The sequence below is a fragment of the Streptomyces sp. NPDC048057 genome (assembly GCF_040653095.1).
GTDB lineage: Bacteria > Actinomycetota > Actinomycetes > Streptomycetales > Streptomycetaceae > Streptomyces.
Map to the genome: position 1 here is coordinate 57,110 of NZ_JBEZNF010000021.1, position 113,328 is coordinate 170,437.

At 71.2% G+C, this 113,328-nt stretch carries 103 protein-coding genes, 1 tRNA gene and 1 pseudogene (2 of these 105 only partly in view); 55 read left to right on the forward strand and 50 right to left on the reverse strand.

Translation table 11 applies throughout. From position 1 onward, the window contains the following. Positions 1-1,184: the 5' portion of an ATP-binding protein gene (locus AB0E05_RS24240; RefSeq protein WP_361966907.1), read on the reverse strand. 175 nt of this gene lie to the left of the window's left edge; 1,184 of the gene's 1,359 nt are visible here — the first part of the coding sequence; its start codon is at positions 1,182-1,184; the stop codon falls past the left edge of the window. Continuing rightward, entirely contained in the window at positions 1,181-1,834 is a 654-nt protein-coding gene (locus tag AB0E05_RS24245) for a response regulator transcription factor (RefSeq protein ID WP_361966909.1), read from the reverse strand. The genes AB0E05_RS24240 and AB0E05_RS24245 overlap by 4 nt, the downstream gene beginning before the upstream one ends. Before the next feature lie 183 nt (positions 1,835-2,017). On the opposite strand from AB0E05_RS24245, the gene metG reads away from it, so the two are divergent. Continuing rightward, positions 2,018-3,634: a methionine--tRNA ligase gene (metG, locus tag AB0E05_RS24250; RefSeq protein WP_361966912.1), complete on the forward strand. Its 1,617-nt coding sequence runs from the start codon at positions 2,018-2,020 to the stop codon at positions 3,632-3,634. A gap of 115 nt (positions 3,635-3,749) precedes the next feature. Next, complete coding sequence (locus AB0E05_RS24255) at positions 3,750-4,223, forward strand: hypothetical protein (protein WP_361966915.1); 474 nt, start codon at positions 3,750-3,752, stop codon at positions 4,221-4,223. 226 nt (positions 4,224-4,449) lie between these two features. Here AB0E05_RS24255 and AB0E05_RS24260 read toward each other — a convergent pair whose 3' ends face one another. The 3 genes from AB0E05_RS24260 to AB0E05_RS24270 form a co-directional block, all read right to left on the reverse strand. Next, positions 4,450-5,022 carry a hypothetical protein gene (locus AB0E05_RS24260; protein ID WP_361966917.1) on the reverse strand — a complete coding sequence of 191 codons (573 nt, stop codon included), beginning with the start codon at positions 5,020-5,022 and terminating at the stop codon, positions 4,450-4,452. A gap of 113 nt (positions 5,023-5,135) precedes the next feature. Then, positions 5,136-5,615 (reverse strand): anthrone oxygenase family protein, encoded by a 480-nt coding sequence (locus tag AB0E05_RS24265; protein WP_361966920.1) that lies wholly within the window; start codon positions 5,613-5,615, stop codon positions 5,136-5,138. A gap of 131 nt (positions 5,616-5,746) precedes the next feature. Then, positions 5,747-7,861, reverse strand: coding sequence for a SpoIIE family protein phosphatase (locus AB0E05_RS24270; RefSeq protein WP_361966923.1), 2,115 nt, complete (start codon positions 7,859-7,861; stop codon positions 5,747-5,749). Positions 7,862-8,142: 281 nt separating this feature from the next. Between AB0E05_RS24270 and aspS the strand changes: the two genes are divergently transcribed. Then, complete coding sequence (gene aspS / locus AB0E05_RS24275; protein WP_361966925.1) at positions 8,143-9,915, forward strand: aspartate--tRNA ligase; 1,773 nt, start codon at positions 8,143-8,145, stop codon at positions 9,913-9,915. A gap of 388 nt (positions 9,916-10,303) precedes the next feature. Here the strand turns inward: aspS and AB0E05_RS24280 are convergent, their stop codons facing one another. Further along, the gene (locus AB0E05_RS24280) at positions 10,304-10,705 is read right to left on the reverse strand and encodes a RidA family protein (protein WP_361966928.1); all 402 of its coding nucleotides are present in this window, start codon (positions 10,703-10,705) and stop codon (positions 10,304-10,306) included. A 100-nt stretch (positions 10,706-10,805) separates the two neighbouring features. Between AB0E05_RS24280 and AB0E05_RS24285 the strand changes: the two genes are divergently transcribed. Then, a complete protein-coding gene (locus AB0E05_RS24285; RefSeq protein ID WP_361966930.1) occupies positions 10,806-11,186 on the forward strand; it encodes a helix-turn-helix domain-containing protein in 381 nt (126 codons plus the stop codon). On the opposite strand, the gene AB0E05_RS24290 is transcribed toward AB0E05_RS24285, so the two are convergent. The 3 genes from AB0E05_RS24290 to AB0E05_RS24300 all read right to left on the reverse strand — a co-directional run bounded on the left by AB0E05_RS24290 (position 11,183) and on the right by AB0E05_RS24300 (position 14,261). Then, positions 11,183-12,253, reverse strand: coding sequence for an AI-2E family transporter (locus AB0E05_RS24290; RefSeq protein ID WP_361966933.1), 1,071 nt, complete (start codon positions 12,251-12,253; stop codon positions 11,183-11,185). The two genes, AB0E05_RS24285 and AB0E05_RS24290, sit on opposite strands and share 4 nt — an antisense overlap. A 429-nt stretch (positions 12,254-12,682) precedes the next feature. Next, a complete protein-coding gene (locus tag AB0E05_RS24295; RefSeq protein WP_361966935.1) occupies positions 12,683-13,639 on the reverse strand; it encodes a pirin family protein in 957 nt (318 codons plus the stop codon). A 136-nt stretch (positions 13,640-13,775) separates the two neighbouring features. Continuing rightward, a complete protein-coding gene (locus tag AB0E05_RS24300) occupies positions 13,776-14,261 on the reverse strand; it encodes an SseB family protein (RefSeq protein WP_361966937.1) in 486 nt (161 codons plus the stop codon). A gap of 118 nt (positions 14,262-14,379) precedes the next feature. Here AB0E05_RS24300 and AB0E05_RS24305 point away from each other — a divergent pair, with 118 nt between their 5' ends. The 5 genes from AB0E05_RS24305 to AB0E05_RS24325 all read left to right on the forward strand — a co-directional run bounded on the left by AB0E05_RS24305 (position 14,380) and on the right by AB0E05_RS24325 (position 19,714). Then, complete coding sequence (locus tag AB0E05_RS24305) at positions 14,380-16,206, forward strand: acyl-CoA dehydrogenase (RefSeq protein ID WP_361966940.1); 1,827 nt, start codon at positions 14,380-14,382, stop codon at positions 16,204-16,206. 102 nt (positions 16,207-16,308) lie between these two features. Continuing rightward, a complete protein-coding gene (locus tag AB0E05_RS24310) occupies positions 16,309-17,082 on the forward strand; it encodes a hypothetical protein (protein ID WP_361966942.1) in 774 nt (257 codons plus the stop codon). A 137-nt stretch (positions 17,083-17,219) separates the two neighbouring features. Further along, a complete protein-coding gene (locus tag AB0E05_RS24315; RefSeq protein ID WP_361966945.1) occupies positions 17,220-17,831 on the forward strand; it encodes a Uma2 family endonuclease in 612 nt (203 codons plus the stop codon). A 53-nt stretch (positions 17,832-17,884) separates the two neighbouring features. Further along, on the forward strand, positions 17,885-19,189 hold the full coding sequence (locus AB0E05_RS24320) for a M18 family aminopeptidase (RefSeq protein WP_361966948.1): 1,305 nt from the start codon (positions 17,885-17,887) through the stop codon (positions 19,187-19,189). A gap of 84 nt (positions 19,190-19,273) precedes the next feature. Continuing rightward, on the forward strand, positions 19,274-19,714 hold the full coding sequence (locus tag AB0E05_RS24325; RefSeq protein WP_361966950.1) for a hypothetical protein: 441 nt from the start codon (positions 19,274-19,276) through the stop codon (positions 19,712-19,714). A 116-nt stretch (positions 19,715-19,830) separates the two neighbouring features. Here AB0E05_RS24325 and AB0E05_RS24330 read toward each other — a convergent pair whose 3' ends face one another. Next, positions 19,831-21,630 carry an NHL domain-containing thioredoxin family protein gene (locus AB0E05_RS24330; protein ID WP_361966952.1) on the reverse strand — a complete coding sequence of 600 codons (1,800 nt, stop codon included), beginning with the start codon at positions 21,628-21,630 and terminating at the stop codon, positions 19,831-19,833. Positions 21,631-21,710: 80 nt separating this feature from the next. Here AB0E05_RS24330 and AB0E05_RS24335 point away from each other — a divergent pair, with 80 nt between their 5' ends. Next, entirely contained in the window at positions 21,711-22,235 is a 525-nt protein-coding gene (locus tag AB0E05_RS24335) for a hypothetical protein (RefSeq protein ID WP_361966954.1), read from the forward strand. 232 nt (positions 22,236-22,467) lie between these two features. Further along, on the forward strand, positions 22,468-23,292 hold the full coding sequence (locus AB0E05_RS24340; protein ID WP_361966956.1) for a maleylpyruvate isomerase family mycothiol-dependent enzyme: 825 nt from the start codon (positions 22,468-22,470) through the stop codon (positions 23,290-23,292). 69 nt (positions 23,293-23,361) lie between these two features. Here the strand turns inward: AB0E05_RS24340 and AB0E05_RS24345 are convergent, their stop codons facing one another. Together AB0E05_RS24345 and AB0E05_RS24350 are read right to left on the reverse strand one after the other, a co-directional pair. Next, positions 23,362-24,708: an MFS transporter gene (locus AB0E05_RS24345; RefSeq protein ID WP_361966959.1), complete on the reverse strand. Its 1,347-nt coding sequence runs from the start codon at positions 24,706-24,708 to the stop codon at positions 23,362-23,364. Continuing rightward, positions 24,705-25,355: a GntR family transcriptional regulator gene (locus tag AB0E05_RS24350; RefSeq protein WP_361966961.1), complete on the reverse strand. Its 651-nt coding sequence runs from the start codon at positions 25,353-25,355 to the stop codon at positions 24,705-24,707. Before AB0E05_RS24350 ends, AB0E05_RS24345 begins: the two co-directional genes overlap by 4 nt. Before the next feature lie 158 nt (positions 25,356-25,513). Between AB0E05_RS24350 and AB0E05_RS24355 the strand changes: the two genes are divergently transcribed. After that, entirely contained in the window at positions 25,514-26,542 is a 1,029-nt protein-coding gene (locus AB0E05_RS24355) for a S66 peptidase family protein (protein ID WP_361966963.1), read from the forward strand. 209 nt (positions 26,543-26,751) lie between these two features. Further along, a complete protein-coding gene (locus tag AB0E05_RS24360) occupies positions 26,752-27,672 on the forward strand; it encodes a serine hydrolase (RefSeq protein WP_361966966.1) in 921 nt (306 codons plus the stop codon). A gap of 203 nt (positions 27,673-27,875) precedes the next feature. Here the strand turns inward: AB0E05_RS24360 and AB0E05_RS24365 are convergent, their stop codons facing one another. Together AB0E05_RS24365 and AB0E05_RS24370 are read right to left on the reverse strand one after the other, a co-directional pair. After that, a complete protein-coding gene (locus AB0E05_RS24365; RefSeq protein ID WP_361966969.1) occupies positions 27,876-28,154 on the reverse strand; it encodes a hypothetical protein in 279 nt (92 codons plus the stop codon). A 187-nt stretch (positions 28,155-28,341) separates the two neighbouring features. Further along, the gene (locus AB0E05_RS24370) at positions 28,342-28,563 is read right to left on the reverse strand and encodes a hypothetical protein (protein ID WP_361966972.1); all 222 of its coding nucleotides are present in this window, start codon (positions 28,561-28,563) and stop codon (positions 28,342-28,344) included. Between the two features lie 180 nt (positions 28,564-28,743). Here AB0E05_RS24370 and AB0E05_RS24375 point away from each other — a divergent pair, with 180 nt between their 5' ends. The 3 genes from AB0E05_RS24375 to AB0E05_RS24385 all read left to right on the forward strand — a co-directional run bounded on the left by AB0E05_RS24375 (position 28,744) and on the right by AB0E05_RS24385 (position 30,896). Beyond that, entirely contained in the window at positions 28,744-29,583 is an 840-nt protein-coding gene (locus AB0E05_RS24375; RefSeq protein ID WP_361966975.1) for a helix-turn-helix transcriptional regulator, read from the forward strand. Then, a complete protein-coding gene (locus AB0E05_RS24380; protein WP_361966977.1) occupies positions 29,583-29,792 on the forward strand; it encodes a DUF397 domain-containing protein in 210 nt (69 codons plus the stop codon). Before AB0E05_RS24375 ends, AB0E05_RS24380 begins: the two co-directional genes overlap by 1 nt. Positions 29,793-30,074: 282 nt before the next feature. After that, positions 30,075-30,896, forward strand: coding sequence for a hypothetical protein (locus AB0E05_RS24385; protein WP_361966980.1), 822 nt, complete (start codon positions 30,075-30,077; stop codon positions 30,894-30,896). Between the two features lie 151 nt (positions 30,897-31,047). On the opposite strand, the gene AB0E05_RS24390 is transcribed toward AB0E05_RS24385, so the two are convergent. Together AB0E05_RS24390 and AB0E05_RS24395 are read right to left on the reverse strand one after the other, a co-directional pair. After that, positions 31,048-31,857 (reverse strand): class I SAM-dependent methyltransferase, encoded by an 810-nt coding sequence (locus AB0E05_RS24390; protein WP_361966983.1) that lies wholly within the window; start codon positions 31,855-31,857, stop codon positions 31,048-31,050. Then, positions 31,854-33,161: a helix-turn-helix transcriptional regulator gene (locus AB0E05_RS24395; protein ID WP_361966986.1), complete on the reverse strand. Its 1,308-nt coding sequence runs from the start codon at positions 33,159-33,161 to the stop codon at positions 31,854-31,856. The genes AB0E05_RS24390 and AB0E05_RS24395 overlap by 4 nt, the downstream gene beginning before the upstream one ends. A gap of 354 nt (positions 33,162-33,515) precedes the next feature. Between AB0E05_RS24395 and AB0E05_RS24400 the strand changes: the two genes are divergently transcribed. From AB0E05_RS24400 to AB0E05_RS24410, 3 genes are all read left to right on the forward strand, one after another. Continuing rightward, positions 33,516-34,637: a radical SAM protein gene (locus AB0E05_RS24400; protein WP_361966989.1), complete on the forward strand. Its 1,122-nt coding sequence runs from the start codon at positions 33,516-33,518 to the stop codon at positions 34,635-34,637. After that, positions 34,634-34,798, forward strand: a complete 165-nt coding sequence (locus AB0E05_RS24405; RefSeq protein ID WP_361966992.1) for a hypothetical protein — start codon at positions 34,634-34,636, stop codon at positions 34,796-34,798. The genes AB0E05_RS24400 and AB0E05_RS24405 overlap by 4 nt, the downstream gene beginning before the upstream one ends. A gap of 87 nt (positions 34,799-34,885) precedes the next feature. Continuing rightward, positions 34,886-35,803 carry a GNAT family N-acetyltransferase gene (locus AB0E05_RS24410; RefSeq protein ID WP_361966995.1) on the forward strand — a complete coding sequence of 306 codons (918 nt, stop codon included), beginning with the start codon at positions 34,886-34,888 and terminating at the stop codon, positions 35,801-35,803. Between the two features lie 285 nt (positions 35,804-36,088). On the opposite strand, the gene AB0E05_RS24415 is transcribed toward AB0E05_RS24410, so the two are convergent. Genes AB0E05_RS24415 through pdhA (AB0E05_RS24425) form a run of 3 tightly spaced genes read right to left on the reverse strand, consistent with a single transcriptional unit; the run spans position 36,089 to position 39,705 of the window. Then, on the reverse strand, positions 36,089-37,540 hold the full coding sequence (locus AB0E05_RS24415; RefSeq protein ID WP_361966997.1) for a dihydrolipoamide acetyltransferase family protein: 1,452 nt from the start codon (positions 37,538-37,540) through the stop codon (positions 36,089-36,091). A 21-nt stretch (positions 37,541-37,561) separates the two neighbouring features. Then, complete coding sequence (locus AB0E05_RS24420; protein WP_361966999.1) at positions 37,562-38,542, reverse strand: alpha-ketoacid dehydrogenase subunit beta; 981 nt, start codon at positions 38,540-38,542, stop codon at positions 37,562-37,564. A 2-nt stretch (positions 38,543-38,544) separates the two neighbouring features. Further along, complete coding sequence (gene pdhA / locus AB0E05_RS24425; RefSeq protein ID WP_361967001.1) at positions 38,545-39,705, reverse strand: pyruvate dehydrogenase (acetyl-transferring) E1 component subunit alpha; 1,161 nt, start codon at positions 39,703-39,705, stop codon at positions 38,545-38,547. Positions 39,706-40,090: 385 nt separating this feature from the next. Between pdhA (AB0E05_RS24425) and AB0E05_RS24430 the strand changes: the two genes are divergently transcribed. From AB0E05_RS24430 to AB0E05_RS24440, 3 genes are all read left to right on the forward strand, one after another. Continuing rightward, positions 40,091-40,777 (forward strand): response regulator transcription factor, encoded by a 687-nt coding sequence (locus AB0E05_RS24430; protein ID WP_361967003.1) that lies wholly within the window; start codon positions 40,091-40,093, stop codon positions 40,775-40,777. A 302-nt stretch (positions 40,778-41,079) separates the two neighbouring features. Beyond that, positions 41,080-41,562, forward strand: coding sequence for a pyridoxamine 5'-phosphate oxidase family protein (locus AB0E05_RS24435; protein WP_361967137.1), 483 nt, complete (start codon positions 41,080-41,082; stop codon positions 41,560-41,562). Positions 41,563-41,577: 15 nt separating this feature from the next. After that, positions 41,578-42,615 carry a phosphotransferase gene (locus tag AB0E05_RS24440; RefSeq protein WP_361967005.1) on the forward strand — a complete coding sequence of 346 codons (1,038 nt, stop codon included), beginning with the start codon at positions 41,578-41,580 and terminating at the stop codon, positions 42,613-42,615. Between the two features lie 35 nt (positions 42,616-42,650). Here AB0E05_RS24440 and AB0E05_RS24445 read toward each other — a convergent pair whose 3' ends face one another. Continuing rightward, on the reverse strand, positions 42,651-44,189 hold the full coding sequence (locus AB0E05_RS24445) for a protein kinase (protein ID WP_361967007.1): 1,539 nt from the start codon (positions 44,187-44,189) through the stop codon (positions 42,651-42,653). A gap of 576 nt (positions 44,190-44,765) precedes the next feature. Here AB0E05_RS24445 and AB0E05_RS24450 point away from each other — a divergent pair. From AB0E05_RS24450 to AB0E05_RS24475, 6 genes are all read left to right on the forward strand, one after another. Next, entirely contained in the window at positions 44,766-46,493 is a 1,728-nt protein-coding gene (locus AB0E05_RS24450; protein WP_361967009.1) for a protein kinase, read from the forward strand. A gap of 168 nt (positions 46,494-46,661) precedes the next feature. Beyond that, positions 46,662-47,306 (forward strand): hypothetical protein, encoded by a 645-nt coding sequence (locus AB0E05_RS24455; protein WP_361967011.1) that lies wholly within the window; start codon positions 46,662-46,664, stop codon positions 47,304-47,306. Between the two features lie 153 nt (positions 47,307-47,459). Then, on the forward strand, positions 47,460-48,137 hold the full coding sequence (locus tag AB0E05_RS24460; RefSeq protein WP_361967013.1) for a PadR family transcriptional regulator: 678 nt from the start codon (positions 47,460-47,462) through the stop codon (positions 48,135-48,137). Between the two features lie 341 nt (positions 48,138-48,478). Beyond that, positions 48,479-49,195 (forward strand): ABC transporter ATP-binding protein, encoded by a 717-nt coding sequence (locus AB0E05_RS24465; RefSeq protein WP_361967139.1) that lies wholly within the window; start codon positions 48,479-48,481, stop codon positions 49,193-49,195. Further along, on the forward strand, positions 49,192-52,032 hold the full coding sequence (locus tag AB0E05_RS24470; RefSeq protein WP_361967015.1) for an ABC transporter permease: 2,841 nt from the start codon (positions 49,192-49,194) through the stop codon (positions 52,030-52,032). The genes AB0E05_RS24465 and AB0E05_RS24470 overlap by 4 nt, the downstream gene beginning before the upstream one ends. 199 nt (positions 52,033-52,231) lie before the next feature. Then, positions 52,232-52,768 carry a bacterial proteasome activator family protein gene (locus tag AB0E05_RS24475; RefSeq protein WP_361967017.1) on the forward strand — a complete coding sequence of 179 codons (537 nt, stop codon included), beginning with the start codon at positions 52,232-52,234 and terminating at the stop codon, positions 52,766-52,768. 189 nt (positions 52,769-52,957) lie between these two features. Here AB0E05_RS24475 and AB0E05_RS24480 read toward each other — a convergent pair whose 3' ends face one another. Both AB0E05_RS24480 and AB0E05_RS24485 read right to left on the reverse strand, forming a co-directional pair. Next, positions 52,958-53,938: an NAD(P)H-quinone oxidoreductase gene (locus tag AB0E05_RS24480; RefSeq protein WP_361967019.1), complete on the reverse strand. Its 981-nt coding sequence runs from the start codon at positions 53,936-53,938 to the stop codon at positions 52,958-52,960. Positions 53,939-54,043: 105 nt separating this feature from the next. Continuing rightward, positions 54,044-54,697 (reverse strand): annotated as a pseudogene (locus tag AB0E05_RS24485) (NAD(P)-binding protein); the annotation flags it as partial. Between the two features lie 102 nt (positions 54,698-54,799). Between AB0E05_RS24485 and AB0E05_RS24490 the strand changes: the two are divergent. After that, the gene (locus tag AB0E05_RS24490; RefSeq protein ID WP_361967021.1) at positions 54,800-55,909 is read left to right on the forward strand and encodes a potassium channel family protein; all 1,110 of its coding nucleotides are present in this window, start codon (positions 54,800-54,802) and stop codon (positions 55,907-55,909) included. 98 nt (positions 55,910-56,007) lie between these two features. Here AB0E05_RS24490 and AB0E05_RS24495 read toward each other — a convergent pair whose 3' ends face one another. The 5 genes from AB0E05_RS24495 to pdhA (AB0E05_RS24515) form a co-directional block, all read right to left on the reverse strand. Next, a complete protein-coding gene (locus AB0E05_RS24495; protein ID WP_361967023.1) occupies positions 56,008-57,444 on the reverse strand; it encodes a molybdopterin molybdotransferase MoeA in 1,437 nt (478 codons plus the stop codon). After that, positions 57,441-58,430, reverse strand: a complete 990-nt coding sequence (locus tag AB0E05_RS24500) for an NTP transferase domain-containing protein (protein WP_361967024.1) — start codon at positions 58,428-58,430, stop codon at positions 57,441-57,443. Before AB0E05_RS24500 ends, AB0E05_RS24495 begins: the two co-directional genes overlap by 4 nt. A gap of 67 nt (positions 58,431-58,497) precedes the next feature. Then, positions 58,498-59,883 carry a dihydrolipoamide acetyltransferase family protein gene (locus AB0E05_RS24505; RefSeq protein WP_361967026.1) on the reverse strand — a complete coding sequence of 462 codons (1,386 nt, stop codon included), beginning with the start codon at positions 59,881-59,883 and terminating at the stop codon, positions 58,498-58,500. A 1-nt stretch (position 59,884) separates the two neighbouring features. Continuing rightward, positions 59,885-60,913: an alpha-ketoacid dehydrogenase subunit beta gene (locus tag AB0E05_RS24510; protein ID WP_361967028.1), complete on the reverse strand. Its 1,029-nt coding sequence runs from the start codon at positions 60,911-60,913 to the stop codon at positions 59,885-59,887. Then, positions 60,910-62,055 carry a pyruvate dehydrogenase (acetyl-transferring) E1 component subunit alpha gene (pdhA, locus tag AB0E05_RS24515; protein WP_361967030.1) on the reverse strand — a complete coding sequence of 382 codons (1,146 nt, stop codon included), beginning with the start codon at positions 62,053-62,055 and terminating at the stop codon, positions 60,910-60,912. The genes AB0E05_RS24510 and pdhA (AB0E05_RS24515) overlap by 4 nt, the downstream gene beginning before the upstream one ends. A gap of 193 nt (positions 62,056-62,248) precedes the next feature. Here pdhA (AB0E05_RS24515) and AB0E05_RS24520 point away from each other — a divergent pair, with 193 nt between their 5' ends. After that, positions 62,249-62,791: an Lrp/AsnC family transcriptional regulator gene (locus tag AB0E05_RS24520; protein ID WP_361967032.1), complete on the forward strand. Its 543-nt coding sequence runs from the start codon at positions 62,249-62,251 to the stop codon at positions 62,789-62,791. A gap of 29 nt (positions 62,792-62,820) precedes the next feature. Here the strand turns inward: AB0E05_RS24520 and AB0E05_RS24525 are convergent, their stop codons facing one another. Together AB0E05_RS24525 and AB0E05_RS24530 are read right to left on the reverse strand one after the other, a co-directional pair. Continuing rightward, complete coding sequence (locus AB0E05_RS24525) at positions 62,821-63,423, reverse strand: TetR/AcrR family transcriptional regulator (protein ID WP_361967034.1); 603 nt, start codon at positions 63,421-63,423, stop codon at positions 62,821-62,823. Continuing rightward, the gene (locus tag AB0E05_RS24530; RefSeq protein WP_361967036.1) at positions 63,420-64,976 is read right to left on the reverse strand and encodes a 3-hydroxyacyl-CoA dehydrogenase; all 1,557 of its coding nucleotides are present in this window, start codon (positions 64,974-64,976) and stop codon (positions 63,420-63,422) included. Before AB0E05_RS24530 ends, AB0E05_RS24525 begins: the two co-directional genes overlap by 4 nt. 123 nt (positions 64,977-65,099) lie before the next feature. On the opposite strand from AB0E05_RS24530, the gene paaN reads away from it, so the two are divergent. Beyond that, entirely contained in the window at positions 65,100-66,773 is a 1,674-nt protein-coding gene (gene paaN / locus AB0E05_RS24535; protein WP_361967038.1) for a phenylacetic acid degradation protein PaaN, read from the forward strand. Positions 66,774-66,801: 28 nt separating this feature from the next. Here paaN and AB0E05_RS24540 read toward each other — a convergent pair whose 3' ends face one another. From AB0E05_RS24540 to AB0E05_RS24550, 3 genes are read right to left on the reverse strand one after another with little or no spacing between them, the layout of a single operon-like run. Then, the gene (locus AB0E05_RS24540; RefSeq protein ID WP_361967040.1) at positions 66,802-67,491 is read right to left on the reverse strand and encodes a TrmH family RNA methyltransferase; all 690 of its coding nucleotides are present in this window, start codon (positions 67,489-67,491) and stop codon (positions 66,802-66,804) included. Beyond that, positions 67,488-68,750, reverse strand: coding sequence for an HTTM domain-containing protein (locus tag AB0E05_RS24545; protein ID WP_361967141.1), 1,263 nt, complete (start codon positions 68,748-68,750; stop codon positions 67,488-67,490). The genes AB0E05_RS24540 and AB0E05_RS24545 overlap by 4 nt, the downstream gene beginning before the upstream one ends. A gap of 32 nt (positions 68,751-68,782) precedes the next feature. Beyond that, positions 68,783-69,589 carry a DUF5819 family protein gene (locus AB0E05_RS24550; RefSeq protein ID WP_361967042.1) on the reverse strand — a complete coding sequence of 269 codons (807 nt, stop codon included), beginning with the start codon at positions 69,587-69,589 and terminating at the stop codon, positions 68,783-68,785. A gap of 293 nt (positions 69,590-69,882) precedes the next feature. Here AB0E05_RS24550 and paaA point away from each other — a divergent pair, with 293 nt between their 5' ends. The 6 genes from paaA to AB0E05_RS24580 all read left to right on the forward strand — a co-directional run bounded on the left by paaA (position 69,883) and on the right by AB0E05_RS24580 (position 74,865). Continuing rightward, positions 69,883-70,905, forward strand: a complete 1,023-nt coding sequence (paaA, locus tag AB0E05_RS24555) for a 1,2-phenylacetyl-CoA epoxidase subunit PaaA (protein WP_361967044.1) — start codon at positions 69,883-69,885, stop codon at positions 70,903-70,905. Next, positions 70,902-71,222 (forward strand): 1,2-phenylacetyl-CoA epoxidase subunit PaaB, encoded by a 321-nt coding sequence (gene paaB / locus AB0E05_RS24560; RefSeq protein ID WP_361967046.1) that lies wholly within the window; start codon positions 70,902-70,904, stop codon positions 71,220-71,222. Before paaA ends, paaB begins: the two co-directional genes overlap by 4 nt. Further along, positions 71,219-71,965: a 1,2-phenylacetyl-CoA epoxidase subunit PaaC gene (paaC, locus tag AB0E05_RS24565; protein WP_361967048.1), complete on the forward strand. Its 747-nt coding sequence runs from the start codon at positions 71,219-71,221 to the stop codon at positions 71,963-71,965. The genes paaB and paaC overlap by 4 nt, the downstream gene beginning before the upstream one ends. Next, entirely contained in the window at positions 71,959-72,480 is a 522-nt protein-coding gene (gene paaD, locus AB0E05_RS24570) for a 1,2-phenylacetyl-CoA epoxidase subunit PaaD (RefSeq protein ID WP_361967050.1), read from the forward strand. Before paaC ends, paaD begins: the two co-directional genes overlap by 7 nt. Further along, a complete protein-coding gene (locus AB0E05_RS24575) occupies positions 72,481-73,542 on the forward strand; it encodes a 2Fe-2S iron-sulfur cluster-binding protein (protein WP_361967052.1) in 1,062 nt (353 codons plus the stop codon). A gap of 135 nt (positions 73,543-73,677) precedes the next feature. After that, positions 73,678-74,865, forward strand: a complete 1,188-nt coding sequence (locus tag AB0E05_RS24580) for an acyl-CoA dehydrogenase family protein (protein WP_361967054.1) — start codon at positions 73,678-73,680, stop codon at positions 74,863-74,865. A gap of 30 nt (positions 74,866-74,895) precedes the next feature. Here the strand turns inward: AB0E05_RS24580 and AB0E05_RS24585 are convergent, their stop codons facing one another. From AB0E05_RS24585 to AB0E05_RS24605, 5 genes are all read right to left on the reverse strand, one after another. Further along, positions 74,896-75,240 (reverse strand): rhodanese-like domain-containing protein, encoded by a 345-nt coding sequence (locus tag AB0E05_RS24585; RefSeq protein WP_361967056.1) that lies wholly within the window; start codon positions 75,238-75,240, stop codon positions 74,896-74,898. Between the two features lie 94 nt (positions 75,241-75,334). Further along, positions 75,335-76,228, reverse strand: a complete 894-nt coding sequence (locus AB0E05_RS24590; protein ID WP_361967058.1) for a hypothetical protein — start codon at positions 76,226-76,228, stop codon at positions 75,335-75,337. A 33-nt stretch (positions 76,229-76,261) separates the two neighbouring features. Beyond that, complete coding sequence (locus AB0E05_RS24595; protein WP_361967060.1) at positions 76,262-77,731, reverse strand: DUF2252 domain-containing protein; 1,470 nt, start codon at positions 77,729-77,731, stop codon at positions 76,262-76,264. A 249-nt stretch (positions 77,732-77,980) separates the two neighbouring features. Beyond that, a complete protein-coding gene (locus tag AB0E05_RS24600; RefSeq protein WP_361967143.1) occupies positions 77,981-78,652 on the reverse strand; it encodes a response regulator transcription factor in 672 nt (223 codons plus the stop codon). 136 nt (positions 78,653-78,788) lie between these two features. After that, positions 78,789-80,552 (reverse strand): histidine kinase, encoded by a 1,764-nt coding sequence (locus AB0E05_RS24605; protein WP_361967062.1) that lies wholly within the window; start codon positions 80,550-80,552, stop codon positions 78,789-78,791. A 684-nt stretch (positions 80,553-81,236) separates the two neighbouring features. Between AB0E05_RS24605 and AB0E05_RS24610 the strand changes: the two genes are divergently transcribed. Then, positions 81,237-82,799 (forward strand): peptide ligase PGM1-related protein, encoded by a 1,563-nt coding sequence (locus AB0E05_RS24610; RefSeq protein ID WP_361967064.1) that lies wholly within the window; start codon positions 81,237-81,239, stop codon positions 82,797-82,799. A gap of 44 nt (positions 82,800-82,843) precedes the next feature. On the opposite strand, the gene AB0E05_RS24615 is transcribed toward AB0E05_RS24610, so the two are convergent. The 3 genes from AB0E05_RS24615 to AB0E05_RS24625 form a co-directional block, all read right to left on the reverse strand. After that, a complete protein-coding gene (locus tag AB0E05_RS24615) occupies positions 82,844-83,797 on the reverse strand; it encodes a LysR family transcriptional regulator (RefSeq protein ID WP_361967066.1) in 954 nt (317 codons plus the stop codon). A gap of 118 nt (positions 83,798-83,915) precedes the next feature. Then, positions 83,916-84,755, reverse strand: coding sequence for a hypothetical protein (locus AB0E05_RS24620; RefSeq protein WP_361967068.1), 840 nt, complete (start codon positions 84,753-84,755; stop codon positions 83,916-83,918). 48 nt (positions 84,756-84,803) lie between these two features. Next, entirely contained in the window at positions 84,804-85,526 is a 723-nt protein-coding gene (locus tag AB0E05_RS24625; protein ID WP_361967070.1) for a class II glutamine amidotransferase, read from the reverse strand. Between the two features lie 357 nt (positions 85,527-85,883). On the opposite strand from AB0E05_RS24625, the gene AB0E05_RS24630 reads away from it, so the two are divergent. Beyond that, a complete protein-coding gene (locus tag AB0E05_RS24630; protein WP_361967072.1) occupies positions 85,884-86,804 on the forward strand; it encodes a DMT family transporter in 921 nt (306 codons plus the stop codon). A 19-nt stretch (positions 86,805-86,823) separates the two neighbouring features. On the opposite strand, the gene AB0E05_RS24635 is transcribed toward AB0E05_RS24630, so the two are convergent. Continuing rightward, complete coding sequence (locus AB0E05_RS24635) at positions 86,824-88,233, reverse strand: cation:proton antiporter (protein ID WP_361967075.1); 1,410 nt, start codon at positions 88,231-88,233, stop codon at positions 86,824-86,826. Positions 88,234-88,353: 120 nt separating this feature from the next. After that, complete coding sequence (locus tag AB0E05_RS24640) at positions 88,354-88,929, reverse strand: nitroreductase (RefSeq protein ID WP_361967077.1); 576 nt, start codon at positions 88,927-88,929, stop codon at positions 88,354-88,356. Between the two features lie 634 nt (positions 88,930-89,563). Here AB0E05_RS24640 and AB0E05_RS24645 point away from each other — a divergent pair. From AB0E05_RS24645 to AB0E05_RS24685, 9 genes are all read left to right on the forward strand, one after another. Next, positions 89,564-90,322: a GNAT family N-acyltransferase gene (locus AB0E05_RS24645; protein WP_361967145.1), complete on the forward strand. Its 759-nt coding sequence runs from the start codon at positions 89,564-89,566 to the stop codon at positions 90,320-90,322. Positions 90,323-90,418: 96 nt separating this feature from the next. Beyond that, positions 90,419-92,017, forward strand: a complete 1,599-nt coding sequence (locus AB0E05_RS24650) for an NAD(P)/FAD-dependent oxidoreductase (protein ID WP_361967079.1) — start codon at positions 90,419-90,421, stop codon at positions 92,015-92,017. A gap of 16 nt (positions 92,018-92,033) precedes the next feature. Then, positions 92,034-92,675 (forward strand): carboxymuconolactone decarboxylase family protein, encoded by a 642-nt coding sequence (locus AB0E05_RS24655; RefSeq protein ID WP_361967081.1) that lies wholly within the window; start codon positions 92,034-92,036, stop codon positions 92,673-92,675. A 13-nt stretch (positions 92,676-92,688) separates the two neighbouring features. Further along, complete coding sequence (locus tag AB0E05_RS24660) at positions 92,689-93,378, forward strand: hypothetical protein (RefSeq protein ID WP_361967083.1); 690 nt, start codon at positions 92,689-92,691, stop codon at positions 93,376-93,378. Position 93,379: 1 nt separating this feature from the next. Next, a complete protein-coding gene (locus AB0E05_RS24665; protein ID WP_361967085.1) occupies positions 93,380-94,078 on the forward strand; it encodes an iron-containing redox enzyme family protein in 699 nt (232 codons plus the stop codon). Continuing rightward, a complete protein-coding gene (locus AB0E05_RS24670; protein WP_361967087.1) occupies positions 94,078-95,718 on the forward strand; it encodes an AMP-binding protein in 1,641 nt (546 codons plus the stop codon). Before AB0E05_RS24665 ends, AB0E05_RS24670 begins: the two co-directional genes overlap by 1 nt. Position 95,719: 1 nt before the next feature. Beyond that, positions 95,720-96,517, forward strand: a complete 798-nt coding sequence (locus AB0E05_RS24675) for an alpha/beta fold hydrolase (protein WP_361967089.1) — start codon at positions 95,720-95,722, stop codon at positions 96,515-96,517. Further along, a complete protein-coding gene (locus AB0E05_RS24680; protein ID WP_361967091.1) occupies positions 96,514-97,374 on the forward strand; it encodes an alpha/beta hydrolase in 861 nt (286 codons plus the stop codon). The genes AB0E05_RS24675 and AB0E05_RS24680 overlap by 4 nt, the downstream gene beginning before the upstream one ends. Continuing rightward, on the forward strand, positions 97,367-98,629 hold the full coding sequence (locus AB0E05_RS24685; protein WP_361967093.1) for a M20 family metallopeptidase: 1,263 nt from the start codon (positions 97,367-97,369) through the stop codon (positions 98,627-98,629). Before AB0E05_RS24680 ends, AB0E05_RS24685 begins: the two co-directional genes overlap by 8 nt. A gap of 127 nt (positions 98,630-98,756) precedes the next feature. On the opposite strand, the gene AB0E05_RS24690 is transcribed toward AB0E05_RS24685, so the two are convergent. Continuing rightward, positions 98,757-98,843 (reverse strand) — tRNA-Leu (locus tag AB0E05_RS24690). A gap of 501 nt (positions 98,844-99,344) precedes the next feature. Between AB0E05_RS24690 and AB0E05_RS24695 the strand changes: the two genes are divergently transcribed. The 6 genes from AB0E05_RS24695 (at position 99,345) to pknB (ending at position 107,474) form a co-directional block, all read left to right on the forward strand. Continuing rightward, entirely contained in the window at positions 99,345-100,226 is an 882-nt protein-coding gene (locus tag AB0E05_RS24695; protein WP_361967095.1) for a DUF3662 and FHA domain-containing protein, read from the forward strand. A gap of 10 nt (positions 100,227-100,236) precedes the next feature. Further along, positions 100,237-100,764, forward strand: coding sequence for an FHA domain-containing protein (locus AB0E05_RS24700; protein ID WP_361967097.1), 528 nt, complete (start codon positions 100,237-100,239; stop codon positions 100,762-100,764). Positions 100,765-100,909: 145 nt separating this feature from the next. Further along, positions 100,910-102,406: a PP2C family serine/threonine-protein phosphatase gene (locus AB0E05_RS24705; RefSeq protein WP_361967099.1), complete on the forward strand. Its 1,497-nt coding sequence runs from the start codon at positions 100,910-100,912 to the stop codon at positions 102,404-102,406. Positions 102,407-102,432: 26 nt separating this feature from the next. After that, positions 102,433-103,842: an FtsW/RodA/SpoVE family cell cycle protein gene (locus AB0E05_RS24710; protein WP_361967101.1), complete on the forward strand. Its 1,410-nt coding sequence runs from the start codon at positions 102,433-102,435 to the stop codon at positions 103,840-103,842. Further along, positions 103,839-105,308, forward strand: coding sequence for a penicillin-binding transpeptidase domain-containing protein (locus tag AB0E05_RS24715; protein ID WP_361967103.1), 1,470 nt, complete (start codon positions 103,839-103,841; stop codon positions 105,306-105,308). Before AB0E05_RS24710 ends, AB0E05_RS24715 begins: the two co-directional genes overlap by 4 nt. Before the next feature lie 198 nt (positions 105,309-105,506). Next, complete coding sequence (gene pknB, locus AB0E05_RS24720) at positions 105,507-107,474, forward strand: Stk1 family PASTA domain-containing Ser/Thr kinase (protein WP_361967105.1); 1,968 nt, start codon at positions 105,507-105,509, stop codon at positions 107,472-107,474. 90 nt (positions 107,475-107,564) lie between these two features. Here pknB and AB0E05_RS24725 read toward each other — a convergent pair whose 3' ends face one another. The 6 genes from AB0E05_RS24725 to AB0E05_RS24750 form a co-directional block, all read right to left on the reverse strand. Then, entirely contained in the window at positions 107,565-108,245 is a 681-nt protein-coding gene (locus AB0E05_RS24725) for a class E sortase (RefSeq protein ID WP_361967107.1), read from the reverse strand. 69 nt (positions 108,246-108,314) lie between these two features. Continuing rightward, the gene (locus AB0E05_RS24730) at positions 108,315-109,658 is read right to left on the reverse strand and encodes a class E sortase (RefSeq protein WP_361967109.1); all 1,344 of its coding nucleotides are present in this window, start codon (positions 109,656-109,658) and stop codon (positions 108,315-108,317) included. Then, a complete protein-coding gene (locus tag AB0E05_RS24735; RefSeq protein WP_361967111.1) occupies positions 109,655-110,302 on the reverse strand; it encodes an aminodeoxychorismate/anthranilate synthase component II in 648 nt (215 codons plus the stop codon). The genes AB0E05_RS24730 and AB0E05_RS24735 overlap by 4 nt, the downstream gene beginning before the upstream one ends. After that, the gene (locus tag AB0E05_RS24740) at positions 110,299-110,541 is read right to left on the reverse strand and encodes a hypothetical protein (RefSeq protein WP_361967113.1); all 243 of its coding nucleotides are present in this window, start codon (positions 110,539-110,541) and stop codon (positions 110,299-110,301) included. Before AB0E05_RS24740 ends, AB0E05_RS24735 begins: the two co-directional genes overlap by 4 nt. Positions 110,542-110,601: 60 nt before the next feature. Then, on the reverse strand, positions 110,602-111,321 hold the full coding sequence (locus tag AB0E05_RS24745) for a class E sortase (RefSeq protein WP_361967115.1): 720 nt from the start codon (positions 111,319-111,321) through the stop codon (positions 110,602-110,604). A 50-nt stretch (positions 111,322-111,371) separates the two neighbouring features. After that, positions 111,372-112,106: a DUF881 domain-containing protein gene (locus AB0E05_RS24750; RefSeq protein ID WP_361967117.1), complete on the reverse strand. Its 735-nt coding sequence runs from the start codon at positions 112,104-112,106 to the stop codon at positions 111,372-111,374. A gap of 182 nt (positions 112,107-112,288) precedes the next feature. Here AB0E05_RS24750 and crgA point away from each other — a divergent pair, with 182 nt between their 5' ends. After that, a complete protein-coding gene (gene crgA, locus AB0E05_RS24755) occupies positions 112,289-112,543 on the forward strand; it encodes a cell division protein CrgA (protein ID WP_361967119.1) in 255 nt (84 codons plus the stop codon). Between the two features lie 317 nt (positions 112,544-112,860). On the opposite strand, the gene AB0E05_RS24760 is transcribed toward crgA, so the two are convergent. Beyond that, positions 112,861-113,328 carry the 3' portion of a rhomboid family intramembrane serine protease gene (locus AB0E05_RS24760; protein WP_361967121.1) on the reverse strand. 429 nt of this gene lie beyond the right edge of the window, so only the last 468 of its 897 coding nucleotides appear in the window; its start codon lies off the right edge, out of view; its stop codon occupies positions 112,861-112,863.

Sequence of the window (113,328 nt, forward strand, 5' to 3'; positions counted from 1 at the left end):
AGCCCGAGGCCCGCGCCCGGCCCCATCCGGTCGCGCCCCTCCCCGCGCCTGAACGGTTCGAAGAGCGCCGGCACGTCCTCCTCCGACACCGTCGGCCCGGTGTTCTCCACGGTCAGCACGCCCCCGGACACCACCACCGACACCGTCCCGCCCGGCACGTTGTACGCCACCGCGTTCGCGACCAGGTTGTCCACGAGCTGCGCCAGCAGCAGCCGGTCGCCGCGGACTCGGGGCGCCGGCGCCCCGCCGCCCCTGCGCAAGGAAAGCCGCGGCCGGTCCGCCCCGGCCCGTACCGCCCGGATGTCGTAGCGCGCCGCCTCCTCCGCCGCGATCGCGCCCAGGTCGACGTCCTCGCGGTCCTCCAGGCCGCGCTCGCCGCGTGCCAGCATCAGCAGCCCCTCGATCAGCCGCTCGCTGCGCCGGTTGCTCTCCAGCAGCACCTGCTTCGTCGCCGCCAGCTCGTCCGCCGAGGCGGCCGGGTCGAGCCCGACCTGGATCGCGGTGCGCTGGGTGGCGAGCGGGGTGCGCAGTTCGTGCGAGGCGTTCGCGATGAACCGCCGTTGGCTGTCGAACGCCGTCTCCAGCCGCGCCAGCAGCGCGTCCAGGGTGTCGCCGAGTTCCTTCAGCTCGTCGTCGGGCCCGTTCGCGTCGCCGATCCGCTCGTGCAGCGTGCGCTCCGAGAGCTGGCGGGCGCGGGCCGTCATCGCGTGCACCGGGCGCAGCACGCGCCCCGCCGTCCACCACCCGACGGCCACCGCGCACAACGCCGTCACCAGCAGCGCGGCGACCGACCAGTACAGCATCTGCTGCGACGCGGCGTCGCTGACGTTGTCCGTGAGCTGGTACGCGGTGGAGCGGTCGGAGTCGATCCCGTACGACGCGGCCAGGTCCGACTGCGAGCCGCGGAGGCCGAGGATCGGCCCCACCTCGTACGGCACCCCGTACGCGTTACCGGGCCGGAACGCCTCCTGGGCGGGGCTCACCAGCGGCGCCGGCACCAGCTTCACCCGCCGGGCGATCGCCGCCGCCTCCGTCTCCGTACCGGCGCTGGAGAGCAGGTTGACGACGGTCAGCAGCGCCCCGCCCAGCACCAGGAAGACCGCGCCGAAGACGAGGGCGATCCGGGTCCGGGCCGACAGCCCCCCGAAGAAGCGGACGAGACGACCGATGCCGAGCGGCCTCACAGCGCGTACCCCGAGCCCTGCACCGTACGGATCAGCGCCGGCTCGCCGAGTTTGGCCCGCAGCTTGCTCATGCAGACCCGGACGGCGCCCGTGAAGGGGTCGGCGTGCGCGTCCCACGCCCGTTCCAGCAGCTCCTCGGCGGAGACCAGCCCGCCCTCGGCCTCCAGCAGGATCTGGAGCACGGAGAACTCCTTGGGCGACAGGTCCAGCTCCCGCCCGTCGCGCTCCGCGGTCCTGCGGACGGTGTCCAGGCTTATGCCGTGCCGTTCCAGCACGGGCGGTACGAAGCGGGCGCTGCGCCGGCGCAGCGCCCGCACCCGCGACACCAGCTCGGGGAACTCGAACGGCTTGCCCAGGTAGTCGTCCGCGCCCAGGTCGAGGCCTTCGACCCGGTCCTCCATGGACGCGGACGCGGTCAGCATCAGGATCCGGGTGCGGGACGCGGTGGCGACGAGGTGGCGGGCGACCTGGTCGCCGTGGACCCTCGGCAGGTCGCGGTCGAGGACGACGACGTCGTAGTCGTGGAGCCCGAGGTAGGCGAGGGCGGCGTCCCCGCTGTAGACGGTGTCGACGGCGAATCCGGCCCGTCGAAGTCCCGTGGCGACGAGTTCGGCCAGTACCTGCTCGTCCTCCGCGACCAGTACCCGCATGGTGCTGTCCCCATCCGTTCCCATTTACGGCATGTTTGCGGCATGTCTCCCCCCAGGATGCGTGCTTTCTACGCGTCGGGGTGTTTCGCCGATGTTTCGCAGCGCCCGCCGCCCGCGGTGAGCGGGCGTGCGCCACCGGTAATCCGGACGGGGCGGCGCGCCCGGGCCGATAGGATTTCGGGCATGGCGGCCACTGGATCCGAGAAGCAGGGGGCGAAGGCGTACTACGTCTCGACCCCCATCTACTACGTCAACGACGCTCCTCACCTGGGCCACGCCTACACGACCGTTGCAGGGGACGTGCTCACCCGCTGGCATCGCCAGCGCGGTGAGAAGGTGTGGTACCTCACCGGCACGGACGAGCACGGTCAGAAGATCATGCGCACTGCCGAAGCGAACGGGGTCACCCCCCAGGAGTGGTGCGACAAGCTCGTCGAGGAGGCGTGGAAGCCCCTCTGGGAGCACCTGGACATCGCGAACGACGACTTCATCCGGACGACGGAGAAGCGGCACACGGACCGTGTGCAGGAGTTCGTGCAGGACCTGTACGACAAGGGCGAGATCTACCAGGGCGGGTACGAGGGCCCGTACTGCGTGGGTTGCGAGGAGTACAAGCTCCCCGGCGACCTGATCGACGGCGAGGGCGAGTACGCGGGGCAGAAGCTCTGCCCCATCCACAAGAAGCCCGTGGAGCTGCTGAAGGAGGAGAACTACTTCTTCAAGCTCAGCGAGTACGGCCCGAAGCTGCTGGAGTTCTACGAGGCGAACCCGGGCTTCATCCAGCCGGAGTCCGCGCGCAACGAGGTCGTGAACTTCGTCAAGCAGGGCCTCCAGGACCTGTCGATCTCGCGCTCGACGTTCGACTGGGGCATCAAGATCCCGTGGGACGAGAAGCACGTGATCTACGTGTGGATCGACGCGCTCCTGAACTACGCCACCGCCGTCGGCTACAACGAGAACCCCGCGAAGTTCGCGGAGACGTTCCCGGCCAACGTGCACCTGGTGGGCAAGGACATCCTGCGCTTCCACGCGATCATCTGGCCGGCGATGCTGCTGGCGAACGGCCTGCCGGTGCCCGGCCGGGTCGCGGCCAACGGCTGGCTGATGGTCGGCGGCGAGAAGATGTCGAAGTCCAACCTGACCGGCATCAAGCCGCAGGACCTGACCTCGCACTTCGGCGTGGACGCCTACCGCTGGTACTTCCTGCGCGCGATCGCCTTCGGCCAGGACGGCTCGTTCTCCTGGGAGGACTTCACCGCCCGCTACACCAGCGAGCTGGCGAACGACTACGGCAACCTCGCCTCGCGGGTGGCCGCGATGGTCGGCAAGTACTTCGGCGGCGAGCTGCCGGCCTCGACGGCGGCGGGCGAGGCCGAGCAGGCGGTGCGGGAGGGCCTGGCGAAGGCCGTCGCCGAGGCCGACCGGAAGATCGGCGACGAGCTGGACTTCCAGGGCGGCATCCTGGCGATCTTCGACTTCGTCAAGCAGGTGAACGGCTACCTCACCGAGCAGGAGCCGTGGAAGGTCGCCAAGGACACCTCCGACGAGGGCCGCGCGCGGCTGGCGACGATCCTGTACACCGCGGCGGAGTCGCTGCGCGCGGTCGCCGTCCTGCTGAACCCGGTCATGCCGCGCACCTCGCAGGCGCTGTGGGACTCCCTGGGCGCCGAGGCGGGCCTCGGTGCGCTGGCGGACCAGCGGGTCGCGGCGGCGGGCGAGTGGGGCCTGCTGCCGGCGGGCTCGACGGTGACGAAGGGCGCGGTGCTCTTCCCGCGCCTTGAGGAGCCGGCGAAGCAGTAGCCAACCGTCGTACGACGGTTCACGCACGACGCGGTACGAGGGGCGGGCCCGGGTTTCCTCCGGGCCCGCCCCTCGTCCCTTCTTTGCTCCAGCACGTCCAGGAGGACGGACGAACATGACCGACGACGGTACGGAACGCGGGCTGGTCCTCGTCAGCGAGGGCCTGTCCTCCGAGGCCGTGGCGACGGCGCACCGCGCGGCGCTCCGGGTGGCGCGCCCGGGCATCGGCACCGCGCACGTCGACGCGTACAGCGACGCCCCCTGGCCGCCGGAGGTGCTCGCCTCGTACGGGGCCGTCCTCGCCCTGGGCCGCGCGGAGGCGGCGGCCCGCGGGGACTCCCGACGCGTGGACGTCGGGATGGGCGTCGACGTCGACGTCCGCGACGACGCCCAGTTCGCGCTGCTGCTGGACCTGGCCCCGTACACCATCGGCGCCGAGGGCTGGCGCGGCGACCGGCCGGTGTTCAGCGCGTCGGACACGGGGACGTCGCTGTGGGTCCGTCTGACCGCGGCAGGGGAGGCGGAGCTGTGCGCGCAGTTGGCGGCGCGGGGCGTGTCGCCCGAGGTGTTCGTCGAAGCGGTGCGGTAGCCCTCCCTCGGTGTGTCAGAAGATGCGGACGTCGGGCTCGGCGTCCCAGTTCATGACGTGCTCAGCGCGGCTGACGGACCCCTTCCCGTCCCCGAAGTGGACGTACGCGTTCGTGCCGGCGACCGTTCGCAGCGTCGCGACCCCATCCCCAGCGGGGCCGGAGCACGCCCCGATATGTCGTGTTGCCAGGACGCGGTCGCCCCCGGCCGGCTCGCGCACGAAGCGGTCAGGCCCGGTCTGCGGACGGGGCGAGGGTCGGTGCGGGCGTCCCCGCACGGCGGCGGCGGTAGTACGAGAAGGTGACCGCCCCCACCAACGGGCCCCACAGCACCAGCGGTTGGTAGAGGATGCCGACCACGAGGTTGCCGGTGTCCGTCATGTCGGCGTGCGGGACGCTCCACCACAGGGGGAGGACGGCCCACACCCCGGTCAGGACCAGCGCGCCCAGAGCCGCTGGGACCACCACGGCGAGGGGCGGGATGGGCTTGCCGCCGATCAGGGGGATCCAGCGCGGAACGACCTCTCCCCACGGCCGCACCAGGCCGATCGTCAGGAGCGCCAGGAGTTCGCAGCCCACGCTCAGCGTCAGCATCCACACCTTCGCGCCGAACGTTTCGAAGGGGACGAAGCCCTCGTCGGTGTAGCCGGACGGGTGCCCGAGCACCATGGCGAGTCGCCACAGCCCCGTCGGCAGCACCACCAGCGCGGTCAGGTGCGCCGCCCGGACCGCCCAACGGGGCGCCAGTGGGGTGGTGTCGACGGCGTCGCCGCGGGTGTCCGTGCCCGTCTCTGTGTCCATGGGCACCACCCTGCCGGCCCGTTCGCCGGCTGCCGTCGGCCCGGAGGCCCGATGTGCCTACGCCGCCGTGACGACGCCCGCCCCGCGCTCTCCGCCACATGGCGGGGGACGTCTCAACCCCGCTCGCCCCCGCCCGGCCGCGGACGCAGCGCCAGCAGGACCAGGATCGCGAAGGCCGCGACCGCCGTCGTCGTGCGCGCGGCGTTGAACAGCTCCCAGCGGTTCAGGACCTCCGCGTGGTCGGGCGGCGGGGCGTTCGTGGCCGACCACTCCTTGATGCGGGCGTTGATCGGGACGTTGCCGAACCGGGTGATGAGGAAGGTCGCGAAGGTCAGCGCGGCGGCCGTGGCCGCGAGGACCCGTGCGCGGGTGCGCGTCAGGACGGCCAGGGCGAGCGAGCCGAGGGTGGCGACGGCCATGGCGCCCTGGACGGTGATGCCGTTCATCGCCATCAGCTCGGTGTGGAAGTCGAGCCGCAGCTCCAGCGGGACGGCGTCGAAGGTCGGGACCAGGTTGGCCGCGCCGTAGCCGAGGGAGCCGGCGAGGAGGCCGGTGGCGAGGAGGGAGAGGGCCTGGACGAGCCGGACACGCATGGGGCGGGCCTTCCGCGGGGGCGGTCGCTTACGGCTCCGCACGCTAGGAGCGACCCGATCGCCTCGACAAGGCTGTAAGAGTTACGGCTCCGACGACCGACCCCGGCGAGACCCCGGCGACCCCGGAGGCCCTACTCCGGCTTCGGCTGCGACTCGTGCAGCTCGAACCAGATCGACTTGCCCTCGCCCCGCGGATCGACCCCCCACGCGTCCGCCAGCATCTCCATCAGCACCAGCCCGCGCCCGGACGACGCCAGTTCCCCCGGCCGCCGCTTGTGGGGGAGTTCGTCGCTGGCGTCGGCGACCTCGATCCGCAGCAGGCGCTCCCCCGCGCCGCCCGCGTGCGTCACCTGGGCGACCATGAGCGCGTTGCCGTCCGTGTGCACCAGGACGTTGGTGACCATCTCGGAGACCATCAGCACCGCCGAGTCGACCTGTTCCGGGTCCGCCCAGTCGTGCAGCAGCTCCCGCACGGTCTGGCGCGCCGCCGCGATCCGTTCCGGCTCCGCCTGGGCGATCGTCATCGCGGTGCGCCGCGGCGCGACGGCCACCGGGCCGCCCTCGCGGGAGAGCAGCACCAGCGCCACGTCGTCCTCGCGCCGGTCGGCCAACGGGCCGGTGGTGTGGTGCGAGACGGGCCCGTGGACCGCCTGGACGAGGGAGTCGGCGAGCTCCTCCAGGGACGCGGTGTCCGGGTGCCGCTCCATGACCTCCCGCAGCCGCACCCACCCGGTGTCCAGGTCGTGGCCGCCGGTCTCCAGCAGCCCGTCGGTGCAGATCATCATCGTCTCGCCGGGCTGGAGCCGCAGCCGGGTCGTCGGGTAGTCGGAGTCCGGGTCGATGCCGAGCGGCAGCCCGCCCTCGGTGGGCCAGACGATGACCGTCCCGTCCGCCATCCGCACCGCCGGCTCCGGGTGCCCGGCGCGGGCGATCTCGATGTGCCCCGTCGCCGGGTCGACCTCCAGGTACAGACAGGTCGCGAAGCGCGGCCCGGAGAGGCCGGAGACGTCGGCGGAGTCGTACGCGTCGGTGACGCCGTGCAGGAAGCGGGAGGCGCGGGAGAGCACCGCGTCCGGCCGGTGCCCCTCGGACGCGTACGCCCGCAGCGCGATCCGGAGCTGGCCCATCAGCCCGGCCGCCCGTACGTCGTGGCCCTGGACGTCCCCGATGACCAGCGCGATCCGGCCGGACGGCAGCGGGATCATGTCGTACCAGTCGCCGCCGACCTGGAGTCCGCCGCCGGTGGGGACGTAGCGCCCGGCGACCGCCATGCCGGGGATCGCCGGCCCGATCACCGGCATCATTGACCGCTGGAGGCCCAGCGACAGCTCGCGCTCGGTCTCGGCGACGCCGGCGCGCGCCAGCGCCTGCGCCAGCATCCGGGCGACAGTGGTCAGCACGGACCGCTCGTCGGGGGTGAAGACGACCTGGTGGCGGAAGGCGGCCAGCCAGGCGCCCATGGTCCGTCCGGCGACGATCAGCGGCAGGTACGCCCAGGACTGCCGGCCCAGCGGCTGCGCCAGCGGCCAGCTCGTGGGGTAGCGGCGGGCGTACTCGTCGGGGCTCGGCAGATAGACCGCGCGGCCGGAGCGGACCACCTCGGCCGCCGGGTGGTCGGTGTCCAGGCGCATGTCGCTGAAGGGGTCCCCGCCGGCGCTCTGGTGTCCGTGGTGGCCGACGATCCTCAGCCGGTCGCCGGCGGCGCCGAAGACCGCGAGGCCGTCCGGGGAGAAGCCGGGCATGGACAGGGACGCGGCGACCCGCAGCACCTCCGCGGTGGAGCGGGCCTCGGCCAGCGCCCGCCCGGCGTCCAGCAGGAACGCCTCCCGCGAGCGCCGCCAGTCGCCGGTGACCGGCGTCTTGGCCGCCGCGCCCTCCGCGGGCTCGGCGACCTCCTGGAGCAGGCCGACCAGCTCGTACGAGCCGTCCCGGGCGACCGGCTTGGAGCGGCTGCGCACGGTGCGCAGGACCCGGCCGTCGTCGTCGACCACCCGCAGCCGGCCCTCGGCGACCGTGCCCTCGGCGACGGCGAGGTTCACGACGCCGTTGATCTCGTTCCAGTCGACGGGGTGGATCCGGGCGCGGACGGTGGTCTCCGGGTACGGGACGGCGTCCGGGTGCGCCTGGGGCGCGGCGGGCAGTTCCAGCAGCCGGGCCGCCTCGGCGTCGAGGGTGACCGTCCCGGCTGCGTTGTCCCACCGCCACAGGCCGGTCGCGACGGCGGCCAGGACGTCCTCGGTGCGCATTGCCTCACTTTATTCCGATCCGTTGGGTGATGACCGACGGGGGCGGATCGGGGCCCGTAGGGGCGGATCCGGCGCGGATCGGCGCGGATCGGGGCGCTTCCCGCCGGACCCCCGCCGGGCCCCCTGCCGCGGGGGTCGCGCCGTGGCATGTATAAGGCAATGAGGTACGGGAGGGGCGGGCGGTAACCTTTTAGGGCCCCGTACTGCCCGGGGCACCCGCTGACCGGGGCGCACCCGACCCCCTACAGCACCCCCCGACCCCCAAGACTGGATGAACGACGATGCATCGGTACAGGTCCCACACCTGCGGCGAGCTCCGCGCCTCTGACGTCTCCACGGACGTCCGGCTGAGCGGCTGGCTGCACAATCGCCGAGACCTGGGCGGCATCCTCTTCATCGATCTGCGCGACCACTACGGCATCACGCAGCTCGTGGCCCGTCCCGGCACCGCCGCGAACGAGGCGCTGAGCCACCTCACCAAGGAGACCGTCGTCCGCATCGACGGCACGGTCGTCAGCCGGGGCGCGGACAACGTGAACCCGGAGCTGCCCACCGGCGAGGTCGAGGTCGAGGTCGCCGAGGTCGAGGTGCTCGGCGCCGCCCAGCAGCTCCCCTTCACGATCAACGCGGACGACGGCGTGAACGAGGAGCGCCGCCTGGAGTACCGCTTCCTGGACCTGCGCCGCGAGCGCATGCACCGCAACATCATGCTGCGGTCCGCGGTGATCTCCGCGATCCGGCACAAGATGACCGCGCTGGGCTTCAACGAGATGGCGACCCCGATCCTCGCCGCGACCTCCCCCGAGGGCGCGCGCGACTTCGTGGTGCCCTCCCGGCTGAACCCGGGCAAGTTCTACGCGCTGCCGCAGGCCCCGCAGCAGTTCAAGCAGCTGCTGATGGTCTCCGGCTTCGACCGCTACTTCCAGATCGCGCCCTGCTTCCGCGACGAGGACGCCCGCGCCGACCGCTCCCCCGGCGAGTTCTACCAGCTCGACCTGGAGATGAGCTTCGTCGAGCAGGAGGACGTCTTCCGGCCGGTCGAGAAGCTGATGACGGAGCTGTTCGAGGAGTTCGGCGGCGGTCGGCACGTCACGTCCCCCTTCCCGCGGATCCCGTTCCGCGAGGCGATGCTGAAGTACGGCAGCGACAAGCCGGACCTGCGCGCCCAGCTGGAGCTGGTGGACATCACCGACGTCTTCGAGGGCTCGGAGTTCAAGGCGTTCGCGGGCAAGCACGTGCGCGCGCTGCCGGTGCCGGACGTCGCCGCCCAGCCGCGGAAGTTCTTCGACCAGCTCGGCGACTACGCGGTCGAGCAGGGCGCCAAGGGCCTGGCGTGGGTGCGGGTCGCCGAGGACGGGTCCCTCACCGGCCCGATCGCCAAGTTCCTCACCGAGGAGAACGTCAAGGTCCTCACCGAGCGCCTCGGCCTCGCGGCCGGCCACGCCGTGTTCTTCGGCGCGGGCGAGTTCGACGAGGTCTCCAAGATCATGGGCGCGGTCCGCGTCGAGGCGGCGAAGCGCGCCGGCCACTTCGAGGAGGGCGTCTTCCGCTTCTGCTGGATCGTCGACTTCCCGATGTACGAGAAGGACGAGGACACCGGGAAGATCGACTTCTCCCACAACCCCTTCTCGATGCCCCAGGGCGGCATGAAGGACCTGGAGGAGAAGGACCCCCTCGACATCCTCGCGTGGCAGTACGACATCGTCTGCAACGGCATCGAGCTGTCCTCCGGCGCGATCCGGAACCACGAGCCCGAGATCATGCTGAAGGCGTTCGAGATCGCGGGCTACGCGCGGGAGACCACGGAGGAGGCGTTCGGCGGCATGCTGCGCGCCTTCCGCTTCGGCGCCCCGCCGCACGGCGGCATCGCGCCCGGCATCGACCGCATCGTGATGCTGCTCGCGGACGAGCCGAACATCCGCGAGACGATCTCCTTCCCGCTGAACGGCAACGCGCAGGACCTGATGATGGGCGCGCCGACGGAGCTGGACGAGACGCGGCTGCGCGAGCTGAACCTCCAGCTGCGCAAGCCTGTGTCGAAGCCCTCGGAGTAGCCTCCCGGTCTTCGCTACGAAAAGGCCCCGCACCGCCACGCGCCAACGGCGCCCGGCCCGGTGCGGGGCCTTTCCGCTCGCGCGGTGCGGGCTGCGGATGCGGTGCGGGTTGCGGGGTGGCTTGGACATGCCCGCCGTTACCCTGCGGGCCCGTTGGTCTCTGCGGCTGATCTGTGGCTTGCAGAGACCAATGGGCCCGTAGGGCAACGGCGGGTGGGTCAGGGGCGCTGGGGGTCCCCCCGTGCCCGCAGGGCACAGGGGGCGGAACTGCGCGAGAACCACCCACCGGGCCGCGGTCGCCAAACCGACCGTCAGGGCAACGGCGGGCATGTCCAAGCCACCCCGCAACGCGCACCGCACCCCGCACCGCACCGCGGCCCGCAGGGCGCTAGCGGGGCAGCGTCGTGTCGACGATCGCGCTGATCTCGACGACCTGTCCGGGGAACGTCAGGTCCGTGATGCCGACGGCCGTGCTGACCGGGCGGTGGTCGCCGAAGTACGCCCGGTTGCCCTTCGCCATGGCCTGGGCGTGCCGCTGGAGGCCCACCACGTACAGGACCTGCGAGACGATCTGGCTGCGGGTGGCGCCGTAGTGGTCCAGGATCCGGTCGAAGTTGGCGTAGGTCAGCTCCAGTTGGGCAACGAAGTCGTCCGGGTGGCGGAACGCGCCCGCCTCGTCGAGCGCGAGCTGGCCGGAGACGTGGATCAGCTCGCCGGACCTGATCGCCTGCACGTATCCGAAGTCGTCCTCCGCCGGCACGCCGTGGCCGTAGACGTCCGTGGTGGTCATGATTCCGCTCCCTCACCTTGGTCTCTTGTGGTTACTCAGGAACTGTAGGAGAGTGAGTGCACCTGCGGAAGAACGCACTTTTCGGCAACTGAGGAACCCCATGGTGACCAAGCAGTACACGGGCTCGCCCGAGGATGCGGACCTGCGCCGCGCGGACTCGCTGGCGCGGCAGATCTTCTCCGACGTCGCCAACAAGTGGGCGTTCCTGATCATCGAGGCCCTCAGCGGGGGCACCCGGCGCTTCAGCGAGCTGCGGGACGAGGTCGAGGGCGTCAGCCACAAGATGCTCACCCAGAACCTGCGCATGATGGAGCGGTACGGCCTGGTCGAGCGGACCGTGCACCCCACCGTCCCGCCGCGCGTCGAGTACGCCCTCACCGAGCCGGGCCGGGCGCTGCACGCCACGGTCGACGCCATGTGCGCCTGGACGCACCAGTACCTCGGCGACATCGAAGAGGCGCGCCGCCGCTTCGACGGCTAGGGAGCGTCGGGGGCATCCGGCGCGTCCGGCTCGTCCGCCCGGCCGTAGCGGGCCCGCAGCTCGCCGACGATGCCGAAGGCCGCCGCCGTCACCGGCACCGCCAGCAGCATTCCGAGGATCCCCGCCACCCCCGCGCCGGCCGTGATCGCCAGCATCACCACGGCGGGGTGCATCTGGACCGTACGGCTCTGGATCATCGGCTGGAGCACGTGCCCCTCCAGCACCTGCACGGCGAGCACCACGCCCAGCGCCCACAGCGCGATCACCCACCCCCGGTCGGCGAGCGCCACCAGGACGGCCACCGCGCCCGACAGGAAGGCGCCGAGGTAGGGGATGTACGCGCCGACGAAGACCAGCGCGCCCAGCCCGACCGCGCCCGGCACCCGCAGGATCAGCAGGCCGACGGTGATGCACACGGCGTCGATCAGGGCGATGACGGTGGTGCCGCGCATGAAGCCCTCGACGGCTTCGAAGGCGCGGCGGCCCATCGCCTCCACCATCTCGCCGCCCTTGCCGGGCACGACGGAGCGGGCGAGCCCCGCGGCCTTGTCGGAGTCCCGCAGGAAGAAGAAGATCAACAACAGGGCGAGCACGGCGGTCGCGATGCCCTGGCCCACCACGCTCAGCCCGCTGATCACCCCGGACGCCGCGGTGCCGCCGAACTTCGCGAGCAGGTCCTTCGCGTTGCGCGCGACGTCGTTGAGCGAGGTACCGGCGGCGCCGAAGTGGTCGGTGATGCCCTGGGCCGCGTTGCGCAGGGAGTCGAGGATCTGGGCGCCGTTGTCGACGAGCGCGGCGACGATCACGTACAGCGCACCGCCGACGACGGCGACCACGGCTGCGCAGGTCAGCCCGGCGGCGACCGAGGGGTGCACCTTCATGGCGACCAGCCGCCGGTACAGGGGCCCGAGCAGCGCGGTGCCGAGGATGGCGAGCAGGAAGGGGGTGACGGCGGTGCGGAACGTGATGATCAGCCAGATCGCGACCCCGCCGACGCCCGCGATGAGCAACAGGACGACGCACCACGCGGCGAGCCGCCGCACCGGTTCGGGCAGAAGGGTGTGCACCCTGCCACCCGACCACCCCACCGGGGTGGCGGCCCCCTGGAAGGTCCGTCCGGGTGACCCTCCGCCGTGCGGCGGGCCGTGTTGTCGCACCAGCGGGTTGCCGTGCGGACGCGGGGCGCCGTTGATCTGGCGGTCAGTTTTGCGCCTGCGGGCCATCTGCGGCTTGTCGCGCAGTTCCCCGCGCCCCTGATTCGCTGCCCCCGTCCTTTGCCTGCGGGCTGGGGCAGAGGTGTTTAGGGGCGCTGGGGGTCCCCCCACGCCCTCCGGGCGTAGGGGGCGGAACTGCGCGACCGGCCAGCCACGGTCCGCAGGCGCCACAGCACAGCCCGCCGCACGGCGAAACCGCGCTCCGGCGACCCGCAGGCTTCACCCCGCAAGCCCGCCGCACGGCGGACCCGCGGGTCGCGTGAGCGGAGCCTTGGGCGACGGTCACATGCCGTGGACCGCGGGCACGGTGCCCAGGCGTCCCTTCTGGAAGTCCTCGAACGCCTGCCGCAGCTCCTCCTGCGTGTTCATCACGAACGGACCGTAGTGCGCCATCGGCTCCCGGATCGGCCGGCCGCCCAGCAGCACGACCTCCAGGTCGGGGGTGTTCGAGTCCTGGGACTCGTCCGCGCGGACCGTCAGCGCACCGCCGTCGCCGAAGACCGCGGTCTGGCCGACGTGGATCGGTCGCCGGTCCGCGCCCACCGAGCCGCGTCCGGCCAGCACGTACGCCAGGCCGTTGAACTCCTCCCGCCACGGCAGCGTGATCTGGGCGCCGGGCCGCAGGGTCGCGTGGACCATGACGATCGGGGTGTGCGTGATGCCCGGCCCCTCGTGGCCGTCCAGCTCGCCCGCGATGACGCGCAGCAGCGCACCGCCGTCCGGGGAGGTCAGGAGCTGGACCTGGCCGCCGCGGATGTCCTGGTAGCGCGGGGCCATCATCTTGTCCGCCGCGGGCAGGTTCACCCACAGCTGGAGGCCGTGGAAGAGGCCGCCGGACACGACCAGGTCCTCCGGCGGGGCCTCGATGTGCAGCAGGCCCGAGCCGGCGGTCATCCACTGGGTGTCGCCGTTCTGGATGGTGCCGCCGCCACCGTTGCTGTCCTGGTGGACGAACGTTCCGTCGATCAGGTACGTCACGGTCTCGAAGCCGCGGTGCGGGTGCCAGGGCGTGCCCTTGGGCTCGCCCGGCGCGTACTCCACCTCGCCCATCTGGTCCATCATGATGAACGGGTCGAGGTACCGGTAGTTGATGCCGGCGAAGGCGCGCCGCACCGGGAAGCCCTCGCCCTCGAAGCCGGTGGGCGCGGTGGTCACGGCGAGTACGGGACGCGCCACGGCCTCGGCGGGCGCGGCGACGCGCGGCAGGGTCAGCGGGTTCTCGACAGTCACTGCGGGCATGGGGGCTACCTCCTTGTGCGACTGGTGACAGCCAGTTTAGTTGAAGACTGAACTTTCTGCCACTGGCAACGAAGGAAGCCCGGGAGTCATTCCCGGGCCCCGGAAGAAGAAGGACGGACGCGCTGCGGACCGTGCGTCAGCCGTACATGCGGCGCATCGCGAAGTCGACCATCTGCTCGACCGCCTTCGCGTCGAAGACCATCCGGTGGTCGCCCTCCATGTCGAGGACGAAGCCGTACCCCGTCGGCAGCAGGTCGATCACCTCGGCGCCGGTGATCACGAAGTACTTCGACTCCTTGCCCGCGTACCGGCGCAGCTCCTTCAGCGAGGTGAACATCGGGATCACCGGCTGCTGGGTGTTGTGCAGCGCCAGGAAGCCGGGGTTGTCCCCGCGCGGACAGTAGACCTTGGAGGTCGCGAAGATCTGCTGGAAGTCCTCCGCGGAGAGGGAGCCCGTGGTGAAGGCCCGTACGGCGTCGGCGAGGGACGGCGGCGACGGCTCCGGGTACAGCGGCTGCCCGGGCTGCTGCTGTGCGTGCTGCTGCCCGTGCTGCTGTCCGCCGTAGGGCTGTTGGGACGCGTACTGCTGCTGGGCGCCCTGACTCTGGTCATAGCCGTACATGCCCGCAAGAGTAACGAGTCACAGATGACCCAAACGGGGTTGCGCTTTATTACCGGTGGGTAGCATCATCGTAACTACTCACCAGTACTGGTAGTCGATCTACAACGGAGCCGTCGCCATGGGCCACTACAAGCCGAATCTCCGCGACATCGAGTTCAACCTCTTCGAGGTCCTCGGCCGCGACAAGCTGTACGGCACGGGTCCGTTCGCCGAGATGGACCCCGACACCGCCAAGAGCATCCTTGAGGAGATCGCCCGCCTCGCGGAGCACGACCTCGCGGAGTCGTTCGCCGACGCGGACCGCAATCCCCCGGTCTTCGACCCCGGGACGAACACCGCCCCGGTCCCCGAGACCTTCAAGAAGAGCTACCGCGCCTTCATGGACTCGGAGTACTGGCGGCTCGGCCTGCCGGAGGAGATCGGCGGCACCACCGCGCCCCGCTCCCTGATCTGGTCGTACGCGGAGCTGCTGCTCGGCGCCAACCCGGCCATCTGGATGTACTCGTCCGGCCCCGCCTTCGCCGGGATCCTCTACGCCGAGGGCAACGAGGCGCAGAAGAAGGTCGCCGCGATCGCCGTGGAGAAGGAGTGGGGCTCCACCATGGTCCTCACCGAGCCGGACGCCGGCTCGGACGTGGGCGCCGGCCGTGCGAAGGCCGTGCAGCAGGAGGACGGCTCCTGGCACATCGAGGGCGTGAAGCGCTTCATCACCTCCGGCGAGCACGACATGGCGGAGAACATCCTCCACTACGTGCTGGCCCGCCCCGAGGGCGCCGGACCCGGCACCAAGGGCCTCTCCCTCTTCCTCGTGCCGAAGTACGAGTTCGACTGGGAGACCGGCGAGCTGGGCGAGCGCAACGGCGCGTACGCGACGAACGTCGAGCACAAGATGGGCCTCAAGGCGTCCAACACCTGCGAGATGACCTTCGGCGACCGCCACCCCGCCAAGGGCTGGCTGATCGGCGACAAGCACGACGGCATCCGCCAGATGTTCATGATCATCGAGTTCGCCCGGATGATGGTCGGCACGAAGGCGATCGCCACCCTCTCCTCCGGGTACCTGAACGCGCTGGAGTACGCCAAGGAGCGCGTCCAGGGCCAGGACCTGGTGAACTTCGCCGACAAGTCCGCGCCCAAGGTCACCATCACCCACCACCCCGACGTGCGCCGCTCGCTGATGACGCAGAAGGCGTACGCCGAGGGCATGCGCGCGCTGGTGCTCTACACGGCGTCCGTGCAGGACGACATCGCGGTCAAGGAGGCGGCGGGCGAGGACGCGGCCGGCCTGATCGCGCTGAACGACCTGCTGCTGCCGATCGTGAAGGGCTACGGCTCGGAGAAGTCGTACGAGCAGCTCGCCCAGGCGCTCCAGATCTTCGGCGGCTCCGGCTACCTCCAGGAGTACCCGCTGGAGCAGTACATCCGGGACGCGAAGATCGACACCCTCTACGAGGGCACCACCGCGATCCAGGGCCAGGACTACTTCTTCCGGAAGATCGTCCGTGACCAGGGCCAGGCGCTGAACACGCTGGCGGAGGAGATCAAGAAGTTCCTCGCGCTCGGCAGCGGCGGCGAGGAGCTGGCCGCGGCGCGCGACGCGCTCGCGAAGGCGGCGGTGGACCTGGAGGCGATCGTCGGCACGATGACGAACGACCTCATCGCCACCGGCGAGGACGTGAAGAACATCTACAAGGTCGGGCTCAACACCACCCGGCTGCTGTACGCCTCCGGTGACGTGGTCGTCGGCTATCTGCTGCTGCGCGGCGCGGCCGTGGCGCAGGAGAAGCTCCAGACGGCGTCCGCGAAGGACGTCCCGTTCTACTCGGGCAAGATCGCCGCGGCGAAGTTCTTCGCGGCGAACGTGCTGCCGGGCGTCTCGGTCGAGCGGGCCCTCGCCGAGTCGGTGGACGGTTCGCTGATGGACCTGGACGAGGCCGCGTTCTGACGGCGCCGCCGTAGTCGTACGCGAACGTACGGCCCGCTCCACCGAGGATTCCTCGGAGGAGCGGGCCGTACGTATGATCGCGGCCAACGACATGGGGGGAACATGAAGTTCACGGGGAATGCGCGTTTCGCTGCCGTCACGACCGCCGCGGGGCTCGCGGCGGCGCTGCTGCTGACCGGCTGCTCGTCGTCCGACTCGGACTCCGACTCCGCCGACAGCAGCAAGAGCAGCAACAGCAAGAGCGCGGCCAGCAAGCAGGAGTCCGGCCCGCCCGTCGCGGCCCGGATCGACGCGGCCCGCGTCGCCTCCGTCCTCCCGGGCGCCAGCGACCTGCCCGGCTGGCGGCTCAGCGCCCCGCCCACGCCGTACGACCTGCAACAGGAGCCGCGCTCCAGCACCGAGCCGACCTGCCGCGGCAAGGCCACCGGCTGGTGCAAGGGCGCGCTGCACACGAGCACGGCGCAGTTCAACCGCCCCGACGCCGGCACCGTCGAGTTCACCGTCCACAGCTACGAGTCCGCCCAGGCGGCGACGGCGGCGCACCCGGCCCTGCTGACGGACCGGACCCAGTCGGAGCTGTTGCCCGACGGCCAGCAGAAGATCACGCTCCCCGCGCGCGAGGGCGAGAAGACCGACGCCGTCCGCGGCACCGGCAAGCTCCGCGCCCCGAGCGTCCTGTCCGTGAACGCGGTCGGCACGACCGTGCTGACCATCCGGACCTTCGGCCTCGGCACCGCCGCCAAGACCTACACGGACGCCGAGGTCGCCGCCCTCACCACCCTCCTCTCCGACCGCTCCCGCCAGACCCAAAAGGGCACCACCCCGACGGCCCGCCTCCAAGACGACGCCCTGAGCTACGCCGGGCCCAAGGGCTGACCTCTCGGGCCTGTACCAGCGGTTTCGCTGGCGCGCGTCAACTTCGAACGTCAGATCCACTCGTGCGGGTGGAACTCTCGTCGTATCAGCTGGGTAGGCTGGTACAGGGCCCCAGAATCCCGTTCATGGGAGGAACCATGACCGCCAAGGCGACGGACTACTCGAAGCACCGGCAGCCGGACGGCTCCTCGTGGCCCATGCCGCCCAAGGGCGGCTACACCATGGATGACCTTTTCGCGCTTGACCTCCCGCCGCACACGGAGCTGATCGACGGGAGCCTGGTTTTTGTGAGTCCGCAACGCGACTTTCACACCATGGTGTTGTTCGTACTGGAACGCGGTATGCATCAACACATCCCCGAGGATCTGCGCGTGCGCCGGGAAATGGCCATTGTGATCGGTCCACGCAATGTGCCCGAGCCAGACCTCATCGTGCTCAAGGCAAGCGCCATCACTGGCCGTCGCAAGACCCGATACGACGTCGCGGACGTCGTCCTCGCCGTTGAGGTCGTCTCCCCCGACTCCGAAGACCGCGACCGTGACACCAAGCCGCACAAGTACGCCGGTGCCAGGGTCCCCTACTTCTGGCGCGTGGAGATGGGCGAAGAGGACGAGTTGCCAGTGGTACACACTTTCGCCAGGGATGACAGCACCGGCGCCTACCTGTCCACCGGCGTCTTCCGCGACCGTCTGAAGCTGGCAGAGCCTTTTGAGATCGACATCGACCTCACGGAGATCGATCGGCTGTAGCCCCACTCCCCGGCTCCGCCGGAAAGAGAACACCTGCTCGTTACAGTGGGTCCATGAGCAGCAGAGCGCCCGGCCCGTTCGACCGCGGCCACACCGATGAACTGATGTCCTTCCTGGCCGCGTCGCCGTCGCCGTACCACGCCGTGGCGAACGTGGGGGCGCGGTTGGAGAAGGCCGGGTTCCGGCAGGTGCGGGAGACCGACGCGTGGGACGGGACCGCCGGGGGGCGGTACGTCGTCCGCGGCGGGGCGGTCATCGCGTGGTACGTGCCCCAGGGTGCCGCGGCGCACACCCCGTTCCGGATCGTCGGTGCGCACACCGACTCGCCGAACCTGCGCGTGAAGCCGCTGCCGGACACCGGGAGCGCGGGGTGGCGGCAGGTCGCCGTGGAGATCTACGGCGGGACGCTGCTGAACACCTGGCTCGACCGGGACCTCGGGCTCGCCGGGCGGCTGAGCCTGCGGGACGGCTCCGAGCGGCTCGTCGACGTCGACCGGGCGCTGCTGCGGGTGCCGCAGCTCGCGGTGCACCTGGACCGTTCGGTGAACACCGAGGGGCTCAAGCTCGACAAGCAGCGGCACATGCAGCCGATCTGGGGCCTGGGCGACGACGTCCGCGAGGGCGACCTGATCCGCTTCCTCGCCGAGGAGGCCGGGCTGCCGGCCGGCGAGATCACCGGGTGGGACCTGATGGTGCACCCGGTGGAGGCGCCGTCGTACCTCGGTCGGGACCGGGAGCTGCTGGCCGGCCCGCGGATGGACAACCTCCTCTCGGTGCACGCCGGCACCGCCGCGCTCGCCGCGGTCGCGGGCGACGCCGCCGAGCCGTCGTACATCCCCGTGCTCGCCGCCTTCGACCACGAGGAGAACGGCTCCCAGTCCGACACCGGCGCGGAGGGCCCGCTGCTCGGATCCGTGCTGGAACGTTCCGTTTTCGCCCGGGGCGGTACGTACGAGGACCGGGCGCGCGCCTTCGCGGGCACGGTCTGCCTGTCCTCGGACACCGGGCACGCCGTCCACCCCAACTACCCCGAGCGCCACGACCCGACGCACCACCCGCGGGCCAACGGCGGGCCGATCCTCAAGGTCAACGTGAACCAGCGGTACGCGACGGACGGCAGCGGCCGGGCGGTGTTCGCGGCGGCGTGCGAGCGCGCCGGGGTGCCGTGGCAGACGTTCGTGTCGAACAACGCGATGCCGTGCGGCACGACCATCGGCCCGATCACCGCGGCCCGGCACGGCATCCAGACCGTCGACATCGGCGTGGCCATCCTGTCGATGCACAGCGCGCGCGAACTGTGCGGCGCGGACGACCCGTACCTGCTGGCCAACGCTCTGACGGCGTTCCTCGCGGAGTAGGTGCAGGCCCCGGTGACCGTTTGACTTTTACCTCGTCTTTACGGTTATGTGCCGGTGCAATCGATCACCACCGGGGGGCTCCTCATGCACCGCTCCATCCGCAAGGCCGCCGTGGCCGCGACCGTCACCGCAGGTCTCGTCTTCGGTCTGACCGCCTGTTCCGAGGCCGAGGAGGCCGTGAAGGACAAGGCCGTCGACCAGGTCGACAAGGTCGTGAACGAGGAGTACGAGGTGACCCTGGAGGTCACCGGCAAGAACGTGGACTCCATCGTCTACACGGCCGGCGGCGGCACCGCCATGGAGCCGAAGATGGAGACCGTCGAGAAGCCCACCCTGCCGTGGACCAAGACGGTGAAGCTGCGCGGCGTCATGCCGGCGTCGGTGCTGCCGTCCGCGCTGGACGCCGGCGGCGACGCCGAGATGACCTGCAAGATCACCCACAAGGGCAAGGCCATCGCGGAGAAGTCCGGTTCGGGCGTCGCCGCGGGCGGGGGCTGCGTCGCGGTCTCCCCGATCGCGAAGTGACGCGCGGGGACCGGGCGGTACCAACAGTGGCCGAGGGCCGTGGTGTTCTGCACACCACGGCCCTCGCGCCGTTCAACGCAACACGACCGTCACCGTCGGCGCGGTCGTCACGGGGATCAGGCCAGCCCCGCCAGCACCAGCGGCAGCCTCGCCGCCCCGTCCGGCGTCACCCGCACCGGCACCCCCCAGTCCTGCTGGTGGACGTGGCACGCGGGATACGGGTTCTCCGGGTCGTCGTCGCAGGACGCCGCCATCGCCGAGACGTGCAGGACGCCCTCGCCCACCGCCGGGTCGATCTCCAACACGCGCGACAGCGCCGCATCCGTGCCCGCGCCGGAGCGCAGCAGCTCCGGGGGCGTGGCGGAGACCAGCAGCCGGGTGGAGGGGCCGTAGCGCCCGTCCAGCTTCTGGCCCGCCGGGGGTTCGAAGACCACGTCCAGCCGCAGCGCGCCGCCGGCGATGTCCGTGGCCGCGCGCCGGGTGCGGTGCGCGACCGCCTCGACGCGGACCGCCTCCTCCGGCAGGCGCAGCCGGGTCAGCCGGTGCCGGGCCGATTCGACGACCACGACGTCCCCGTCCACCACCACCGCGTCCGACGGCTCCCGCAGGTCCGTGGCGAGCGTGGTGACCTCGCCGGTCGCGGGGTCGTAGCGGCGCAGCGCGTGGTTGTACGTGTCGCTGACGGCGACCGAGCCGTCCGGGAGCACGGTCACGCCCAGCGGGTGCTGCAACAGCGCCTGCCCGGCGGACCCGTCGCGGTGGCCGAAGTCGAAGAGGCCGGTGCCGACGGCGGTGCGCACGACGCCGTCGCGGTCGATCCAGCGCAGCGCGGACGTCTCGGAGTCGGCGATCCACAGGCGGTCCTCGGCGGCGGCGAGGCCGGAGGGCTGGGCGAACCACGCCTCGTCGGCGGGGCCGTCCACGAGCCCTTCGTTGGTGGTGCCCGCGGCCTTGCGCACGGTGCCGTCGGCCGGGTCGTACGTCCAGAGCTGGTGCACCCCGGCCATCGCGATCCACAGCTTCCCGTCCCACCAGGCCACGTCCCACGGCGACGACAGGTCCACCTCGCGCGCCCGGCCCTCGGTGGGCGAGCCCTGCCACCACTGGCGGCCGGTGCCGGCCAGGGTCTCGATCGCGCCGCTGACCGGGTCGTACGCCCGGATCCGGTGGTGCACGGTGTCGGCGACGGCGACGCGTCCGTCGGGCAGCAGCGCGAGCCCCTGCGGCTCGTTGAACTCGCCGTTCCCGCCGATCCGGCGCAGCACGCTCTCGCCGTCCGCCGCGAACTCGACGAGCTGGTGCCGCGTGCTGTCGGAGACGAGCAGACGGCCGTCCGGCAGGGCGACGGCCTTGCCGGGGAAGCGCAGGTCGCCGGCGATCGGCTCGGGCGCCACATAAGGCCCGTCGCCGCGCCGCAGGGTGCCCTTGGCCGCGTGCTCCGCCTCCAGCTCCGCCACCAGGCGGGCGATGGCGTGGACGTGTCCCTCGCCGGCGTGCTGGGCGACGACGTACCCCTCCGGGTCGATCACGACCAGCGTGGGCCAGGCCCGCACCGCGTACTGCTTCCAGGTCGCGAGGTCGGGGTCGTCGAGCACGGGGTGGTGCACCTGGTAGCGCTCGACGGCGTCCACGACGGCCCCGTGGTCGGCCTCGTGCACGAACTTCGGGGAGTGGACGCCGATGACGACGAGGGTGTCCCGGTGCTTCTCCTCCAGCTCCCGCAGCTCGTCGAGGACGTGCAGGCAGTTGATGCAGCAGAAGGTCCAGAAGTCGAGGACGACGCACTTGCCCCGCAGATCGGCGAGGGTCAGCACCTGCCCGCCGGTGTTGAGCCAGCCGCCCTTGCCGACGAGTTCGGGGGCGCGGACGCGGGCACGGCGGGGCGCGGGCGCGGGCGACGGGGCGGGATCGTTCATGCTTCCAGCTTGCCATCCGGGTGTGAACGCCGGATCACGGCCGTTGAACCGGGGCCGACCGGCCGGCGTCCGTCCTCCACATGAGCACCGAACACGACCGCACCGACCGCGACCGCACCGACCGCGACCGCACCGACCGCGACCGCACCGACCGCGACCGCACCGACCGCGACCGCACCGACCGCGACGGGACCGACCGCGACCGCACCGACCGCGACCGCACCGACCGCGACGGGACCGAAGGCGGGGGCTCCGCGCCGCCGACCAGAGGCGCCGCCGCCCTCGCGTGGGTGGTGCCCGTCCTCTTCAACCTGGTGCTCGGCCTGCTCGCCGTCGTCCCGCTCTGGCTGTCGATCTACCTCGCGGTGAACTACCCGCTGGCGGAGCTGGGGCTGACGGAGCGCGAGCCCACCGAGAACGACGGCGTGCTCCCCGGGCTGACGCTCCTGGTTCCGCTGATGGGCGGGCTACTGGGACTGTGGTACCTGATCGGCAAGCTGATGCGGAGGGGGCCGCTGCGGGCCGCCCGGGCATACTGGTGGGTCGGCGGGGCGATGGCGCTGCTGCCGACGACGACGCTCTTCGTCCTGGTGGGGCTCCTGTGACGGGGCGGTCCCGCGGGGCCGGAGCGCGCGCGGGGGGAGCCCGGCCCAGGGTCGGATGCGCCCGATGCCGTGGCGTACCCACGCCGTTCTGTACTCGCCTCTTGCGTACGGGCCTACGATCGTCACACGAAAGCTCTGCCGACCCGGTGCCCGGCAGCGTACCTTTTACCCTGCCGAGCCTCCCACGCCACCGTCCACCGCCCAGCCGCCCGCAGAATCGTCGAGGGGTTCCGTGACCGTCCATCCCAGTCTCCAGACTTACGCCGATGCCTGGACCCACTCCATCGAAGCCATAGCGGAGCTGGTGACGCCCCTCGTCGAAGGCGAGTGGAACCGCGCCACGCCGTGCCCCGCCTGGTCGGTGCGGGACGTCGTCTCGCACGTGATCGGCATGGAGACGGAGATGCTGGGCGACCCGCGTCCCATCCACACGCTGCCGCGCGACCTGTACCACGTGAAGAGCGACTTCGCCCGGTACATGGAGATGCAGGTGGACGTGCGCCGGCACCACACCTCGCCGGAGATGGTGGCGGAGCTGGAGTACACGATGATCCGCCGCGCCCGGCAGCTGCGGAACGAGAGCAGGTCGCCGGAGACCATGGTGCGGGCGCCGCTCGGGGCCGAGCAGACGCTGGAGTTGGCGATGCGGATGCGCGCGTTCGACATCTGGGTGCACGAGCAGGACCTGCGCACCGCGCTGAACGCCCCGGGGAACATCGACTCCCCCGGCGCGTTCGTGGTGCGGGACGTGCTGTTGGAGGCGCTGCCCAAGGTCGTCGCCAAGGACGCGGGCGCCCCGGCGAACTCGGCCGTGGTGATCGACGTGCACGGGCCGGTGGAGTTCCTGCGCACGGTCCGGGTGAACGCGGAGGGCCGCGGCTCGGTCGACGGTTCGCCCTCGCTCGGTCCGCTGGTGACGCTGGCGACGGACTGGGAGACGTACTACCGGCTGGCGTGCGGACGGGTGCGGGCGGGCGCGGTGGCCGACCGGATCAAGGTCGAGGGCGACCAGGAACTGGCCTCGGCGATCCTGCGGGAGTTCGCGGTCACGCCGTGACGGCGGCGATCACGGCGTGACGGCGGGCCGCCTCGGCGCTCCGTCGCACCCGCAGCGGCAGCGCCGTGGTCACGCCGGTACGTGCACCGCCTCCACCTTGCTCGCCACCAGCCTCTCCCGCTCCAGCCGCGCGGTCCGCCCGCGCAGCCGCAGGATCTGGGCCACGCCGAGCACCTCCAGCACGAAGACGCAGGAGAAGGCGATCCGGTAGGAGCCGCCGGTCGCGTCCAGCAGCAGGCCGATCACCAGCAGCGTCGTCATCGACGCGGTGAAGCCGCCGATGTTGACGATGCCCGACGCGGTGCCCTGCCGCTGCGGAGGGTTCGCCGGCCGGGCGAAGTCGAAGCCGATCATCGAGGCGGGTCCGCAGGCGCCGAGGACGGCGCAGAGCGTGATCAGCAGCCAGAACGGGGCGCGGTCGCCCGGGTGCGCGATCGTGGCGCCCCAGGCCAGCGCGGTGGCCACGACGGTGCCGAGGGCGAGCGGCAGTCGGGCCGCGTGGTGCCGGGCGATGACCTGCCCGTACACCAGGCCCACCACCATGCTCACCAGCACCACCAGCGTCAGCAGGGAGCCGGCGGTCTCCTGGGACACCCCCTGCGCCTCGACGAGGAACGGCATGCCCCACAGCAGCATGAACACCATCGCGGGGAACTGGGTGGTGAAGTGCACCCACATTCCGAGCCGGGTGCCGGGCTCCCGCCAGGAGTCGACGACCTGTTGTCGGACGAAGGACACACCCGAGCCGCGGCCCCGGCGCCGCTCGGGGCGGACCGGCGGCGGCTCGTGCCCCTCGGGGTGGTCCTTGAGGAAGCACACCACCAGGACGAGGACGACCGCGCCGGCCGCCGAGCTGCCCGCGAAGGTGGTCACCCAGCCGTGGTCGTGCAGCATCCGGGCGAGGACCATCGTGGAGACGAGGTTGCCCAGCATGCCGAAGAGCGCGGCGACCTGGCCCACCAACGGCCCGCGCCGGGCCGGGAACCAGCGGCTGCCGAGCCGCAGCACGCTGATGAAGGTCATGGCGTCGCCGCAGCCCAGCAGCGCACGGGCGGCGAGCGCGGTGCCGTACGAGGGGGAGAGCGCGAACCCCAACTGGCCGAGGGTGAACAGCGCGGCGCCCAGCGCGAGCACCTTCTTGGCACCCAGCCGGTCCACCAGCACGCCCACGGGGATCTGCATGCCCGCGTAGACCAGCAGTTGCACGATGGAGAAGGTGGAGAGCGCGGAGGCGCTGACGTCGAAGCGCTCGACGGCGTCCAGCCCCGCGACGCCCAGCGAGGTGCGGAAGATGACCGCGACGAAGTAGACGGAGACCCCGATGCCCCAGATCACGGCGGCGCGACGGCCGCCGGGCGGGTCACCGGGGAGGGCTATCGGGGCCGGCGTCGATCCGCCCGACGGGCCCCTGTTCATCGGAGGTCGCCCCGCGCCAGGTTGTTGAACCAGCCGACGTGCCGGTGGATGACCGCCGCCGCCGCGTCCGGGTCGCCGGCACGCAGCGCGTCGAGGATCTCGCCGTGCTCGGCGACGTTCTTCGCGATCCGGTCGGGGTGGGCGTGCATCACCGCGACGCCCATCCGCAGCTGTCTGTCGCGGAGCTGCTCGTACAGCCGGGACAGGATCTCGTTGCCCCCGCTGCGCACGATCTCCAGGTGGAAGTTGCGGTCGGTGACGGCGACGGCGGCCAGGTCGCCCGCCTCGCACTGGCGCTTCTGCTGCTCCAACAGCTCCTCCAGACGCGCCACCAGCCGCGGCGACGCGGGGACGGCCTTGCGCGCCGCGTGCTCCTCCACCAGCAGCCGGGTCTCGACCACGTCGGCGATCTCCTGCGCCGACACCGCGAGCACCAGCGCGCCCTTCTTCGGATAGAGCTTGATCAGCCCCTCGACCTCAAGCTTGAGCAGCGCCTCGCGCACGGGCGTCCGGGAGACCCCGACCGCGTCGGCCAGCTCCCCCTCGGTGAGCAGCGTCCCGCCCTCGTAACGACGGTCCAGCACCGCCTGCTTGATGTGGGTGTAGACGCGTTCGGCGGCGGGGAGAGCGGGCGCAGGAGCTGACATGCGCACAGCATAGATACAAGTGAGGTGCGTTCCCAGGGGCTGTCCACCATGCAGGACGAGCCCGGAGGCGCAGCACGGGGATCCTTCTGGTGACCAAGCGCCGGGGCCGGACGGAACTCGGTGTCCCCGGGGCACGGCGCCATGTCAAAATCCGGCGCATGGCCGTTCGATATCCCTCACCCCTGCGTCCCGGTGACCGCGTCGGCGTCACCTCTCCGTCGAGCGGGGTCCCGAAGGAGCTGCACGAGCGCCTCAGCGTCGCCGTCCGGGACGTTCGGGACCGCGGGTACGAGGTCGTCATCGGCCGGTGCATGGACGGCTCCGGGCACGTCAGCGCTTCGGCCGCCGAGCGCGCGAGCGAGCTGATGTCGATGCTGACCGACCCCACGATCAAGGCCGTCGTGCCGCCGTGGGGCGGCGAGACCGCGATCGACCTGGTGCCGCTGCTCGACTGGGACGGGCTGCGGAACGCAGAGCCCACCTGGCTCGTCGGGTACTCCGACATGTCGACCCTGATCACGCCGATGACGCTGCTCACGGGGACGGCGACCGTGCACGGCAGCAACCTCATGGACACGCCCTACCGCGTGTCCGAAGGGCTCCGGTCGTGGCTCGACATCGTCGCGGCGCCCCGGGGGCACCGCTTCACCCAGACCCCGCCCGGTCGCCACCGGACCGCCGGCTTCGACGACTTCGCCGCCCACCCCGACGTGCGCGAGTACACGCTCGACGCCGCGGGCGCCTGGACCCGGCTCGACGGCAGCGGCGACGTGGTGGCAGAGGGACGGCTGATCGGCGGCTGCATCGAAATGCTGTGCAATCTCGCGGGGACGCCCTACCTCGACGTCTCGACCTTCGCCCGCAACGAGTCGCCGGACGGCCTTCTCGTGTACGTGGAGGCCGGTGGCGACGACGCCTTCAGCATCTGCCGGAACCTGCACGGCATGAGGCTCGCCGGGTTCTTCGACCGGGCGAACGCGGTCCTCGTCGGCCGGACCAACACGCCCGGCGAACGTTCCCTCAGCCAGCACGAGGCCGTCCTCGACGCACTCGGCCCGCTCGGCGTGCCGATCATCGCCGACGTGGAGTGCGGCCACGTCCCGCCCTTCATGCCGATCGTCAACGGAGCGTACGGCCGCGTCGTCCACACACCGGGCCGGAGCGAACTGACGCAGACGTTGGACTGACGCGGGAGCCGACCAGGTCGAGATGCTCGAATCACCTGCTTGTAGGGCACCCGCACAGAAATCCCGGCTTCTTGTGCATCCATTCACGAGACTCACGCGTCTTTTATGTGAGTCCCTTCTCGCACTCCCATGACAACAGGGCTCCCACACACCTTTTGACACATACGCATTCGTCCACAACGGGAGCGTTCCCTTTGATTCTCAACAGCGTGCGGACGCGCCGAGCCGCCACCGTGATCCTCTCCGGCGGTCTGCTGCTCACCGCATCCCCGCTGGCCACGCCCGCCCAGGCGAAGGCCGCGGTGCCGACCATCACGGCCAAGAGCGGCTACGTGATGGACTACGACTCCGGCGTCTCGATCTACAGCAAGGACGCCCACACCACCCGCCAGATGGCGAGCACGACGAAGATCGCGACCGCGATCACCGTGCTGACGACCCCGGGCGTCGACCTCAACCGCAAGGTGAAGGTCAAGTCCTCGCACCGCGACTACGTGATAAAGCAGGGCGGCAGCACCGCCGACCTGAAGCCGGGCGACACCCTGACGGTGCGCCAGCTGCTGTACGGCATGATGCTGCCCTCCGGCTGTGACGCCGCGTACGCCCTGGCCGAGACGTTCGGCACGGGCAACAGCCCGAGCAAGCGGACCCGTTCCTTCGTCGCCAAGATGAACGCGAAGGCCGCGTCGCTGGGCCTGAAGAAGACGAAGTTCGACTCCTTCGACGGCATCTCGCAGGGCGGCCAGAACTACACCACGGCGGCCGACCTCACGAAGCTGGCCCGGCACGCCTACGCGAACGGCACCTTCCGCGGCATCGTGAAGGCGACGACGTACAAGGCGTCCGCGAAGACCAGCACGGGCGGCACGCGCACGTACACCTGGTACAACACGAACAAGCTGCTCGGTTCGTACAGCGGCGCGACGGGCATGAAGACGGGCACGGGCACGGCCGCCGGCCCCTGCCTGACGTTCACCGCGTCCCGCAACGGCAAGACGTACATCGGCGTCGTGCTGAACGGCGCGGGCCGCTATGACGACGCGGCGAAGCTGCTCGACTACGGCTTCGGCTCGAAGAGCGCGAAGCCGATGAAGCTCCGCACCCTCCCCGAGGGCGCCCAGCAGGACTGATCGCACCCGTAGCGACCGAGAGCCCCGTGGCACTGTGCCGTGCCGCGGGGCTCTTCGCTGTGGGGGTATTCGACCCGCTGCCTCGGAAGTCCCCTTGCCCGCCGCGACAACGGGAGTCTTCTACGGCCTGGCCAGGCCGAGAAGCATCAGCCCGAGGCAGCCGCCGACGATGCCGAAGAACACGGCGACGGCGAACCGCGTCATCAGCTCGCCGCCCGGGGCCAGGGCTCCGGGTAGGGGGTGGGTGGGCCCCAGCGGACCGGTTCGCGGTGGATCTCGACGAAGAGGTCGTGGCCGGTGAGGCGGAGGTGTAACTCCATCCATTCATCGACGTCGTCGTGCCCGGCGCACTCCCCGTCTTCCGGGGGCGGCATCTTGGCGCCGCACTGCGGGCCGCCCGTGATGCACTCGGCGGACACGACGATGTCCTCGGCCAGGACGTGGACGGAGCGCCAGCCCTTGTACCGACCTCGCTCGATCATGGTGCGACTCCCGTGCAGGATGGTTGAGAGTTGATTTCGGTCCCGGCCGCCAGGGACGGGGGCACGCCCTCTGGCGACCGGAACCAGGAGAGGGACCCTTCGGTCCCGCCCCTTGCCGCCCTCGCGTCATTGCCTTCAGCGCCAGGGCGCGCTGATGCGCGAGAGCGGAGCTGGTGGGCCTCGCCCGTCACCTGTTCTTGCGGCTGTTGGCGTTCAACTCAGCGACAGCCGGGCGCAGAACGTCGGAGAGCGTGGCGCTGAGGTCCTCGCGACGCGCGGTCCATTCGATTCCGCCTTTGCAGGGGCGGAGGTAGTAACGGCCACCGTCGTGGGCCATGACGACACCGGTCCGCTTGGCAACGGAGTCACGGACCACGGTGCCTTTCGGCAGGTCTCGGGGGCCGCTCATGGCGCGCCTTCTTCGTGTCCGCCGACTAACAAGTCCAGTTCTTCTGACACACGTTGACGCGGAGACATTCCGGGCACGACCACTCCTCTCCGTAGCGGTTTCACTACCAAGCGGATTCAGAGTGGACTAGAGTCAGAACCCAATCAACATGGCTGCCTGGGCAGATCAGTTGGGGGATGCATGGTTAACCGTAAGGAACTGAACCCGGACGCATCACCGCAAGCGGCGTTCGGCGCGCGTCTCCGCAGTTCACGGGAGCTACGCTGCTGGACACAGGAGGACCTATCCGAGCATATGAACGTATCCAGCGGGCATATCTCGGGAGTTGAAACCACGCGCAAGTCGCCGTCCTTGCACTTCGCGAAGGCTGCCGACGCGGCATTCGGCCTCGTGGGCACGGATGCCACATTCGAACGCCAGTGGCATGAGATGCAGCACGGAAGCCTGCTGGAAGGGTTTCCCGAGTACGTGGGCTACGAAAGCCGCGCGACCGAGGTCCGGCTGTTCGAGGCAGGCTTGATCCCTGGACCGCTCCAAGCTCGCGAGTACACCCAGGCGATCGCGAGGTTCAGTGTCCAGCAAGGTGACATCACACCTGAGCAAGCTGCGGAACGCGTGGATTTCCTGGCGGACCGACAGGTGGCGCTGTATCGGACTCCGGGCCCGTTGTTCCACGTGGTGCTCGACGAGAGCTGTATCCGCAGGCCCGTCGGCGGCCCAGGCGTGATGGACGCACAGTTTGCACGGTTGCTTGAGTTCGCCGCCATGCCCAACTCCGGGCTACAGATCGCCCCGTACTCCATGGGGGAACGGCAACCGTTCAACCGACTGGTGCACCTGCTGACGATGGCCGATCGGTCGGTGATGTCTTACGTTGAGTCGGAGACCCAGGGGCACTTGGACCGTGATCCATCCTCCGTCCTGCCGCTGGTAAGGAAGTACCATCAACTTCAGATCGAGGCTGCGTCACAGGCTGAGTCCGTCGCCATGATCGAACAGCTACGAAAGGGCACTTTGTGATGGCCAAGACCAACCCCTCTCCGTTGCGGTGGGTCAAGTCCTCGTACAGCGTCAACAATGGTGGGTCATGCGTCGAATGGGCTCCTGACCACGCCTCCACCGGCGTCGTCCCCGTCCGCGACTCCAAGGTCCCGACCGGACCCATACTCAACGTCCCTGCCAACGTGTTCACCGCGTTCGTCACGGGCATCAAAGAAGGCACCGTCTGACGATCGAGCCGCCCGCAGCATCCGAGAGCCCCGTGACACGGGACCGTGTCACGGGGCTCTTCGCTGCCCGCGGGCACGCCCTGGCCGGTACGAACGGGCACAGTCCAATGGCTTGTTGGGGGAACGGCTCGTCGGTCGGGAACCGCTGCCGGTCGGATCGCGTTCCTCTTCCCGACCGTCGAAGGGACGCTCATGAGTGTCGATCCGCCGCAGCCGTTTCCGTCGCCGTGGCAACGGATTCGTGAGGACGAGTGGCCACCGCTGGGCGAGGTGGTACGAGGGATGCCCCCCGGGCTGGTGCTGGTGCTGGCCCTTCCGTGCCTGTGGTGGCTGACCGTGCCGCTGCTGCTCGGCTACGCGTCGGCGCGTACGGCCCGCCGGGTGGCGCGCCGGATCTTCCCCGTACGCCCGGAAGGGCACGTCGAGGACGCCCCACTGCTCCGGGTGCAGCGGGTACGGGCCTGGGTGGGCCTCGTCATGTCGGTGGCGGTACTGGCCGTGTTCGGCGACTTCGAAGACGTCGAGGAGGCGCAGGTACAGCTCACGCTGCGGCTGTTCCTCACGCCCTGGGGCGCGCTGTTGAGTGCCGTGGTGGTCGTGGCGCTGTTCTTCTGCGCGGCCAGGCCCGGGACGCGGCGGGCCATGCGGACGAATCTGTGGCCGGCCGGCCGGTCAGCCTTGTGGTACTTCGGTGCCTGGAGCCTGATCCCGCTGTTTGCCGTGGTGGCGTTCCAGACGATGGGTTGGCTGGCGCCGAACCGGTTCGAGGGCGGGTCCGGGCTGCTGCTCGGGGTGTTCCTGCTGTTCGTGTTCTTCGCGCTCTGGACGCCGTTCTGGTGGCTGGTCTACTTCGTCGGCTTCTCCTCCGGCCCGGCGCTGCGTCACGCCTTCAACCTGACCGCCCTGCACGCGGCGCTACCCGCGCTGGTCACCGCCGTCCTGGTCTGGGTCTTCGCCTTCTTCGGCCTGGCGACGGGCGGCCTCCCGCCGGGCCCCGTCCCACTCGCGGTCTGCGCGTTCCTCGGCGGCCCGCTGTCGGTGACGGCGCTGGCCTGGTGGGAGATCCACCGGCTGCGACGGCACGGGGTTCGGGTGCGGACTTAGTCGGTCCCCCGTGCCCATAGGGCGCAGGTGAGGGTCCCCCCACGCCCAGAGGGCGTGTGCGCGTCCTTGATGTTCGGCACGATCAGACCGCGCGGCCTCGTCCCAGGACGCATTGAGGGGCAGACACGCGCAGGCTGCGTGGTGGCAGGACTCATCGGCAGACGAGTATGCCGCCCAGGCAGGTGATGCGAAAGGCGCCTTCTGCCTCAATGGCCTCGTTGACCCGCTCTCGCGCGCGCTCGATCGTCTCCAGGAACGGAACGCCCATCCTGTCCGCCCACGCCTCGTACGAGGCCAAGTGCGCGACGACCGGTTCGGCGTCGGTCACCTCGATCACCCCGGGGAGGGGGATCGTACGGATCTCGCCGAAGACCGTACCGAGGATCGCCGGCGCGTCCTCCAGGGTGAAGCGGGCGGACAGTTGCACCCGGGCCGGCCCCTCCTGGATGCCCAGCACGTCGCCCGCGGCCCGGCGCCAAAGGTGCTCCAGTTCCCGCTTGTCGGTCCGGCTGTTGGTGGAGACAACTGCGATGCCGCCGGGCGCCAGAACGCGGCCCAGCTCCCGTACGGCCTGTGCCTGGTCCTTGACGTGGTACAGCATGTGCAGCGCAAGAACCGCGCCGAGGGCTCCATCCGCGATGGGCAACTGTTGGACGTCCGCGACGACTGCTCCGGGGATGGCGCCGAGGATGCCGTGAGAGACGTCCATGGGCAGCACGTTCAGGTCGGGACGGTTCTCCCGCACCCGGGCGACGAACTTCCCGTTACCGCACCCCGCGTCCGCGACCGCACCGCGTATGCCGGCCAGTTCGTTCACGACGATGCCCGGAAGATCATGACTCGGGGTCTGCCATTGGTAGAGGGACTGGCGGGCGGCCAGGTGCTGACCCGTGCCGTACGCCTTGGAGGAAAGAAGGTTGCGATCGGTGACCAAACGATCATGCGGGGGATGAGCGGTCATCGGGACTCCGTGGCGTTGCTGGTGAGAGCGGGCCGGACGGTCACCTCGTGAATGTGCGCGCGGAGATCGACTGCCGACTGTGCGCCACGGTACGGCTCGCTTCCGAGGAGCGCGGCCAGATTGCGGAGCCTGATGGTGATGCTCGCCGTGTATCCCTCGGCGGTGAGCACCTCCGAGAGCTTCGCACCGGCTCCCTCAACCTCACCGCTGGCAAGGTAGGCCGTGGCCAGGTCCAGATGGGCAGCCTGTAGATCGCCGGGGGAGCGGTCGCGTTCCGGCCCGGCCTGGTACAGCTCCACGGCGCGATTGGACGCGCTTATGGCGTGCCGGATCTCCTCCTCTCCCCCGGCGGCCAACAGGGTGGTACCGGCGTAGGCCCACTGCTTGGCCTCGGGAAACGAGAAGACCCCGGGTAGCTCGTCGGGTCCCGCAGCACCACGTGCCTCATGGGCCAGTGCAAGTATCCGCAGTGCGCTGTGGTTGTCCCCTTCGGCTGCGCGGGCACGTGCCTCCAAGCTCAGCAGCCGGGCCTTGATCGTTCCCGTGCCGGGGCCTCGACGCTCGCTCTGCCCGGCCTGCGCAAGGTCTCCTGCCCGCCGGTAGTCCCCCGCCCAATATGCGGCCAGTGACTGGAACGACCGTGCCCATGCGCGTAACGGTGAGTGCTCCGAGATCTCCGCGCACTGCACCACGGTGCGGGCATGCGTAGCTGCGGCGGAACGGTCCCCCAGGTCGAGCGACACGTGCGCCGCGAGACCGGATAGCCACCCCGCGACCACGTACAAGTGACGGGTCTGACGGGGGTGCTGTCGGCCCTCCAGTAACCGGAACACCTCACCCCGAACCGCGCGGATCTCCGGAACAAGGAGAGGCAGAGGCCGGCTGACGAAGTCACGGGCGAGTCGGTCCACGTCAGCGTCGAACTGCTCCAGCACGAGGGCGTTGACGTTGGTCTCCGCCGCATGCCGAGCCAGCCGAGCGGACAGCTCCGCATCGGCGCCCAGGGATCGGACATCATCAGGCGGAGCCTCAGCGGCCGGCGTACCTTCCGGTGCGGCGGACCCCTTCGGGGAGAGGTCCAGCTCCGCCTCGCTGGTGACCTGGAACACCGCGCACAGGGCGGCCCTGTAGTCGCCGGAAGGCCACGTGATGGCTCCACGCTCAAGGCGGGAGACCCAGTTCGCATCAAGCTCCGGGTCCCGCCCGGTGGCTGCCCGGACCTGAGCGCAGACGCGCTCCGCGACCTGGGCCTGAGTCCATCGCTGGGCATTTCTGCGTCTGCGAAGAGCCTCGTTTGCCATCATCCCGCCGTCCGCTGGTCGAGTCGGGCGCCGAAAGCGTAGCCGCAATCTGCCTTCTGACTGCCTACAACGTGCCCAGCGGAATGCCCTGTTGGGCGTCCGGCCAGCGGAGTTGACTGATCTCAGCCCGCCAGGAGAGGGCGGTCTCCCCCTCGCGGCAGGCCGTGGGGCCGTCCGTAACGTCACGCCTGTGGCCGCTGCGTCCCCTGGAGTGCAGTGCCCGACCGAGACCGAGGAGAGGCGCGGTGTCCACCAAGAAGCGTGTTCGTACGACGGGTTCGGCGAGATCTACTGCCGCGCCGGCCGTCAGGGCCCACCCTTGCCGTCACGTTCCACGATCTTGAAAGAAGGCCGTTGATGGCCCACGTCCTGATCGCATCCCCGTTCCTCGACGGGCACCTACTCCTCAAGCCCGGAGCGAGGGCTGGTGCCCGCATCCCGGTCGGCCACTACGAGGGCCTACGACAGGCCGCCGGCGGTGAGAGTCTGCCCTCCTGGACGGTGCAGACTGCCGCTGACGTGTGGGGTATCGACCTGAGCGGCCGACCCGCGCAGGGCACGGTGCTGGTGCGCGAGCCGTCCCCGTACGGCTACTGCCGTGCCTCCTGGGAGATCAACCTCGGCTGCAACTTCGGCTGCAAGCACTGCTACCTCGGCGAGCGTCCCTTCTCGGGCCTTGGCTGGGAGGACAAGGTGAGGCTGCTGGACATCATGCGCGAGGCTGGTGTGCTCTGGCTCCAGATCACCGGCGGTGAGCCCACCATGGACCCTGACTTCCAGGGTGCTTACCGGTACGCCTGGCAGGCCGGGATGATGCTCACCATCTCCACCAACGGCTCGCTGCTCTGGCGGCCGGACCTCCTCAAGCTCTTTCGGGACTGCCCGCCCTACCGGTTGGTCGTCAGCATGTACGGGGCGAGCGAGGAGTCCTTCGACGTGCTCACCCAGCGCCGTGGTGCGTGGAAGGCGTTCCGGCGCGGCATGGACGCCGCACGCGAGGCGGGGGTGCCGCTGCGCATCAACCTCGTGGTGACCGAGGACAACGCCTCGGAGGCCGACGAGATGGCCGCCCTGGCCGAGGAGTGGAACGTCGAGAACCACGCCTACACGAACATGACGCCCACGATCTACGGCGGCGGCGATCCGCTGCTTGCTCAGTCCGCCGCCCATCTGCGGCAGCGCAAGCCGTTCGCCGGATGCAACGCGGGACACACCTTCTTCCACGCCGACCCGCATGCCAAGGTGTCGATCTGCAAGGTCGGCCGGGACGACCAGATCGACCTCATGGCCGAGGGCATCGACGGCCTCACCCGGCTCGGCGCCATCGCCGACCGCCTCATGCTTCGCACCGGAGGGTGCGAGGGCTGCGCCCTGTCCGGCACCTGCCGGGTCTGCCGCCCCCTGGCCAAGCACTACCAGGAAGCCAAGGCGCCGCTGCACAGCTACTGCCAACACGGAGACAAGGAGAACGCGTCATGACCCCGCCCGTACTGGTGAACCTTCTGCCGGGCCCGCCGGCCTCGGCGCGCCGCGCGGCGCCGCCTGTCGCCGCGCTCACGGTGACCGCAGTCCTGGACCTGGACGATGTCGTGGAGAGCGCCGAATGCTCCTGCGACGCCGGCGACGACAACCCCCACTGACCGACAGGTCCAATCGGTTCCGCACAGGCCCTGGCGTGTTCGCGTCGGGGCCTAAGCGCTGATCGCCCGACCGCTAGGGTGCCGCTCATGTTCTTCCGCTGGGACTGGCTCCGGCCGGTACTGACCGCGCCAATCGTGCCGACTCTCGGCCCCGTTCACCCCCACGCGCTCACCGTCGACCTGTTCGAGGACACTCTGAGGGCGGCCGTCACTGACCGGTCTTTCCTCCACTACGACAAGGACCGACGGTGGAGCAGCGAGAAGAGCGAGACGGTTCTCCGTGATGCTGTGGTCCACCAGCCCGACCACACCCTCATCCCCACCCTGACCCGGCGTGGACGCGGCACCGTCAAGGTCTTCGCCTACGGACACCGCGACAGCGTCGTGGATGAAGCCGCCGAGCTGGCGGTGAAGCTCGCCGCCGTGCACGACGCGATGAAGGCCCGGGTTGTGCGCCTGCTGGGCCCCGAGACCGGCTTCCCGCGCGGCACCCGTATCCAGCTGAAGGACTTCACCACCGGCCCGTGCCCTGACCCCGGCGGTCCGGTCCGCCCCGTCACCGACTGGCCGACCGCCGTGCAGGAGACCTTCGCGCCGTTCGCCACGGCCATGGCCGCCGATGGCCTGGCCTTCCTCCACACCCAAGTGCAGGCAGGTCGGTGCGGCCCGGTCCTCGCCGCCGCCGTCGAGAACAGCATCGTCGGCGCGATCGGTCCCATGGAAGTACGCCCCGACGCGATCGGATGCCCCCAGCTCATGCCTCAGTACTTCGCCGTCCTCCCCCAGGCGCGAGGGCAGGGCCTGGGCCGTGCTCTGTGGCGGGCCGCGATGCAGTGGGGCCAGTCCCACGGCGCCTCCTACCAGCTCCTCCAGACCGAGATCGGCGGCCCATCCGACAGCCTGTGCCAAGCCGAAGGACTGATCTGCCTGGGCTACAGCCACACCACACCGGCGCAGCGCTTCAGCGCCTCCGCAGGCACACGCCAACTACCGCCCCCGCTTTGACCGTTCGCCCATGCAGGCGCGGCATCCAGCGCGGTCGGCCGGAGCGGCTTCGGCCGGTGTCCTGTCTGGTTGGGGTCGGGCATGTTCAGGGGGCCGTGGGCTGGCCGGCGGCTCGCGCAGGCTGCGGCCTGAGAGCAAGGCGTTTGGGGCCCCGGAGAGTCCCCCATGGGAGGAACTGCGCGACCAGCCGTAGGCGGGCCGCAGGGGAACGGCGGCAGCGGCACAGGCTGCCCGGTGCAACCCGACGCTGTGCGCCGCCGTCCCCAACCTCACAGGGCAATACACCTAGCCCCAGGTGATCAGCCTCTTCGGGTTCTCCAGTATCGCCGCGACGTCCGCGAGGAACCTCGAACCCAACTCGCCGTCGACCAGGCGGTGGTCGAAGGACAGGCCGAGCGTGGTCACCTGGCGGGCCTTCACCTTGCCCTTGTGGACCCAGGGCTGGAGCTTGATCGCGCCCACGGCCAGGATCGCCGACTCGCCCGGGTTCAGGATCGGCGTGCCGGTGTCGACGCCGAAGACGCCGACGTTGGTGATGGTGATCGTGCCGCCCTGCATCGCCGCCGGCGTCGTCTTGCCGTCCCGGGCCACGGAGACCAGCTCCGCCAGCGCACCGGCCAGCTCCGGCAGGGTCTTGGCGTGCGCGTCCTTGATGTTCGGCACGATGAGACCGCGCGGGGTGGCCGCCGCGATGCCCAGGTTGACGTAGTGCTTCTGCACGATCTCCTGCGCGGCCTCGTCCCAGGACGCGTTGACGCCGGGGTTGCGCTTCACCGCGACCAGCAGCGCCCTGGCGATGATCAGCAGGGGGTTGATCCGTAGCCCCGTCATGTCCCGGTCGGACTTCAGCTCTTCGACGAGCTTCATCGTGCGGGTGATGTCGACCGTGATGAACTCGGTGACGTGCGGTGCGGTGAACGCGCTGTTCACCATCGCCGCCGCGGTCGCCTTGCGCACGCCCTTCACGGGGATGCGGGTCTCCCGGACGCCGAGGTCCACCGGTTGCGCCTGCGGCGCCTGCTGTACGGGCACGGGCGCGGGCGCCGCGACAGGTGCCGCCGGTGCCTCGGGGGCCGCCGGGGCGACCGCCGCGTGCACGTCCTCCCGGGTGATGATCCCGTCCGGGCCGGTCGGGACGACCTGCGTCAGGTCGACGCCGAGGTCCTTGGCCAACTTCCGTACGGGCGGCTTCGCCAGCGGACGCTCAGCAGAAACAGCAGAAACAGCAGGAGCAGGAGGCGCGGGAGGCGCAGGCGCGTGCCCGTTCAGCTCGCCTTGGACCGCCGCTGCCGCCGCAGCCGCCACCGTCGCCGCGGCGACCGGCGCACCCGATCCGGCCGGCGCCTTGCGCGCCCGGCGCTTCGTGGAGCTCTCCGCCACGCCGTACCCGACGAGCACCGGCTGGCGCCCCTTCGGCTCGTCCGTGTCGGACTCCGGTGCCGCCGCCTCAGCCGGCGCGGCCTCCGACGCCGTGCCGGGCGCCACGTCGACCGCGATGATCACCTGGCCGACGTCGACCGTCGTCCCCTCCGGGTAGCGCAGTTCGTGCACCACCCCGTCGTACGGGATCGGCAGCTCCACCGCCGCCTTCGCCGTCTCCACCTCGCACACGACCTGACCGTCGGTGACCCGGTCGCCGGGCTGCACGTACCACTTGAGGATCTCCGCCTCCGTGAGCCCCTCGCCCACGTCGGGCATCTTGAACTCGCGGTAGCGCAGGGAAGCGTTCTCCGTCATCGTCTCGGCACTCCTCATTCCTCAGTACGCCAGCGCGCGGTCGACGGCGTCGAGCACCCGGTCCAGTCCCGGCAGGTACTCCTCCTCCAGACGCGCCGGCGGGTAGGGCGCGTGGAAGCCGCCCACCCGCAGCACCGGCGCCTCCAGGTGGTAGAAGCACCGCTCCGTGATGCGAGCGGCGATCTCCGCGCCGGAACCGTAGAACACCGGCGCCTCGTGCACCACCACCAGCCGCCGGGTCTTCTCCACCGACCGCTGGATCGCGTCGAAGTCGATCGGGGACATCGAGCGCAGGTCGAGCACCTCGATGGAGGTGCCCTCCTCGGCCGCCGCCGCTGCCGCCTCGGTGCAGACCCGGACCATCGGCCCGTACGCGGCGAGCGTGAGCTGGCTGCCCTCGCGCACCACCCGCGCGGTGTGCAGCGGCCCGGGGATGGCCTCGGTGTCGACCTCGCCCTTCTCCCAGTAGCGCCGCTTGGGCTCGAAGTAGATGACCGGGTCGTCGCTCTGGATGGCCTGCTGGAGCATCCAGTACGCGTCCGACGCGTTCGAGGGTGAGATCACCTTCAAGCCCGCGACGTGCGCGAACAGCGCCTCGGGGGACTCGCTGTGGTGCTCGACCGCGCCGATGCCGCCGCCGTACGGGATGCGGATGACGACCGGCAGCTTGACCTTGCCGAGCGCCCGCGCGTGCATCTTCGCGAGCTGGGTGACGATCTGGTCGTACGCCGGGAAGACGAACCCGTCGAACTGGATCTCCGCCACCGGGCGGTAGCCGCGCAGGGCCAGGCCGATCGCGGTGCCGATGATCCCGGACTCCGCGAGCGGGGTGTCGATGATCCGGTCCTCGCCGAAGTCCTTCTGGAGCCCGTCGGTGACCCGGAAGACGCCGCCGAGCTTGCCGACGTCCTCGCCCATGACCAGGACCTTGGGGTCGTTCTCCAGGGCCGTGCGCAGGGACGCGTTGATGGCCTTCGCGATCGGAAGCTTCTGTACGGCCATGGTCACTTCTCCCCTCCCTCGGGGGCGTCCGCGAACGACGCCTGGTACGCGGCGAACTGGGCGCGCTCCTCGTCGACGAGCGCGTGCCCGTCGGCGTAGACGTTCTCGAACATCGCCATCGGATCGGGGTCGGGCATGGTCCGCACCGTCTCCCGCACCCGCTTGGCGAGCGCGTCGCTCTCCTCCTCCAGCGCGGCGAAGTACGCCTCGTCGGCGTGGCCCTGGGCCTCCAGGTGGCGCCGCAGCCGCAGGATCGGGTCCTTCGCCTCCCAGGCCGCGCGCTCGTCGTCGTGGCGGTAGCGGGTGGGGTCGTCGGAGGTGGTGTGCGCGCCCATCCGGTACGTGAACGCCTCCACGAGGGTGGGGCCCTCGCCGCGGCGGGCCCGCTCCAGCGCCCAGCGGGTCACCGCGTAACAGGCGAGGACGTCGTTGCCGTCGACGCGGACGCCGGGGAAGCCGTAGCCCTGGGCGCGCTGGTAGAGCGGCACCCGGGTCTGGCGCTCGGTGGGCTCCGAGATGGCCCACTGGTTGTTCTGGCAGAAGAAGACCACGGGTGCGTTGTAGACCGCGGAGAAGGTGAACGACTCCGCGACGTCGCCCTGGCTGGAAGCCCCGTCGCCGAAGTACGCGATCACGGCGGAGTCGGCGCCGTCCTTGGCCACGCCCATCGCGTAGCCGGTGGCGTGCAGGGTCTGCGAGCCGATGACGATGGTGTAGAGGTGGAAGTTGTTGGTGTTGGGGTCCCAGCCGCCGTTGTTGACCCCGCGGAACATGCCCAGCAGGTTCGTCGGGTCGACCCCTCGGCACCAGGCCACGCCGTGCTCGCGGTAGGTCGGGAAGACGTAGTCGTCGTCGCGCAGGGCCCGGCCGGAGCCGATCTGGGCGGCCTCCTGGCCGAGCAGCGAGGCCCACAGGCCCAGCTCGCCCTGGCGCTGGAGTGCGGTGGCCTCCGCGTCGAAGCGGCGGGTCAGGACCATGTCCCGGTACAGTCCGCGCAGCTCGTCGGGGGTCAGTTCGAGGTCGAAGTCGGGATCCTGGACGCGTTCGCCCTCGGGATTCAGCAGCTGTACGAGCTGGGGCTCGGAACGCTGTGGTTTCTTCGCGGCGCTCACGCGCTTGCTGCCGCGGCGCGGCTTGCGCGCGGCAGTGCTCTCCACGGTCACGTGCGTGCTCCTCCGTCTGTCCGGTCCCCGGGTTCGCCGGGAGCCTGGGGTCGCCCCTGCCCCCGAGGGCAAGGGGAGGCTCACCTGCTCTCGAACCCCCGCACGGGGTGGGTGCGGCGCCGGAAGCAGGCGTGACAGGTGTCCCGGCGAGCGCCCTGTGCCATGCACGTTACCCAGTGCGTCGCATTCCTGCGAAACCCTATTTGACCTGCATTTTTGCTTGGATTTCCAAGTAAATCGGTCGTGGGGTCGCAGGCACGGGTGACAATGACTGGTCAGGGCCTTGACGCGGCCTTTCGGTGGGGCCTCGCGGACCGCCGGGAACACGGGAACGTTATCCCGGGCACCCGGCACACGGGAAGAGTCGATGTGTGAGACTGCAAGCGTGCGCGAAGAAGGAAAAATCACCGTATTCCTGCTGGATGATCATGAAGTCGTCCGCCGGGGCGTCCACGAACTGCTCTCCGTGGAGGACGACATCGTGGTCGTCGGCGAGGCCGGCACCGCGGAGGACGCCCTCGCCCGCATTCCGGCCACCCGCCCGGACGTCGCCGTTTTGGACGTACGCCTGCCGGACGGCAGCGGCGTCGAGGTGTGCCGGGATATCCGCTCCCGGGACGAGTCGGTGAAGTGCCTGATGTTGACGTCCTTCGCCGACGACGAGGCCCTCTTCGACGCCATCATGGCCGGCGCCTCCGGATACGTGCTCAAGGCGATCCGCGGCAACGAGCTGCTCTCGGCCGTCCGGGACGTCGCCGCCGGCCGCTCGCTGCTCGACCCGGTCGCCACCGCACGGGTGCTGGAGCGGCTGCGGGACGGGAACGGCCCCAAGCGGGACGACCGGCTGGCCGCGCTGACCGAGCAGGAGCGCCGGATCCTGGACCTCATCGGCGAGGGCATGACCAACCGGGCGATCGGCGAGCGGCTGCACCTCGCCGAGAAGACCATCAAGAACTACGTGTCGAGCCTGCTGAGCAAGCTGGGGATGGAGCGCCGCTCCCAGGCGGCGGCGTACGTGGCGCGCATGCAGGCGCAGGGCAAGGCGGGCCAGACCGAGCCTTACGCTCCGTGACGCACGCGTCAGAGCACCACCCGCGCCCCGAGCACCGCCCCGGCCAGGGGGCGCCGGCCCGGCACCACGAACGGCCGAACCCTGACGGACCCACCCGTACGGGACTTACGTCCTCCACGAGGAGGGGCGCCCGCCCCTTCCCGTCCGACCTCCCGTCACCGAGAGTGGAACGCATGTCCACCGAGGAACGCCGGGTCGGGGAACGCCGCGCCGTGCACGTGCGCACCGACGAGCGCGGGTACGCGTACGGGTACGGGCGCGCACACGAGAACGAGAACGAGCAGGGACGCACCGACGAGCAGCTGCGCGCGGACGAACTGCGCGCCCTGGAGCTGCTCGGCAGCGTCTCGTACGGACGGCTCGCCACCAGCATGCGCGCGATGCCCTTCGTCGCCCCCGCCCGCCACGTGGTGTGCAACGGCGGCGTCGTGCTGCGCATCCACCGCGGCTTCGGCTACCACCGCGCCTGCAACGGCAGCGTCGTCGCGTACGGCGCGGACGGCTTCACCACCGACGGCCTCCCCACCGGCGGCCCCGACGGCAGCCCGGGCAACGGCACCGGCACCGGCCCGCAGCCGCCCGCCTCCGCCATGTGGTCCGTGCAGTTCATCGGCACCGCGGCCATCGTCCAGCCGACGCCCGAGGAGGTCCGCCGCTTCGGCCGGCCCCCGCTGCGCGCCGACGGCGAGCCCTTCGAGCCCGTATTCATGCGCGTAGAACCTCAGTTCGTAACCCTGCACACGCTCGACTATTGCGAAGAGCAGCCCAACGGACACGCTGCGTGATCTAACATCTGGCGCGTGCTGCGCTCATTTGCCACCGCCGTTCCTCCCCTCGGCGCGCTGCTGCGCCGATACGACGGCCCCGGCGAGCCCCTGTCCTGCGAACCGGTCACGCTGGGGCTGCTCAACCGCGGTTACCGGCTGTCGACGACCGAGGGGGCGTACTTCCTCAAACACCACCTCGACGGCGACCACCGCGCCATCGCCCGACAACACCGGGTCACCCAGCGCCTCCAGAGCCTCGGCGTGCCCGTCGCACCGCCCGTGACCGACGCCCACGGCGAGACCGTCGCCGTCATCGGCGGCGACTGCTACGCCCTGCACCCCTGGATCGACGGCCGCCACCGCGACGGCGCCCACCTCTCCACGCTCCAGTGCCGCCGGCTCGGCGGGCTCCTCGGGCTGGTGCACACCTGTCTGGAACAGGTCATGGGCCGCACCGAAGGCGACGGGAACGGGAGGGAACCGGGCGCGGGGGCCGCCGGGTACGCGAGCGCCGACCCCGAGGACACCTTCACCCTCATCGACGAGCTGCTCGCCCTCGTCCGCGCCACCCGCGACCGGGACTCCTTCGACCTCCTCGCCGAACACCGACTGCTGGAGCGGCGGACCCTGTTGGAGCTGCACGCGGACTCCCGCCCCCCGCCGGCCGTCGCCGGCGGCTGGGTGCACGGCGACTTCCACCCCCTCAACCTCCTCTACCGCGGGGCCGAGCCGGCCGCGATCGTCGACTGGGACCGGCTGGGCGTCCAGCCGCGCGCCGAGGAGGCGGTACGGGCCGCCGCGATCTTCTTCGTACGGCCCGAGGGCGCGTTGGAGCTGACGAAGGTGCGGACGTACGCCCGGGCGTACCGCAACGCCGTCGGTGCCGACACCTCCGAACTCGCCGCCGCCGTCCACCGCGTGTGGTGGGAGCGGCTCAACGACTTCTGGATACTCCGCTGGCGCTACCAGCTGAACGACCGAAGGGCCGACCCGCAGTTCGCTGCGGTGTCGGCCCTGGCGGTGTGGTGGACGAGGGAGTACGAGGCGGTGCGCGAAGCCTTCGCGTCCTGAAAGGCCCTGGGGCCTGCCTCAGGTCCTGTCTGGACCTAGGGCGACTCCCCCGTGTCCGGCCCGCCTGAATTGCCGGGGTTGCCGGACGAGCCCGGATCCTCCGACTGGGTGGGCTGGGTGGGCGTGTCGTCGGACGGCTTGACGTCGTCCGAGGGCTTCACGTCGTCGGACGGCTTGACGTCGTCCGAGGGCTTCACGTCCTGCGTCGGCTTGTACGTCTTGCTGGAGGTGGGCCACCGCGGGGTGTTGTGGTACGAGGGGGTGTCGTCCCGCTCGTCGTCCTGCGAGGGCTCGGTCTCGGTCGTCGGGGAGGTGGTCTCCTTCTGCGTCGGCGCGTCGGAGACCTTGGTGTCCTGCTTGGGCTTCGCCGGCTTGTCGGCCGCCTTCAGCGCGAAGGCGACGCCCGCCACGACCGCGATCACCGCGAGTGCGGCGACCAGCCACACCTTGCCGCGCCGACGGCCGCCGCCCGGCCGGCCGTTGTAGCCGGTGAAGCCGCCGTCGTCCGGATTCACCGGCGGCAGGATCGGGCCCTGCGAGGTCTCGCCGTGGCCGTGCGCCGCGGGGTGCACGGCGGTCGCGCCGGTCATGCCGGCCAGGCCGCCGCCGACCTGGGTCTGGCCGTACGCGTCGACCGGACCGGTGTTCCAACTGCCGCTGTGGCCGCCCGCCTGCTGAAGCATCTGGAGCGCGTACTGCACCAGTCCGCGCATCTCCTCCGAACTCTGGAACCGGTCGTCCGGGTCCTTCGCCAGGGAGCGCATCACCAGGCCGTCCAGCTCCGGCGGCACCGAGTCCAGCACCTGGGACGGCGGCACCGGGGTGTCCTGGACGTGCTGGTACACCACGGAGAGCGGGGTCTCGCCGGTGAACGGCGGGCGCAGCGCCAGCAGTTCGTAGAGCAGACAGCCCGTCGCGTACAGGTCGGAGCGGTGGTCGACCGCCTTGCCGAGCGCCTGCTCGGGCGACAGGTACTGCGGGGTGCCCATGACCATGCCGGTCTGCGTCATCGTCGTCGAAGCGCCGTGCAGGGCGCGGGCGATGCCGAAGTCCATCACCTTCACGGCGCCGGAGTCGGTGATGATGACGTTGGCCGGCTTGATGTCGCGGTGCACGATGCCGTGCTGGTGCGAGTAGGCCAGGGCCTCCAGGACGCCGGAGACGATGATCAGCGCCTGCTCGACCGGCGGCGCCTCCGCGTTGATCAACAGATCGCGGATCGTCCGGCCGACGACCTTCTCCATCACGATGTAGGGGACGGCCTGGCCGGCCACCACGTCCTCGCCGGAGTCGTAAACTGCCACGATCGCGTGGTGGTTCAGCCCGGCGACGGACTGTGCCTCGCGGGTGAAGCGGGCCTTGGCGATCGGGTCCTCGGCGAGGTCCGCACGGAGCAGCTTCACCGCGACGTCCCGGCCGAGCCGTACGTCCTCGGCCGCGAACACCTCGGCCATGCCGCCGCGTCCGAGGCGGTAGCTCAGCCGGTACCGACCGTCACCGACCAGTCCGCCGGCGCCCCAGGCGTCCCCGGAGTCCGGCACACCGCCGCCGCCTGCTTCGGGTTCGGGTGCCATCAGTCCTCGCCGTCCGTTATCCGTGGAGCTGTCGTGTCCAGTGCCAGTGCTGTCGCCGGTGCTCTTGCCGGCGTCGTCGCCGGGGCCGGCGTACTGCCCGTCGTGCTGCCGTACTTGCCGTCGCGGCGGGTTCCGCCGTGCGCTCTGGGTGATTGTGAGGGGTTCGTAGGGGCTTCCGGTCAGGGGATGCGTCTGTATAACGGAGCCGCAGTGCGTTCCGTTGCCTCACGCTACAGCCTTCATACGACATGACCGCCCGGGACGGACCGGTCATCAAACCCGCTGTGAGCACGGCCACGCAAATTCCGGTGGTGTTCCTGTAACGCTTCCGGGACGCTTCGCGTGGTTACGGTCACGGAACGGGCACCCGACTTGACGGCGCGGCGCGCGGCTCGGGCAGACTGGCCGGGGCACCGGCGCACGACCACGGGCACCGGCGCCCAGGACACCACACAGGCACCACACGCACCACAGGTCGAGCGCGGAGCGGATCGAAACGGATCGTCGCGTGAGCAGCCGCCGACGGGCGCGCCCCCCGGGCACGCCGGCTCCTCACGCCGAGGGGGAAGCAGAACCATGAGCCAGGACGGCGTGCAGGGCCGCCACGTGGGCGCTTCGATCGCAGGCGGACGCTACGAACTCCGCGACCTGCTCGGCGAGGGCGGCATGGCGTCCGTCTACCTCGCCTACGACACGGCGTTGGCCCGCCAGGTGGCGATCAAGACGCTCCACACCGAGCTGAGCCGCGAACAGTCCTTCCGCGAGCGGTTCCGCCGCGAGGCGCAGGCCGTCGCCAACCTGTCGCACACCAACATCGTGTCCGTCTTCGACACCGGCGAGGACGTGCTCGGCGGCTCGCCGATGCCGTACATCGTCATGGAGTACGTCGAGGGTCAGCCGCTGGGCTCGGCGCTCCAGACGGACGTGCAGAGCTACGGCGCGATGCCCGCGGACCGGGCGCTGAAGGTCACCGCGGACGTGCTGGCCGCGCTGGAGAGCAGCCACGAGGTCGGCCTCGTCCACCGGGACATCAAGCCGGGCAACGTGATGATCACCAAGCGCGGGGTCGTCAAGGTGATGGACTTCGGCATCGCGCGGGCCGTGCAGTCGGGCGTCACCTCCATGACGCAGACCGGCATGGTGGTCGGCACCCCGCAGTACCTGTCGCCCGAGCAGGCGCTCGGACGGGCCGTGGACGCCCGCTCCGACCTGTACTCGGTCGGGATCATGCTCTTCCAGCTGCTCACCGGGCGGCTGCCGTTCGACGCGGACTCACCGCTGGCGATCGCGTACGCACACGTCCAGGAGGAGCCGGTCGCGCCCTCCACGATCAACCGCTCGGTCACCCCGGCGATGGACGCGCTCGTGCTGCGCGCGCTGCGGAAGAACCCGAACGAGCGCTTCCCTGGCGCGGACGCCATGCGCACCGAGGTCCTGCGGGTCGCGGGCGCCGGCCAGAGCGCCGCGCCGGTGATCGTCAGCGGGACCCCGGCGCCGTCGAACGGGTCGGGCGTGGGCTCCGCGGTGTTCCCGCCGCTGGGCCAGGGCACGGCCCAGGGGGCCGCGCCGCACGGCGTGCAGGCGCCGTACCAGCCGGGGCCGGCCCCGACGCCGGGGCCGTACGGGCCCGCGACCCCGCCGCCCGTACAGCAGCCCGTCCAGGGGACGCCGCCGCCGTACGGCTATCCGCAGCAGGGCGCGCAGGGCTATGCCCAGACGGGGCACGGGGGCGTCGCCCACGGAACCCCCCTCCAGCACGGCCAGCACGGGGTGCCCACGCCGGCGCCGTACGCCGTCGCGCCGCAGCCGCACACGGTCGGGGCCGGCCAGGGCAGCGGCCGGGGCGGGCGGGGCAAGACCGCGGCGCTGATCATCGTGAGCGCCGTCCTCGGGCTGTTCCTGGTGGTCGGCATCATCAAGTCGTTCGCGGACCCGGACGACAAGGGCGACGACACGGGCCGGGGCGGTGACCCGACCGCCTCGGCGTCCGCGGACGCGGACGGGGGCGCGGGCACGGTGATCCCGCCGGACCGCACGCGCAAGATCGACGCCGACAAGTGCACCGACGCGTCGGAGGACAGCGACGACCCGTCGAAGGTGTACGCGCCCGACCTGCGGTACCGGGACGTGCTCTCGGTGAAGGAGTGCCTGCGGGCGGCGGGCTGGACGTGGCGGCTCACCGAGGTCGACAACCCCCAGTACCCGAAGGACGCGGTGGTCGACCAGTTCCCCAGCAGCCGTACGCCCGTCACCCCCAAGAGCCAGGAGTTCGAGCTGAAGATCTCCACCGGGAAGGCGGGCTGAGCAGGCCGTAGGACCTTCCCCGGGCCGGGTCCCGGCCCGGGGTTCGCTCGCCCTGAAGTCGGGCGATTTCTCCCGAGATGCCGGAAAGACGGCGCCGTGTGAACCTGAGTCCGTGATCACGGCCGTCCGCCGCCACCGAGCGGCCCGCACGGGAGGGGCTTCACCCCGGTGATTCCCACACTCCGCAAGCGCTGCGCGATCACCGTCGGCTCGCTGCTGGTGCTGGCCTCCCCGCTCTCCCACGCGAACGACCTCGGGCCCGGCGCGGCGGCCCCCGGGGGTTCGTTCGCCGCCGTGCCCGCCGCGGCCACCCCCGACCCCACGGGGTCCTTCGCGGGGCGGCTCGCGGGCGAGGGGCACCCCCGGCCGGGCCGCGCCCCGCAGTCAGCGGACCCCGACGCGTCGCTGCCGGCCGAGTCGCAGCCCGCGGAGCCCTGGACGCCGGACCGCAGCGCCGACGCGGACACGGGCGCCAGCGCGGGCACGGACGGGGACGGGGACGGGGACGCGGACGCGGACGGGGACGCGGACGGGGGTGTTGATGCGTCCGTGTCACAGTCCCGTCCCAGTGCCCAGGACGGCGCGGCGGACCAGGAGCCGAACGCCGATCCGGAGGCGGACGCGGAGCTGGACCCGGTCGCCGACCCGCAACCCGAGCTGACCGCCAACGCGCCCACCGCCGCCCGGCAACGGCCGGCCCAGCCCGTGGACACCGCGGCCGAACAGCAGGTTTCTCCCGTGTCCTTGGGCGTCGGCATGGCCCTGATGGGGCTCGGCATCGGCTTCCTCGGCCTGCGGCTGAGGCGTCGCTGAGGCGTCGCTGAGCCCTGCGGGATCCCTCAGAAGAGGGGCCCGCCGCCGCGGACTCCCCCGTACGTACTCCGCCCCTCCCCCTTGAGTCGGACCTCCAAGGTCCATCTGGCGGCGGTTGGCCGAGCGACGCCATACCGGGTATACATACTGAGTATGTCGATCCGCCACGGGCTGCTTGCCCTGCTAGAACACGGGCCTCGGTACGGGTCTCAGCTCCGTACGGAGTTCGAGGCGCGTACGGGGGCGACCTGGCCGTTGAACGTCGGCCAGGTGTACACCACGCTCAACCGCCTCGAACGGGACGGCATGGTGGCCCAGGACGGCGAGGACGAAGCGGGCCACGCCCTCTACGTCATCACCGACGCGGGCCGCCGCGAGCTGATGAGCTGGTTCGAGGCGCCGGTGGACCGCACCAGTCCGCCGCGCGACGAACTGTCCATCAAGCTGGCGATGGCGATCGGAGCACCCGGTGTCGACATCCGCGAGGTGATCCAGGCCCAGCGGCACCACACCGTCAAGGCCATGCAGGACTACACCCGCCTCAAGGCGCAGGCGCTGGCCGCGCTGGAGGGCCGGGGCTCCGGTCGGGAGCGGGACGACGTGGCCTGGCTCCTGGTCCTGGAGCAGCTCATCTTCCAGACCGAAGCCGAGGCCCGCTGGCTCGACCACTGCGAGTCCCGGCTGATCCGGCTCTCCGCCACGGCCGAGCGGAGAGCACAGGCACCCGCCCAGGCCACCGCGCCCGTCCAGGCAACCGGCCGTTCCGAAGCCAGCACGCCTTCCCGGGCCACCGGTCCCACCGGACCCATCGGCCGCGCCCGCCGCGGCTGACCGCACCACCCGTCCCACCCAGGTGCACCATCCGCACCGCCCGTCCCACCCGCACCGCCCGCTCTGCCTGAACCACCCGCACCACCGACCGTCCCGACCCACCCGGCCCGCGGCCCCGCCCGGTCCGTCCCGCCAGCGGCCCCGACCGTCCTGCCAGGCCCGTACGGAACATCCGTACGGCCCGCTCGGCCCGGAACCTTCCCCGTTCCCGCCGAACACGCGTCGGGCCAGCCGCTCACAAACGTCCGCTCAAGGGGGATACCCAACCCATGTCCCAAACCAGCCCTCAGCAGTCACAACAGCCACAGGGTTCACAGGCGTCCCAGGGCGCACCGACTCCGGTGCTCCAGCTCCAGCAGCTCGCCCGGGTGCACGGCAGCGGGGCCACCGAGGTGCACGCGCTGCGCGGCATCAACCTCGATGTCTTCCCCGGTGAACTCGTCGCCGTGATGGGCCCGTCCGGCTCCGGCAAGTCCACGCTGCTGACCATCGCGGGCGGCCTCGACATGCCCACCTCGGGCCAGGTGATCGTCGAGGGCACGGACATCACCACCGCCAGCCGCAAGACGCTCGCCGCGCTGCGCCGCCGCAGCATCGGCTACGTCTTCCAGGACTACAACCTCATCCCGGCGCTGACCGCCGCGGAGAACATCTCCCTGCCGCGGGAGCTGGACGGCGTCTCCGCCCGCAAGGCCAAGGTGGAGGCCCTGGCCGCGCTGGAGGAGATGGAGCTGGAGCACCTCGCCGACCGGTTCCCGGACGAGATGTCCGGCGGCCAGCAGCAGCGGGTGGCGATAGCCCGCGCGCTGGTCGGCGACCGGCGCCTGGTGCTCGCCGACGAGCCGACCGGCGCGCTGGACTCCGAGACCGGCGAGTCCGTGCTCGCGCTGCTGCGCGCCCGCTGCAACGCGGGTGCCGCCGGCGTCCTCGTCACCCACGAGCCGCGCTTCGCGGCCTGGGCGGACCGGGTCGTCTTCCTGCGGGACGGTGCGGTCGTCGACCAGACCGTGCGCTCCGACGCCGACTCCCTCCTCACCGGCCAGGCGGCCGAGCTGTGAAGACCTGGCTCCACTCCTGGCGGGCCGCCCTGCGGATCGCCCGCCGCGACGCCTGGCGCTCCAAGGGCCGCAGCTTCCTCGTCCTCGCGATGATCGCCCTGCCCATCATGGGCGTGAGCGCCGCCGACCTGACCCTGCGCAGCGCCGAACTCTCCACCACGGAGAAGATGGAGCGCCAGCTCGGCACCGCCGATGCCGTCCTCAGGGACCCCAGCATGGGCGGCGTGGCGATCCTCCAGGCGCCTTTGGGCGACATGTACGACACCGCGGAGAACTACGAGAACAAGCCCTGGCCGGACGGCAAGGGCGACGTCACCAAGGGCCTGCCCCCGAAGGCCAAGAGCCTGACGGACACCATGGGTCGGGCCAAGCTCAACACCGAGCACGGTCTGATGAACACGGAGATCCGTGAGCTGAAGACCGCTGACCCGATGGCGAAGGGGATCGCGACCCTGAAGAAGGGCCACTTCCCCGAGCGCGCCGAGGAGGTCGCCGCCACGACCTCCTTCCTGGAGAAGAGCGGTCTCTCCGTCGGCGACAAGCTCACGGCGCGCAACTTCGACCGGGAGTACCGGATCGTCGGTGCGTACGAGCTGCCCAGCGCGCTGAAGACGGACCAGGTCAACGCCCTTCCCGGCGCCCTGCTCGCCCCGCTCAACAAGGCGCTGGAGAAGGCCGACCTGTCCAAGAGCCACCTGGAGACCATGCACCTGGTCTCCGTCGAGGGTGGTTTCACGTGGAACATGGTCAAGGAGGCCAACGCCAAGGGCGTCCTGGTCGAGTCCCGCCAGGTGGCCCTGGACCCGCCGGCGCGCTCGGACGTCCCGTACTACGAGAAGTCCCCGTACGCGTCGTACGAGTCGAGCCGTGGTGCGGACGCCGCCGCGCTCGCGGCCATCGCCACCGTCGTCGGCCTCGCGCTGCTGGAGATCTGCCTGCTGGCCGGCCCGGCCTTCGCGGTCGGCGCCCGGCGCTCGCGCCGTCAGCTCGGTCTCGTCGGTGCCAACGGCGGCGCCCGCAGCCACATCCGGGCCATCGTGCTCGCCGGCGGTCTGGTGATCGGTGTGGCTGCGGCCGTGGTCGGCACCGTGCTCGGCACGATCCTCGCCGTGGTGCTCCAGCCCGTGCTGGAGGGCCAGATGGAGGAGCGGTTCGGCAGCTTCGACGTACGGCCGCTGGAACTCCTGGGCATCGCGCTGCTGGCGGTGTTCACGGGCACGATGGCCGCGCTCGTCCCCGCCGTCACCGCCTCCCGCCAGTCCGTGCTGACCTCGCTCACCGGGCGCCGCGGCGTCCGCAAGACGGGTCGCGTCCTGCCGATCCTCGGTCTGATCGCGGTGGCCTTCGGCACCGCGGTCGCCCTGGCGGGCTCGCTGATGTTCGACAGCTTCGCCATCGTCGGCATCGGTGCGGGCGTCGCCGAGCTGGGCGTGGTCGCCCTGACCCCGGCACTGGTCGGGCTGTTCGGTCGGCTCGGTCGCTTCCTGCCGCTGTCGCCGCGGCTCGCCCTGCGGGACGCGGTGCGCAACCGGGGACGTACGGCTCCGGCGGTGGCCGCGGTCCTCGCGGCGGTCGCCGGCACGGTCGCGGTCGCCACGTACACGGCGAGCAGCGACGCCCAGCAGCGCGCGCAGTACGAGGCCCTGATGCCGCACGGGACGGTCGTCGTCATGGACGAGGAGAACCCGCGGGACGTGCCCGCCATCCGCGACGCCGTGCACAGCGGGTTCCCGATGGACGTCCGGGCCGACGTGTCCCGGATCGCGGTCGGCAAGGACCACTGCACCCAGTACGGCGGCGAGGCGGGGTGCGGCCGCTACGAGATCGTCATCCCCAAGGCCAACCAGTGCCCGCTGTACTCCCTGGGTCCGAACGAGGACGTCACGGCGAAGTACACGGTCGCCGAGCGGCGCAAGCTCGCCAAGGACTGGCGCTGCGAGCAGAAGAACAGCTACTACGGCAACGAGATCGTCATCGCCGACGAGAAGCTTCTGTCGGTCCTCGGGATCAAGGACGAGGCGGCGGTGAAGGCGCTGAAGTCCGGCAAGGTCGTGTCGTTCGACAAGCAGAGCATCGACACCGCGGGCAAGTTCGGCATCCGCGTGATCACCGACGAGAAGGCCGCTGAGAAGGCGTGGGAGGAGGGCAAGGAGCCCCCGGGCGAGATCAAGTCCTTCGCCGTGCACCAGGCGCCCGAGTCCGTGAACAGCTACGGCATCAAGATGGTGGTGCCCGCCTCGGCCGCCACCGCAGCCGGCTTCAAGGTCGTCCCGAGCGGTGCGTTCTTCTCCACCGACCGGATGCCCAACAGCAAGGAGGAGCAGGGCGTCGACGACGCGCTGTCCAAGATCAGCACGGACATGACCCTGCACGTCGAGAAGGGGTACGAGTCCGAGGCCAACCTCGTCCTGCTGGCGCTGGCCGTCTTCGCCGGGCTGATCACCATCGGTGCCGCGGGGATCGCCACGGGCCTCGCCCAGGCGGACGCCGAGGCGGACCTGAAGACGCTGTCGGCCGTGGGCGCCCCACCGCGGGTGCGCCGTACGCTCAGCGGGTTCCAGTGCGGGGTGGTGTCCACGATGGGGGTGGTCCTGGGATCGGCGGCGGGCGTGCTGCCGGCGATCGGGCTGCTGCTCACCGAGCGCCGCGACGAGCAGAAGTGGTACCAGCAGGCCCTCGACTCCGGCTTCGCCCCCGGTTCCGAGCCCTACGTACCGCTGGTCATGCCGTGGGGGACGCTGGGCGCGCTGCTGGTCGCGGTTCCGCTGGGCGCCGCGCTGCTGGCGGCCCTGCTGACCCGCTCGCGCGGTGCGCTGGCCCGCCGCGAGGCGTCGTGACCCCGCGTCGTCACAGCGCGTCGTCGGACCGGTAGCGACGGTTCACCGGGCCGACGACGCGTCCCACCACCGGGCCGTCACCGCCACCGTCCATCGACCACCAGCGGTTTTGTGCCCGGGCCGTGCCCCCGGGCGGGAGTGATCACTCCCGCCCGGGGGCACACCGCGTGGGGACGCGGCCGTGCGAGAGAATGGCGGCATGGAAATGCCGAGGAATGAAAGCTCGCAGGAGAATCCCCACGTTCTCGTGGTGGGGCAGGACGGCATGGCTCTCGGCGGGGGCAGCGGGGACGACGAGTCGCGCGAGATCCCGGTGACGGAGATGGTCGAGCAGCCGGCCAAGGTCATGCGTATCGGCAGCATGATCAAGCAGCTGCTGGAGGAGGTCCGCGCCGCTCCTCTCGACGAGGCGAGCCGGGTCCGCCTCAAGGAGATCCACGCCAGCTCCGTGAAGGAGCTGGAGGACGGGCTCGCGCCGGAGCTGGTGGAGGAGCTGGAACGACTCTCCTTGCCCTTCACGGACGAGGCGGTCCCCTCGGAGGCGGAGCTGCGCATCGCGCAGGCCCAGCTGGTGGGCTGGCTGGAGGGGCTGTTCCACGGCATCCAGACCGCACTGTTCGCCCAGCAGATGGCGGCCCGCGCACAGCTGGAGCAGATGCGCCGCGCCCTGCCTCCCGGCGCCTCCCACGACGAGCAGCCGGCCGGGGGCGCGCTCCGCTCCGGCCCGTACCTGTAGGACGCCTGTCGCCCCTGCGGGCCCGTCGGATGGACCGGACGGGCACGCAGGGGCGTTCTTGGTTCCTTTGACCTTCTTGACCTTCTTGACCTTCTTGGGCTTCTTGGGCTTCTTGGGCTTCTTCGGCTTCTTCGGTTGAGCGCTCGGGGCTCTCGGGGTCAGGGCTCTTGTGGGTCGGGGCTCGGGGCCTCACTCCACCGTGAGGAGGACCTTGCCCACGGGGGTGCCGGCTTCCAGGGCCCCGTGGGCCAGCGCGGCGTCGTGGAGGGGGAAGGCCCGGTCGATCACCGGACGGACCCGGCCCGCTTCGACCAGGGGCCACACGTGCTCCCGCACCGCCGCCACGATCGCCGTCTTCTCGGCCAGCGGACGGCCCCGCAGCGACGTCGCCGTCACGGCCGCCCGCTTCCCCAGCAGCGTGGCGAGGTTCAACTCGCCCTTGACGCCGCCCTGGAGCCCGATCACGGACAGCCGTCCGTTGACCGCGAGCGCCCGCACGTTGCGGTCCAGGTACTTGGCGCCGACGATGTCGAGGATCACGTCGGCTCCGTCCCCGTCCGTCGCCTTCCGCAGTTCCTCCACGAAGTCCTGTTGCCGGTAGTCGATCAGGACGTCCGCACCCAACTCCGCGCAGCGCGCCAGCTTCTGCGGACTGCCGGCCGTGACGGCGACCTTCGCCCCGACGGCCTTCGCCAGCTGGATCGCCATCGTCCCGATCCCGCTCGCCCCGCCGTGGATCAGCACCGTCTCACCGGGGCGCAGGTGGGAAATCATGAACAGGTTGGACCAAACGGTCGCCGTGACCTCCGGCAGCGCGGCGGCGTCCCGCAGCGACACGCCCTCCGGCACGGGCAGGAGCTGTCCCGTGGGCACGACCACCCGTTCCGCGTAACCGCCGCCGGCCAGCAGGGCGCACACCGGGCTGCCCACCTCCCAGCCGGAGACTCCGGGACCCAGCGCCGCGACGCGCCCTGAGCACTCCAGGCCCGGGTACTGGCTGGCGCCGGGCGGCGGGTCGTAGTGGCCCTGTCGCTGGAGCAGGTCGGCCCGGTTCACGGCGCTCGCCGCGACGTCGACGAGGACCTCACCCGGCCCCGGCTCCGGGTCCGGCACGGTGGTCCAGGTGAGCACGTCCGGCCCACCCGGCTGCGGGATCGTGATTGCCTTCATGACCTCAACGTATCGAGCGCCGGTCGACCGCAGCGGACCCCGTGTTCGACCGACCTCCGCCGGCGGGGGCCTGCGGGCGACGTCAGGGGGGCGTCGGGTGCGTCGTCACCCGTCGTCGGAGCCGGTCTCGTTCGCCCGGACGATCGTGATCACGCGGTCCGTCAGCTGCAACGGGCTCGCCGCCGGATCGTCGTACCCGATCAGCCGGTGCCCCCTCAGCACACTCACCACCAGATCGTCGGTGTCCCGGACGTTCCGCCCCACCTCGGCCTTTATCACCGGGCGTTCCACCAGGTCGAGGCCGCTGCCCTGCTGGATCAGGTCCTCCATCACCGCGCCCGCACTGGGGCTGAGGACCGACAGGCCGAGCAGCCGGCCCGCCGCGCCCGCGCTGGTGATCACCGCGTCCGCGCCGGACTGGCGCAGCAGGGGGGCGTTCTCCTCCTCCCGCACGGCCGCGACGATCTTCGCCTCCGGGTTGAGCTGGCGCGCCGTCAGGGTGACCAGCACCGCCGTGTCGTCGCGCTGGGTCGCGATCACGATCTGCCGTGCCTTCTGCACCTCGGCCCGCATCAGCACGCCGCTGCGCGTCGCGTCGCCGACCACCCCGGCGTACCCCTCGGCGCCGGCCGCGTCGATGACCTTGCCGCTGGGGTCGATGACGACGATCTGCTCCTTCCGCAGCCCGGTCGCCGTCAGCGTGTGGATCGCGGAACGGCCCTTCGTGCCGAAACCGACGATGATCGTGTGGTCGCGCAAGCCATGCCTCCAACAGTCGGATCCGGCGAGACTTACCCGGAGAGATCCGCGACCATGGTCACCCATGTCCCGCGACGAGGCCAACGCCACAGGAGAGACCCGATGAAGGACGACGACCATCCCCGCCCCACGGCGGGAAAGTTCTCGATCCTCCGCTCCGTCTGGGCCCGCTCCCGCAAGGAAGCCAGGGACGACGCCGAAGCCGGCCGCTCCATCACCATGCCGGCGCAGTCGGTCGTACCCCCGCTCCAGCAGGTGCTGCGCCGCCTCGCGATGGCCCTGCTCGTGCTGGCCGTCACCACCCTGCTCGTGTGGGTCGACCGCGACGGCTACACGGACAACGCGGACGGCAAGGTCGACTTCCTGGACGCCGCGTACTACACCACGGTCACCCTCTCGACCACGGGTTACGGCGACATCGCCCCGGTCAGCGACGCGGCCCGGCTGACGAACATCTTCATCATCACGCCGTTGCGCGTGGTGTTCCTGATCATCCTGGTCGGCACCACCCTGGAAGTCCTCACCGAACGCACCCGCCAGCAGGTCCGGGTGCACCGCTGGCGGGCCCGGATGCAGGACCACGTGGTGGTCGTGGGCTACGGCACCAAGGGGCGGCACGCCATCAAGACCCTGGTCGGCCAGGGCGTCCCCAAGGAGAAGATCGTCGTGGTCGACCCGCAGCAGAAGTCGGTCGACGCGGCGAGCACGGACGGCCTGGTCGCCGTCCAGGGCGACGCCACCCGCTCCCGTACGCTCCTCAAGGCCGAACTCCAGTCGGCCGCCCGGGTCATCATCGCCCCGCAGCGGGACGACACCGCGACCCTGGTCACGCTCACCGCACGTCAGCTCAACCGCCGCGCCACCATCGTCGTCGCGGTGCGGGAGGACGAGAACGTCCCGCTGCTGAAGCAGAGCGGCGCGGACACCGTGGTCACCAGCTCCAGCTCGGCCGGCCGGCTGCTCGGCGTCTCCACCGCCAGCCCGCACGTCGCGGACACGCTGGAGGACCTGATGAGCCACGGCACCGGACTGAGCCTCGCGGAACGGTCCGTCGGCAAGGACGAGGTCGGCAAGTCGCCGCGCGAGTGCGTGGACCTCGTCGTCGCCGTCGTCCGGCGCAAGAAGATGATGGATTACGCGGACCCGGAGGTCGCCACCCTCCAGTTCGGCGATCGACTGATCGCCATCAGCCGGGAGCAGACCACGTACTGAGCCCGGCCGCGACGGCATGCGGTCGCACTGAGGCCGGCCGCACTGAGCTTGGGCACCGGGCTTGGTCACTGAGCGTGTTTCACGTGAAACACGAGCGCTCAGCAAGGGCTCCACGGCAGGTCCAGCACCTCCAACTCGTCCCCCGGCCGGGCACCGCCCGGGGGTACGACCGCCAGCCCGTCGGCCGCCGCCACCCCACGGAGCATCGCCGGCCCGTTGAACCGCAGCGGCACCAGGAACGCGTCGTGGTGCACGATCGGCACGAGGCGGGTGTCGTGGGGGTGGCCGGGGACCTCGTCCTGTACGGGTGCGGTGTACGGGGTGGGGTCCGGCAGACCGGCGAGCCCGCGGAGCACCGGCCCGGCGAGCGTGAGCAGCCCGGAGACCGCCGCGAGGGGGTTGCCCGGCAGCCCCACCAGATGGCGGGTGCCGTCCTTGCGCGCTAGCTCTGCGAGGAGCATCGGATGCCCCGGGCGTACGGCGACGGAGTCCACCAGCAGTTCGGCGCCGGCCCGCGCCAACACCCGGTGGACGTGGTCGACCGGGCCGGCGGCGGTGCCGCCCGTGGTGAGCAGCAGATCCGCCTCGGTGCCGGTCACGGCGCGGTGCAGCGCCTCGGCGTCGTCTCCCAGCCGGCGGGTGGCGATGACCTCGGCCCCGAGGAGCCGGAGCCACGGTGCGAGCATCGGCCCGAGGGCGTCCCGGATCAGCCCATCGTGCGGCAGTCCTTCGCCGAGGAGTTCATCGCCGAGGACCAGCACCTCGACGCGGGGGCGGGTGACCACGGCCACCTCGTCGTAGCCGGCCGCCGCGGCGAGCCCCAGCACGGCGGGCGTCACCACGGTCCCCACGGGCAGCAGCCGGTCGCCGGAACGGCACTCCTGGCCGCGCGGCCTGATGTCCTGCCCGGGGACGACGCGTCGATCGGCGGAGAGCTGGCGCTGGTCGGGGTTCGTCCGGGCGTGCTCGCTGCGGAGCACGGCGGTGGTCTCGGGCGGGATGCGGGCGCCGGTGGCGATCCGGACGGCCGCGCCGTCGGGGAGCGCGGGGGCATCACCGAGTCCGGCGAGGACGGGGGTCTCCCGGTCGACAGTCCAGGGGCCGGGCCCGGCGACGGCCCAGCCGTCCATGGCGGAGGTGTCGAAGGACGGCAGATCGCAGAGCGCCGTCAGTTCTTCGGCCAGCACCAGTCCGACGGCCTGCTCCAACGGCACCCGGCGCACCCCACCGACCTCACCGCCACCGGTGGTTCCCGTGGCGGTCGAGCCGGTCGTACGGCGGGCTCCGGCCTGTCTGCCGGTGCGCCCGGCGAGCCGTCGCGCCTGCGGCCAGGGCATCGCCGAACGGCGGGACGGCCTCCCGGCCTCGGCCCGGTCCGGTCGCTCGCCCCGCTCGGGGTCCTGAGGGGCCGGCTGCGGCTGGCGCGCCTGCCGCCCGACCAGTGCAAGGACGTCCTCGACGCCGTCGTCAATGCCGTCGGGCTCCGTGCGCGGTCCCCGCCCGTGCTTCGTGCCCTCCCCGCCGGACGCGCTCATCCTTCGTCGGCCCGGGTGCTGCCGCCGGCCCCCGGGCCCTGCGGCGACTGCTGGTCCCCGGCGGCCCGTTCGGCTTCGGCGGCTCCTTCGGCCTCCGCCGCCCAGCGCAGGGCGAGCGCGGTGGCCTTGCGGGTGGCTTCCGCCACCGCCTCGGGACCGCCCCCACCCGCCGACGCCGCCGCGTATCCGACCAGGAAGGTGGTGAGGGGGGCTGCGGGGCGGGCGACGCCGTGTGCGGCGTCCCGCGCCAGGTCGAGCAGGGCCTTGGCGTCGACGTCGAGTTCGATGCCGAGGTCGTCCTTGACTGCGGTGATCCATTCATCCAGCACGTTGCCATGCTCCCTGATCAGGGCCCTGGCGGCGGTGATGTCCGCCCAGGTGTCGCAGTCGAAGGACGCCAGCGGGTCGGCTTCGGTCCGCGCCAGGTCCAACTCGTGGGTGAGCAGCCGAAGCGGCAGCCCGGCCAGTGTGCCGTACTCGGTGGCGAGCAGGGCCAGCTCACGGCGCAGCGGCTCCGGCCGGTACGCGGCGACGAGCGGCTGGTCCCGTCCGTCGGCGTCGACCAGCAGCACGCCCTCGCGCCCGCTCCGGTCGAGGGCGGCCACCAGACGCCGTACGGTCGCCCCGCTGAGGAACGGCAGATCGGCGGAGAGCACCAGCACGACGTCCGGTTCGGACCCGGGCGCGTGTGCGAGCTGGCGCATCCCGGCGTCGAGGGCGGCGAGCGGGCCGCCGCCCGGCGGGTCCTCCCGCGCCCAGAGCACGGGGCGCCCCGTGGGCCGCCGTCCGCCGACGACCACGGTGCGGACGGCGTCCCGGCAGGCGCCGAGCACCCGGTCGAGCAGCGGGCGCCCGCCCACGCTCAGCGCGGGCTTGTCCGCACCGCCGAGCCGGCGCGCACCACCGCCGGCCAGGACGACGGCGTCATGGCCGGTGGCGGAGGGCGGCGCGGGATCGCCGGGGGGCGCGGTCATGCCTGCGGTCATGCCTTGAGTATGGTCCGCAGGCCCGTCCCGGCTCCCGGCCGCCGTCGCAAAGCGCGCGCGGCAGCCGTCACACCGTGCGCAGCAGCACCGCGGGGTTCTCCACGCAGTCGGCGACGTAGCGCAGGAAACCGCCGGCCGTGCCGCCGTCGCAGACCCGGTGGTCGAAGGTGAGGGAGAGCTGCACGACCTGACGGACGGCCAACTCGCCCTGGTGCACCCACGGCTTGGGGACGATGCGGCCGACCCCGAGCATGGCCGCCTCCGGGTGGTTGATGATCGGGGTGGATCCGTCGACGCCGAACACCCCGTAGTTGTTCAGGGTGAAGGTGCCGCCCGTCAGCTCGGCCGGCGTCAGCGCCGAGCGCCGCGCCGCGTCCGTCAGCCGGGCGAACTCCTCGGTCAGCGACTCGACCGACCGGGCGTGGGCGTCGCGTATGACCGGCACGACCAGCCCGCGCTCCGTCTGCGCCGCGAAGCCGAGGTGCACCGAGGGGAGCCGCACGACCTCCCGGGCGGCTGTGTCGACCCTGGAGTTCAGCTCGGGGTGACGGGCGAGCGCGGCCGTGCAGATCCGGGCGAGCAGGGCTATCAGGGAGACCTTCGGGCCGCCCGCGGCGTTCATCGCGGCCCGCGCGGCCATCAGCTCCGTCGCGTCCGCGTCGACCCAGCAGGTGGCGTCGGGGATCTCCGTACGGCTGCGGGACAGCTTGTCGGCCACGGCGCCGCGCACCCCGCGCAGCGGCACGCGCTCTCCGACCGGCCCGGCGGCGACCGTCGGCGCGGGCCGGGCTTCGACGGCCGCGGCCTGCACCGCGTGCTCCACGTCGGAGCGCGTGATCAGCCCGTCCGGGCCGGAGCCGGTCATCCGCTGGAGGTCGAGCCCGTTCTCCCGGGCCAACCGCCGCACCAGGGGGGATATCACCGGCACCGGACCCGTCTGCGCGGGTTCCGTCGCGACCGCGGGAGCCGGAGAGGACGCGGCCGGCACGGACGAGGCAGCCGACACGGCCACGGGGTCGGGCTTGACCCTACGGCGCCGGGCCACGGGCGCCCCCGTGCCGTACCCGACGAGCACATTGCCGGACGACGACTCCGCGGCCGGCTTCGCGACCGGCTTCCCGGCCCCGCCCGGGGACTCCTCGGCGCCTTCAGCCGGCTGAGGGCTGTCCTGGCTGTCCGCTGCCGTACCGACCAGGCCCTCGGACGCCGCGCCCACCGCGACCGTCAGCAGCGGTGCTCCCACGGGCAGTTCCGTGCCCTCCTCGCCGAAGCGCGCGGTCACCACGCCCCCGTACGGACAGGGCACCTCCACCATCGCCTTGGCCGTCTCCACCTCGACCACGGGCTGGTCGATGGCGACCACGTCGCCCACGGAGACCAGCCAGCGCACGATCTCCGCCTCCGTCAGCCCCTCCCCTAGATCGGGCAGCCTGAATTCCAGCACCTGGGCCATGTCAGCTCTCCGCCTCCCACTGCAACCGCGCCACCGCGTCCAGCACCCGGTCCACTCCGGGCAGATGGTGCCGCTCCAGCATGGGCGGCGGATACGGAATGTCGAAACCGGCCACCCGCAGCACCGGCGCCTCCAGGTGGTGGAAGCAGCGCTCGGTCACCCGCGCCGCGATCTCCCCGCCCGGGCCGCCGAAGCCCGTGGACTCGTGGACGACGACCGCGCGCCCCGTGCGCCGTACGGACGCACAAACCGTCTCGTCGTCGAACGGCACCAGGGTGCGCAGGTCGACCACCTCCAGGTCCCAGCCCTCCTCGACCGCGGCTTCCGCCGCCTCCAGGCACACCGGGACCGACGGCCCGTAGGTGATCAGGCTGGCGCCGCGCCCCGGGCGGCGGACCACGGCCCGGCCCAGCGGCTCGACCGCGGCCGGCGCCTGCGGCGACCACGCGGACTTCGACCAGTACAGCCGCTTCGGCTCCAGGAAGACCACCGGGTCGTCCGACGCGATGGACGCCCTGAGCAGCCCGTACGCGTCCTCGACGGTGGCGGGGGTGACGACGTGCAGCCCGGGCGTGGCCATGTAGTACGCCTCGGAGGAGTCGCTGTGGTGCTCGACGCCGCCGATGCCGCCGCCGTACGGCACGCGGACCGTGATGGGCAGCGGCATCGCCCCGCGCGTGCGGTTGCGCATCCGGGCGACGTGGCTGACCAGCTGCTCGAACGCTGGGTAGGCGAAGGCGTCGAACTGCATCTCGACCACGGGCCGCAGCCCGTACATCGCCATGCCCACGGCCGTGCCGAGGATGCCGGCCTCGGCGAGCGGGGTGTCCGTGCAGCGGTCGTCGCCGAACTCCGCGGCGAGCCCGTCGGTGACGCGGAAGACGCCGCCGAGGGTGCCGACGTCCTCGCCGAGCACGTGCACCGCGGGGTCCTCGGCCATGGCGTCCCGCATGGCGCGCTGGAGGGCCTGCGCCATGGTGGCCGGCTTCACCGCGGACGCCCGCTCGGTGGGGGTGGTCGCCGTCGTCATCGCGCGCTCCCTCCGTCCGCCTCGGCCGCCAGCTCGGCGCGCAGCCGGGCCTCCTGCTCCCGCAGTTGGCCGGTGCGCTCGGCGAAGACGTCGGCGAACAGGTCCGCCGGATCCAGCACCGGATCGGCGTTCATCTCCTGCCGCAGCCGGGCCGCCATCTCCTCGGCCCCGTCGGCCACGGCCCGCCGGCGCTCGTCGTCCAGCAGGCCGCGGTCGGTCAGCGCCCGCTCCATCAGCAGGATCGGGTCGTGGGCCCGCCAGGGGTCGATCTCGTCGGCGGTGCGGTAGCGCGTCGCGTCGTCCGCGTTCGTATGGGCTTCGACGCGGTAGGTCACCGCCTCGATCAGGGTCGGCCCTTCGCCGGCGCGGGCGCGCGCCACGGCCCGGGCGAGGACCTGGTGCACCGCGGGCGCGTCGTTGCCGTCGACGAGGCGGCCGGGCATGCCGTACCCCACGGCCTTGTGGGCCAGGGAGGGGGCGGCGGTCTGCTTGGCGAGCGGCACGGAGATGGCGAAGCCGTTGTTCTGCACGAGGAAGACGACGGGGGCGCGCCAGACCGCGGCGAAGTTCAGCGCTTCGTGGAAGTCGCCCTCGCTGGTGCCCCCGTCGCCGACCATGGCGAGGGCCACCACGTCGTCGCCCTTGAGGCGGGCCGCGTGCGCCAGGCCCACCGCGTGCGGCAGTTGGGTGGCGAGGGGGGTGCACAGGGGGGCGATGCGGTGCTCGTACGGGTCGTAACCGGTGTGCCAGTCGCCGCGCAGGAGGGTGAGGGCCTGCGCGGGGTCCAGTCCGCGGGTCACGGCGGCGAGGGTGTCCCGATAGCTGGGGAAGAGCCAGTCCTGCTCCTCCAGCACCAGGGCGGCGGCGACCTCGCACGCCTCCTGGCCGGTGCTGGACGGGTAGACGGCGAGGCGGCCCTGCTTGGTGAGGGCGGTCGCCTGGACGTTGTACCGCCGGCCGCGGACGAGCTGTGCGTACAGCGTCAGCAGCAGCTCGGGATCGGCGTCGGCCGCAGCGTCCGTGCCGAGCACCCGGAAGGGCTCGGGGTCGGGGAGCAGGGGCGCGGGGTCGGTTTGCGGCTTCCAGGCCGGGGGCGGGGTGGGCCGGTAGGCGGGGGAGTCGGGCAGCTCCTGCACGGTCATGCTGCTGCTCTTGCGCAACGCGAACACCTCCTCGTGGGAGCGACGAAGGAAGCGGCCGGCTTGTGGTCCGCCTCACCTACCGATTGTTCGGTCGTCGGCGCATTTTGGCTACAGGCGGCCTCAGCCTGTGGACAAACGGTTCTCCACAACTTGTGATGTGCACAGGTCGTCCACACCGGGAAGGCAGGGGGACATGTCAGCTGAACAAATGGCCGACGGTGCCGACAAGAGGGGTCTCGGCGCGCCACTGCCGCCCCGCCCGCTCGACCCCATTGACCAGGACATCCTGCGGATCCTGCGGGCCGACGGACGGGCGTCGATACGGTCGGTGGCCGAGCGGATCCACGTCTCGCGCGCCAATGCGTACTCCCGGATCAACCGGCTCGTCGAGGACGGCGTGATCCGCGGTTTCAGTGCGCGCGTCGACCACGAGCGCGCAGGGCAGGGCGCGTCCGCCTACATCACGCTCAAGATCGTCCAGAACTCCTGGCGAACCGTGCGCGAGCAGCTCAAGGCGCTGCCGGGCGCCGCCCACATCGCGCTGGTCAGCGGCGACTTCGACGTCCTGCTGCTGGTGCACGCACCGGACAACCGCAGCCTGCGCGAGCTGGTCCTCACCAGGCTCCAGTCCATCCCGGAGGTGCTGTCCACGCGCACCCTGCTGGTCTTCGAGGAGACCGACCTCGACGGGAGCGCCGACGCGGAGGACGCCGAGCCGACGGACGCCCCCGACTGACGCGGAGGGCCCCGGTCCGGGTCGCGGCTTCAGGCCGGGCCGGCGTCCTTCCGCAGCCCGTCGAAAGCGATCCGTACGACCGTCTCGGCCACCTGGTCGCCCTCGTACCCGCTGCCGGGGTGCGGGCGGTACCACTCCACCAGGGAGTTCACCATGCCGAACAGCAGCCTGGTGGCCAGCCGGGTGTCCACGTCCGCGCGCAGGTCGCCGTCGGCCGCCGCCGCCTTCAGCAGGTCCACGACCCGCTGGTCGAACTCCCTGCGGCGCTCCATCGCCCACCGCTCGGTCTTGGTGTTGCCCCGCACGCGCAGCAGCAGCGTCACATAGGGCAGGTCGTCCACCAGCACCTGCACGGTGCGCCGCACCACGTACTCGACGCGTTCGATCGCCCGGCCGCGCTGGGCCCCCGGCTCGTCGAGGATGCCGAAGAGCCCGTCCAGCGCCCGGCTCACGGCCCGGCGCAGCAGCTCCTCCTTGCCGGCCACGTGGTGGTAGATCGACGACTTGGAGATGCCGGCGGCCTTCGACAGGTGCTCCATGGAGGTGCCGTCGTAGCCGCGCTCGTTGAAGATCCGCACGGCGACGGAGAGCAGTGTCTCCGGCGTGTACGTGTCACGCTTGGCGGTGGTCATGCGTCGGCTCCCTCACCGTCGACACCATCGAAAGTACGTCGGCCGAGCGCCGGACCCGGCGCGTAGCGCCCCGTGGGGACGGCGCAGTGCAGCTTCGCCAACAGGTCGTGCGCCCACGTCCCGGGCAGCCGCCGGTCCCATTCGAAGGGCCCCAGGGGGTGGTTGACCCCGAGCCTCATCGCGGTGTCCACGTCGTCCTCGGTGGCCACTCCCCGGGCGACCGCGTCGGCCGCGACGTCGATCAGCATTGCGACCGTGCGGGCCACGATCATGCCCGGTGCGTCGTCGATCACGCTGACCTTCTTGCCGATCGCCTGGAAGAGCCCGATCGCCTCCCGGAGGGTGCCCTCGCGGGCCGCAGCGGAGGGCGCGAGCGCGATCCGGGTGGCGCTCCGGTAGTCGCGCGCGAGGTCGAAGTGGACGACGTCGGCGCGCCCGGCCCCGGCGAAGGACCCGTCGACAGGCGCCAGCCGGCCGCCGCCGGGCAGTTCCAGGCCGCCACCGGCCCGTGGGCCGTCCGGCTGCCGCACGGGGATCCCGGCGTCCGCGACCAGCTCCAGGAGTTCGGCCGTGAGCCCGTCGGCGCCGTGCACGACGACGTACGGGGGCGGGTCCGCGGGCGGTGCGGTGTGCGGCTGCGGCTGCTCGGCGCCCGGGGCGTGGTCGTACCAGCCGCGGCCCGACTTGCGGCCCAGCAGCCCCGCCTCCACCAGCCGCCGCTGCGCCAGGGAGGGCGTGAACTTCGGGCTGTGGAAGAAGGACTCCCACACGGAGCGGGTGACGGCCTCGTTCACGTCCTGCCCGATCAGGTCGGTCAGCTCGAACGGGCCCATGGGGAAGCCGCCGCACTCGCGCAGCACCGCGTCGATCGTCGCCGGGTCGGCCGCCCGCTCCTCGTGGAGGGCGAACGCCTCCGCGTAGAAGGGCCGGGCGACCCGGTTGACGACGAAGCCGGGGGTGTCCGCGCAGTGCACCGGGGTCTTGCCCCAGGCCGCGGCCGTCGCCCAGGCGCGCGCCGCGCACTCCTCCTGGGTGGCGAAGCCGCTGACGACCTCGACCAGCGGAAGCAGGGGGGCGGGGTTGAAGAAGTGCAGTCCGACGAGTCGGCCGGGGTGCCGGAGGGGGCCGGCGACGGCGGTGACGGAGAGGGAGGAGGTGTTCGTCGCGAGCAGGCAGTCCTCCGCCACGACCTGCTCCAGCGCCGTGAACAGCTCCTGCTTGACGGAAAGGCGCTCGACGACGGCTTCGACGACGAGGGCCGCGTCCGCGAGGTGGGAGAGGTCGTCGACCGGGCGGAGCCGGGCGCGGGCGGCGTCGCGCTCGCCGGCGGAGGTGCGGCCCTTCTCGACGAGCCGGTCCAGACGGGCGGCTACGGCGGTGACGGCTTCGGCGGCCCTGCCTTCGACGGCGTCGAAGAGGAGTACGGGATGACCCGCGGCGAGGGCCACCTGGGCTATGCCCTGGCCCATGGTGCCGGCGCCCACCACGGCCACGGTCCGGCTCCGGTCGACGGGGTCCGGCTCGGCGGCGGCCCCGTGCTCGATGGCGGTCATGGAGGTGATCCTCCCCGATGAGTTTTCCACAGCTTCGACAGGCCCCCTTGTACCGACCGATCGTTCGGTTACTCTAACCCTGTCCGCCTGTTTCCGCCCGGCTCGACGAGGAGTTGGTCCGTCATGACGCTGACCGAGACCCGGCTGAGTGGCCACCGAGCGACGCTCGACCAAGCCCTCGACGCCATTCGCACCCGCGCCTATTGGTCCCCCCACCCCGAGCACCCGAAGGCGTACGGCGAGAGCGCGCCCGCCGACGGCCTCGCCGCCTTCCAGGCGCTCCAGGGCACCCGCTTCGAGCTGGGCCAGCCGGGCACCGACGGCTGGACGGGCGCCGAGGTCTCGCCGTACGGGCCGGAGTTGCGGATCGAGTACCCCCATGTGGATCCGGACGTGCTGCTGCCCGCGATGAGCGCGGCCGTGCCCGCGTGGCGGGCCGCCGGGCCCGAGCAGCGGGCCCTGGTCTGTCTTGAGGTCCTGGCCCGCATCAGCGCCCGCACCCATGAGTTCGCCCAGGCCGTGATGCACACCAGCGGGCAGGCGTTCATGATGGCGTTCCAGGCCGGCGGGCCGCACGCCCAGGACCGCGGCATGGAAGCCGTGGCGTACGCGTACCAGGAGCAGACGCGCACGCCGGCCAGCGCCGACTGGTCCAAGCCGCAGGGCAAGCGGGACCCGCTGGAGCTGCGGAAGACGTTCACCAGCGCGGGCCGCGGCATCGCCCTGCTCATCGGCTGCAACACCTTCCCCACGTGGAACGGCTATCCCGGCCTCTTCGCCTCCCTCGCCACCGGCAATCCGGTGCTGGTCAAGCCGCACCCGCGCGCGGTGCTGCCGCTGGCGCTGACCGTCCGGGTGGCCCGCGAGGTGCTCGCGGAGGCCGGCTTCGACCCGAATCTGGTGTGCCTGGCCGTCGAGCGCCCCGGCGAGGGCATTGCCAAGACCCTGGCCGTACGCCCCGAGATCAAGATCATCGACTACACCGGCTCGACCGCCTTCGGCGACTGGCTGGAGGCCAACGCACGCCAGGCCCAGGTCTACACGGAGAAGGCCGGCGTCAACACCGTCGTCATCGACTCCACCGACGACTACAAGGGCATGCTGTCGAACCTGGCCTTCTCCCTCTCCCTCTACAGCGGCCAGATGTGCACCACCCCGCAGAACCTGCTGATCCCGCGCGGCGGCATCGCCACGGACGCCGGCCCCAAGTCGTACGACGAGGTGGTGGCCGACCTCGCGTCCGCGGTCGGCGGCCTGCTCGGCGACGACGCCCGGGCGAACGCCCTGCTGGGCGCCCTGGTCAATCCCGAGGTGAAGGGCCGGCTGGAGGGCGCGGCCGGGCTCGGCGAGGTGGCGCTGGCCTCCCGCGAGGTCGCCCACCCGGACTTCCCCGACGCGGTGGTGCGCACCCCGGTGATCGTCAAGCTCGACGGCGCCAAGCCGGACGACGAGGCGGCGTACCTCTCCGAGTGCTTCGGCCCGGTCTCCTTCGCGGTCGCGGTGGACTCCACGGCGGACGCGGTCGAGCTGCTGCGGCGCACCGTCCGCGACAAGGGCGCGATGACCGTCGGGGCGTACACCACGTCGGAGGAGACCGAGCAGGCGATCGAAGAGGTCTGCCTGGCGGAGTCCGCCCAGCTCTCGCTGAACCTGACGGGCGGGGTGTACGTGAACCAGACGGCGGCGTTCTCCGACTTCCACGGCTCCGGTGGCAACCCCTCGGCGAACGCGGCGCTGTGCGACGGCGCGTTCGTGTCCAACCGCTTCCGGGTGGTGGAGGTGCGTCGACAGGCGTGACGGCCGGCTTCGGCGGGGCCGCGTCGGGTCAGGAGGGCGGCGGTACGTCGGCGTACCGCTGCACCCAGGCGTGCATGGCGATCGCCGCCGCGGCCCCGGCGTTGATCGAGCGGGTCGAGCCGAACTGGGCGATGGAACACACCGTCGACGCGTGCGCCCTGGCCTCCTCCGTCAGTCCGGGCCCCTCCTGGCCGAAGAGCAGCACGCAGCGGCGCGGCAGGACGGTCCGCTCCAGCGGGACCGCCCCGGGCAGGTTGTCGATCCCGATGATCGGCAGGTCCTCGGCCGCCGCCCAGGCGGTCAGGGACTCGGTGTCCGGGTGGTGCCGCACGTGCTGGTAGCGGTCGGTGACCATGGCACCCCGCCGGTTCCAGCGGCGGCGGCCCACGATGTGGACCTGCCGGGCCATGAAGGCGTTCGCGGTGCGCACCACCGAGCCGATGTTGAAGTCGTGGCCCCAGTTCTCCACGGCCACGTGGAAGTCGTGCCGGCGAGTGTCCAGGTCGGCGACGATCGCCTCCCGCGTCCAGTAGCGGTACGCGTCGACCACGTTGCGGCGGTCCCCGCCGGCCAGCAGCGCGCGGTCGTACCGCTCGCCCTCGGGCCAGGGCAGCGGGTGCGGCCCCACGCCGACCTCGGGGCCGTACCCGTCGTCGTACTGCACCGGCTCGTCCGCGGAGGGCGCGCTGGCGGGGCTGGTGCCTGGGAAGGTGCTCACCCCACGAGCGTACGGGGCTGTTCCAAGCCGTCCCGTCGCTGCTCGGGGACGGCGCCCGGCCCGGCCTCCCCCACTGCCGCGGAGGCGGTGGGCGCGGACGGGGCGGGCAGGAAGGGGAGCCGGGCGCACAGGCGGTCCCGGCCGCGCCCCGCCCGTACGCCCAGCCAGAGCAGGAAGGCGGTCGGCAGGAACACCGCGTCCGCGGCGATCATCGCCAGCGAGAAGAACGGCAGCCCCAGGATCACGGCGATGGCCGCGTGCTCCAGCATCATCACCGCGAGCAGGACGTTCTTCACCCGTCGGTTGAAGAGCGTGAAGGGGAACGCGACCTGCACGATCACCGTGCCGTACGTCAGCGCCATCACCATCACGCCGTGCGAGGCGAGCAGGTCCGACAGGGTGGGGAAGGGCGTGAAGTAGTCCAGCTTCAGCGGGTAGTACAGCGCCGTGCCGTCCTGCCAGCGCGAGCCCTGCACCTTGTACCAGCCGGCGGTGGCGTAGATCAGACAGACCTCGGCCATGATCACGACGAGACCGGCGTTGTGGGCGAGGTTGGCGACGGTGTCCAACAGGATGCGGCCCTGGCTGCGCGGCCCGTAGTGGTTCACCAACCACCACAGGGCCAGCACCAGCCACATCACCCACAGGGCGACCAGGACGGGGAGCCCGGTGTGGTTGAGGAGGGTGGCGAAGAGCAGGGCGGTGCCGGTGACGACCCAGAGCACCGGGCCCACCCGGTCGGGCGCACCCGGCTCGGTGCGCGCCTCCCGGCGCGCGTCCAGCGACCAGACGCGACCGCACCGCGTCACCAGCAGGTAGATCGCCATGATGTGGATGACGTTGTCACCGCCGTCGCCCACGAAGATCGAGCGGTTCTGGAGCGAGAGCACGCCGACCATGAACACGGCGGACATGGTCCGGGTGCGCCACCCCAGACAGAGCAGCAGGGCGGAGAGCATCGCGCCGAAGTAGACGATCTCGAACCAGACGGTGCTGCTCGACCACAGGAGCGCGGTGAAGGCGTCGTTGCCCCGGGTGAACTCGCGGCCGATCGACCAGCTCCACGGTCCGTCCGGGCCGTACATCTCGTGCCGGTTGGGCAGTTCCCACAGCAGGAAGAGCAGCCAGGTCGCGGAGAAGCCGATCCGGATGACGGCGCTCTGGTACGGGCCGAGGGGAGCAGCGGTGATCCGCTGGAGCAGTTCGGCGGCCCGGCCGGGGCCGGCCGGGGGCCGGGCGCCGCGGTTGCCCTCGGCCATCGTCACCGTCGCCGTCGTCGCCGTCGTCGCGCTCATCGAGCCCCCTCCGCGCCTTCCGTGCCCCGGGTGCGGTCGCCGGTGGCCGCGTCGTTGCGGGCGTCGGGCGGCAGGTCGGCGGGGGTGACGGTCCACCACGGCAGGACGCGGTGGACGGGTGCCGTGTCGACCTTCTCGTCGGTCCACGGCGGCGGCTTCACGAAGGCCGCCGAGGACCGGATCTGTATGCGCTCCACCTGGCCCCCGAGGTCGCGGTCCGCGAGGCGGAGCATCACGAGCCGCCGCAGGTAGTTCTCGGCGAGGGGGCCGCGGGACTCGGTGGAGCGGTTCTGGCTGTCGTGCGTGTTCTGGTAGAAGTCCCAGCTGCGGCGGAGCATGTTCTGCTCGGTGTGGCTGGGGAGCAGATTGCCGCGGATCGCGTCGGCGTCCTCGGCGGCCAGGTCGATCCACTCGGTGGTCCGCAGTTCGCCGCCGGCCGTCTTGACCTCGGCCTTCACCTGGACACCGATGTTCTGCTGGAGCGGATTGGGTGCGAAGAGCTTCCAGTTCTGCTCGAACTCGGGGTAGATCCAGGCGTCGATCTGCTTGCCGTACTCCTTCGTCACCGTGTTGGAGGGCGCGACGTGCAGGAACGTCATGGCCAGGTGGATGCAGGCGGCGAGCGCGAGCAGGCCGAGGGCCACGGCGGCGGCGATCTGGTACGGGAGCGTGAGCGCGGCGATGCCGGCGGTGGGCGCGGGCGGGGCGTCGGGCGCCGGGGCGGGCTCGGAGGTCGGCCCGGGATCAGCTTCTCCGTCGTGCGCGCCTTGTACGTGTTGTACGTCTTTTACGTCGTGCGCCACGGGCGCCACGGGCGCCACGGGCTCGGGCCGGGGTTCCGGGGCGGTCGCCTCGGGCGCCTCGGGGGGCCCACTGGCCTCAGCCGCCCCTCCCGCTGCCGGAGGCTGTGGGCCGGTGGCCCCGGTGGACGCGTCGTCCGCGTCCCCCCTTTCGCCCTCGACACGGTCCTCGTTGGAGTTCATCCCGCCCCGATCCAGTCCGACCAGCCTCGGTTATCCACAGGGTTGACACCTTAAGGGCCGCCGACTCACCATTGAAGTGGATGAACCGAACGATCGGTCGGTAGGGGGTTCGGATGACGACAGTGACGGCAGACGCCCGAGAGAGGTACGAGGCGGTCTTCGACGCGGCCGTGGCCGCGGACGAGCGCATCGAGCCGCGCGACTGGATGCCGGACGCCTACCGGGCGACCCTGATCCGCCAGATGGCGCAGCACGCCCATTCGGAGATCATCGGCATGCAGCCCGAGGCGAATTGGATCAGTCGCGCGCCCTCGCTGCGGCGCAAGGCGATCCTGATGGCGAAGGTCCAGGACGAAGCCGGCCACGGCCTGTACCTGTACAGCGCCGCGGAGACCCTGGGGGTCAGCCGCGAAGAGCTGCTCGACAAGCTCCACTCCGGCCGCCAGCGGTACTCCTCGATCTTCAACTATCCGACGCTGACCTGGGCGGACGTCGGCGCGATCGGCTGGCTCGTGGACGGCGCCGCGATTACGAACCAGGTGCCGCTCTGCCGCTGTTCCTACGGCCCGTACGCCCGCGCGATGGTCCGTATCTGCAAGGAGGAGTCCTTCCACCAGCGCCAGGGGTACGAGCTGCTGCTGACCCTCTCCCGGGGCACCCCCGCGCAGCACGCGATGGCGCAGGACGCGGTGGACCGCTGGTGGTGGCCGTCGCTGATGATGTTCGGCCCGCCCGACGACGAGTCGGCCCACTCGGCGCAGTCCATGGCCTGGAAGATCAAGCGTCACTCCAATGACGAGTTGCGCCAGCGCTTCGTGGACATCTGCGTCCCGCAGGCCGAGGCCCTCGGCCTCACCCTCCCCGACCCCGACCTGCGGTGGGACGAAGAGCGTGGCCACCATGACTTCGGCGCGATCGACTGGTCGGAGTTCCAGGCCGTCCTCAAGGGCAACGGGCCGTGCAACGAACAGCGGATCACCCAGCGCCGCCGGGCCCACGAGGAGGGCGCCTGGGTGCGGGAGGCCGCCGCGGCGCACGCCGCCAAGCAGGCACGGACCCAGCCGCACGCACCGCAGGCGAACGGGCCGAGGACGCAGGGGACGCAGATCGACGAGCCGCGGGAGGCCACGGCATGAGCAGTTCCGACGGCACGGGCGCCGCTGCGGGCGGGGCGAAGGACTGGCCGCTGTGGGAGGTCTTCGTCCGCTCGCGGCGGGGCCTGTCCCACACCCACGCCGGCAGCCTGCACGCCCCGGACGCCCAGATGGCCCTGCGCAACGCCCGGGACCTGTACACCCGGCGCAATGAGGGCGTGTCCATCTGGGTCGTGCCCTCGACCGCCGTCACCGCCTCCTCGCCGGACGAGAAGGACCCCTTCTTCGAGCCCGCCGCCGACAAGCCCTACCGCCATCCGACGTTCTACGAGATCCCCGAGGGGGTGAAGCACCTGTGACGACCACCGCCACCGCCGCGGCACTCGCCCTCGGCGACGACGCGCTGGTGCTGTCGCACCGGCTGGGGGAGTGGGCGGGCCACGCCCCCGTGCTGGAGGAGGAGGTCGCCCTCGCCAACATCGCCCTGGATCTGCTGGGCCAGGCCCGGGTGCTGCTCTCCCTGGTGGGCGACGAGGACGAGTTGGCGTATCTGCGCGAGGAGCGCGCCTTCCGCAACGTCCAGTTGGTCGAGCAGCCGAACGGCGACTTCGCCCACACCATCGTCCGCCAGCTGTACTTCTCCACCTATCAGCACCTGCTGTACGGGCAGTTGGCCCGCTCCGAGGGAGAGTTCGCCGCGCTCGCCGCCAAGGCCGTCAAGGAAGTCGCGTACCACCGGGACCACGCCGAGCAGTGGACGCTCCGGCTCGGCGACGGCACGGCGGAGAGCAGACGGCGGATGCAGACGGCGTGCGACGCCCTGTGGCGGTACACCGGCGAGCTGTTCGAGCCCGTCCAGCCCGTCGAGCCCGTCGAGCCCGTCGAGGGGCTGGCCGGCGTCGATCCGCACGCCCTGGAGGCCGACTGGCTGGAGTCGGTGACCTCGGTGCTGAAGCGGGCGACGCTGACCGTACCCGTCGGCCCGCGGGCCGACGGCTGGACGGCGGGCAAGGGGCGCCAGGGCGTGCACACCGAGCCCTTCGGCCCGATGCTCGCCGAGATGCAGCACCTGCACCGCAGCCACCCGGGGGCGTCATGGTGACCGACACCCGGCTGGAGGCCGAGCTGCGGCGGATCGCGGGAGCCGTGCCCGATCCGGAGCTGCCGGTGCTGACCCTGGCGGAGCTGGGCGTGCTGCGCGGGGTCGAGGTCCTCGGGCCCGGCCGCGTCGAGGTGGCCCTCACCCCCACGTACACCGGCTGTCCGGCCGTGGAGACGATGTCCGCGGACATCGAGCGGGCCCTGCTCGACCACGGCATGGCGGAGGTCTCCGTCGTCACGGTCCTCTCCCCCGCCTGGTCGACGGACGACATCACCGCCGAGGGGCGCCGCAAGCTGGCCGAGTCCGGCATAGCCCCGCCCCGGCCGCACGGCGTGCCCGGCCCGTCGGACGCAGCGGGCGGAGCGGGGCCGGTTCCGGTCGCCCTCTCGGTGCGCTGCCCGCACTGCAGCTCCACCGAGACGGAGCTGCTGAGCAGGTTCTCCTCCACGGCGTGCAAGGCGCTGCGCCGCTGCGTCAGGTGCCGTGAACCGTTCGACCACTTCAAGGAGTTGTAGATGTTCCATCCGCTCCGGGTCAGCGCGGTCGACCGGCTCACGGACGACTCGGTCGCCGTCAGCTTCGCGGTGCCGGCCGAGCTGAGGGACGCCTTCCGGTACGCCCCCGGACAGCATCTGGCCCTGCGCCGGGTGGTGGGCGGCGAGGAGATCCGGCGCACGTACTCGATCTGCACCCCGGCCGCCCCCGCCGGAGCGCAGCCCGAGCTGCGCGTGGGGATCCGGTTCGTCGAGGGCGGCGAGTTCTCGACGTACGCGCTGAAGGAACTGGCCGTCGGCGACGTGGTCGAGGTCATGCCCCCGATGGGCCGCTTCCGGCTCGAACCGCGCCCCGGGTACTTCGCCGCGGTCGTCGGCGGCAGCGGGATCACCCCGGTGCTGTCGATGGCGTCGACGCTGCTCGCCCGTGAGCCCTCGGCCCGGTTCTGTCTGATCCGCAGCGACCGGACCGTGGCGTCCACGATGTTCCTCGACGAGGTCGCGGAGCTGAAGGACCGCCATCCGGACCGGTTCCAGCTGGTGACGGCGCTGTCGCGGGAGGAGCAGGCGTCGGGGCTGCCGTCCGGACGGCTGGACCGCGCGCGGCTGACGGGGCTGCTGCCGTCGCTGCTGCCGGTGGCGGAGGTGGACGGCTGGTTCCTGTGCGGGCCGCTCGGGCTGGTGGTGGCCGCGGACCGGGCGCTGCGCGGGCTCGGCGTGGACCGGAGCCGCATCCACCAGGAGATCTTCCACGTGGACGACGGCACGGCGCCCGGGCGGCCACCGGTCGGCGCCGCCGCGCCGGCGCACGCCTCGCTCACGGCGACGCTGGACGGCCGCTCCGGGACCTGGCCCGTGCGGGAGGGGGAGTCCCTGCTGGAGACCGTGCTGCGGGGACGGTCGGACGCGCCCTACGCGTGCAAGGGCGGGGTCTGCGGCACCTGCCGGGCGTTCCTGGTCTCCGGCGAGGTCCACATGGATCGGAACTTCGCGCTGGAACCCGAGGAGACCGAAGCGGGATACGTGCTGGCGTGCCAGTCCCGTCCGACGACTCCGGAGGTGGAGTTGGACTTCGACCGCTGAGCCACAGCCCCCCTCACCCGCCCCGGCCCTGCGGCCTCCGCCAGGCGTCCATCGTGCCTCGCTGTGGTCATTTACGGGCACCTGCTCTATCTTGACGGTCCGTCAGATAGTGGCGCCGAGCAGGGAGGACGGGCTGTGGACTTCACCTTCACCGAGGAACAGCAGGCGGTCGTCGAAGCGGCCAGGGCGGTCTTCTCCGACGTCGCGCCCGACGGCGTGCCGAGCCCCGCGCTCACCCCCGGCGCGGTGGCGGACACCTTCGACCGGCCCCTGTGGGCCACGCTCGCCACGAGCGATCTGCTGGGGCTGGTGGTCTCCCCCGCGTACGGCGGCGCGGGGCTCGACCCCGTCGCGCTCTGTCTGGCGCTGCGGGAGTCCGCCGCGGTGCTCGCCCGTGTGCCGCTGCTGGAGACGAGCGCGGTCGCCATGGCCGTGGAGCGGTACGGCAGCGCCGAGTTGGCCGGGGACCTACTGCCCCGGGTCGTACGCGGCGAAGCGGTGCTGACCGTCGGGGCCCACGGCCGCACCGGGCACGACCCGGCCGAACTCGCCGTGCTCGCCCGCCCCGACGCCGACGCCCCCGCCGGCCGTGGCGAACTGGACGGCGCCCCGGCGCACTGGTTGCTGGAGGGCGTGCAGACGGTCGTGCCCTGGGCCCACTCCGCCGATCTGATCGCCGTGCCCGCGCACACCGGCGAAGGGCGCACCGTGCTGGCCCTGGTGGCGCCGGACCAGGACGGCGTCACCCTCGCCGAGCAGTTCTCCACCAATGGCGAGCGGTACGCCGAGGTGACCCTCGACGCGGTGCGCGTCCGGGCGTCCCGGCTCATCGCCGACGACGGCGCCTGGGAGTGGCTGCGCCAGCTCCTGACCACCGGGACGTGCGCCCTCGCGCTCGGCCTCGGCACCCGCGTCCTCGCGATGACCGCCGAGTACACCGGACGGCGGGAACAGTTCGGCTTCCCCGTGGCGACCTTCCAGGCGGTCGCCGTGCAGGCCGCGGACCGCTACATCGACCTGAGGGCGATGGAGGCCACGCTGTGGCAGGCCGCCTGGCGACTCGCCCACGGCAACGACGGCAGCAGCACCGAAGGGCTGCTGCCGGTGGCCGCGGACGTCGCCGTGGCGAAGATCTGGGCCTCGGAGGGCGTGCGGCGCATCGTGCAGACCGCCCAGCACCTCCACGGCGGGTTCGGCGCCGACACCGACTACCCGCTGCACCGCTACCACGCCTGGGCCAAACAGCTCGAACTGTCCCTCGGCCCCGCGGCCGAACACGAGGAGGCACTGGGCGACCTCCTGGCCGCGCACCCGCTCGCCTGACGCCGGTCCGTCAGAGCGCCCGTGGGACGCTCACAGGACGAACGCGGGGCTCCCGTCGTCCGTCACGACGGCGCGACCCGCGCCCTCCCAGGCCAGCATGCCGCCGTCGACGTTCACCGCGTCGATGCCCTGCTGCACCAGGTACTGGGTCACCTGGGCGGACCGGCCGCCCACCCGGCACATCACGAACGCCCGCCGACCGTCCGCCACGGCCTCGGTGACTTCGCCGAAGCGGGCCACGAAGTCGCTCATCGGTACGTGCAGCGCACCCTCCACGTGGCCGGCCCGCCACTCGTCGTCCTCCCGGACGTCCAGCACCAGGGCGTCGGCCGGGACCTGGTCAGCAGCCACCGAGGGCAACGGGGCAAAGCTCATGGCACACGCCTCCTCTCGTCTCGTTCCGTGTTGTTCGGTCTCGCTCGGTCTCGTCACACAGCGGTGCCGCCCCCTCGGGCGGCACCGGAAGAACCTACTGCAGCAGCCCGGCGAGTTCCCGCTCCCGCTCGGCGACCTGCGCCAGAAGCTGCTCCCCGATCTCCTCCAGCAGCCGGTCAGGGTCGTCCGGCGCCATCCGGAGCATCGAGCCGATCGCGCTCTCCTCCAGCTCCCCGGCGAGGGCGGCGAGCGCCTCCCGGCGCTGCGACAGCCACTCCAGCCGTGCGTACAGCTCCTCGGCCTCGCTGAACTGCTGCTCCGGCGGCACCGGTCCAGCGTCCCACTCGTCCGACAGCTCGCGCAGCAACTCGGCGTCACCGAGGGCGTAGGCGGCGTTCACCCGGGTGATGAACTCCTCGCGCCGGGCCCGCTCCGTCTCGTCCTGCGCCAGGTCCGGATGCGCCCTGCGGGCCAGCTCGCGATAGAGCCGACGGGCCTCCTCGCTCGGCCGCACCCGCTTGGGCGCGCGCACCGGGCGGTCCGTGAGCATCGCGGCGGCCTCGGGGGAGATGCCGTCGGAGTCCATCCAGTCGTGGAACAGCTCCTCCACGCCCGGCATCGGCAGCAAGGCCGCCCGCGCCTCCTGCGCCCGGCGCAGGTCCTCCGGGTCGCCGGTGCGCGCCGCCCGCGCCTCCGCGATCTGCGCGTCCAGCTCGTCGAGCCGCGCGTACACCGGGCCGAGCTTCTGGTGGTGCAGCCGGGAGAAGTTCTCCACCTCCACCCGGAAGGTCTCCAGCGCGATCTCGTACTCGATCAGGGCGTGCTCGGCCGCGTACACCGCTCGCTCCAGCCGGGCCTCCGGCCGCTCCTGCGCGTCCGGCTCCCCGCCGAGGGGCGCATCCCCGCCCTGGACGGGCGGGTCCGCCTCGTCGAGGGGCGTCGCTTCGTCGTTCCGGGTCATCGGTCCACCGGGTGGGTCCTGGGTCACCCGCCCAGCCTACGGGCGCGCCCGGGCCGCCCGTCACACCCCCAGCTCGGCGGTGATCCGCCCCTTCTTGATCGCCGTCAGCAAATCGTCGTGATCGGCTTCCGTACAGTCCGCGTAGCGCACCGCGAAGGCGGCCACGGCCTCGTCCAGCTCCTCGCTCTTGCCGCAGTAGCCGGCGAGCAGCCGGGGGTCGGCGCTGTGGGAGTGCGCCCGGGCCAGCAGCGCGCCCGTCATCCGCCCGTAGTCGTCCAACTGCTCGGGGGTGAGTTCGGCGGGGTCCACGCTGCCCTTGCGGTTGCGGAACTGCCGCACCTGGAAGGGGCGGCCCTCCACGGTCGTCCAGCCCAACAGGATGTCGCTGACCACCTGCATCCGCTTCTGCCCCAGCACCACCCGACGGCCCTCGTGCGCCACCGGCGCCGCCGGGAAGCCGGCCGCCGCCAGGTGCGGGAGCAACGCGGACGCCCGTGCCTCCTTCACCTGGAGCACCAGCGGGTCGCCCCGGTGGTCCAGCAGCAGCACCACGTACGAACGGGTGCCGACGCTGCCGGTGCCCACCACCCGGAACGCCACGTCGTGGATCGCGTACCGCGCGAGCAGCGGCAGCCGGTCCTCCGCCACGGTGGTCAGGTACTCCGCCAGCGACGCGGCCACCGCCGCGGCTTCCGCGTCCGGTACGCGCCGCAGCACCGGCGGGGCGTCGACGAACCGCCGCCCTTCGCCCACGGCGTCCGTCACCACCTCCGTCGCCTTCGCGGCGAAGCGCGCGCTGGTGTTGTTCCGCGCCTTCTGTGACACCCGCTCCAAGGTGCCGGCGAGGTCCCGGGCGTCCGTGTGGGAGACCAGTTCCTCGTCCGCGATCGCGTTCCACGCGTCCAGCGCGGGCAGCTTCGCCAGCAGGCGCATGGTGCGCCGATAGGCGCCCACGGCGTCGAAGGCGGCGGCTCGGCAGGTCAGCTCGTCCGCGCCGGCGACGCGGCCGGCGAGCACCAGCGAGGCGGCGAGCCGCTTGAGGTCCCACTCCCAGGGGCCCGTCACGGTCTCGTCGAAGTCGTTCAGATCGATCACGAGCCCGCCGCGGGCGTCGCCGTACAGACCGAAGTTCGCCGCGTGCGCATCTCCGCACAGCTGGGCGCCGACACCGGTGACCGGGGTGCCGACCAGATCGTGGGCCATCAGCCCGGCGGCGCCGCGCAGGAACGCGAAGGGGGAGGCGGCCATCCGGCCCACCCGGATGGGCGTCAGCTCCGGCACCCGGCCGCGGCTGGACTCCTCCACGGCCCGAACGGCGTCGGGGCGGCCGACCGCCAGGACCAGGGAGTCGTGGGAGGAGCGCGGGATCCGGTCCCGTAGCGCCTTGCCCTGTTGCTTGGGCGACAGCGGCCCGTCGGAGCCGAGTCCGCCCGCCGCACCGGCCGTCAGTTGGCCCCTGCGCGGTGCGAACCCCGGCACCACCGGAATCCGTCTGCCGCCCGCCGGTATCTCCGTCTCGACCTCGCCCATCGCGCGCCGCCTCCCCCGCTCCGTACCGCCCGGGCCGCTGTCAGCCCGCCGACCGTGTGGTCCGTCCCCCGACGGTACCCCTCACCCCGGCAAACGCCACGTCCAGTACACCCGACCCCAACTCGCGGTGTTTCACGTGAAACAGGCAGCCCCGGCCAAGCAGCCCCAAACACCCGACCAAGCAGCCCCAACAGACAGCCTCGGCCGAACGCCCACACCCACACGGACAGCCCACCGCCGTGATCGGGCTCAGCCCTCCGGGCCCAGCCCCGCGTCCCGTGCCAGCAGTGCCGCCTGCACCCGGTTGTCGCACTCCAGCTTGGCGAGGATCCGGCTCACGTACGTCTTCACCGTGGCCTCGCTCATGTGCAGCCGTCGGCCCGCGTCAGCGTTGGACAGCCCCTCGCCGAGGAGCGCCAGCACGTCCTGCTCCCGCCCGCTCAACTGGGCGATCCGGGCCCGCGCCTGCTCACCGCGGGCCGCCGCCCGCCCGGTGGCCAGTTGGTCGACGACGTGCCGCGTCGCGCCGGGGGAGAGGTACGCGTCGCCGGACACCGCGGCCCGTACGGCGCCGATCAGCTCCGCCGGCGCGGTGTCCTTCAGGAGGAAGCCCGCGCCCCCCGACTCCAGCGCGCGCAGCACGTTCTCCCGCTCGCCGAAGGTGGTCAGGATGATCACCTTGGTCGCGGGGACCGCCTGGCGCAGCTCCCCCATCGCCGTGAGCCCGTCCATCACGGGCATCTGGATGTCGAGCAACACCACGTCCGCCTTGTGGGACCGGGCCGCCTCGACGGCCTCCCGGCCGTTCGACGCCTCGGCCACCACTTCGATCTCCCGATCGGACGTGAGGATCATCCGGATCCCGGCCCTGATCAAGGGCTCGTCATCCGCAATGACGACCCGGATCCGCGCCCCCGCCATAGCCACCCTCGCACTCGCCGTGTCCATCCGGACCGTCCGGTCCGGCCCCCCAGTTTGCCGGCCCGCGCCCGGGATCCCCAACGGGGTGGTCCAACGGTCGTCCCCGGACCACGAACCGCGCGCCCGGCCACCCCGGTCAGAAGTCGACGACGACCTCGTACGCCTTCTTCTCGATCAGCTTTCCGTCCTTGAAGCAGAACCGGAACACCGGCTCCTTCTCCCACGTGCTGCCCATCTCCTCCGACATCACCACCATGCAGTCGGCGCCCGCGGGCTCCTCCGGCTCCCCCTTGCCGCCCTCAAGGTCGGAGGCCCACACCGAGTCCTCCTGCGGCAGTCGGTCGCGGACCTCGTCCTCCGGCGTGCCGATCTCTATCTCCTCGTACTCGGACTGGGTCATCATCGAGTCGTCGAGCGAGGTGAAGAGGAAGTAGCCGCCGACCACGGTCAGCGCGCCCAGCAGCACCACCACGGCCAGCGAGATCCCGCAGCCGATCCCGACGGCCCCGATCCGGCTGCCCTGTCCGCCGCCCCTGTGCAGCTCGTTCATCCTCGGCCCCTGTCCCGCGACGTTCCAGTTCATGACCGGAACACCATGGGGCGGGGGCGGCGGCGCGGGCTGCCGGGGAAAGTCGTCGGGCACGGCGACGAAAGGCGCTGCCTCGGCCACCCCGTACGGCAGCACGCCGGCCACCCGGAAGCCACCGCCGTCGGTGGTCCCGGCGTGCACGATGCCGCCGACGAGTCGGGCCCGCTCCCGCAGTCCGGTCAGGCCCTGGCCACCGCTGACGACCTCCCCCGCCGCGCCCTCCGCCGCGGGGCCGTTGACGATCTCCACGACGAGCGAGTCCGGTTCGTACCGCAGCTCCACCTCGATCCACGCCCCGGGCGCGTGCTTGTACGCATTGGTCAGCGACTCCTGCACGATGCGGTACGCCGCGTGGTCCGCCGCCGCGGCGAGCGGGCGCCGCTCTCCGGTGAACCGCAGCTCCACCCGGGTGCCGGCGCCCCGGGCGGTCTCCACCAGCGCCTGCACGCCGGCCGTGCCCCGGGCCGCCCGCCCCGACTCGTCGACCGGTGCGACGGCGGATTCGCCCCCGTCCCGCAGGATGCCGACGACCTCCCGCAGCTCGTGCATGGCCCCCACTGAGGCGTTCCGCAGCACCCCGACGGCCTCCCGCTGCCGTTGGGTCAGCTCCGGGTCGACCTCCAGCGCACCGGTGTGCACGGCGATCAGCGCGAGCTGGTGCCCCAGGCTGTCGTGCATGTCCTGGGCGATCCGCTGCCGCTCCAGCAACCGGGCCTGGTCCGCCACCATCTGGCGCTCCCACAGCAGTTGCGCATTGCGCTCCTGGAGGGCGTGCAGCAGGGTCCGCCGCTGGCTGAAGTAGCGGCTGGCGAGCCCGGGCACGACGGCGATCGGCAGGAACGTGAGGGTGGCCACCACCACCGTGAGCACCGGCGCGTTGAAACTCCCCGGCAGCAGCAGGGCGATGCCGCTGTAGGCGACGTACGTCCCGGTGAACGCGAGGAGCGCGTACCCGGACCGCTCGATCCGCCGCCCCGCCGACCAGGCCAGCGGCACCATCACGAAGGAGTAGCCGGGCATCGACCCGGCGAGGGCGCCGATGGCCACCAGCACGGGCACGGGCAGCCGGCGCCGCAACAGGGCGAGCACGAAGACGCCGACGGGAGCCACCACCATCAGCCAGGGCCACACGTCGGCCGCCCACCCGATGACGGCCGTGAGGACGCACAGGGTCAGGGCGAACAACAGCTCCCGCAGCGGGCCGCGGCGCATCAGGGGCAGCGCGCCCTGGCGCGGCGACGGCGGATCGGGCGCCATCAGCCATCCCCAGGCCCGTCGCACCGCCGCACCGCTCTTCTTCACCACGTTCACAACCGCACCCTAGGCGCCCCGCCTCGACGCCCTCGCCCCACTTTCGTCCCCGCCGACCGCGACGATCGTCTCGCCGCCCCGCGCTCCACGGCGACCTGGCGACCACCGGCGAGCTGACCGGACACCCCCACCGGAACGTGAAGAACGGCCACTCCACCATCCACACCCTGATGGCCGCATAATTCGAGGAGTTCGCCGTCTTCCCGCTGCTGTTCAAGCAGGCGGATCCCCTCTCGACGCACGTTCGGAGGACCCCGGAGATCTTCCCCGGAAACGAAGACCGCATCATGATGCACTTCATCACCGAATCCCTCATGAAGCACATCGGATTCCGCCCGGGACCCTACGGATGCATCGTGGGGCCCGTACGGCAGCGGACGCCCCGACTGCACGGTGGGAGGGGAGTCGTCCGACGTCCTGAGGATCGTTCCGCAGCACGTCGTCGCCGACATCGCCGACATCGCCGACATCGCCGAGCGCCGGGACGTACTGGGACGCGCGCCGGGACGCCTTGCGCCGAATCGGGATGTGCTCCGCACGATCGATTTCGCGTACGCGTGTTCTATTGCGGGATGAACAATGCTCATGCTGTGTAAAGCGCTGATTCTTTGACGACCCGCCGCTGCCGCTGAATTATCTGGTCACGGGCTCCCCCGACCCAGCGCGCCCCGAAAGGAAAACGGAATGATCAGCGGTCTGCTTTCGACGCAATGGGACACCACCAACGGTCAACAGTGTCAACAGACGTTCGAGCAACTCCAACAACGGCTGCCCGCGCTGTTCGCCCGGCGCGGCGGCGCCGCGACGACCGCGGTCGTCGTGCCCAGCCTCTCGCTCGACGGCGCAGAGCTCCGCAAGATCAAAGGGGTCATCCACTTCGAGGAGCGCCTGCTCTTCCTGGCACAGGTGCTCCGCGACCCCGACGCGAGACTGCTGTACGTCACGAGCCTCCCGCTGCGGCCGGTCGTCGTCGACAACGCGCTGGGCGCGGTGTCGTCGCTGCCGGCCGGCCACGCGCTGCGGCGGCTCACCCTGCTCGACTGCGCCGACGGCTCCCCCGTCCCCCTGACGGAGAAGGTCCTCAAGGACGACGCGCTCGTCCAGCGCATCCTGTCCGCGATCCCCGACCGCGACCAGGCGTACCTCGTCACGTTCAACAGCACCCCGCTGGAGCGGGCGCTCGCCGTGCGCCTGGGCATCCCGCTGTACGCGTGCGACCCGGCGCTCGCCCAGATCGGCACCAAGAGCGGCGGGCGGCAACTGCTGCGCTCGGCCGGGGTCCCGGTTCCCGAGGGGTTCGAGGACATCCGGGACGAGCAGGCGCTCGTCAAGGCGCTGGCGGAGCTGCGCGGCGGGAACCCGGGCTGCGAGCGGGCCGTCGTCAAGCTCGACGACAGCTTCGCGGGCTGCGGGAACGCGGTCTTCCCGTTCGCCGGCGCCCCCGCCGCCAACCTGGAGTCCTGGATCCGGGCACAGCTGCCGCGGCGGCTGTCCTTCGCCGCGCAGGCCGACACCTGGCAGAGCTACGGGGCCCGACTGCGGGAGATGGGCGGCATCGTGGAGCGCTTCGTCGACGCGCCCGGCACCCGCTCCCCCTCCGTCCAGCTGGAGATCGAACCGGTGCGCGGCGCACGGGTGGTGTCCACCCACGAACAGGTCCTCGGCGGCAGCGCGGGGCAGGTGTTCACGGGCTGCGTCTTCCCGGCCGGGCCGGGCTACCGGGCGGAGATCCAGCGGCTGGCGCTGCTGGCCGGCCGGGCGCTCGCCGCGAAGGGGGTGCTGGGCCACCTCAGCATCGACTTCCTGGTCGAAGACCCGACGCGCACGGTCCCGTCGGACGGACCCGCGCCGGCGGAGGGCATCCACGCACTGGAGATCAACTTGCGGATGGGCGGCGCGACGGCGCCCTTCTTCCTGATGCACGGCGCCGTGGAGGGCGCGTACGCACAGGACACCGGCGAGTACCTGACGCCGGAGGGCGAGCCCCGCTGCTACGTCGCCACCGACCGGGCCCAGCGGGACGGGTTCGAACGGCTCCAGCCCGAGGACGTCGTCGACGTCGCCCTGCGCAACGGACTGCACTACCGCCAGACCACCCGCACGGGCGCGGTCTTCTACGTCCTCGGCGCGCTCCCGGGCAACGGAAAGCTGGGCGTGGTCGCCGTCGAGCGGACCGTGGAGCGGGCGCAGAGCCTGTACGACACCCTGCTCGCCCGGGTCGAAGCCGCCGGCCGCCGCCGCGCCTGAAGCCCCCGCGGCCCGCGTCAGCCGGCCCCGATCCGCGGCGCGCCTCAGCCCGCCTCGTACCGGACCATGGCCTCCCTGCGATCCGTCGGCCCCTTGGCCACGGGGATCGGGAGGCCGCGGTGCTCCGGCACCGGCTGGAGGGGGACCTGCCGACACGAATCGACGAGGATCCGCGCCGCGGTCTGCCACCCCCGCCCGATCGGCCCGGTCAGCGTCAGGGTGCGGCTGACCCGCTGCCGCAGCGGGACCATGACCAGCCGGTGGTCCAGCATCGCCGAGGTCAGCCCCGGGACCACGGACACCCCGATCCCGCTGCGCACCATGGTGAGCAGGGTCTCCATGTCCCGCACCCGGTGGCAGCGGCGCAACGGGCGGTGCGCCAGCCGGTAGATCCGGCGGACGTACTCCTCGCAGCCGCTGGTGGAGACGACCAGCGGGTCGTCGTCGAGGTCGACGACGTCGATCTCGACCTCCTCCGCGAGGGGGTGGTCGCTGGCCAGCAGGGCGTGGAAGTCGTCCGTGGTGAGCAACAGCCCGGTGCCGGGCGGCTGGTCGACGAGCACCGCAAGCTCCACGGCGCCCTCCCCGAGCCACGACTCCACCTCGGCGTCGTCGCCCTCCAGGACCACGATCTGCACCAGCGGGAACTCGTGCCGCCAGCGGTGCAGCAGTTGGGGGAGGACCCCCTGGCAGGCGGTGGGGGGCGCGGCGATCCGCACCGTGCCGGACGGCCGTCCGCCGTGCCGGCTCGCCAGGTCGCGAATGGCGCCGTAGCCCTCCACGACCTGGCGGGAGTGGGCGAGGATCTGCTCCCCGAGGGCGGTCAGCCGGACCCGGCTGCCGCGGACGAACACCGGTGCACCCAACGAGCGTTCCAACGTGGCCACGGAGTGCGAGACCGCGGACTGGCTGATGCCCAGCTCCACGGCGGCGAGGCTGAAGCTTCCGCTGTCGAGGACCGCGACGAAGGCCCGGAGGTGCGAGATGCCGATGTTCATGAACTTCTTTCATGGCGCCCGGAAACTCACTCGATCCACTCATGATGGTGAATGCACCCTTCGGGTGCAATGAGCGTCCGGGCGCCCCTTCCTCACTCGTCCCGGGTCCGGCCCGGGTTCAGCCCCAGGTGACGGCGGCGTCCAGGGACTCGTCGGAGAACCCGAGGAAGAACCCGACCGTGACCCTCGTGTCGCCGCCGACGCGCAGGATCTCGTGGTAATACGTCGGATTGATCAGATAGACGTCCTCCGCCTGCGGTTTGAACTCGTGCGCGGGCACGTCCGCGACCACGCCGTACTCGTAACCGAGGCCCTTGGGGATCTTGAACTTCTCGTCGTGCGCCTCCCACGGCTTGGCGTAGATCTTGGCTTCGCCGCCGGTGTCGCACTCCTGGACGCAGATGACGCAACTGAGCTGGTACAGCAGCCGGGAGACCACCAGGTCGAGATGGGCGGCGTCCCGCATGATCTTGTCGTTGTGCATGGGGTTGGCCACCCCGTCCGGATGGAGCCGGACGCAGACGTCGGCGTAACGCCGGCCGTCGGGCTCCTCGGCCACCTCCAGCGAGCGCAGCGACAGCGCCCGGGCGAGCCCCGAACGGACGTCGTCGCCGAGCGTGAAGGAGCTGTCCGCGATCACCTGGGCTATCTTCTCGCTCTCGGTGAAGTACTCGTCCACGTCGGACAGGTGCTTCGCCAGGTACGAGCCGATGGTGGTCAGATGGCCGTTGGCGTAGTAGGTCGTGGACGCGCGGTCGAACATCTCGTTGACGAGCTGCCGGTGCCGGGTGAAGTTCTCGCTCGGCAGCAGATCCTTGAGGACGAGCACGGCGATGTCCCCGTCGACCAGTTTTCGCAACAGATCGGGTTCGATCGGGTCCGTTCCGACCCGGCGCACCACCCGGTCCCATCGCCTTTCCGTGGTCGGAGCTTCGGCTGCGTTGGCTTGCGATCCCAATTCTTGCTCCCTTCGATACCACCCCGAACCGATCGGGTCCGAGGTGCTTCAGTACCACTCGGAGTCGAGATGGATTTCAAGGACCTGGTCCGGCTTGAGTGGTTCCCACTCATGCGCCGGTGCAAGTGCGGGGGCGATTTCCGAGGCGATGACGAGCAAGCCGGGCCGGCTCAGTCGATACATTCCGAAGTACCGCGGAAAGGGGGTCTCCTCGGGCGACCAGTGAATGACGTAGGCCCGTTCGCGGTGCACGGCGAACGCATTGCCGGACAGGCCGCCGGGCGGGATGTCCCGCAGCAGGGCCAGCGTCTCCTCCGCGTCGAGACGGGTGCCGCCGTCGGGGACGACGTACTGGAAGTACTCCGCCGTGTCGAACGCCGAGGCGGGCAGCCCGAGCCGGCGGTGGACCGTGGGCAGATACCCGTTGTGCATGAAGTACCAGGTCACGTCGGGGTCGGTACGCTCCAGCGGATGCGTGTAGCCCGGCCCTCGGTGGTGCTCCAGGGTCGCGTGGCGCACGTGGACGGCCAGGAAGTCGCTCTGCACCGTGCGCAGCGGCGACTCCTCGATGCTCTCGGCGATGGGCCGCTCGTCGCGGTGGACCCCCAGCCCGCCCGGAGCGTCGGGAGCGCGCCACAGGGCGCCCCAGCCGTGGGCGTGCCTCATTTCCGGCTTCTCGTGGGCGGCGGTGCGCCCGGTGCTCATGGCGAGGGCGGCTTCGACCACCGCAGCGGTGTCGAAGGCGCCCCGAGCGAGAATTATTCGGCACATCTTCTTCGTTCCCCCGTTTATGACCGTTTATGAATTCAGCGCTTGATGCAGTGCGCCATTGCGGTCTTTTACATGGCGCTACCCTGCTTCGCTTTCCCCAGGAATTCAGCAGCAGCCATGCTAGCATTCACCCGATCAACCCACAACGTCGAACATCGTTCGACGTGACGAATTCTCATTATGGTCATGAGTGACGCTCATAGCCGTTTTCTGATTGCTTGTTGGACTGGGCGCGCCCGCTTCTGCACAATCTGGCGCGACGGCTGCAATTCATGACGCCATGATTTGAAGGATGAGGCTGTGGGTGCGAGTACCGGAACGGTCGGGCAATCCATACACGGGGGAGCGATCCGATGGATGCCCAGTTTTCTGGCGCTGTCGGTCGTCTGGGGGTCCAGCTTCGCCCTGATCAAGGTCACGCTGGACGGCGGTCTCGCGCCGGTCTGGGTCGCCTTCGGCCGTTGCTTCTTCGGGGCCCTGACCCTGGCGACGATCTGTCTGGTGCGGCGGGAGTCGCTGCCGCGCTGCCGGGCCACCTGGGGCCACGCCCTCGCGGTCGCCGCGCTGCTCAACTCGGTGCCGTTCTCGCTGCTCGCCTTCGGCGAGACGCACGTCAGCTCCGTGCTGGCCGGCATCTTCAACGCGATCACACCGCTGACCACGCTGCTGTTCGTGCTGCTGCTGGTGCCGCAGGAACAGCTGACGGCGCGCCGGCTGTCCGGGCTGATGGTCGGCTTCTGCGGGGTGCTGATAGTGCTCGGCATCTGGGAGGGCATCGGCGGGGCGTCCCTGATCGGCAGCCTGGCCTGCATCGGCTCCACGGTGTGCATGGGCGCCGGCTTCGCGTACACCCGGCGCCACTTCTCCGACCGCGAGGGCTCCGCCGTGGCGCTGTCGACGACGCAGCTCGTCTGTGCGACGGCCCAACTGGCGGTGCTCGCCCCCCTCTTCAACGGGGCGCCGGACACGCTGAGCGCAAAGCCCTTCACGGCCCTGGTGGTGCTCGGGGCGCTGGGCACGGGCGTGGCGTACATCCTCAACCTCGGGGTGATCCGGGTCGCCGGGCCGACCATCGCGTCGACCGTGACGTACGTGATCCCCATCTGGTCCACCCTCTTCGGGACGGTGCTGCTGTCCGAGCCGCTGTCCTGGAACACCGCTGCCGGTGCCGTGCTGGTGGTCGCCGGCGTGGTCCTCACCCGGGCGCCCAAGGGGCCGGCGAAGTCCGAGCCCGCGGCGGTGAGCCCCGATCCGGAGCCGGAGCCCCGGCGGCACTGACCCGCCGCCCGGCCCACGCTCATTCGTCCCGGGGAGTACGAGGGGTCCGCACCATCCCCGTCGATGGCGCGGGCTCCCGCTCCCGGGCCCGTTCCCCGGTCTGCTGCCCGGTCTTCTCCCCGGCCTTCGGCAGCTCGGCGAGGTGCGCCGCCTCGTGCCGGGGCATCAGCCAGGCCAGCAGGGGCCCGGCCGCACCGGTCGTGACCACCGCCATCACGACCAGCAGCGAGTACAGCTCCGCGTTGAGGATGCCGGCCTGGAGTCCGACGCTCAGCGCGACGAGTTCGGTGAGCCCGCGGGTGTTCATCAAGGTGGCGAGGACCGCGGAGTCACGCGGCGGCAACCCCTGGGTCCGGGCGGCGATCCAGGCGCCGCCGAACTTGCCGACGACGGCGACGAGCATGATCAGCGCGAGCGTGCCCAGCTCCGGCAGCCGCACCCCGGACAGGTCCACGCTCAGCCCCGCGACGACGAAGTACACCGGGAGCAGCAGATCGATGGCGAACCGGGTGTCCCGCATCATCTCCTTGCGATGTCCGCTGCGCCGGATGCGGGGCACGACCAGCCCGAAGAGGAACGCGCCGAACACGAAGTGCAGCCCCATCCACTGGGTGAGCGCGGCGGAGCCGAGGAGTCCGGTGAGCAGCACGGCCCGCCCGGTCGCGGTCAGGGAACGGCCCTCCGCCAAACGGCTCTCGGACGAACGCCCCTCCGTCGAACGCCCCCTCCCCGAACGGCCCTCCCCCGGAGCTTCCTTGCCCGGGGCGGTCAGCACCTTGCGCAGCAGCGGCCGGACGCAGAAGACCAGGAAGAGAGCGAACGGGACGATGAGCGTCACCCGCCAGTGCCCGGCGTCGTCCCCGGCCACCATCGCCTGGACGAAGGAGAGCGTGGTCCACACGGCGAGGTCGCACACCGCCGCGGCGGAGAGCGCCAGCGCGCCCATCGCCGTACGGGTCATGTTCCGGTCGTCGAGGATGCGCGCGAGCACCGGGAACGCGGTCACCGACATCGCCACGCCGATGAAGAGCACGAAGCTGAGCCGGCTCGTCGTCTGGTGGTCGCCGGCGAGGTGCAGGGCGAGCAGGCACCCGAGCCCGAAGGGCACCACGGTGGCGCCGAACGCGGTGACGGTGGCGATCCGTCCGCTGCCGCGCAGCCGACCGAAGTCAAACTCCAGGCCCACGATGAACATGAACAACACCAGCCCCAGGTTCGCGAGGGCGCTCAGACTGGGACGTACGTCGAAGGGGAACAGCGTCTCGGCGACGGCGCCGTCGAAGAGGGTGGGGCCGGCCAGGATGCCGCCGACGATCTCCCCGAGGACCGGGGGCTGCCCCAGGGCACGGGCGGCCCGACCGGCCAGTTGCGCCACCACGACGATCAACGCGAGATCGGCGAGCAGGATCGCCACTTGGTGCTCCGTCATGCGCTCCTCTGCTTTCCGGGCCGAAGAGCAAGGGCCCTCATCCGGGCGGGGACATGGGGGTACGGCGGAACGCCCGCGTGCAGCGGGTCGTACGGGCCGGGCAAGGATCCGTACGGCGGGTCACACCCGTTCCGCGGCGGACCGTTCGCTCGTCCCGAACACCGACACCTGCTGCGCCACGTCCTCCAGTGGTCGCCGCAGGTGCCTTCGGTTCGGGTCCGGAGTGCCGATCCACAAGCCGCCGAGCAGCCGTTCCGTGGGAGCGAGCGCCAGGAGCGCCCGTGCCGCCGCGCTGACGGCGAGCCGCCCGGCGTACCAGACGCTGCCGTAACCGCGGGCGTGCAGCAGCAGCGTCAGGGAGTGGCTCACCGTGGTGGCCGCGGCGAGTTGCTCCCACTGCGGCGCCCGGTCACCGGGCTGCGGTGCGAAGACGAGGGCGGCGATCAACGGGGCCTGCGGCGGCACGGCGCCGGCCGGCTCGCCGACGTCGCCCGGCCCCAGGCACCGCGCGAGGGCGGCGTGGCCCTCGCCCCGCAGCAGGATCCAGCGCCACGGCTTGGGCGCCGCACGGTGGTCCCCGCGGTCCGGAGCGGTCGCAGCCCCCCGCAGCAGATAGACGAACTCGTCGTCCGCGGGGGCCGGTTCGGCGAGGAGGTCCTCGCTGCGACGGGTGAGGATGGCCGTCATCACGTCCATGACACGCTCCGTTGTCAACTGTCCGGGGCACATACGGGTGGAACGGAAGCAAAGATCGAGGATCAAGGCGATGAACAGGCGCCGATCGGCAAAAGGCGTCCCCGGCGGCGGGAACGCACGGCCCCGAGAGGGCCCACCTGATTTTGGAAGAGGATCTCTTCGACCGAGATCACGGCATTCAGATCACGACATGAGAGACGAGGATTCCAGAATCCCGATAAGCCGCCAACAACCCCGTACCGTCTTGGCCGGAACACTACTCCCTTGTCCGAGAACCACCCTTGACTCACCTTAAAAGATCTCCCTGGCGAAAGTATTGGCCAATGTATGAATGATCGATACAGCCAGCCTGAATGATCATCTCCCGCCCCATCAGGGAGGATGCGACTCGACTTGGCTTCCCCGGGCTTGGCCGGTTCTCGACGTCACCCTTGCTCGGCCTTGTTGCTCCTCATCGAGCCACTCGGTTAGTTTCAAAACACAAGCCTCTTCTGTCGGCCTGTCATTCCTCGCCCAGGCCGTAGGCGCACGTCGGCACCAAAACGCGATACGCAGCGAATTATCAAGCGCGATCACTCGGCATGCCCTCGCCGAGACTGCTTTGGTGTTTCCGGACGACACAAGTGTGGTGATCATGAACAGCAGTTGGTCGACGTCCAAAGACTCAAATCATTCCGGTGGCCGACCGTTGGCGACTGGAAAAACTTCGGAAAAACGGCTCGCAGGCTGGGAATTCCAGGAGGAACCCAAGGATTCGGAGCAACCCTTCTTCCTGCACGTCGCATCGACCGAAGCCGACTTCGAGGCGGTCGACATGCTGTGGGAGGCGGTGTACGGCGAGGAGTGCGGCTGGCTGCCCGCGGCGAACGGCCCCTGGCACAAGGACCGCTACGACGACCAGTCCGTCTATCTGCTGGCCCGCGCCGAGGGCCGGGTGGTCGGCACCATGCGCCTGGTGGTGGACGGCGCCGGCGGACTGCCGATCGAGCAGTTCGTCCCCGTCGACGACCTCAGGGACCAGCAACGGCGACTGATCGAATGCCAGCGCCTGATGATCCTCCCCGACTTCCGGAACCGGCGTTACGACGCCATGCCGTACGGAGTGCTGGCCGCCCTGGTGAAGGGCTGCATTCACTGGTGCATCGTCCACAACATCACGCACATCGTGGCCGATCTCTTCACCGACACCAAAACCACGCCCATCGGCCCGCTGATCGCCCTCGGCTTCGAGGAGACCGGAAAGGAGTTCATCGACACCGAACTCGAAGGCTCCGGGCGGAGCATCGCACTGCTGCTGCGCGTGGCCGAACTGTTCTCCCGACCCTTCCGAACCAGCGCGCCGTTCTATCGCTACGTCATGGAATACGACGGCTCGGTGGACGTGTACCGCTGAAGCCCCGAGCGCCAAGCTCCGAACTGCAATCCCACGGTCGAGTCCAAGCGCCGAGTTCCACGCTCTCGACCCTCAGCCCTCCGGCCAAGGAGAGAAATGACGTACCCCGCAGTCGAATACGACGTCATCGTCATCGGCGGTGGGCCCGGTGGCTCCATGACGAGCACCCTGCTGGCCCAGTCCGGAAAGCGCGTCATCCTGTTCGAGTCCGCGAAGTTCCCGCGCTACCACATCGGCGAATCCCTCCTCTCCGGCACTGCCGACCTGCTCAAGAAGATCGGCGTCCTGGAGAAGCTGGAGGACGCCGGCTTCATCAAGAAGCACGGCGTCGAATGGGTCTGGGGCGAGCACCGCGAGCCGTGGACGGTGTACTTCAAGGACGCCCTGGCCATGCCGTACGACTACGGCTACCAGGTCGAACGGGGCCCCTTCGACCAGATGCTGCTGGAGAACGCCCGCGAACACGGCGTCGACGCCCGCGAGGAGCACCGCGTCACGGACTTCGCGTTCGAGGACGACGGCACCGTGCGCGTCCAGTACACCGACGACGAGGGCAACCCCGGCACCGTGACGGCCCGTTGGCTGGTCGACTCGTCGGGCCAGGGCGGCACCGTCACCAAGCGCCTGCACCAGCAGGAATGGGACCCCTACCTCAAGAACATGGCCGTGTGGAGCTACTGGCGCGGCGCCAAGCGCGGCCCCGGGCTGGACGCCGGCAACACCTTCCTGCCCACCTTCGACGAGGGCTGGTGGTGGTTCATCCCGCTGCGCGACGACATCACCAGCATCGGCGTCGTCGTCGACCGCGAGGCGTTCCTCAAGCAGAAGGAGAACGGGCTCCAGCACTACTACCAGAGCTGCCTGGAGCGCACCCCCGAGCTGATGGACCGGCTCGCGGACGCCGAGCAGGTCGACGAGATGCACGCCCAGCGCGACTGGTCCTACATCTACGACCGCTTCAGCGGCGACGGCTACATCGCCGTCGGCGACGCGGCCTGCTTCATCGACCCGCTGTTCTCCACCGGGGTCCACCTGTCCATGCTCAGCGGATACCTGGCCGCGACCACGGTCAACACCATCCTGGACAAGCCCGAGATCCCCCGCGAGCAGGTGCTGGAGTTCTACGAGGGCGCCTACCGCAAGGAATTCGATCGGCTGCGCGCCCAGGTGTACTTCCTCTACGGCGGCCACGGCGGCTCGAAGGAGTCGTACTTCTGGCACGCCCGCAACCAGTTCGACGTACCGGGAATTGCCCCGGAGAAAGCTTTCATCTCCCTTATCGCCGGTGCGTTCCAGCACCGCTCCTGGTACCGCAGGTACCTGGCGCAGCTCGACGTGCCCGTGGAGCTGCGCTCCACCATCGAGGGCATCTTCGAGGGCAAGTCGGCCGGCGTGAACGTCGACTGGCAGGCGCCGGTCGTCCTCTCCGACCAGGTCGAGGAGGGCGAGGAACTCGCCGTCGACGGCGACCACCTGAGGCCGGCGCAGGTGCTGCGGCTGCCCGGCGGCGCCACCATGCCGCTCACCGAGGCGCTCACCGCGCTCACCGGCCTCGCCGACGGCAACCGCACCGCGGCGGACCTGATCGACCTGCTGGTCGAAGCGGGCGTCACCCAGCGCGACGGGGCCCGGTCCCTGGTGCACGAGGCCATCTCCTTCGGGCTGCTTGCGCCCCCGGAGACGGCGGAAGCCTGAGAGGAGGGCGAGAGCCATGGCATTCGTCGAGCTCCAGCAGGACAGGGACGCCGCCCCCGAGGTGGGTGCCGTCTTCGACCGGGTGCGCGAGGAGTACGGATTCGTCCCCAACATCCTCCGGGCGATGGCGCACTGCCCGGACCTGCTCCAGGCGTTCGTGCCCTTCTGGGGGCAGGTGTACGCCTCGCCCGCCATCGGGCCCCGGCTGCGCGCCCTGGCCGCCCTCGGCACCGCGAAGGCCCAGGAGTGCACGTACTGCGTGGCCCACATGAGCGCGTCCGCGCGCCGGGCCGGCATGGACGAGCAGGAGATCAGCGCCGTCGGCGACAGCGTGGTGCAGGCCCGGGTGTTCGACCCCCGGGAGGGGTTGATCCTCGAACTCGCCGACCGCCTCACCCAGGACCCGGACGGCACGACCGACGAGCTGCGCAAGCAGCTGCGCGAGGTCTTCACCGACGCGGAGATCGTCAACATCGTCCTCGCCATCGGCACGTACAACCTGACCAGCAGGTTCCTCAAGGCCCTGGCCATCGACGTCGAGGACATCTTCTCCACCCCGCAGACCGCACCGCAGACCGCACCGCAGGCACCCCCAGCCCCACCCCAGACCGCTCCACAGGCAGCCCCGTCAACCGCACCCCCGACCGCACCGGAGTGAAGGAGGCACCGCAGTGAGCACCCCGGCCCTCAAGGACGAGATCGTCGAACGGCACGGCCAGAACGCGCTGGACCTCGTGTTGACCGTGTATCTGAACTTCTACTACTCCGAGTGGGAGATCGTCGACCTCTGCGCCCGTTGGATACCGCGGCGGCAGAACCTGCGCGAGAAGTCGTACCTCATCCACCACGCCTCCGACGAGGTCGTGCACGCCCGGCTGTTCCGCGAGGGCGTGGAACGGCTGGGGTTCGACTGGGACGGCTTCGACCATTCCAAGTACCGCATCGACGACATCGACCAGCGCTTCCGCAAGCTCTTCGACAGCGACGACGAGATCGAGGTGCTGATCGGGCTGAACCTGTACGCCGAGGGCGTGCTGGCCATGGAGGAGCTGCACCAGCTCGGCCGCAACAAGCCCGAGTACTTCCCGGAGTTCGCCCGCATCGAGCGCGAGGAGCGCCGCCACATGGGCTTCGGCCTGACCGTGGCCAAGCGGCTGCTCGACGAGAGCGAGGAGACCCGGCGGCGCGGCATGGACTACTGCAAGTGGTACCAGGAGCACCTGGAGAACTACCTCGGCGGCGAACTGTCCCAGACCATCTCCTGGGCCGTCGACCAGGGGTTCGTGCAGCCCGACTACGTCCCGCGCACCCGTGAGCGGTTCAACGAGACCATGTCCAAGCTCGGCCTTCTGGAGGCGTGAGATGACCACCAGCGCGTACGAGCGGGCGGAGGCCGACGCGGCGCAGGTGCTCGCGGAGTACATCGACGAGCACCCCTTCGTCGGCAGCATCCTGAAGGGCTCCCTCACCGAGCAGGTGTACGCCGCCTATCTGCGGGAGACGTACCACCTGGTCACCCAGACCCCCTACTTCCTGTCGGCCGCCGCCTCGCACAGCGACAGCGAGTGGCTCCAGGACTGGTTCCTCGACCTGGCCCGCGACGAGCGGCACCACAACCGGCTGTGCGTGCGCGACCTGCGGAACATGGGGATCGACCCGGACGAGTACCTGGGCGACGTGCCGGGCCTGGGCACCTGGACGATGGTGGCGCAGAACCACTACCTGGCCCGCGCCGCGCAACAGCCCGTCGGCATCATCGGCTTCGCCGCCGCCACCGAGGGCCTCGGCGCCCGGCTCGCGCCCAAGGTGGCCGAGGCGATGGGCCAGTACGCCTTCGCGAAGGACTCGCTGTCCTTCCTGAAGGTGCACTCGATGGAGGACCAGGAGCACATCGAGACCGTCCGCAAGGGCTTCGACCGCTCCGCCGCGGAGTCCCCCGAGGCGTACACGGTGATGCTCGCGGCCTGGAAGTACACCCTGCGGGCGTACGCCCAGCTCTTCACCGACTCGTTGGAGCGGGGCGGCTCGGAACTGGCCGCCGCGTCCCCGCGGATCGGCTGATGGGGACGGACGGCGCACCCGTGATCGACCCCGGACGCTGCGTGTTGACCGACCTCGTCGCCGCCATGCCGGACAAGGCGTCGAGCGTCCTGCTGTGCCGTCGGGGCGGGGCGCGGACCTCCGTGCCCTACCCCGAGTGCCACCGTGACGCCCTGTCGCTGGCCGCCGCGCTGCGGCGGCGGGGCGTCGCGCCCGGCACCCGGGTCGCCGTCCACGGCGCCACGTCGTACGAGTGGGTGCTGGCGGACCTGGCGGCGCTGCTGACCGGGGCGGTGTCGGTGGCGCTGTACCCGAGCGCCCCGCCGGAGCGGGCCGTCGCCACCGCCCGGGAGGCGGGGTGCCGCACGGTCCTCACCGACCGGGCGGACTGCGTGGCCGCCTTCCGGGCCGCGGGCCTCGACGTGGTCTTCCTCGGCCCGGAAGGGGAGGGAGCACCCTCGGTCGTCGAGCTGATCGCGGAGGCCGCAGAGAAGGGAGAAGACGCAGGAGCCGGTGCCGGGGCGGCGGACTTCGCGCCGGCGGACCGCGGCGACGGCCCGTTCACCATCGTCTCCACCAGCGGCACGCTCTCCGAGCCGAAGCTCTTCGCCGTCCACTCGGCCCCGCTGCTGCACACCATGGACCACTTCGCCGAGCTGTACGGCTTCGACGGCCGGGACCGGCTGCTGGTCTATCTGCCGCTGTCGCACCTGCCGCAGCGCATGATGCTCTACTGGGGCCTCGGCCAGGGGTTGGACTTCGTCCTCAGCGACCCGGCCCGCGTCATCGCGGACGGCGTCGAGACGTCCCCCACCCTGCACGTCGCCGTCCCCCGCTCCCTCCAGCACCTGCACAAACGCGCCCTGGACCTCGCGCGCCGCCAGGGCCTGGAAGGGGAGGAGGGCGCCATGACGAAGGCGTACGCCCAGGTCTTCGGCACCGCGCTGAAGGCGGTCTTCGTGGGCAGCGCGCCCAGCGACCCGGCGCTGCTGGCCGAACTGCACGCCGGCGGGGTGCCGGTGTACGAGGTGTACGGCACCACCGAACTCGGCATGGTCGGCCTCAACGTGCCCGACGCCAACCGCCGCGGCACGGTCGGCCGCCCCATCCCCTGGGGCGACGTCCGGATCGACGACGAGTCGGGCGAGGTCCTGGTGCGCACGCCCACGCCCTTCCGGTACGGCGAGGTGCTGGGGCCGCACGTCGTCCCCGTGGTGCGCAACCCGGACGCCTGGTGGCCCACCGGCGACGCCGGCGCCCTCGACGCCGACGGCTTCCTGACCGTCCACGGACGCCTGCGGGACTTCGTGGCCCTGCCCAACGGCGAGAAGGTCTTCCTGCGCGCCCTGGAGGAGTCCACCGCAGCCGCCACCGGGGCCGGGCTGTGCGTCGTGATGAAGATCGACGCTTCCCACCTGGGCGCCCTGCTGTTCTTCGACCCCGCGGCACCGGAGGGGGTCGGGAGCGCGGACGGGTACCGGGCCCGGCTCGCGGAGGCCAACCGCCGGCTGCACCCCTGGGAGCGCATCCACTCCTTCGCCGTCGTGTCCGGGTTGCCGTCCCTGGCGGACGGCTGCATGACCGAAACCACCAAGCTCCGTCGGCACAAGGTCGAGGAGACCTACGGGGCCCCCGCACAGTGGCTGAGCGTGAGGGAGTGACATGACGCGAGAATCCCGACGGACCGCCAACATCGGCGGCGGCAGCATCACGTACCGCGTCCAGGGGGACGGCCCGCCGCTCGTCCTGCTGTCCACCCTGGGCGGCACCTGGATCCGGCAGGTGCCCGAACTGTCGCAGCAGTTCACCGTGATCACCTACGACATGCGGGGCTTCGGCGACTCGCCCACCGCGGACGGCGGCTTCCCCGCCAACGCGGAGCACGCCGACGACCTGGCCCGGCTGCTGGACGCCCTGGGCCTAGCCCGGGCGTCCGTGGCGGGGCTCTCCCACGGCGGCCTCGTCGCCCAGCACTTCGCCCTGCGCCACCCCGAACGGGTCGACCGCCTCGCCCTGGTCGCCACCTTCGGACGCCCGGGCAACTCCACCGGCATCTTCCTGAACATGCTCAACGGCTTCCTCGACCGCGACGACCTGCCGAACTTCTGGGAGGTGCTGAAGAGCTTCCTCTTCTCGGCCGCCGGCTGGGAGCGGATGACCCGGATGGAGGCCCATCTGCGGCGCGCCATGTTCGACCAGTACACGACCGCGGCCCTGAGCAGCATCTACGGACAGGCCCGCGAGCACGACCTGCTGGCCGCGCTCGGGGCGGTGCGCTGCCCCACCCTGGTGGTCGGCGGCGCGGAGGACATGCTGTTCCCGCCGCCGGTGACCGAGGCGCTGGCCGCGGCGATCCCCGGCGCGAGCCTGGAGATGCTGCCGGCCGCGCACGTGCCGCCGGTGGAGGCCCCGCTGCCGTTCAACAAGGTCGTCACCGAGTTCTTCCGGACCGACCGATGACCCCGGCACCGGATCTGCCCCGCACCGGCCGCCTGCTCGACCTCCCCGAAGCACGGGTCCGGGTGTACGAGGAGGGCCGCGCCGACGGACCGCCGCTGGTCTTCCTGCACGGCTTCATGACCTCGGCCTTCACCTGGCGCCACGTCCACCCCGCCTTCGCCGACCGCTACCGGGTGGTCCTGGTGGACCTCCCCGGCAGCGGCGACACGCCCGCGCCCCCGGGCGGCCGGTGGGACGCCGACCGGTGGGTGCGGCTCGTGGCGCAGCTCCTCGACGAACTGGGCGTCGACCGGGCCGTCCTGGTCGGCAGCCAGATGGGCGGCTCGCTCGCCGCCTGGTTCGCGGCGCTGCGCCCCGAGCGGGTCGAGAAGCTGGTGGTGATGGCGGCCGGGGTGCTGGGCGAGGCCGAGACGAACCTGACGCTGTACCGGCTCCTGGCGCACCGCAGGTTCGGCCCGCTGGTGGCCCGGCTGCTGCCCAAGGGCCACTTCCGCAAGCGCTGGCTCGCCGCCCACGGCCCCGACCACCGCCCCGAGCCCGGCGTGGTCGAGCGCTACCACCGCCAACTGCGCCGCCAGGGCGCCCAGATGGCCCGGGTGGGCCTGGACCTGCGGCTGAGCTACGGGGAGCACTTCGACGCGCTCGTGGAGCCGATCCGCGGGCTCGCGGTGCCGACGCTGCTGCTGTTCGGTGCGGACGACCGGCTCGTCCCGCCGTCCACCGGGCGACGCTTCGAGTCCCTGCTCCTGGACTCCCGGCTGGTCGTGCTCGCGGACTGCGGGGACTTCCCCCAGGAGGAGAAGCCGAAGGAGGTCGTCGAGGCCGTGGAGCGGTTCCTGGGGACGGACGATGACTGAGGACGCGCCGCACGACGGACCGGCCGGACCGGACGGGGCGGCCGGCGGGAGGCGCGCCGCGCAGGACCGGCTGGTCCGGCTGCGGCGCGCCCTGCACCGGGTGCCGGAGACGGGCCTGCACCTGCCGCGTACGCAGCGGCTGGTCCTCGAAGCGCTGTCGGGGCTCGACCTGCGGATCACCACCGGGCGCCGGCTCAGCTCGGTCACCGCGGTCCTTCAGGGCGCACACCCCGGGCCCAGCGTCCTGCTGCGCGCCGACATGGACGCGCTGCCCGTCTCCCCGGGGCGCATGCACGCCTGCGGCCACGACCTGCACACCGCGATGCTGGTGGGCGCGGCGCACGAGCTGTTGCGCCGGCGGGACGAGGTGCACGGCTCGGTGGTGCTGATGTTCCAGCCCGGCGAGGAGGAGGGCGCCGGGGCACGGCTGATGATCGAAGAGGGGGTGCTCACGGCGGCGGGCGCCCCGCCCGTGGCCGCCTACGCGCTGCACGTGGCCTCCGCCGCGCTGCCGTTGGGGGCGGTCGCCTCCCGCCCCGGAGCGCTGATGGCGTCCGCCGACACGATCAAGGTGACGGTGCACGGCCGCGGCGGCCACGGCTCGCTCCCGCACGGCGCCCTCGACCCCGTCCCCGTGATGTGCGAGACCGTGCTCGCCCTCCAGTCCCTGGTGACCCGGCGGTTCGACGTCTTCGACCCGGTGGTCGTCACCGTCGGCACCATCCACGCCGGCGAGGTCGCCAACGTCATCCCGGCGACCGCGGCGTACGAGGCGACCGCCCGCACCTTCACCCCGGCCGCCCGGGGAAAGCTGCGCGACGAGGCCCTGCGCACCCTCGCGGGCGTGACGGAGGCCCACGGCCTGAAGGCCGACGTCCAGTGGGAGGACGGCTACCCCGCGACGGTGAACGACCCCGCGGAGGTCGCCTTCGCGGCCTCGGTGGTCCGCGAACTGCTCGGCGCCGGCCGCTTCGTGGAGCTGCCCCGCCCCCTGTCCAACTCGGAGGACTTCTCGTACGTGGCCGAGCGGGTGCCCTCCGCGTACCTGCTGCTCGGCGCCTGTCCCGCGGACCGCGACCCCGCCACGGCGCCGTACAACCACTCCCCGGAAGCCGCCTTCGACGAATCGGTGCTCGCCGACGGCGCCGAGCTGCTGGCGGAACTCGCGGTCAGCCGGCTGTCCCGGCCCGCCACCCCTTCCGGAGACGGACCACCGGGGCCCGGCGCACACCGACGAGGCCCGTCCGAAGCTTGAGACACTCGTCACACTTCCCACCCGCGTCGGTCATCCGGCCGTTGCCGAAGCGTGCACGGGGCGGGCGCTGACCAGTGCGGACACAACGAAACGGGCGGATCGCTCAAAGCGATCCGCCCGTTTCGCATGGTGCGCGAGGGGGGAGTTGAACCCCCACGCCCTTTCGGGCACTGGAACCTGAATCCAGCGCGTCTGCCTATTCCGCCACCCGCGCATTGGGTGCTGCCGCTGGGCTCTCCCACCTTCTGGTGCGTTTGCCTGGCGACATCGAGAAGATTAGCACGCTGCACAGGGTGGATTCACATCGCTTGACGAGCGGGACGGGGCGGCACCGCACGGGCGCGGGCACCGGGAGCGCCGGGCCGACGGACCGCGGGGACGCGGCGCGACGGGCCGGACCCGACCCCGCCCGGAAGCGGACCAGGAAGCGGAAGCGGATACGAGGACCCGGCCTCCGGGCACGTATCGGACGGACGGTTCCGGGCAGGCGCCCGGACAGGTGGCCACGGGCCCGCGGGCGTCCTCGTGGACGGCGTTCGTCCCCGTTCCGCACCGGTCCCCCCGGGGTGCGGGACACTGGCACGAGGCCGCCTCTACGATCCGTGTGAGAGGTGACACTCATCGACGGGGAAGACAAGGGGAACCAGCCGATTTCCCGACGCGTGGATACGATCAGTAAGCAGTATCAGGACGGCAGCCACGGAGGAGGTGCCCGATGGGAGTACTGAAGCGTTTCGAGCAGCGTCTCGAAGGTCTGGTCAACGGCACCTTCGCCAAGGTGTTCAAGTCCGAGGTCCAGCCCGTCGAGATCGCCGGCGCTCTCCAGCGCGAGTGCGACAACAACGCGACGATCTGGAACCGCGACCGGACCGTCGTCCCCAACGACTTCATCGTGGAGCTGAGCGCGCCCGACTTCGAGCGCCTGAGCCCCTACTCGGGGCAGCTCGGCGACGAGCTCGCGGGGCTGGTGCGGGACTACGCCAAGCAGCAGCGCTACACCTTCATGGGCCCGATCAAGGTCCACCTGGAGAAGGCGGACGACCTCGACACCGGGCTGTACCGGGTGCGCAGCCGCACCCTCGCGTCGAGCACGTCGCAGGCGCCCGCCGGTCCCACCGGTCCCGGTGGACCGAGCGGCCCCGGTGAGTCCGGCGGCCCGGGCGGCTACGGCCAGCCGTCCCGCGGCGCCGCCGGCGGCCCGCCCCCCGGCGCACCTCCCATGCCTTCCTCACCGCCGCCGGGCACCCGCCCCGGCCTCGCCGCCGTCGGCGGCACCCAGCGACCGGGCGCCAGTCCCGGACCGCTGCCCGGCGCCCAGCTGCGCCGCTGGATCGAGATCAACGGCACCCGCCACCAGATCTCCCGCCCGACCCTCGTGCTCGGCCGCAGCACCGACGCGGACGTGCGGATCGACGACCCCGGCGTGTCCCGCCGGCACTGCGAGATCCGGACCGGAACGCCCTCGACGATCCAGGATCTCGGGTCCACGAACGGCATCGTGGTGGACGGGCAGCACACCACCCGCGCTACGCTCCGCGACGGCTCGCGGATCGTCGTGGGCAGCACCACCATCGTTTACCGGCAAGCCGAAGGGTGAAGCGGGGGCAATGTCAGAGCTGACCCTGACGGTCATGCGGTTGGGTTTCCTGGCCGTTCTGTGGCTGTTCGTCATCGTGGCCGTCCAGGTCATCCGCAGCGACCTGTTCGGGACGCGCGTCACGCAACGCGGTTCGCGCCGCGGCGGCGACACGCGTCCGCAGCCGCGCCAGCAGGCGGCCACGCCGCCGCCGCAGCGCCAACAACAGCAGCGGCAGCAGTCGAACGGCCGCCAGCGCCGCGGAGCGCCCACCAAGCTGATCGTCTCGGAGGGGACCCTCACCGGCACCACGGTGGCGCTCCAGGGCCAGACGATCACGCTGGGCCGCGCGCACGACTCCACGATCGTGCTGGACGACGACTACGCGTCCAGCCGGCATGCCAGGATCTACCCGGACCGTGACGGCCAGTGGATCGTCGAGGACCTCGGGTCCACCAACGGCACGTATCTCGACCGGACCCGACTCACCACCCCGACCCCGATTCCGCTGGGCGCGCCGATCCGCATCGGCAAGACCGTCATCGAGCTGCGGAAGTAGTAGGACTAATGACAGCGCGCGAGCGGAGCGAGCGAGCCGTAGCGGTCCCGACAGCGGACCGGTGGGGGCTCCCGACCGGAGGGTGGGCAGTGTGGCTCCACGAGACCGGGTGTACCCCGACGCACACCAACCGGGGCAGGTGCACATGAGTCTGTCCCTGCGGTTCGCCGCCGGATCGCACAAGGGCATGATCCGCGAGGGCAACGAGGACTCCGGCTACGCCGGCCCCCGGCTGCTCGCGATCGCCGACGGCATGGGGGGCCAGGCCGCGGGCGAGGTCGCCTCGTCCGAGGTCATCTCCGCCCTCGTCACGCTCGACGACGACGTCCCCGGCTCCGACATCCTCACCTCCCTCGGCACGGCCGTCCAGCGCGCCAACGAACAGCTGCGGCTGATGGTCGAGGAGGACCCCCAGCTCGAAGGCATGGGCACCACGCTCACCGCCCTGCTGTGGACCGGCCAGCGACTCGGACTCGTCCACGTCGGCGACTCCCGCGCCTATCTGCTGCGGGACGGGGTGCTCACCCAGATCACCCAGGACCACACCTGGGTGCAGCGGCTGGTCGACGAGGGCCGGATCACCGAGGAGGAGGCCACCACCCATCCGCAGCGCTCGCTGCTGATGCGTGCGCTCGGCAGCGGCGACCACGTGGAGCCGGACCTCTCCATCCGCGAGGTCCGCGCCGGCGACCGCTACCTGGTCTGCTCCGACGGCCTGTCCGGCGTCGTCTCCCACCAGACGATGGAGGAGACCCTCGCCAGCTACCAGGGCCCGCAGGACACCGTCCAGAACCTGATCCAGCTCGCGCTGCGCGGCGGCGGTCCGGACAACATCACCTGCATCGTCGCCGACGTGCTCGACGCCGAGTCCACCGACGGGCTGGCCGGGCAGGTCAGCGACACCCCGGTCGTGGTCGGCGCCGTCGCCGAACACCAGTACCCCCTGAACGACGGCGGGGCCATGCAGACGCCCGCCGGCCGCGCCTCCGGCCTCGGCCGCCCGGCCCCCCAGCAGGGCGGCTTCGGCCCGCCCGGCAGCGGGGACGGCGGCGGCTACGACGGCCCGGCCCCGGATGCCGGCTACCACGCGTACGCGGACGCCACCGACGGCGACGACGCCTTCGTCAAGCCCCGCTCCGCCGGTCGCGCCTGGCTGAAGGGCTCGATCTTCACCGTGCTCGCGCTGGCCGTGGTCGGCGCCGGCCTCTACGGCGGTTACCGCTGGACGCAGACGCAGTACTACGTCGGCACCAACGACGGCCACGTCGCGCTCTACCGGGGCATCAGCCAGGACCTGGCGTGGGTCTCGCTCTCGAAGGTGGAGAAGGACCACCCCGAGATCGAACTCAAGTACCTACCGCCCTACCAGCGCAAGCAGGTCGAGGGCACGATCACCCAGGACAGCCTGGACCGGGCGCGCGCGAAGATCACCGAGCTGTCCGCGCAGGCCACGGCGTGCAAGAAGGTCGAGGAGCGCCGCGCGGCAGCCGAGCTCATCGCCGCCCAGGACCGCGCGAAGGCCGACGAGAACGCCGCCGGCAAGAACGACAAGAACGACAAGCCGTCCACGCCTTCTCCCTCCCCGGGCCCCACGCTTTCGGAAGAGGAGCAGAAGCTCGCCTCGAACTGCGGAAAGCAGTAGTCCAGCCGTAGGGGGCCTTCTCGACCATGAGCGTTGTCACCAACACCACCACGATCGGCGCCATCGACGCACCCAGCCGCCGCAACACCGAGTTGATGCTGCTCGGCCTCGCGGTCGCCATCGCGGTGTTCGCGTACGTCAACGTGGGACTCGCCCTCGACGGCAAGCTGCCCGCCGGCGTCTTCGGCTACGGACTCGGGATCACGCTGCTCGCCGCCGTCGCCCACCTGGTGGTGCGGAAGTTCGCCAAGTACGCGGACCCCCTGCTGCTCCCGCTCGCGGTGCTGCTGAACGGCCTCGGGCTGGTGATGATCTGGCGCCTCGACCAGTCGCCGCGCCTGATCGCCCGCGCCGAGGCCGCCTGGGGCTCGTTCTCGCCCGACGCACCGAAGCAGATGATGTACTCGGCGATCGGCATCGCGCTCTTCGTCGGCGTCCTGCTGCTGCTGAAGGACCACCGCATCCTCCAGCGCTACACCTACATCTCCATGGCGGTGGCGCTGGTGCTGCTGGTGCTGCCGATGTTCTTCCCCGCCCGCAACGGCGCCCGGATCTGGGTCAGCCTCGGCCCGATCAACATCCAGCCCGGCGAGTTCGCGAAGATCATCATCGCGGTCTTCTTCTCCGGCTACCTGATGGTGAAGCGGGACGCCCTGGCGCTGGCCAGCCGGCGCTTCCTCGGCCTCTACCTGCCGCGCGGCCGTGACCTCGGCCCGATCCTGGTGGTCTGGGCGATGTCGATCCTGATCCTGGTCTTCGAGACCGACCTCGGCACCTCGCTGCTGTTCTTCGGCATGTTCGTGATCATGCTGTACGTGGCCACGGAGCGGACCAGCTGGATCGTCTTCGGCCTGCTGATGTCCGCGGCGGGCGCGGTCGGCGTCGCCACCTTCGCCACCCACGTCCAGCAGCGCGTCGACGCCTGGCTCAACCCCTTCTCCGACACCGTCTGGGCGCAGAGCGACCAGGTCGGCCAGTCCCTGATGTCCTTCGGCGCCGGCGGCACCCTGGGCACCGGCTGGGGCCAGGGCAACTCGGACCTGATCATGTTCGCGGCCAACTCCGACTTCATCCTCTCCAGCTTCGGCGAGGAGTTGGGCCTCGCCGGCATGATGGCCTTCCTGATGCTCTACGGGCTGATCGTGGAGCGCGGCGTGCGCACCGCGCTGGCCGCCCGCGACCCCTTCGGCAAGCTGCTCGCGATCGGCCTCTCCGGCGCCTTCGCCATCCAGGTCTTCGTGGTCGCCGGCGGTGTGATGGGCCTGATCCCGCTGACCGGCATGACGATGCCGTTCGTCGCGGCCGGCGGCTCGTCCGTGATCGCCAACTGGGCCCTGATCGCCATCCTGATCCGCATCAGCGACACCGCGCGCCGCCCGGCCCCCGCGCCCGCCCCGTCCCCCGACGCCGAGATGACCCAGGTGGTCCGCCCGTGAACAAGCCACTGCGCCGGATCGCGATCTTCTGCGGCTTGCTCGTGCTCGCCCTGCTGGTGCGCGCCAACTGGCTCCAGTACGTGGACGCGGACGAGCTGAACGCCAACGACCGCAACCGCCGCGTGCTGATCGACCGTTACGCCCACGAGCGCGGCAACATCATCGTGGACGGCAAGCCGATCACCGGCTCGGTGAAGACGGACCACAACGACTTCGCGTACAAGCGCACCTACGTCAACGGCCCCATGTGGTCCCCGGTGACCGGGTACGCCTCCCAGGTGTTCGGCGCCAACCAGATCGAGAAGCTGGAGGACGGGATCCTCAGCGGCAACTCGGACCAGCTCTTCTTCGACCGCACGATGTCGATGTTCACCGGCGACGAGAAGAAGGGCGGCAACGTCGTCACGACCCTGAGCGGCGCCGCCCAGAAGGCCGCCTTCGAGGGCCTGGGCTCCAAGAAGGGCGCGGTCGCCGCGATGGATCCCAAGACCGGCAGGATCCTCGCGCTCGCCTCCACCCCTTCGTACGACCCCGGCTCCTTCGCCGGCAGTGCGAAGGAGGACGAGAAGGCGTGGGCCACGCTGTCCGCCAAGGACAACAAGGACAAGCCCATGCTGAACCGGGCGCTGCGCGAGGTCTACCCGCCCGGCTCCACCTTCAAGGTGGTCACCGCGGCTGCCGCGCTGGAGCACGGCAAGGTCAAGGACATCAACGACGAGACCGACACCCCCGAGCCGTACATCCTGCCGAACACCCGCACGCCGATGAAGAACATGTCGGGCGGCTGCGAGAACGCGACGCTGAAGTACGCGCTCCAGGTCTCCTGCAACTCCGTCTTCGCCAAGCTCGGCGACGACGTCAGCCGGGACAAGATGCTGGAGACGGCGGAGAAGTTCGGCTTCAACGAGGCCGAGTTGGACGTCCCCGTGCGCGCGGCGAAGTCCCGCTACAACGAGACCATGGACCGGCCGGGCAACGCCCTGTCGTCCATCGGCCAGTTCGACACCGCGACGACCCCGCTCCAGATGGCGATGGTGGCCGCCGCGATCGCCAACGACGGCAAGCTGATGAAGCCGTACATGGTCGACCAGCTCGTGGCGCCCAATCTCGACGTGATCTCCAAGACCAAGCCGCAGGAGATGAGCCGTCCGCTCTCCGGCGAGAACGCCCAGCTGCTCCAGCAGATGATGGAGAACGTCGTCGAGAACGGCGGCGGCAAGAAGGCGGCGCTCGGCGGCGGCGTCAAGGTCGGCGGCAAGACCGGTACCGCCCAGCACGGTGAGAACAACGCCAAGAACCCGTACGCGTGGTTCATCTCGTACGCCAAGACGGGCGACGGTTCCCCCGTCGCGGTCGCCGTGGTCGTCGAGGACAGCGGTGCCGAGCGCGAGAACATCTCGGGCGGCGGCCTCGCCGCACCGATCGCCAAGGCCGTGATGAAGGCGGTCGTGGACAGCAAGCGATGAGCTGCCGACCCCCCGGACCCGCGGCGCGTGACGCAGGTCACCTCCGCCCGGGGAACCTGCACGGCGGTATACCGGTCGGATATCAGGTGGCCGTCGCGGGCCGATCGGGTGGTGGGGGCCCGGTAGCGTAGGCGCGAGCAGCACACCGCCGACCAGACACGGGTGCGGCGGGGAGTGACGGAGAGGGCTGGAACAGTTATGGAAGAGCCGCGTCGCCTCGGCGGCCGGTACGAACTGGGCTCGGTGATCGGCCGCGGTGGCATGGCGGAGGTCTACCTCGCCCACGACAACCGGCTCGGTCGCACCGTCGCCGTGAAGACGCTGCGGGCCGATCTCGCCCGTGATCCGTCCTTCCAGGCCCGGTTCCGCCGGGAGGCCCAGTCGGCCGCCTCACTCAACCATCCGGCGATCGTCGCGGTGTACGACACCGGTGAGGACTACGTCGACGGGGTCTCGATCCCGTACATCGTGATGGAGTACGTCGACGGCTCCACGCTCAGGGAACTGCTGCACTCCGGGCGCAGACTGCTGCCCGAGCGCACCCTGGAGATGACCACCGGCATCCTCCAGGCGCTGGAGTACTCGCACCGCAACGGCATCGTCCACCGCGACATCAAACCGGCGAACGTCATGCTGACGCGCACCGGTCAGGTCAAGGTGATGGACTTCGGCATCGCGCGCGCCATGGGCGACGCGGGCATGACGATGACCCAGACCGCCGCCGTCATCGGCACCGCGCAGTACCTCTCCCCCGAGCAGGCCAAGGGCGAGCAGGTCGACGCCCGCTCCGACCTGTACTCCACCGGCTGTCTGCTGTACGAACTGCTCACCGTGCGCCCGCCGTTCATCGGCGACTCGCCGGTGGCCGTGGCGTACCAGCACGTACGGGAGGAGCCGCAGCCGCCCTCCAACTTCGACCCCGAGATCACGCCCGAGATGGACGCCATCGTCCTGCGGGCCCTGGTCAAGGACCCCGACTACCGCTACCAGTCCGCCGACGAGATGCGCGCGGACATCGATGCCTGCCTGGACGGGCAGCCGGTGGCGGCCACGGCGGCGCTCGGCGCGGCCGGCTACGGCGGCGGGTACGGCTCGCAGGACCAGCAGACGACGGCGCTGCGGCAGGCCGACCCGGCAGCGGCCCAGACCTCCATGCTGCCGCCGATGAACCCGGACGACGGCGGCTACGGCTACGACGACCGGCCCGACCGGCGCCGCCAGCAGAAGAAGTCGAACACCTCGACGATCCTGCTCGTGGTCGCCGCGGTGCTGGTGCTCGTGGGCGCGATCCTGATCGGCAAGTCCTTCTTCGACGGCAAGGACAGCACCCAGGACGAGGTGACCGTGCCCACCCTGGTCGGCCAGACCATGGAGCAGGCGCAGGGCTCGGCGACCAACGCCGGGGTGAAGGTCGCGCAGTCCGGTACGGAGCGCTGTGACCAGCCCAAGGGGCAGATCTGCTCGCAGACGCCCGACTCCGGAAAGATGAAGAAGGACGACACGATCCAGGTCGTCGTCTCCGAGGGCGCGCCGAAGGTCGAGGTCCCGGACGTCACGGAGAAGTCCGAGCAGAACGCCAAGGAAGCGCTGACCCGCAAGGGCTTCAAGGTCGAGGTGAAGACGGAGGAGTCGTCCGAGGTCGAGTCCGGGAAGGTCATCTCCCAGAAGCCGGACGGCAACACCGAGGCCGAGCAGAACTCCACGGTGACCATCACGGTGGCGCGCCAGGCGCAGATGGACGTGCCGCCCGTGGTCGGCCGCCAGCTCGCCCTCGCGCAACAGCAGCTCACGGCCGCGGGCTTCCAGGTGTCCACGGAGATGGTGGACTCGGAGCAGCCGGCGAACCAGGTCGTGGAGCAGACCCCGAACGGCGGCAAGGCGGCGGCGAACTCGACCGTGAAGCTGAAGGTCTCCAAGGGCCCGCAGCAGACGCAGCAGCCGGTCCAGGTGCCGATGCTGTTCATGCAGACGGTGGGGCAGGCCAGGGCCGCCCTGGCGCAGCAGGGGCTCGAACTCGGTGACATCGACGGCCCGAAGGACGACAACGCGATCATCGTCGACCAGAACCCGAAGCTGGGCGCGCAGGCCAAGCAGGGCGACCGGATCAACGTCCGTACGCAGGGCGGAATCGGCGGGGACAACGGAAACGGGCGGGACAGCGACTGATCCGCAGCGCACCGCCGGGCGTCCGTGACGCAGGAGGCCCCGGCACCCTTCGAGGGTGCCGGGGCCCCTTCGCGTTCGGGCTCCGCGGACTCAGCGCAGCTCGGCCGGCTTGGTGCGGTCCTTGTCGACCTTCACCTCGCGCACCAACTCGCCCCAGACGATGTAGCGGTAGTCGGAGGTGAGGATCGGCGTGCAGGTCGTCAATGTGATGAAGCGGCCCGGCTGCTTCTTCCCGGACTCCTTCGGCACCGCGTCGAGCACGTCGACGTTGTACTTCGACGTCTTCGGCAGCGTCTTGTAGACCTTGTAGACGTACCAGGTGTCCCGGGTCTCGAAGACGATCGGGTCACCCGTCTTGATCTTGTGGATGTTGTGGAACTTGGCGCCGTGGCCGTCGCGGTGCGCCGCGAGGGAGAAGTTCCCCTTGGCGTCCCAGGGCAGCGCCGACTTGACCGGCTTGGTGTAGTAGCCGGCGATGCCGTCGTTCAGCTCCTCGGGGTCGGTGCCCCGCTTCACCAGCACCTCGTCGCCCTTCATGGCGGGCACGTGGAGGAAGCCGATGCCGTCCTTGGTGTCGATGCCGGGCGGCACGGCGCGGTCCTTCCAGCCGTCCCGCACCTCGTTGCCCTGGCGGGCGGCCTCGCGGTCGGCGAGGACGTTGGTCCACCACAGGGAGTAGACGACGAAGAGCCCGAGCACCACGCCTGCCGTGATCAGCAGTTCGCCGAAGACGCTGATGGCGCCGGCGATCCGGCTGCGCGCACGTGTCACTGCACCGTTCCCGTCTCGAAGTGGTCCGGTCCTCCGGCGTTGGATCACCGGTCCGTCCCGCTCGTCGTCTCAGCCCACGAGCGCGTCGGGTTTGCCCTTGCTGCGCGGCCTTTCCTCCACCATCTTGCCCCACACGATCATCCGATAGGTACTCGTGAACTCCGGGGTGCAGGTGGTCATGGTGAGGTAGCGACCGGGTCCGTCGAACCCGGAGCCGCGGGGCACCGGGTCGAGCACGGAGATGTTGGACGGTGCCGTCTGCGGCAGGATGCTCGCCATCTCGTACGTGTAGTACGCGTCGCGGGTCTCGACCACGATCGGGTCGCCGGGCTTGAGGCGGTTGATGTAGCGGAACGGTTCACCGTGGGTGTTGCGGTGACCCGCGACGGCGAAGTTGCCCGTGGTGTCGGAGGGCATCGCCGTCTTCAACTTGCCCTCGGCGTAGTGCCCGACCATCCCCCGGTCGAGGACCTTCTCCTTGTCTATGGTCTCGGCCACCGGCACGACGACGTCCAGCTTGGGGATGTACATGATGGCGAAGCCCTCGCCCGGTTTGAAGGCGCCCGCGGCCCGCTCCTCGTCCTTGAAGCTCTGCGCTATGCGGTCCTTCTCCTTGCTGACCTCCATGCCGGCGCGGACGTTGGTCCACCACAGCTGGTACGTCACGAAGAGCAGCATCAGCACGCCGCAGGTGATGAAGAGTTCGCCCATGGCGCGGCTGGCGATCACGGCCGGGCTGTCCTTGGCCGCGCGGGCGGCGCGCCGGGCCTCGACGCGGGTCAGGGGGCGGTCGGGGGCCTCGGCGGCCGTGGCACCGGCGGCCGGCGGGGGCTTCCGTCGTCCGCCCCGTCCCTTGGCCGCGGCGGCTGCGGCCTTGCGGCGCGCGGCCCGGCCGGGACCGGGCGGGGGCACCGCCCCGTCGGCGCCGTCTGCGACGCCGGCCGCCGCGCCGGCTTCGGACGCGGCAGCGGCTGCCGCCGCCCTGCGCCGCTCGGCCCGCCCCGGGCCCACCGGCCCGGCAGCGGTCCCGGCCGCGGCCACCTCGTCGCTGCCGTCGAAGACCGGCAGGAGGTGGGTGTCGTCTCCACCGCCGCCGGGTCTCTCGCCGTCGAAGACGGGCAGGACGTGGGTTTCCGCGCCGGCCGCGGGCGGGGTCGGCTGCGTCGGCACGCCGTCGAGGACGGGCTCCGGCGCGGCGGGCTGCCGGGCGTGGCGGCCCGCCCGCGGGGGCGTGCCGTACGCGTCCTGCGTGCGGCCGGAGTCGTACGGCGGTACGGGCCCGGGGCCCGGCGGCGGGCCCTGGTCATCAGGTCCGCGGCGGCGGCGGGCCGTCGGGCGCGGAGTCTGCTCCCTGAACCAGGGAGACGCCCCCGCACCCGCACCGCCGTCGGACGCGGGCTCCCGCCCGGTCACGCCACGGCCTTGCCCACCACCGGCGCCAGGCCCGCCGAACGCTCGACCGCACCGGTGTCACCGCACTGCGCCAGCCAGTTGGCCAGCATCAGGTGACCGTGCTCGGTGAGGACGGACTCGGGGTGGAACTGCACGCCCTCCACGGCCAGCTCGCGGTGGCGCAGCCCCATGATGGTGCCGTCCGCGGTGCGCGCGGTGACCTCCAGGACGTCCGGCAGGTCGGCGGGTTCCGCGGCCAGCGAGTGGTAGCGGGTGGCGGTGAAGGGCGAGGGCAGCCCGGCGAAGACGCCCTTGCCCTCGTGGACGACCGGCGACGTCTTGCCGTGCAGCAGCTCGGGGGCGCGGTCGACCACGCCGCCGTACGCCACCGCCATCGACTGCATCCCCAGGCACACGCCGAAGACGGGCACGCCCGTGGCGGCGCAGTGGCGGACCATGTCCACGCAAGAGCCGGCCTCCTCGGGGGTGCCGGGGCCGGGGGAGAGCAGGACGCCGTGGAAGCCGTCCTGTGCGTGGGAGAGCGCGACCTCGTCGTTCCGCACGACCTCGCACTCCGCCCCGAGCTGGTACAGGTACTGGACCAGGTTGAAGACGAAGCTGTCGTAGTTGTCGACGACCAGGATGCGGGCGCTCGGCTCGCTCATCGGATCCCTTCCTCGGGGTCGGCGCCGGAGTCGGTGCCGGCGCCGACACCAGCACCGGACCCGGTGTCGGTGCCGCCGCCCGCCCCGTCGACCGTCACGTCGTTGAACGGAAGCAGCGGCTCCGCCCACGGAAAGACGTACTGGAACAGCAGGTAGACGATTCCGAGGACCAGGACGAGCGAGATGAGCGCACGCACCCATGCGTTGCCCGGCAGATGCCGCCAGATCCAGCCGTACATTGCCGTCCCTTTCCGTTTCTCGGTACCGCTCCAGACTACGGGGCGGCGGGGTCCGCCGGGTCAGCTGCGCAGAGCTTCCGGTTTGCCCTGCGTCACAGGCTGCGTGGCGTCCAGCCGGGCCCACGCGATCAGCCGGTGGCTGCTGCCCCACTCCGGATCACACGTCGTCAGGGTCAGATAGCGCCCGGGTTGTTCGAAAGGTGACTTCTTCGGAACGGGATCGACCACTCCGACGTCGGTCGGGACCGTCTTGAAGGGCTTTCTGGCGATGCGGTACGTGAACCAGGTCGTGCCGTCCGTGACCACGACCGGGTCACCGGGCCGCAGCCGCGGGAAGTCCTTGAAGGGATCACCGTAGGTGCGGCGGTGGCCGGCGACGGAGAAGTTGCCGACCGCGCCGAGCGCGGCGGTGCCGGCGTAGTGACCGAGGCCCTTCTTGAGGGTGCCGACCGCGGTGCCTTCGAGCACCGGCCAGTCCCAGTCCGCGCCGAACCGGGGGACGTACATGACGGCGAAGGGCTTGCCGGGGCGGTACGCGGCGGCGGGCGGCGGATCCTTCGGCGCCGGGGCCGCGTCGGGCGCTCCGGCCGCCGGCGGGGCCGCTGGCGGCCGGAGCGCCCCTTGCGACCACTGCTCCTGGAGCCGGTCGAGCTGTCCGTCCGCGGCGTCCGCGGCCTTCACCCCGGTCCAGTACAGGACGTACACCACGAACAGCACGACGACCGTGCCGACGGTGATGCACAGCTCGCTGAAGCTGCGGACGACCAGACGCACCGACACCGGGCCCCCTGACGACGTGGGCACCGCCGCCGCACCGGCTGCGCGCCCCGCTACGGAACGGGCTTCGCGTAATGGAGATCCACTGTGCCCGAGTACCCCGGAAGAGTCACTGCCTTGCGCTGGTCCACTTTCCAGCCCAGGCCGTACGCCTGGACGTACAGCTGGTAGTTCTGGATCGCGGTCGAACGGTCCAGGGCGGCGCGCAGCCGCTTCTGGTCCCCCACGGCGGTGATCTTGTACGGCGGCGAGTAGACGCGGCCCTGGAGGATCAGGGTGTTGCCCACGCAGCGCACCGCGCTGGTGGAGATCAGCCGTTGGTCCATGACCTGGATGCCGCGGGCGCCGCCGGCCCACAGCGCGTTCACCACGGCCTGGAGGTCCTGCTGGTGGATCACCAGGTCGTTGGCCTGCGGCTCGGGGTAGCCGGGCGCGGCCCGGGCGTCGGGCGGGGCGTCGTTGAGGGTGACGGTCAGGGCGTCGCCGCCGACCCGCTCGGTGCCGGACGCCTTCTGGAGGGCGTCGAACTTCTCGTTCTCCGCGTGGGTGTACCCGTCGTCGCGCCGGGCGAGGGCGTCGACGTCGTCCCGGAGCTTCCCGGTGGACTCGTCCAGCTCGCCGTTGCGGTCGCTGCGCTGCTGGATCAGGTCGGAGAGCTTCAGCAGGGAGTCATCCGTACGGAGGTCGGTGCCCTTCGCCGTGTTGAAGCTCGTCACGAAGATCACGCCGGCGAGGGCGAAGACCGAGGCGGTCAGCGCCCTGCCCGTGATGCGGCGGCCGGCCGTCATCGCGCTCCCCACCCCCTGCCTTGGCAGAATTGCTCAGCGTACCCTTATCTCACCAGGCGCCGCGGAAGCACTACGCTAACGGACGCCCCGAGGGTGGTAGTGGTCCCCGTCGCTCCGGCCCTCGGCGCCAGCCAGCCAAGTTCCCTGCGCGGTCACGCAGCGCATCGACAGGAGAGTCCCTCGTGCCGAAGTCACGGATCCGCAAGAAGGCCGACTACACCCCGCCGAACACCAAGCAGGCGACGAGCATCAAGCTGACGAACCGCAGCTGGGTGGCTCCGGTCATGCTGGCCCTGTTCTTGATCGGGCTGGTCTGGATCGTCCTCTTCTACGTGACTGACGGGGACCTGCCGATCGAGAGCCTCAGCAACTGGAACATCGTCGTGGGCTTCGGCTTCATCGCCGCCGGCTTCGGCGTCTCCACCCAGTGGAAGTGATCGTCCACAGCTTTGTCCACAAGGTTGTCCACAGTGGGGAAAAGGTCAGACGATCTGTGGATAACCTTCAGGATGTTGACGCTGGTGTGACTGGATGACTGGCGCTGCGCCACTCTGGTGACCTGCGCGAAGTCCGTCCACGCCCCTTGTCCCCACTGGGTCGACAGCTGTTCGACCGGTGTCGGGGACGAGGGGCGCACTCTTTCCCCACGACGTGCACAGGATCCGCCACTCGCTGTGGACAACCATGGGGAAGGGCCTGCGGATCACCAGGTCCACAGGCCCTCGACGTGCTCGGACGTGCTACGGGACGGTCCTCAGGTGAGGTACGCGGTGCGGGCGACCAGCGCCGCCACGATCGCGATCGTCACCGCCGCCACGACCGCCACCTGCACCAGCGTCCGGCGCTCCCGCGGCGCGTACACCATCCCCAGGGCGAGCAGCCCGCCCGTCAGCAGCCCGCCGAGGTGCGCCTGCCAGGAGATCTCCCCCGGTCGCACGAAGGTCAGCACCACGCTGAAGAGGATGATCAGGACGACCGGGCCCATGTCGAGCTTCATCCGCCGCAGCAGCACGGCGAAGGCGCCGACGAGTCCGAAAATGGCCCCCGAGGCGCCGATCGTGGCTTGGTTCGGGGCGTTCAGCAGATAGACGAAGACGTCGCCGCCGAGCCCCGAGAGCAGATAGAGGGCGAGGAAGCGCCCGCGGCCGAGCGCCGGCTCCACCATCCGTCCCAGGAACCACAGCGCCAGCATGTTGAACGCGATGTGGGAGAGCTCCTGGTG

Bases quoted from the DNA above. Each gene is read 5' to 3' on its own strand.
- AB0E05_RS24245 (WP_361966909.1), bottom strand. From the start codon at position 1,834: ATGCGGGTACTGGTCGCGGAGGACGAGCAGGTACTGGCCGAACTCGTC.
- metG (WP_361966912.1), top strand. From the start codon at position 2,018: ATGGCGGCCACTGGATCCGAGAAGCAGGGGGCGAAGGCGTACTACGTC.
- AB0E05_RS24255 (WP_361966915.1), top strand. From the start codon at position 3,750: ATGACCGACGACGGTACGGAACGCGGGCTGGTCCTCGTCAGCGAGGGC.
- AB0E05_RS24260 (WP_361966917.1), bottom strand. From the start codon at position 5,022: ATGGACACAGAGACGGGCACGGACACCCGCGGCGACGCCGTCGACACC.
- AB0E05_RS24265 (WP_361966920.1), bottom strand. From the start codon at position 5,615: ATGCGTGTCCGGCTCGTCCAGGCCCTCTCCCTCCTCGCCACCGGCCTC.
- AB0E05_RS24270 (WP_361966923.1), bottom strand. From the start codon at position 7,861: ATGCGCACCGAGGACGTCCTGGCCGCCGTCGCGACCGGCCTGTGGCGG.
- aspS (WP_361966925.1), top strand. From the start codon at position 8,143: ATGCATCGGTACAGGTCCCACACCTGCGGCGAGCTCCGCGCCTCTGAC.
- AB0E05_RS24280 (WP_361966928.1), bottom strand. From the start codon at position 10,705: ATGACCACCACGGACGTCTACGGCCACGGCGTGCCGGCGGAGGACGAC.
- AB0E05_RS24285 (WP_361966930.1), top strand. From the start codon at position 10,806: ATGGTGACCAAGCAGTACACGGGCTCGCCCGAGGATGCGGACCTGCGC.
- AB0E05_RS24295 (WP_361966935.1), bottom strand. From the start codon at position 13,639: ATGCCCGCAGTGACTGTCGAGAACCCGCTGACCCTGCCGCGCGTCGCC.
- AB0E05_RS24300 (WP_361966937.1), bottom strand. From the start codon at position 14,261: ATGTACGGCTATGACCAGAGTCAGGGCGCCCAGCAGCAGTACGCGTCC.
- AB0E05_RS24305 (WP_361966940.1), top strand. From the start codon at position 14,380: ATGGGCCACTACAAGCCGAATCTCCGCGACATCGAGTTCAACCTCTTC.
- AB0E05_RS24310 (WP_361966942.1), top strand. From the start codon at position 16,309: ATGAAGTTCACGGGGAATGCGCGTTTCGCTGCCGTCACGACCGCCGCG.
- AB0E05_RS24315 (WP_361966945.1), top strand. From the start codon at position 17,220: ATGACCGCCAAGGCGACGGACTACTCGAAGCACCGGCAGCCGGACGGC.
- AB0E05_RS24320 (WP_361966948.1), top strand. From the start codon at position 17,885: ATGAGCAGCAGAGCGCCCGGCCCGTTCGACCGCGGCCACACCGATGAA.
- AB0E05_RS24325 (WP_361966950.1), top strand. From the start codon at position 19,274: ATGCACCGCTCCATCCGCAAGGCCGCCGTGGCCGCGACCGTCACCGCA.
- AB0E05_RS24330 (WP_361966952.1), bottom strand. From the start codon at position 21,630: ATGAACGATCCCGCCCCGTCGCCCGCGCCCGCGCCCCGCCGTGCCCGC.
- AB0E05_RS24335 (WP_361966954.1), top strand. From the start codon at position 21,711: ATGAGCACCGAACACGACCGCACCGACCGCGACCGCACCGACCGCGAC.
- AB0E05_RS24345 (WP_361966959.1), bottom strand. From the start codon at position 24,708: ATGAACAGGGGCCCGTCGGGCGGATCGACGCCGGCCCCGATAGCCCTC.
- AB0E05_RS24350 (WP_361966961.1), bottom strand. From the start codon at position 25,355: ATGTCAGCTCCTGCGCCCGCTCTCCCCGCCGCCGAACGCGTCTACACC.
- AB0E05_RS24355 (WP_361966963.1), top strand. From the start codon at position 25,514: ATGGCCGTTCGATATCCCTCACCCCTGCGTCCCGGTGACCGCGTCGGC.
- AB0E05_RS24365 (WP_361966969.1), bottom strand. From the start codon at position 28,154: ATGATCGAGCGAGGTCGGTACAAGGGCTGGCGCTCCGTCCACGTCCTG.
- AB0E05_RS24370 (WP_361966972.1), bottom strand. From the start codon at position 28,563: ATGAGCGGCCCCCGAGACCTGCCGAAAGGCACCGTGGTCCGTGACTCC.
- AB0E05_RS24375 (WP_361966975.1), top strand. From the start codon at position 28,744: ATGGTTAACCGTAAGGAACTGAACCCGGACGCATCACCGCAAGCGGCG.
- AB0E05_RS24380 (WP_361966977.1), top strand. From the start codon at position 29,583: ATGGCCAAGACCAACCCCTCTCCGTTGCGGTGGGTCAAGTCCTCGTAC.
- AB0E05_RS24385 (WP_361966980.1), top strand. From the start codon at position 30,075: ATGCCCCCCGGGCTGGTGCTGGTGCTGGCCCTTCCGTGCCTGTGGTGG.
- AB0E05_RS24390 (WP_361966983.1), bottom strand. From the start codon at position 31,857: ATGACCGCTCATCCCCCGCATGATCGTTTGGTCACCGATCGCAACCTT.
- AB0E05_RS24395 (WP_361966986.1), bottom strand. From the start codon at position 33,161: ATGATGGCAAACGAGGCTCTTCGCAGACGCAGAAATGCCCAGCGATGG.
- AB0E05_RS24400 (WP_361966989.1), top strand. From the start codon at position 33,516: ATGGCCCACGTCCTGATCGCATCCCCGTTCCTCGACGGGCACCTACTC.
- AB0E05_RS24405 (WP_361966992.1), top strand. From the start codon at position 34,634: ATGACCCCGCCCGTACTGGTGAACCTTCTGCCGGGCCCGCCGGCCTCG.
- AB0E05_RS24410 (WP_361966995.1), top strand. From the start codon at position 34,886: ATGTTCTTCCGCTGGGACTGGCTCCGGCCGGTACTGACCGCGCCAATC.
- AB0E05_RS24415 (WP_361966997.1), bottom strand. From the start codon at position 37,540: ATGACGGAGAACGCTTCCCTGCGCTACCGCGAGTTCAAGATGCCCGAC.
- AB0E05_RS24420 (WP_361966999.1), bottom strand. From the start codon at position 38,542: ATGGCCGTACAGAAGCTTCCGATCGCGAAGGCCATCAACGCGTCCCTG.
- AB0E05_RS24445 (WP_361967007.1), bottom strand. From the start codon at position 44,189: ATGGCACCCGAACCCGAAGCAGGCGGCGGCGGTGTGCCGGACTCCGGG.
- AB0E05_RS24450 (WP_361967009.1), top strand. From the start codon at position 44,766: ATGAGCCAGGACGGCGTGCAGGGCCGCCACGTGGGCGCTTCGATCGCA.
- AB0E05_RS24460 (WP_361967013.1), top strand. From the start codon at position 47,460: ATGTCGATCCGCCACGGGCTGCTTGCCCTGCTAGAACACGGGCCTCGG.
- AB0E05_RS24475 (WP_361967017.1), top strand. From the start codon at position 52,232: ATGGAAATGCCGAGGAATGAAAGCTCGCAGGAGAATCCCCACGTTCTC.
- AB0E05_RS24480 (WP_361967019.1), bottom strand. From the start codon at position 53,938: ATGAAGGCAATCACGATCCCGCAGCCGGGTGGGCCGGACGTGCTCACC.
- AB0E05_RS24490 (WP_361967021.1), top strand. From the start codon at position 54,800: ATGAAGGACGACGACCATCCCCGCCCCACGGCGGGAAAGTTCTCGATC.
- AB0E05_RS24495 (WP_361967023.1), bottom strand. From the start codon at position 57,444: ATGAGCGCGTCCGGCGGGGAGGGCACGAAGCACGGGCGGGGACCGCGC.
- AB0E05_RS24500 (WP_361967024.1), bottom strand. From the start codon at position 58,430: ATGACCGCAGGCATGACCGCGCCCCCCGGCGATCCCGCGCCGCCCTCC.
- AB0E05_RS24505 (WP_361967026.1), bottom strand. From the start codon at position 59,883: ATGGCCCAGGTGCTGGAATTCAGGCTGCCCGATCTAGGGGAGGGGCTG.
- AB0E05_RS24510 (WP_361967028.1), bottom strand. From the start codon at position 60,913: ATGACGACGGCGACCACCCCCACCGAGCGGGCGTCCGCGGTGAAGCCG.
- pdhA (WP_361967030.1), bottom strand. From the start codon at position 62,055: ATGACCGTGCAGGAGCTGCCCGACTCCCCCGCCTACCGGCCCACCCCG.
- AB0E05_RS24520 (WP_361967032.1), top strand. From the start codon at position 62,249: ATGTCAGCTGAACAAATGGCCGACGGTGCCGACAAGAGGGGTCTCGGC.
- AB0E05_RS24525 (WP_361967034.1), bottom strand. From the start codon at position 63,423: ATGACCACCGCCAAGCGTGACACGTACACGCCGGAGACACTGCTCTCC.
- AB0E05_RS24530 (WP_361967036.1), bottom strand. From the start codon at position 64,976: ATGACCGCCATCGAGCACGGGGCCGCCGCCGAGCCGGACCCCGTCGAC.
- paaN (WP_361967038.1), top strand. From the start codon at position 65,100: ATGACGCTGACCGAGACCCGGCTGAGTGGCCACCGAGCGACGCTCGAC.
- AB0E05_RS24545 (WP_361967141.1), bottom strand. From the start codon at position 68,750: ATGGCCGAGGGCAACCGCGGCGCCCGGCCCCCGGCCGGCCCCGGCCGG.
- paaA (WP_361967044.1), top strand. From the start codon at position 69,883: ATGACGACAGTGACGGCAGACGCCCGAGAGAGGTACGAGGCGGTCTTC.
- paaB (WP_361967046.1), top strand. From the start codon at position 70,902: ATGAGCAGTTCCGACGGCACGGGCGCCGCTGCGGGCGGGGCGAAGGAC.
- paaD (WP_361967050.1), top strand. From the start codon at position 71,959: ATGGTGACCGACACCCGGCTGGAGGCCGAGCTGCGGCGGATCGCGGGA.
- AB0E05_RS24575 (WP_361967052.1), top strand. From the start codon at position 72,481: ATGTTCCATCCGCTCCGGGTCAGCGCGGTCGACCGGCTCACGGACGAC.
- AB0E05_RS24585 (WP_361967056.1), bottom strand. From the start codon at position 75,240: ATGAGCTTTGCCCCGTTGCCCTCGGTGGCTGCTGACCAGGTCCCGGCC.
- AB0E05_RS24595 (WP_361967060.1), bottom strand. From the start codon at position 77,731: ATGGGCGAGGTCGAGACGGAGATACCGGCGGGCGGCAGACGGATTCCG.
- AB0E05_RS24600 (WP_361967143.1), bottom strand. From the start codon at position 78,652: ATGGCGGGGGCGCGGATCCGGGTCGTCATTGCGGATGACGAGCCCTTG.
- AB0E05_RS24610 (WP_361967064.1), top strand. From the start codon at position 81,237: ATGATCAGCGGTCTGCTTTCGACGCAATGGGACACCACCAACGGTCAA.
- AB0E05_RS24615 (WP_361967066.1), bottom strand. From the start codon at position 83,797: ATGAACATCGGCATCTCGCACCTCCGGGCCTTCGTCGCGGTCCTCGAC.
- AB0E05_RS24625 (WP_361967070.1), bottom strand. From the start codon at position 85,526: ATGTGCCGAATAATTCTCGCTCGGGGCGCCTTCGACACCGCTGCGGTG.
- AB0E05_RS24630 (WP_361967072.1), top strand. From the start codon at position 85,884: ATGCCCAGTTTTCTGGCGCTGTCGGTCGTCTGGGGGTCCAGCTTCGCC.
- AB0E05_RS24635 (WP_361967075.1), bottom strand. From the start codon at position 88,233: ATGACGGAGCACCAAGTGGCGATCCTGCTCGCCGATCTCGCGTTGATC.
- AB0E05_RS24640 (WP_361967077.1), bottom strand. From the start codon at position 88,929: ATGGACGTGATGACGGCCATCCTCACCCGTCGCAGCGAGGACCTCCTC.
- AB0E05_RS24645 (WP_361967145.1), top strand. From the start codon at position 89,564: ATGAACAGCAGTTGGTCGACGTCCAAAGACTCAAATCATTCCGGTGGC.
- AB0E05_RS24650 (WP_361967079.1), top strand. From the start codon at position 90,419: ATGACGTACCCCGCAGTCGAATACGACGTCATCGTCATCGGCGGTGGG.
- AB0E05_RS24655 (WP_361967081.1), top strand. From the start codon at position 92,034: ATGGCATTCGTCGAGCTCCAGCAGGACAGGGACGCCGCCCCCGAGGTG.
- AB0E05_RS24665 (WP_361967085.1), top strand. From the start codon at position 93,380: ATGACCACCAGCGCGTACGAGCGGGCGGAGGCCGACGCGGCGCAGGTG.
- AB0E05_RS24670 (WP_361967087.1), top strand. From the start codon at position 94,078: ATGGGGACGGACGGCGCACCCGTGATCGACCCCGGACGCTGCGTGTTG.
- AB0E05_RS24675 (WP_361967089.1), top strand. From the start codon at position 95,720: ATGACGCGAGAATCCCGACGGACCGCCAACATCGGCGGCGGCAGCATC.
- AB0E05_RS24680 (WP_361967091.1), top strand. From the start codon at position 96,514: ATGACCCCGGCACCGGATCTGCCCCGCACCGGCCGCCTGCTCGACCTC.
- AB0E05_RS24685 (WP_361967093.1), top strand. From the start codon at position 97,367: ATGACTGAGGACGCGCCGCACGACGGACCGGCCGGACCGGACGGGGCG.
- AB0E05_RS24695 (WP_361967095.1), top strand. From the start codon at position 99,345: ATGGGAGTACTGAAGCGTTTCGAGCAGCGTCTCGAAGGTCTGGTCAAC.
- AB0E05_RS24700 (WP_361967097.1), top strand. From the start codon at position 100,237: ATGTCAGAGCTGACCCTGACGGTCATGCGGTTGGGTTTCCTGGCCGTT.
- AB0E05_RS24705 (WP_361967099.1), top strand. From the start codon at position 100,910: ATGAGTCTGTCCCTGCGGTTCGCCGCCGGATCGCACAAGGGCATGATC.
- AB0E05_RS24710 (WP_361967101.1), top strand. From the start codon at position 102,433: ATGAGCGTTGTCACCAACACCACCACGATCGGCGCCATCGACGCACCC.
- pknB (WP_361967105.1), top strand. From the start codon at position 105,507: ATGGAAGAGCCGCGTCGCCTCGGCGGCCGGTACGAACTGGGCTCGGTG.
- AB0E05_RS24735 (WP_361967111.1), bottom strand. From the start codon at position 110,302: ATGAGCGAGCCGAGCGCCCGCATCCTGGTCGTCGACAACTACGACAGC.
- AB0E05_RS24740 (WP_361967113.1), bottom strand. From the start codon at position 110,541: ATGTACGGCTGGATCTGGCGGCATCTGCCGGGCAACGCATGGGTGCGT.
- AB0E05_RS24750 (WP_361967117.1), bottom strand. From the start codon at position 112,106: ATGACGGCCGGCCGCCGCATCACGGGCAGGGCGCTGACCGCCTCGGTC.